At 44.8% G+C, this 115,343-nt stretch carries 86 protein-coding genes, 1 tRNA gene and 1 pseudogene (1 of these 88 running past the window's edge); 56 read left to right on the forward strand and 32 right to left on the reverse strand.

Annotation, left to right across the window (positions count from 1 at the left end):
* The first annotated feature begins 384 nt into the window (after positions 1–384).
* A complete protein-coding gene (locus H3001_RS00555) occupies positions 385–1,743 on the forward strand; it encodes a transposase (protein ID WP_181213761.1) in 1,359 nt (452 codons plus the stop codon).
* A gap of 265 nt (positions 1,744–2,008) precedes the next feature.
* On the opposite strand, the gene H3001_RS00560 is transcribed toward H3001_RS00555, so the two are convergent.
* Both H3001_RS00560 and H3001_RS00565 read right to left on the reverse strand, forming a co-directional pair.
* The gene (locus H3001_RS00560) at positions 2,009–2,668 is read right to left on the reverse strand and encodes a LolA family protein (protein ID WP_246368298.1); all 660 of its coding nucleotides are present in this window, start codon (positions 2,666–2,668) and stop codon (positions 2,009–2,011) included.
* A 236-nt stretch (positions 2,669–2,904) separates the two neighbouring features.
* Positions 2,905–5,445, reverse strand: a complete 2,541-nt coding sequence (locus H3001_RS00565; RefSeq protein WP_181213762.1) for an FtsK/SpoIIIE family DNA translocase — start codon at positions 5,443–5,445, stop codon at positions 2,905–2,907.
* 128 nt (positions 5,446–5,573) lie between these two features.
* Between H3001_RS00565 and H3001_RS00570 the strand changes: the two genes are divergently transcribed.
* The 12 genes from H3001_RS00570 to H3001_RS00625 all read left to right on the forward strand — a co-directional run bounded on the left by H3001_RS00570 (position 5,574) and on the right by H3001_RS00625 (position 21,222).
* Positions 5,574–6,221: a DUF5063 domain-containing protein gene (locus tag H3001_RS00570; protein ID WP_178243439.1), complete on the forward strand. Its 648-nt coding sequence runs from the start codon at positions 5,574–5,576 to the stop codon at positions 6,219–6,221.
* A 71-nt stretch (positions 6,222–6,292) separates the two neighbouring features.
* The gene (locus H3001_RS00575; RefSeq protein WP_178243438.1) at positions 6,293–6,931 is read left to right on the forward strand and encodes a 3'-5' exonuclease; all 639 of its coding nucleotides are present in this window, start codon (positions 6,293–6,295) and stop codon (positions 6,929–6,931) included.
* A gap of 58 nt (positions 6,932–6,989) precedes the next feature.
* Positions 6,990–8,177, forward strand: coding sequence for a class I SAM-dependent rRNA methyltransferase (locus tag H3001_RS00580; RefSeq protein WP_181213763.1), 1,188 nt, complete (start codon positions 6,990–6,992; stop codon positions 8,175–8,177).
* Between the two features lie 187 nt (positions 8,178–8,364).
* A complete protein-coding gene (locus tag H3001_RS00585; RefSeq protein ID WP_178243436.1) occupies positions 8,365–9,681 on the forward strand; it encodes a DEAD/DEAH box helicase in 1,317 nt (438 codons plus the stop codon).
* Positions 9,682–9,913: 232 nt separating this feature from the next.
* Complete coding sequence (serC, locus tag H3001_RS00590) at positions 9,914–10,981, forward strand: 3-phosphoserine/phosphohydroxythreonine transaminase (protein ID WP_178243435.1); 1,068 nt, start codon at positions 9,914–9,916, stop codon at positions 10,979–10,981.
* Positions 10,982–11,267: 286 nt separating this feature from the next.
* The gene (locus tag H3001_RS00595) at positions 11,268–12,188 is read left to right on the forward strand and encodes an NAD(P)-dependent oxidoreductase (RefSeq protein ID WP_181213764.1); all 921 of its coding nucleotides are present in this window, start codon (positions 11,268–11,270) and stop codon (positions 12,186–12,188) included.
* Between the two features lie 199 nt (positions 12,189–12,387).
* Positions 12,388–13,635 (forward strand): DUF1015 domain-containing protein, encoded by a 1,248-nt coding sequence (locus H3001_RS00600; protein ID WP_181213765.1) that lies wholly within the window; start codon positions 12,388–12,390, stop codon positions 13,633–13,635.
* 207 nt (positions 13,636–13,842) lie between these two features.
* The gene (locus H3001_RS00605) at positions 13,843–14,019 is read left to right on the forward strand and encodes a histone H1 (protein WP_181213766.1); all 177 of its coding nucleotides are present in this window, start codon (positions 13,843–13,845) and stop codon (positions 14,017–14,019) included.
* 138 nt (positions 14,020–14,157) lie between these two features.
* Entirely contained in the window at positions 14,158–18,648 is a 4,491-nt protein-coding gene (locus H3001_RS00610; protein WP_181213767.1) for a DUF5113 domain-containing protein, read from the forward strand.
* A gap of 16 nt (positions 18,649–18,664) precedes the next feature.
* The gene (locus H3001_RS00615; RefSeq protein WP_181213768.1) at positions 18,665–19,387 is read left to right on the forward strand and encodes a DUF5932 domain-containing protein; all 723 of its coding nucleotides are present in this window, start codon (positions 18,665–18,667) and stop codon (positions 19,385–19,387) included.
* A complete protein-coding gene (locus H3001_RS00620) occupies positions 19,377–20,102 on the forward strand; it encodes an AbgT family transporter (RefSeq protein ID WP_181213769.1) in 726 nt (241 codons plus the stop codon). Before H3001_RS00615 ends, H3001_RS00620 begins: the two co-directional genes overlap by 11 nt.
* Before the next feature lie 19 nt (positions 20,103–20,121).
* Positions 20,122–21,222 carry a TlpA disulfide reductase family protein gene (locus tag H3001_RS00625; protein WP_181213770.1) on the forward strand — a complete coding sequence of 367 codons (1,101 nt, stop codon included), beginning with the start codon at positions 20,122–20,124 and terminating at the stop codon, positions 21,220–21,222.
* A gap of 390 nt (positions 21,223–21,612) precedes the next feature.
* On the opposite strand, the gene H3001_RS00630 is transcribed toward H3001_RS00625, so the two are convergent.
* From H3001_RS00630 to dnaN, 6 genes are all read right to left on the reverse strand, one after another.
* Positions 21,613–23,313: a serine protease gene (locus H3001_RS00630; RefSeq protein ID WP_181213771.1), complete on the reverse strand. Its 1,701-nt coding sequence runs from the start codon at positions 23,311–23,313 to the stop codon at positions 21,613–21,615.
* 29 nt (positions 23,314–23,342) lie between these two features.
* Positions 23,343–24,095 carry a 23S rRNA (guanosine(2251)-2'-O)-methyltransferase RlmB gene (rlmB, locus tag H3001_RS00635; RefSeq protein WP_181213772.1) on the reverse strand — a complete coding sequence of 251 codons (753 nt, stop codon included), beginning with the start codon at positions 24,093–24,095 and terminating at the stop codon, positions 23,343–23,345.
* A gap of 27 nt (positions 24,096–24,122) precedes the next feature.
* Entirely contained in the window at positions 24,123–25,790 is a 1,668-nt protein-coding gene (recN, locus tag H3001_RS00640) for a DNA repair protein RecN (RefSeq protein ID WP_181213773.1), read from the reverse strand.
* Positions 25,791–25,817: 27 nt separating this feature from the next.
* Positions 25,818–27,008: a bifunctional phosphopantothenoylcysteine decarboxylase/phosphopantothenate--cysteine ligase CoaBC gene (gene coaBC / locus H3001_RS00645; protein ID WP_181213842.1), complete on the reverse strand. Its 1,191-nt coding sequence runs from the start codon at positions 27,006–27,008 to the stop codon at positions 25,818–25,820.
* A 5-nt stretch (positions 27,009–27,013) separates the two neighbouring features.
* Positions 27,014–27,790: a 3'-5' exonuclease gene (locus H3001_RS00650; RefSeq protein ID WP_181213774.1), complete on the reverse strand. Its 777-nt coding sequence runs from the start codon at positions 27,788–27,790 to the stop codon at positions 27,014–27,016.
* Positions 27,791–27,855: 65 nt separating this feature from the next.
* Positions 27,856–28,977 carry a DNA polymerase III subunit beta gene (dnaN, locus tag H3001_RS00655; RefSeq protein ID WP_181213775.1) on the reverse strand — a complete coding sequence of 374 codons (1,122 nt, stop codon included), beginning with the start codon at positions 28,975–28,977 and terminating at the stop codon, positions 27,856–27,858.
* A gap of 163 nt (positions 28,978–29,140) precedes the next feature.
* Here dnaN and H3001_RS00660 point away from each other — a divergent pair, with 163 nt between their 5' ends.
* Positions 29,141–29,515 carry a DUF3127 domain-containing protein gene (locus H3001_RS00660; RefSeq protein ID WP_181213776.1) on the forward strand — a complete coding sequence of 125 codons (375 nt, stop codon included), beginning with the start codon at positions 29,141–29,143 and terminating at the stop codon, positions 29,513–29,515.
* A 539-nt stretch (positions 29,516–30,054) separates the two neighbouring features.
* On the opposite strand, the gene rho is transcribed toward H3001_RS00660, so the two are convergent.
* Positions 30,055–32,130, reverse strand: a complete 2,076-nt coding sequence (rho, locus tag H3001_RS00665) for a transcription termination factor Rho (protein ID WP_181213777.1) — start codon at positions 32,128–32,130, stop codon at positions 30,055–30,057.
* Positions 32,131–32,453: 323 nt separating this feature from the next.
* Here rho and H3001_RS00670 point away from each other — a divergent pair, with 323 nt between their 5' ends.
* The 6 genes from H3001_RS00670 to abc-f all read left to right on the forward strand — a co-directional run bounded on the left by H3001_RS00670 (position 32,454) and on the right by abc-f (position 38,042).
* A complete protein-coding gene (locus H3001_RS00670; protein WP_181213778.1) occupies positions 32,454–32,831 on the forward strand; it encodes a RidA family protein in 378 nt (125 codons plus the stop codon).
* 178 nt (positions 32,832–33,009) lie between these two features.
* Positions 33,010–34,146, forward strand: a complete 1,137-nt coding sequence (locus tag H3001_RS00675; protein WP_394367780.1) for a hypothetical protein — start codon at positions 33,010–33,012, stop codon at positions 34,144–34,146.
* Positions 34,147–34,153: 7 nt separating this feature from the next.
* A complete protein-coding gene (locus H3001_RS00680; protein WP_181213780.1) occupies positions 34,154–34,873 on the forward strand; it encodes an MBL fold metallo-hydrolase in 720 nt (239 codons plus the stop codon).
* A 29-nt stretch (positions 34,874–34,902) separates the two neighbouring features.
* Positions 34,903–35,280 carry a VOC family protein gene (locus H3001_RS00685; protein ID WP_181213781.1) on the forward strand — a complete coding sequence of 126 codons (378 nt, stop codon included), beginning with the start codon at positions 34,903–34,905 and terminating at the stop codon, positions 35,278–35,280.
* 39 nt (positions 35,281–35,319) lie between these two features.
* Complete coding sequence (locus H3001_RS00690) at positions 35,320–36,138, forward strand: DUF3805 domain-containing protein (protein ID WP_181213843.1); 819 nt, start codon at positions 35,320–35,322, stop codon at positions 36,136–36,138.
* A 38-nt stretch (positions 36,139–36,176) separates the two neighbouring features.
* Complete coding sequence (gene abc-f, locus H3001_RS00695) at positions 36,177–38,042, forward strand: ribosomal protection-like ABC-F family protein (protein WP_181213782.1); 1,866 nt, start codon at positions 36,177–36,179, stop codon at positions 38,040–38,042.
* A gap of 120 nt (positions 38,043–38,162) precedes the next feature.
* Here abc-f and H3001_RS00700 read toward each other — a convergent pair whose 3' ends face one another.
* Together H3001_RS00700 and serB are read right to left on the reverse strand one after the other, a co-directional pair.
* Positions 38,163–39,377: a DEAD/DEAH box helicase gene (locus H3001_RS00700; RefSeq protein WP_181213783.1), complete on the reverse strand. Its 1,215-nt coding sequence runs from the start codon at positions 39,375–39,377 to the stop codon at positions 38,163–38,165.
* Positions 39,378–39,413: 36 nt separating this feature from the next.
* Positions 39,414–40,643 (reverse strand): phosphoserine phosphatase SerB, encoded by a 1,230-nt coding sequence (serB, locus tag H3001_RS00705; protein WP_394367779.1) that lies wholly within the window; start codon positions 40,641–40,643, stop codon positions 39,414–39,416.
* Between the two features lie 106 nt (positions 40,644–40,749).
* On the opposite strand from serB, the gene H3001_RS00710 reads away from it, so the two are divergent.
* The gene (locus tag H3001_RS00710; RefSeq protein WP_181213784.1) at positions 40,750–40,935 is read left to right on the forward strand and encodes a hypothetical protein; all 186 of its coding nucleotides are present in this window, start codon (positions 40,750–40,752) and stop codon (positions 40,933–40,935) included.
* Positions 40,936–40,956: 21 nt separating this feature from the next.
* Positions 40,957–41,457, forward strand: coding sequence for a thioredoxin family protein (locus tag H3001_RS00715; protein WP_181213785.1), 501 nt, complete (start codon positions 40,957–40,959; stop codon positions 41,455–41,457).
* 503 nt (positions 41,458–41,960) lie between these two features.
* On the opposite strand, the gene htpG is transcribed toward H3001_RS00715, so the two are convergent.
* The gene (gene htpG, locus H3001_RS00720; RefSeq protein WP_181213786.1) at positions 41,961–44,006 is read right to left on the reverse strand and encodes a molecular chaperone HtpG; all 2,046 of its coding nucleotides are present in this window, start codon (positions 44,004–44,006) and stop codon (positions 41,961–41,963) included.
* 130 nt (positions 44,007–44,136) lie between these two features.
* The gene (locus tag H3001_RS00725; protein ID WP_181213787.1) at positions 44,137–46,671 is read right to left on the reverse strand and encodes an ATP-dependent Clp protease ATP-binding subunit; all 2,535 of its coding nucleotides are present in this window, start codon (positions 46,669–46,671) and stop codon (positions 44,137–44,139) included.
* A gap of 260 nt (positions 46,672–46,931) precedes the next feature.
* Here H3001_RS00725 and gyrA point away from each other — a divergent pair, with 260 nt between their 5' ends.
* Both gyrA and H3001_RS00735 read left to right on the forward strand, forming a co-directional pair.
* A complete protein-coding gene (gyrA, locus tag H3001_RS00730; RefSeq protein ID WP_181213788.1) occupies positions 46,932–49,505 on the forward strand; it encodes a DNA gyrase subunit A in 2,574 nt (857 codons plus the stop codon).
* A gap of 33 nt (positions 49,506–49,538) precedes the next feature.
* Positions 49,539–50,756, forward strand: a complete 1,218-nt coding sequence (locus H3001_RS00735) for a tetratricopeptide repeat protein (RefSeq protein ID WP_181213789.1) — start codon at positions 49,539–49,541, stop codon at positions 50,754–50,756.
* Between the two features lie 545 nt (positions 50,757–51,301).
* On the opposite strand, the gene H3001_RS00740 is transcribed toward H3001_RS00735, so the two are convergent.
* The 5 genes from H3001_RS00740 to rlmD form a co-directional block, all read right to left on the reverse strand.
* Positions 51,302–52,192 (reverse strand): EamA family transporter, encoded by an 891-nt coding sequence (locus H3001_RS00740; RefSeq protein ID WP_181213790.1) that lies wholly within the window; start codon positions 52,190–52,192, stop codon positions 51,302–51,304.
* Positions 52,193–52,514: 322 nt separating this feature from the next.
* Positions 52,515–52,589: transfer RNA gene (locus tag H3001_RS00745), tRNA-Pro, on the reverse strand.
* A 200-nt stretch (positions 52,590–52,789) separates the two neighbouring features.
* Entirely contained in the window at positions 52,790–53,413 is a 624-nt protein-coding gene (locus tag H3001_RS00750; protein ID WP_181213791.1) for an HAD family hydrolase, read from the reverse strand.
* Positions 53,414–53,542: 129 nt separating this feature from the next.
* Positions 53,543–54,475: an RluA family pseudouridine synthase gene (locus H3001_RS00755; RefSeq protein ID WP_181213792.1), complete on the reverse strand. Its 933-nt coding sequence runs from the start codon at positions 54,473–54,475 to the stop codon at positions 53,543–53,545.
* A 46-nt stretch (positions 54,476–54,521) separates the two neighbouring features.
* Complete coding sequence (rlmD, locus tag H3001_RS00760) at positions 54,522–55,940, reverse strand: 23S rRNA (uracil(1939)-C(5))-methyltransferase RlmD (RefSeq protein ID WP_181213845.1); 1,419 nt, start codon at positions 55,938–55,940, stop codon at positions 54,522–54,524.
* 259 nt (positions 55,941–56,199) lie between these two features.
* Between rlmD and ppdK the strand changes: the two genes are divergently transcribed.
* Together ppdK and H3001_RS00770 are read left to right on the forward strand one after the other, a co-directional pair.
* Positions 56,200–58,920: a pyruvate, phosphate dikinase gene (gene ppdK, locus H3001_RS00765; protein WP_181213793.1), complete on the forward strand. Its 2,721-nt coding sequence runs from the start codon at positions 56,200–56,202 to the stop codon at positions 58,918–58,920.
* A 213-nt stretch (positions 58,921–59,133) separates the two neighbouring features.
* Positions 59,134–60,630: a phage integrase SAM-like domain-containing protein gene (locus H3001_RS00770; RefSeq protein ID WP_074784166.1), complete on the forward strand. Its 1,497-nt coding sequence runs from the start codon at positions 59,134–59,136 to the stop codon at positions 60,628–60,630.
* A gap of 73 nt (positions 60,631–60,703) precedes the next feature.
* Here the strand turns inward: H3001_RS00770 and H3001_RS00775 are convergent, their stop codons facing one another.
* The gene (locus tag H3001_RS00775) at positions 60,704–60,916 is read right to left on the reverse strand and encodes a hypothetical protein (RefSeq protein ID WP_008157819.1); all 213 of its coding nucleotides are present in this window, start codon (positions 60,914–60,916) and stop codon (positions 60,704–60,706) included.
* Positions 60,917–61,795: 879 nt separating this feature from the next.
* On the opposite strand from H3001_RS00775, the gene H3001_RS00780 reads away from it, so the two are divergent.
* On the forward strand, positions 61,796–62,182 hold the full coding sequence (locus H3001_RS00780) for a plasmid mobilization protein (RefSeq protein ID WP_057253385.1): 387 nt from the start codon (positions 61,796–61,798) through the stop codon (positions 62,180–62,182).
* A 117-nt stretch (positions 62,183–62,299) separates the two neighbouring features.
* Positions 62,300–63,865 (forward strand): relaxase/mobilization nuclease domain-containing protein, encoded by a 1,566-nt coding sequence (locus H3001_RS00785; RefSeq protein WP_074784172.1) that lies wholly within the window; start codon positions 62,300–62,302, stop codon positions 63,863–63,865.
* A 537-nt stretch (positions 63,866–64,402) separates the two neighbouring features.
* Here the strand turns inward: H3001_RS00785 and H3001_RS00790 are convergent.
* From H3001_RS00790 to H3001_RS00800, 3 genes are all read right to left on the reverse strand, one after another.
* Positions 64,403–65,761, reverse strand: coding sequence for a transposase (locus H3001_RS00790; RefSeq protein ID WP_181213794.1), 1,359 nt, complete (start codon positions 65,759–65,761; stop codon positions 64,403–64,405).
* Positions 65,762–65,965: 204 nt separating this feature from the next.
* Complete coding sequence (locus H3001_RS00795; protein WP_181213795.1) at positions 65,966–67,741, reverse strand: UvrD-helicase domain-containing protein; 1,776 nt, start codon at positions 67,739–67,741, stop codon at positions 65,966–65,968.
* Between the two features lie 2 nt (positions 67,742–67,743).
* Complete coding sequence (locus H3001_RS00800; RefSeq protein WP_074784178.1) at positions 67,744–69,819, reverse strand: ATP-dependent nuclease; 2,076 nt, start codon at positions 69,817–69,819, stop codon at positions 67,744–67,746.
* A 228-nt stretch (positions 69,820–70,047) separates the two neighbouring features.
* Between H3001_RS00800 and H3001_RS00805 the strand changes: the two genes are divergently transcribed.
* The 19 genes and pseudogenes from H3001_RS00805 to H3001_RS00895 all read left to right on the forward strand — a co-directional run bounded on the left by H3001_RS00805 (position 70,048) and on the right by H3001_RS00895 (position 87,720).
* Positions 70,048–70,887, forward strand: a complete 840-nt coding sequence (locus H3001_RS00805; protein WP_181213796.1) for a ParA family protein — start codon at positions 70,048–70,050, stop codon at positions 70,885–70,887.
* A 28-nt stretch (positions 70,888–70,915) separates the two neighbouring features.
* On the forward strand, positions 70,916–71,314 hold the full coding sequence (locus H3001_RS00810) for a hypothetical protein (protein WP_181213797.1): 399 nt from the start codon (positions 70,916–70,918) through the stop codon (positions 71,312–71,314).
* A 3-nt stretch (positions 71,315–71,317) separates the two neighbouring features.
* Positions 71,318–71,935, forward strand: coding sequence for a MarR family transcriptional regulator (locus H3001_RS00815; RefSeq protein WP_181213798.1), 618 nt, complete (start codon positions 71,318–71,320; stop codon positions 71,933–71,935).
* Complete coding sequence (locus H3001_RS00820) at positions 71,917–72,351, forward strand: hypothetical protein (RefSeq protein WP_181213799.1); 435 nt, start codon at positions 71,917–71,919, stop codon at positions 72,349–72,351. The genes H3001_RS00815 and H3001_RS00820 overlap by 19 nt, the downstream gene beginning before the upstream one ends.
* Before the next feature lie 66 nt (positions 72,352–72,417).
* Positions 72,418–72,774, forward strand: coding sequence for a DUF4134 domain-containing protein (locus H3001_RS00825; protein ID WP_181213800.1), 357 nt, complete (start codon positions 72,418–72,420; stop codon positions 72,772–72,774).
* 12 nt (positions 72,775–72,786) lie between these two features.
* Positions 72,787–73,077: a hypothetical protein gene (locus H3001_RS00830; RefSeq protein WP_005649295.1), complete on the forward strand. Its 291-nt coding sequence runs from the start codon at positions 72,787–72,789 to the stop codon at positions 73,075–73,077.
* Positions 73,078–73,092: 15 nt separating this feature from the next.
* Complete coding sequence (locus H3001_RS00835; RefSeq protein WP_181213801.1) at positions 73,093–75,393, forward strand: TraG/VirB4 family ATPase; 2,301 nt, start codon at positions 73,093–73,095, stop codon at positions 75,391–75,393.
* Positions 75,394–76,015: 622 nt separating this feature from the next.
* Positions 76,016–77,671 carry a group II intron reverse transcriptase/maturase gene (gene ltrA, locus H3001_RS00840; RefSeq protein WP_181213802.1) on the forward strand — a complete coding sequence of 552 codons (1,656 nt, stop codon included), beginning with the start codon at positions 76,016–76,018 and terminating at the stop codon, positions 77,669–77,671.
* Between the two features lie 116 nt (positions 77,672–77,787).
* A pseudogene (locus H3001_RS00845) lies at positions 77,788–78,327 on the forward strand (TraG/VirB4 family ATPase); the annotation flags it as partial.
* Positions 78,321–79,067, forward strand: a complete 747-nt coding sequence (locus H3001_RS00850) for a hypothetical protein (RefSeq protein ID WP_181213803.1) — start codon at positions 78,321–78,323, stop codon at positions 79,065–79,067. The pseudogene H3001_RS00845 and the gene H3001_RS00850, both read left to right, overlap by 7 nt.
* 65 nt (positions 79,068–79,132) lie before the next feature.
* Positions 79,133–79,786, forward strand: coding sequence for a hypothetical protein (locus H3001_RS00855; RefSeq protein WP_018711100.1), 654 nt, complete (start codon positions 79,133–79,135; stop codon positions 79,784–79,786).
* Positions 79,776–80,462 carry a DUF5045 domain-containing protein gene (locus tag H3001_RS00860; protein WP_181213804.1) on the forward strand — a complete coding sequence of 229 codons (687 nt, stop codon included), beginning with the start codon at positions 79,776–79,778 and terminating at the stop codon, positions 80,460–80,462. The genes H3001_RS00855 and H3001_RS00860 overlap by 11 nt, the downstream gene beginning before the upstream one ends.
* Before the next feature lie 60 nt (positions 80,463–80,522).
* Positions 80,523–81,650 carry a hypothetical protein gene (locus H3001_RS00865; protein ID WP_181213805.1) on the forward strand — a complete coding sequence of 376 codons (1,128 nt, stop codon included), beginning with the start codon at positions 80,523–80,525 and terminating at the stop codon, positions 81,648–81,650.
* 19 nt (positions 81,651–81,669) lie between these two features.
* Positions 81,670–82,266: a conjugative transposon protein TraK gene (traK, locus tag H3001_RS00870; RefSeq protein ID WP_117680768.1), complete on the forward strand. Its 597-nt coding sequence runs from the start codon at positions 81,670–81,672 to the stop codon at positions 82,264–82,266.
* A 12-nt stretch (positions 82,267–82,278) separates the two neighbouring features.
* Complete coding sequence (locus H3001_RS00875) at positions 82,279–82,767, forward strand: hypothetical protein (RefSeq protein ID WP_181213806.1); 489 nt, start codon at positions 82,279–82,281, stop codon at positions 82,765–82,767.
* A complete protein-coding gene (traM, locus tag H3001_RS00880) occupies positions 82,764–83,975 on the forward strand; it encodes a conjugative transposon protein TraM (RefSeq protein WP_181213807.1) in 1,212 nt (403 codons plus the stop codon). Before H3001_RS00875 ends, traM begins: the two co-directional genes overlap by 4 nt.
* 50 nt (positions 83,976–84,025) lie before the next feature.
* On the forward strand, positions 84,026–84,913 hold the full coding sequence (gene traN / locus H3001_RS00885) for a conjugative transposon protein TraN (protein ID WP_181213808.1): 888 nt from the start codon (positions 84,026–84,028) through the stop codon (positions 84,911–84,913).
* Between the two features lie 3 nt (positions 84,914–84,916).
* Complete coding sequence (locus tag H3001_RS00890) at positions 84,917–85,390, forward strand: hypothetical protein (protein WP_181213809.1); 474 nt, start codon at positions 84,917–84,919, stop codon at positions 85,388–85,390.
* 20 nt (positions 85,391–85,410) lie between these two features.
* A complete protein-coding gene (locus tag H3001_RS00895; protein ID WP_181213810.1) occupies positions 85,411–87,720 on the forward strand; it encodes a type IV secretory system conjugative DNA transfer family protein in 2,310 nt (769 codons plus the stop codon).
* Positions 87,721–87,822: 102 nt separating this feature from the next.
* On the opposite strand, the gene H3001_RS00900 is transcribed toward H3001_RS00895, so the two are convergent.
* Positions 87,823–89,043, reverse strand: a complete 1,221-nt coding sequence (locus H3001_RS00900; protein ID WP_005848572.1) for an IS256 family transposase — start codon at positions 89,041–89,043, stop codon at positions 87,823–87,825.
* Between the two features lie 126 nt (positions 89,044–89,169).
* Here H3001_RS00900 and H3001_RS00905 point away from each other — a divergent pair, with 126 nt between their 5' ends.
* On the forward strand, positions 89,170–89,802 hold the full coding sequence (locus H3001_RS00905; protein WP_181213811.1) for a TraX family protein: 633 nt from the start codon (positions 89,170–89,172) through the stop codon (positions 89,800–89,802).
* 109 nt (positions 89,803–89,911) lie between these two features.
* On the opposite strand, the gene H3001_RS00910 is transcribed toward H3001_RS00905, so the two are convergent.
* The 3 genes from H3001_RS00910 to H3001_RS00920 all read right to left on the reverse strand — a co-directional run bounded on the left by H3001_RS00910 (position 89,912) and on the right by H3001_RS00920 (position 93,095).
* Positions 89,912–91,168 (reverse strand): hypothetical protein, encoded by a 1,257-nt coding sequence (locus H3001_RS00910; protein WP_181213812.1) that lies wholly within the window; start codon positions 91,166–91,168, stop codon positions 89,912–89,914.
* A 1-nt stretch (position 91,169) separates the two neighbouring features.
* A complete protein-coding gene (locus tag H3001_RS00915) occupies positions 91,170–92,183 on the reverse strand; it encodes a hypothetical protein (RefSeq protein WP_117695340.1) in 1,014 nt (337 codons plus the stop codon).
* A gap of 276 nt (positions 92,184–92,459) precedes the next feature.
* A complete protein-coding gene (locus H3001_RS00920; RefSeq protein WP_181213846.1) occupies positions 92,460–93,095 on the reverse strand; it encodes a glucosaminidase domain-containing protein in 636 nt (211 codons plus the stop codon).
* 83 nt (positions 93,096–93,178) lie between these two features.
* Between H3001_RS00920 and H3001_RS00925 the strand changes: the two genes are divergently transcribed.
* Genes H3001_RS00925 through H3001_RS00960 form a run of 8 tightly spaced genes read left to right on the forward strand, consistent with a single transcriptional unit; the run spans position 93,179 to position 99,954 of the window.
* Positions 93,179–93,964: a DUF4099 domain-containing protein gene (locus H3001_RS00925; RefSeq protein WP_181213813.1), complete on the forward strand. Its 786-nt coding sequence runs from the start codon at positions 93,179–93,181 to the stop codon at positions 93,962–93,964.
* Between the two features lie 11 nt (positions 93,965–93,975).
* A complete protein-coding gene (locus H3001_RS00930; protein WP_181213814.1) occupies positions 93,976–95,295 on the forward strand; it encodes a MutS N-terminal domain-containing protein in 1,320 nt (439 codons plus the stop codon).
* A 29-nt stretch (positions 95,296–95,324) separates the two neighbouring features.
* Positions 95,325–95,555: a hypothetical protein gene (locus H3001_RS00935; protein ID WP_117652930.1), complete on the forward strand. Its 231-nt coding sequence runs from the start codon at positions 95,325–95,327 to the stop codon at positions 95,553–95,555.
* Entirely contained in the window at positions 95,539–96,876 is a 1,338-nt protein-coding gene (locus H3001_RS00940; protein ID WP_181213815.1) for an ArdC family protein, read from the forward strand. The genes H3001_RS00935 and H3001_RS00940 overlap by 17 nt, the downstream gene beginning before the upstream one ends.
* A 30-nt stretch (positions 96,877–96,906) precedes the next feature.
* A complete protein-coding gene (locus tag H3001_RS00945; RefSeq protein WP_181213816.1) occupies positions 96,907–98,094 on the forward strand; it encodes a toprim domain-containing protein in 1,188 nt (395 codons plus the stop codon).
* Between the two features lie 5 nt (positions 98,095–98,099).
* Positions 98,100–98,840, forward strand: coding sequence for a hypothetical protein (locus tag H3001_RS00950; RefSeq protein WP_181213817.1), 741 nt, complete (start codon positions 98,100–98,102; stop codon positions 98,838–98,840).
* A gap of 26 nt (positions 98,841–98,866) precedes the next feature.
* Complete coding sequence (locus H3001_RS00955; RefSeq protein ID WP_181213818.1) at positions 98,867–99,412, forward strand: topoisomerase C-terminal repeat-containing protein; 546 nt, start codon at positions 98,867–98,869, stop codon at positions 99,410–99,412.
* Positions 99,409–99,954 carry a hypothetical protein gene (locus tag H3001_RS00960; RefSeq protein WP_181213819.1) on the forward strand — a complete coding sequence of 182 codons (546 nt, stop codon included), beginning with the start codon at positions 99,409–99,411 and terminating at the stop codon, positions 99,952–99,954. Before H3001_RS00955 ends, H3001_RS00960 begins: the two co-directional genes overlap by 4 nt.
* A gap of 64 nt (positions 99,955–100,018) precedes the next feature.
* On the opposite strand, the gene H3001_RS00965 is transcribed toward H3001_RS00960, so the two are convergent.
* The 6 genes from H3001_RS00965 to brxC all read right to left on the reverse strand — a co-directional run.
* Entirely contained in the window at positions 100,019–102,919 is a 2,901-nt protein-coding gene (locus H3001_RS00965; protein WP_181213820.1) for a KAP family P-loop NTPase fold protein, read from the reverse strand.
* A 13-nt stretch (positions 102,920–102,932) separates the two neighbouring features.
* Positions 102,933–104,969 carry a protease Lon-related BREX system protein BrxL gene (gene brxL, locus H3001_RS00970; RefSeq protein WP_181213821.1) on the reverse strand — a complete coding sequence of 679 codons (2,037 nt, stop codon included), beginning with the start codon at positions 104,967–104,969 and terminating at the stop codon, positions 102,933–102,935.
* An 11-nt stretch (positions 104,970–104,980) separates the two neighbouring features.
* Positions 104,981–107,176, reverse strand: coding sequence for a PglZ domain-containing protein (locus H3001_RS00975; protein WP_181213822.1), 2,196 nt, complete (start codon positions 107,174–107,176; stop codon positions 104,981–104,983).
* 191 nt (positions 107,177–107,367) lie between these two features.
* The gene (locus H3001_RS00980) at positions 107,368–109,005 is read right to left on the reverse strand and encodes an ATP-binding protein (protein WP_181213823.1); all 1,638 of its coding nucleotides are present in this window, start codon (positions 109,003–109,005) and stop codon (positions 107,368–107,370) included.
* Between the two features lie 23 nt (positions 109,006–109,028).
* Positions 109,029–112,703 carry a BREX-1 system adenine-specific DNA-methyltransferase PglX gene (gene pglX, locus H3001_RS00985; protein WP_181213824.1) on the reverse strand — a complete coding sequence of 1,225 codons (3,675 nt, stop codon included), beginning with the start codon at positions 112,701–112,703 and terminating at the stop codon, positions 109,029–109,031.
* Positions 112,704–112,731: 28 nt separating this feature from the next.
* On the reverse strand, positions 112,732–115,343 hold the 3' portion of the coding sequence (gene brxC, locus H3001_RS00990) for a BREX system P-loop protein BrxC (protein ID WP_181213825.1). It continues 1,027 nt past the right edge of the window; the window shows 2,612 of its 3,639 coding nt (coding positions 1,028–3,639); its start codon lies off the right edge, out of view; it ends in the stop codon at positions 112,732–112,734.

Consider the following 115,343-nt stretch of genomic DNA (forward strand, 5'->3'; position numbering starts at 1 on the left):
GATGTAAAAGTGTGGGGGCTGAACATTCGAAACAATCTAAATGACTAAGCTTACGTCGGTCTTATTCCACACTTTGATGTTGAAACTTTATACAAAAGTACAACGTTTAATTAATATACAATGCTTACAATGAATAAGTGTAAGTTATTTATTCTATTGCTTTTATAGAAAGAAAAACAGAGAATAACAGTTCCTATCTGTCGTATTGGAAATTTAGACAAACAAAAAAATCCGCTGAAATCGGGACATTCAGTAAATAGTATAAAATTAGCCAACTAATTCATACACAAAGTATTGCGAATTAGCTGGCTTTTTTGTATCTTTAGGTATTCCCCCGCAAATAAGGTTTGGCAGCCAAAACGGGGGAAATTCCCCAACAAAGATATGGCTAAGATACAAAATATTTCGGAAATTCACCCTACTTTGGGCTTTACAGAATTTGATGTTCTGGAAAAATATCGCAAGAGTTTTAACGAGAGTGAACTGGGCAGGCTTCACTCAGTGTTCCCGTTTGAGAGTATGGCGAAAGGCATCGGCCTGTCTGAACAGCGTCTTGGACGCAGGAACATTTTCACCCCTTCTGCAAAGATTGCCATTATGGTCCTAAAGGCATACACCGGATTCTCTGACAGGCAACTGGTGGAACATCTAAACGGAAACATACACTACCAGATGTTCTGCGGAATCATGATAGATCCTTCTTTTCCCATAACCAACTACAAGATAGTCAGTGCTATCCGTAATGAGATGGCATCACGTCTTGATATTGACTCCCTACAGGAAGTCCTGGCTTCACACTGGAAACCTTATCTTGACAACCTTCATGTCTGCATGACCGATGCCACATGCTATGAGAGCCACATGCGTTTTCCTACGGACATGAAACTCCTATGGGAAAGCCTCGAATGGCTCTACAGATGTATCTGCAGGCATTGTGGGGAGCTTGGCATAAGACGTCCCCGCAACAAATACAGTAATGTAGCGGAGTCCTATCTGTCCTACTGCAAGAAAAGAAAAAGGAAGGCTTCAAGGACAAGAATGCTCAAGCGTCGTATGATCAGACTTCTTGAAAAACTCCTCATACAGAGGGATGAGATTCATAGCGAGTACGGAACCTTGCTCCGGTATACCCAGGATTACCATAAGCGTCTTTCCATCATCAGAAAGGTTCTTGTACAGGAAAAGGAAATGTTTGAAGAACGTAAAGTCTGTGACCGCATCGTCAGCATTGACCGTCATTATGTACGTCCAATAGTAAGAGGAAAGGAAACAAAATCTGTTGAATTCGGTGCAAAGGTTAACAACATACAGATAGACGGTATATCATTCATCGAACATCTCTCGTTCAAGGCATTCAATGAAGGTATACGCCTGAAAGACTGTATCCGTATGCAGCAGAAGCTCATGAATGTGAGGGTTAAATGTGTGGCTGCAGACTCCATATACGCCAATAATGCCAACAGAAAGTTTTGTACGAAATATGGAATATCCACTTCATTTGTGCGCAAGGGAAGGGCGGCAAAGGATGAGTCCTTGAGGAAGGTACTCAGAAGTGAACTCTCAAAAGAAAGGGCCACCCGGCTTGAAGGAAGCTTCGGTACTCAAAAGCAGCATTATTCTCTCTCAAGGATAAAGGCACGGAACAGGAAGACGGAAATCCTGTGGATTTTCTTTGGAATACATACGGCAAATGCCATACTGATGATAGACAAGATCAGGAACCGATCGGATAAAGCGGCATGACATGAATTTACAGACAGGATAAGAAGAGGTCATCAGACTTCTTCCAAAACGTCATGTCCAAAAAATTGGATTAATATGAAAAAACGCAGAAAAAGGGCAATAATAATGGCATATAAAGTGATTATACTCTATCGACTTTATATGCCATCTTACGTTTTAGGGACATTTACTGAATATCCCGAAATCAGCGGATTTTTTTATAGCTACTTCCAATGAACTACTGCTTGGTAAGTTTCCATTGATGCTATCATTGCAGGTAAAGATTTTATCTCATGTCGATGACTTCCGCATGCGGATATTTGCTGGAAGGGAACCGGAACTGGGCATCCTGCAGGTTCTGGTGCGTGCGGTAAGTCTTCACGGAGAAATACTGTTCCTCACCATTGTCCAGTTTGATACGGATGGAAACAGGCTCATATGTGGAAGAGACCACCAGCGTCATTGCCGTCACGTCACCCTTGTGGAGGGGAGTCAGCTGCAGTTTCTTTCCGCTCTTTCCATTCTCCTTAACCTCTCCGACATACTGACTGTGGAACTGGGTCTGGATCTGGTTGAGCAGGGCAAACGGATTGATGCTTTGCAGTTCCTCCGGGGTAGGGGTGGATACGGTTACCTCCTCGTTGCTGGCTACGTAGCTCCACTGGGTCTTTCCGTCGAACCAGCTTTCTACACCTCCGCAGTTCAGGTAAAAACGGTCGCCTTTCAACCAAAGTTCCCCTTGCTGACTGCCGCCGAAAGTCATCTTCACACTTCCGGCCTGACGGTAAGCCTGCGAAGTTCGTGAGAGAATGTCCTGTGCCTGCGTATTGGCTCCCGCTGCCGGTACTGCCGGCAAAAGAGCCTCGGGAGCAGTTGCTGCCATGGGCTGGGCCGCACAAAAGAACAATCCCAGACCGGCAAGAATCATCGTATGGTTTCGTTTCATAAAATTCAGTTTTGGATATTGATATGTTTTATTTTCTCTCGAATAATATATTGTCACGCATAAAGAAGTTTCAGGTAAAACATCGCCAGGTTTTTGGAAAAGGCCGCCACGTTTTGAAAAAAGATGGCGGCCTTTGGGTGTACGCTTCTTTATGCGTTTCAAAATCTTTCTTTATGTATTTCCAATTCTTGGATAATGTTTGGCGACTCCTCTCGTAAGAGGCTTTCCTTGCAAGCTTATCCCTTGGCTCCGCTCAGTCGCATCTGCAGGTCGTTTTCGTCCATGCAAAGCACTTCGCGCGCCTTACTGCCGTTGGCCGGTCCTACGATACCCAGGCGTTCCAGCTGGTCCATGATACGGCCTGCACGGTTGTAACCGATAGAGAACTTGCGCTGGATGAGTGAAGTCGAACCTTGCTGGTGATAGATCAGCAAGCGGGCAGCTTCCTCCAGCATCGGGTCCAGGCGGTTCATGTCCACATCGGCGGCACCGCTGCTTTCGGCATTCTCGTCTACGTATTCAGGCAGCATGAAGGCAGTCGGGTAACCCTGCTGGTGACTGATGTAGTCGGCGATTCTTTCCACTTCCGGAGTATCGACGAAGGCACACTGTACACGGACCGGATCGTTGCCCTGCAAGTAGAGCATGTCTCCCTTTCCGATCAGCTGCTGGGCACCCGGACGGTCGAGGATGGTACGTGAGTCCATCATGGAAGCCACACGGAAAGCCACTCGTGCCGGGAAGTTGGCCTTGATGGTACCCGTAATGATATTGGTTGTCGGACGCTGGGTAGCGATGATGGCGTGGATACCTACGGCACGTGCCAGCTGTGCGATACGGCAGATCGGGAGCTCCACTTCCTTGCCGGCTGTCATGATCAGGTCACCGAACTCATCGATGATGATGACGATGTAAGGCATGAAACGGTGTCCGTTCTCCGGATTAAGCTGACGGGAGATGAACTTGGCATTGTACTCCTTGATGTTTCGGCATCCGGCTTTCCGCAGCAGGTCGTAACGGGTGTCCATCTCAATACAGAGGGAGTTAAGCGTCTGCACGACCTTTGTCACGTCGGTGATGATGGCATCCTCTCCGTCGGGCAGTTTCGCAAGGAAATGTTTCTCAATCGGAGCATAGATGGCAAATTCCACTTTCTTCGGGTCGATGATGACGAACTTCAGTTCACTGGGGTGCTTCTTGTACAGCAGTGAGGTCACAATCGCATTCAGACCGACTGACTTACCCTGTCCGGTAGCACCGGCTACCAGCATATGGGGAGCCTTGGCCAGATCGACCATGAAGACTTCGTTGGTAATGGTCTTTCCCAATGCCACCGGCAGTTCGAAGTTGGTTTCCTGGAACTTCTTGCTGGCAAGAATGGAACTCATGGGTACGATGCGCGGATTGGCGTTCGGTACTTCAATACCGATGGTTCCCTTACCCGGGATAGGGGCGATGATACGGATACCCAGAGCCGAAAGGCTCAGTGCGATGTCGTCTTCCAGGTTACGGATCTTGGAGATGCGGACTCCTTCGGCCGGAGTAATCTCATACAACGTGATGGTAGGTCCCACGCTGGCCTTGATGGAACTGATTTCAATTCCGAAGCTCCGCAACACCTGAATGATGCGGTTCTTGTTGGCATTCTGCTCCTCCATGTCGATGGTCGGCTCGTGCGTATCCTGATAAGAGTTGAGCAAGTCCAGTGTCGGGAAACGGTAATGTTCCAGGTCCAGACGCGGGTTGTACGGCTGGGTGATATCGCCCCGGTACTCCATGTCGTCTTCGCTGGCAGTTTTGCTGATTTCAAAAGCCGGTTCTGCTTCCACAGTCTCCGCTTCCTTTATTCCCTGTGCCTCTTTAGGCTGCACTTCTTTTTCTACCGGAAAATCGGGAGTATGCAACGGCTTTTTCTCAATGGGCAGTTCCACTTCCACCGGCTTTTCCTCTTCTTCCTCTTCCTGCTGAAGTTCCTCTTCTTCTTCCATCATGTCTTCTTCCGCACGGCGATGAGGAGTCATAACCTTCGGTTCCGGATGCTGCAAACGCATTGCAGCCTCTTCTTCCTTCTCTTCATCCGATGCTGCCTGCGGTTCCGGACCCTCATCAGCCGGACCTGCAGGACCGTCATCCTGCTTTCCTTTCTTGAACGGCAGGTCGATATGGAAAATCCGGCGGATAAAGTCAATCGTCTTCCGGGAGAAGAAGAGTGCAATCAGAATGATGGTAGCCAGAAGGAAGAGCACCAGTCCGGGCGTACCGATCTGCGAACAGATCCATTCGCTCACATTGTATCCGTGCCGTCCGCCCGGGTAGAGGAAGGAATTTTCGAGCAAGCCTCCGAAAGCAAATCCCAGGGCGATGGAAAGCCAGATCATCAGGACCGAACATCCGGCAAACCATTTCCATAAGACGAAATCGTAAGCCTTGATGAGTTTCATTCCTGCTACAATCAGGAATACAATGATGAAGTAAGCCGAAATACCGAAACAGTCGTTGATCAGGAATTCCGCCAACTGGGCGCCCCGGGCTCCGGCATAGTTCTGAATACGGTTCCCGGTTTCGAGCAGTTCTCCGGGATTCGGATGAGACAGGATGCTCTGGTCGTTGCCCCCGGTAAAGAAGAACGAACTGAAAGCCAGCAGCATATACACGCCGAAGATTACGAACAGCAGTCCGAATACAAAACGCGCTGTCTCACTTTTTATGGCAGTTACCACTTTCTGGGCAGTTTCATTTTTCATCCCGCCCAGTTTATTGTCTGTTTTTTTCTTCATGTCTTTTCGTTTATTCCCTTATGATTTATTAGATGTGAACCTACCTGTTAAGTTTATGTACGCAAAAATACAAATATTTTTTTTACCCCATATTTTTTTCATATCTTTGCATAATAAATTCTGGAAAGATGGAAAAGAACCACACAATCATATTTGATAAGAATACCGTTGAATTTGTTACTGTAGCAGCCGAGTGCTGTGGCTTTTTGGAAAGAGCGAACGAACAGCCGCGCCGCAAGTTTGTGGATACGGCCCTGAAGCTTCTTCCGCTGTTGTACCTGAAGGCATTGCTGTTGCCGAAGGGAGAGCGTCTGGACGACTTTGATCCGGAGAAGTTTGTCACCGAGGGGGATTACGAGCGGGTTCGCTCCATGATTGCTGCGGTAATGGGAGAGAAGGACGATTATCTGGATGTGTTCCTGGATGACATGGCTTTCTGTGAGACTCCCATCAAACAGAATATTTCGGAGAACCTGGCCGATATCTACCAGCCGCTGAAGGATTTTATCTGCGTGTATCAGCTGGGACTCGACCAGACGATGAATGATGCGCTGGTTATCTGTGCCGAGCAGTTTGCCGAATTCTGGGGACAGAGACTGGTGAACGTGATGCGGGCATTGCATGAAGTGAAGTTCTCGCACTCGGGTGAGAACGAGGAAGAAGAGGACTACGGAGAAGAACCGTTTGCCGGAATGGACAATGACTGTACGGAGGAAGACCTGTACGAAGGACTGGAGGCCGGTGAGGACGACGGCAGCGGTGACCGCTGGGAGTAATAGTAATATCTGGGTATAATTATTGGAAACAAGTTAGGAATTTAAGAAAAGAAAGTACTACATTGAGATAAATGGTTGTATTGTACAATAAAATATCAAAACAGGCTGTGGCCGAAATGGAAAAGGTGCATTTCCCGGGACGGATTTTCGTAATCTATACCGAGAGTGAGGCACGCAAGGCGGTAGATTATCTGAACACCCATGCCATTGTGGGAGTGGATACGGAAACCCGCCCTTCGTTTAAGAAAGGAATGACCCATAAGGTCGCCCTCCTGCAGGTGTCGACACGGGATACTTGTTTTTTGTTTCGTCTGAATCATTTGGGATTGCCTGATTTTCTGGAAGATTTTCTGTTGAATGATGTCCTGAAGGTGGGGCTTTCGCTGAAGGATGATTTTGCCATGCTTCGCCGGCGCAACCAGAAGGATCCGCGCAACGGCAACTGGGTGGAACTGCAGGACTATGTGCCGCGGTACGGAATCGAGGAGAAGAGTCTGCAGAAGATTTTCGCACTGCTGTTCTCGAAGAAGATTTCAAAGAGCCAGCGGTTGTCGAACTGGGAGGCAGAAACGCTGACGGAAGCACAGCAGTTGTATGCGGCTACGGATGCCTGGGCATGCGTGGAAATCTATACGTACCTGGAAGATCTCCGGAGTCGCGGCGGCTTCCACGTGCAGAAGGTAGAGGAAGCCGCAGAGAAGGCGGTCTGACGGAATCCCTCCTATATCAATAAAGATCATTTTGTAATCATCAAAATAACCGAATATAGTGTCATACAAGAAAGTATATTTGAAACCCGGTAAGGAGGAATCGCTGAAGCGTTTCCATCCGTGGGTGTTCTCGGGAGCCATCGCCAAGGTGGAAGGCGAGCCTGAAGAAGGAGAAGTGGTAGATGTATATACATCGAAAAAGGAATTTGTGGCTTGCGGACATTTCCAGATTGGAAGTATCGCCGTGCGTGTGCTTACTTTCCGTCAGGAGGTAATCGACCGTGATTTCTGGAAGCGCCGTCTGGAGGTGGCCAAGGACCTGCGCCGTGCATTGGGGGTACTGGGAAATCCGAACAACAATACCTATCGTCTGGTGCATGGGGAGGGAGACAACCTGCCGGGACTGATCATTGATGTATACGACCATACGGCGGTCATGCAGGCGCACTCGGCCGGTATGCACGTGTACCGGATGGAGATTGCCGATGCCTTGTCGGAGGTGATGGGTGATGTAATCCAGCACATTTATTATAAGTCGGAAACGACATTGCCGTTCAAGGCCGACCTGCTGGCTACGGAAAACGGCTTTATGAAGGGAGGAAGTCCTGAGAACATTGCCATGGAGAACGGACTGAAGTTCCATGTGGACTGGCTGAAGGGACAGAAGACCGGTTTCTTTGTGGACCAGCGGGAAAACCGCAGTCTGCTTGAACGATATGCGAAGGGACGCAACGTGTTGAACATGTTCTGCTATACGGGGGGATTCTCATTCTATGCCATGCGTGGAGGAGCCAACCTGGTACATTCGGTAGACAGCTCGGCCAAGGCGATTGACCTGACCAATGAAAATGTGGAACTGAATTTCCCGGGCGACCCGCGTCATCAGGCGTTTGCAGAGGATGCTTTCAAGTTCCTGGACCGCATGGGCGACCAGTACGACCTGATCATCCTGGACCCGCCAGCCTTTGCCAAGCACCGGGATGCATTGCGTAATGCCCTGCGCGGATATACCAAACTGAATGCCAAGGCTTTCGAAAAGATTCGTCCGGGAGGTATCCTGTTCACCTTCTCCTGCTCTCAGGTAGTAAGCAAGGAGAATTTCCGGAATGCGGTATTTACGGCAGCTGCACAGAGCGGAAGAAGCGTACGCATCCTGCATCAGCTGACGCAGCCGGGTGACCATCCTGTAAATATCTATCATCCGGAAGGAGAGTACCTGAAGGGACTGGTGCTGTATGTAGAATAATTTTGCCGGCTGACGGCAAGGTTGTTGCCGCCGGATACAAGGATAAAGGCAGAGTGGGGTGTTTCCCGGAAAAAGGGAAGGTCTCCACTTTGTCTGTTTTCGGACCTTATCTTTACTCCTTATTTTCTATGATCTACGGGATTCCCGGTGAGATTGATTCCGTCTAATTAAAAAAACAGTTGTCTATATGAACGTACAAGAGATATTGAATAACCTCAAAATAAATGAGTTGAACGAGATGCAGCGCCAGGCCCTCACGCTGTTCAAACAGGGAGGGGACATGATTCTGCTTTCGCCTACGGGATCGGGAAAGACCCTTGCCTACCTGTTGCCGCTGGTGAGTGCCCTCAATCCTGAAGTGAAGGGAGTGCAGGCGGTGGTACTGGCACCGTCGCGTGAGCTTGCCCTGCAGATAGAGCAGGTATTCAAGGCCATGGGAACCGGATTCGGGGTGATGAGTTGTTACGGAGGACGTCCGGCTATGGAGGAACATCGTACGATGAAAGCGCTCAATCCGACGGTAATCATCGGTACGCCGGGACGAATGAATGACCATCTGGGAAAGCAGAATATTGAAGGAGGAAAGGTCCGCCTGCTGGTAATCGACGAGTTCGACAAATGTCTGGAACTGGGATTCCAGGAGGAAATGGAGGAGGTGATTTCCAAACTCACGGGACTGAAAAGGCGGTTTTTGCTGTCGGCTACGGACGCAGAGGAGATTCCGCAGTTTACGGGCTTGAACCGGACGGTCAGACTGGATTTCCTGGACCGGAAGCAGGAGACGGAGGAACGCTTGCATCTGTATCAGGTGAATTCGCCGGCAAAGGACAAGCTGGAGACCCTCTATCGTCTGTTGTGCTGTCTGGGTAATGAATCGACCATCGTTTTCTGCAATCACCGGGAAAGTGCTGACCGTATCGGAAAGTATTTGCGGTCGATGAAAGTCTTCTGTGAGGTATTCCATGGAGGAATGGAACAGGACGATAGGGAAAGGGCGTTGTACAAATTCCGCAACGGAAGTTGCCACGTATTTATCTCAACCGACCTGGCTGCCCGCGGACTGGATATTCCAGACATTGACAACGTGGTACATTATCACCTGCCGCAGTCGCAAGAGGGATTCGTGCACCGCAACGGACGTACGGCACGGTGGGAAGCAGAGGGTAAGGCCTTTGTGATTCTGCATGAGGAAGAAACCCTGCCGGAATACGTGAAGTTGCCGGTGGAAGTGTACGAACTGCCCGAAAAAGTGCCGGCTCCCGGAATGCCTGAGTTTGTGACATTGTACATCGGAAAAGGGAAGAAAGACAAGATCAACAAGATTGATATCGTAGGATTCCTTTCCAAAAAAGGAGGGCTCGGCAAGGAGGAAGTGGGACGCATCGATGTAAAAGATCATTACGCTTTTGCGGCTATCTCCCGGAAAAAGGCTAAACAAACGTTAAAACTGATACAAAATGAAAAGATTAAGGGGGTAAAGACTTTGATAGAACCTGCAAAATGATATCTTTGTGATACTAAACTATACGGAAGCAAGCAGGGAACTATAAGAATATTTTATAGGAAAGGTATTTATGTGTCAATTTGAAACTAAATACCTTTTTTTTATGCATAAAAGTAAGAAAAGTACGCGATATAATAGAAAATTCTTACCTAAACTTTTGGAAGTCTAAAAATAATCACTAAATTCGCAATTGTAAGAATGAACAAGATGTTTAACCAAAACAAACTTCCAAATGAAAAAACATAATTTTAATGCGGGACCTTCTATTCTGCCTCGCGAAGTGATCGAAAAAACGGCTCAGGCTATTCTTGATTATAACGGTTCGGGACTTTCGTTGATGGAAATCAGTCACCGCGCTAAAGACTTTCAACCGGTTGTGGACGAAGCTGTGGCCTTGTTTAAGGAACTTCTGAATATCCCGGAAGGATATTCTGTGCTTTTCCTCGGCGGCGGTGCGAGCATGGAGTTCTGTATGGTTCCTTACAATTTTCTGGAAAAGAAAGCGGCTTATCTAAATACAGGTACTTGGGCCAAGAAAGCAATCAAGGAGGCCAAGGCATTCGGTGAAGTGGTAGAGGTGGCTTCTTCAGAGGCTCAGGGTTATACTTATATTCCGAAGGATTATGAGGTTCCTGCCGATGTGGATTATTTCCATATCACCACGAACAATACGATTTACGGTACGGAATTGCACGAAGACCTGAACGTGGGTGTTCCGATGGTGGCTGATATGTCTTCGGATATTTTCTCCCGCCCGGTTGATGTATCGAAATACATCTGTATCTATGGTGGCGCACAGAAGAATCTGGCTCCTGCAGGTGTAACGTTCGTGGTAGTGCGTAATGATGCATTGGGTAAGGTTTCCCGTCATATCCCGACCATGCTGAACTATCAGACACACGTGGACAAGGGTTCTATGTTCAATACTCCTCCGGTAGTGCCTATCTATGCGGCTTTGCAGACATTGCGCTGGATCAAGGCGGAAGGTGGAGTAGAGGAAATGCAGCGCCGTGCAAAAGAACGTGCCGACTTGCTGTATGCCGAAATCGACCGCAACAAACTGTTCCGCGGTACAGTGGTGAAGGAAGACCGTTCGTACATGAACATCTGCTTCGTAATGAGCGATGAGTACAAGGATCTGGAAGCTGACTTCCTGAAATTTGCCACAGAAAAGGGAATGGTGGGAATCAAGGGACACCGTTCTGTAGGCGGATTCCGTGCTTCCTGCTATAACGCAATGCCGCTGGAAAGTGTACAGGCTTTGGTAGCATGTATGCAGGAGTTTGAAAAAATGCATTGATAAATCGAACTGATTAGTTAAAAAGGGGGATCGGAGAGTGGCTGGACCGCTTGGAAGATCCACCTTTTATACCTTTTATCTTTACTTTATCTGCCGATATGGCATTCCCCACAAATTTTAATCTAATTCTTTAACTTCTAGGGTCTGTACCTCAGTAAATGGTCTTTAAAATTTTTTATCGGATGAGACGGTCAATACGGACGCAGTCACGAAAAATGGCTTTGAGGTACTGTCATTGCGCCTTATCCGGACTTCAGGTAGCTGGCTCTATTAAAATCTGATTGTCATGAAAGTATTGGTAGCAACAGAAAAGCCGTTTGCAAAAGTGGCTGTCGACGGTATCCGCAAAGAAGTGGAAGCCGCTGGTTATGAACTGGTATTGCTGGAGAAATATACAGAAAAACAGCAGTTGCTGGATGCGGTAAAGGGAATCGATGCAATGATTGTGCGCAGTGACATCATCGATAAAGAGGTGTTGCAGGCAGCTGATCAGCTGAAGATTGTAGTCCGGGCAGGTGCCGGATATGACAATATCGACCTGGAGGCCGCGACTGCGAAAGGGGTATGTGTAATGAATACTCCGGGACAGAATTCGAATGCGGTGGCTGAACTGGTGTTTGGTCTGATGATCATGGCGGTACGCAACTTCTATGATGGAAAATCGGGTACCGAATTAAAGGGAAAGAAACTGGGTATACATGCCTTTGGTAATGTGGGCAGAAACGTGGCACGCATTGCGAAGGGAGTGGGTATGGATATCTATGCGTACGATGCGTATTGCACGAAGGAGGCCATCGAGGCTGAGGGAGTGAAGGCGGTTGATTCGGCCGAGGAACTGTATAAGGAATGTAATATCGTATCCCTCCATATTCCGGCTACGGCTGAGACACGGAATTCAATCAATTACGACCTGGTGAACCTGATGCCTAAGGGTGGTTTGCTGATTAATACGGCCCGTAAGGAGGTAATCAACGAAGCTGATCTGATCCGTCTGATGACTGACCGTCCGGATTTCAAATACGTAACGGATATTATGCCGGCTCATCATGAGGAATTTGCCGATCATTTCCCGGGAAGGTATTTCTCTACTCCAAAGAAGATGGGTGCGCAGACTGCAGAAGCCAATATCAATGCGGGTATTGCGGCAGCTTGTCAGATTGTCGGTTTCCTGAGAGACGGCAACGAACGTTTCCGGGTAAACAAATGATTTACTGAAACAATAGCGGCAGGGGGCATCTTCTCGTTGGACAGAAGGACTTAACTGTAATCTTCTCCGTGGAATGTGTGTATAAAACTCCGTAGGGGGGAGGCCTGTACCCGTAGAAGGATGCTCCTTGTTTTTCTCTCTCAGGAGGGAATGATGCGTGTATTTAATCTTAAAGCTAAACTTCAATCATTAATGTAATATGGCTGTTATTAAACCATTTAGAGGTATTCGTCCACCTAAAGAATTTGTTGAACAGGTGGCTTCCCGTCCTTATGATGTACTGAATTCTGAAGAAGCCCGCACAGAGGCTGAGGGCAATGAGAAATCGTTGTATCACATCATTCGCCCGGAAATCGATTTTCCCGTTGGTACGGATGAGCATGATGAAAGGGTATATAAAAAGGCTGCTGAGAATTTCCAGATGTTTCAGGATAAGGGGTGGCTGGTGCAGGATGAGAAACCGTGTTACTATGTATATGCCCAGACCATGAACGGAAAGACTCAGTACGGACTGGTGGTAGGGGCGTATGTGCCTGATTACATGAATGGGGTGATTAAGAAGCACGAACTTACCCGCCGGGATAAGGAAGAGGACCGTATGAAGCATGTGCGTGTGAACAATGCGAACATCGAACCGGTATTCTTTGCGTATCCGGATGATAAGGAACTGGATATGCTGGTGGCTAAATATACGTCACGTCAGCCGGAATATGATTTTATTGCTCCTGGAGACGGGTTCGGCCATACTTTCTGGGTGATTGACGAGGAGAAGGATATTGAGGCCATTACGGAGAAGTTTAAGGCCATGCCGGCTCTTTATATTGCGGATGGACATCACCGGAGTGCAGCGGCGGCTTTGGTGGGTGCAGAGAAGGCGCAGCAGAATCCGGATCATAAGGGAGACGAGGAATACAATTACTTTATGGCAGTCTGCTTCCCGGCCAGTCAGTTGACTATTATCGACTACAACCGGGTGGTGAAGGATTTGAACGGACTGACGGTGGAAGCGTTTATCGACAAACTGAAGGAAAACTTTGAGGTGGTCAATAAGGGTACGGCGATCTACAAGCCGGTAGCATTGCACAACTTCGGTCTTTATGTGGGCGGAAACTGGTACAGTCTGACTGCCAAGCCGGGTACGTACGATGACCAGGATCCGATAGGGGTGCTCGACGTAACCATTTCATCGAATCTGATCCTGGATCAGATTTTGGGCATCAAGGACCTCCGTTCGGACAAGCGGATTGATTTCGTAGGTGGCATACGCGGATTGGGAGAACTGCAGAAGCGGGTGGACAGCGGTGAGATGAAAATGGCACTGGCACTGTATCCGGTTTCGATGAAGCAGCTGATGGATATTGCCGATACGGGAAACATCATGCCTCCTAAAACGACCTGGTTCGAACCGAAGCTCCGCTCAGGACTGATTATCCATAAGTTGACATAAGAATGAGAAATACAAGGGTGGGAAACAAGGATGCAGGAGGAGATCGGGTATTCCTTTTTCCCGCCTGACTTACAGATTTATCAGTAACTTCTCTCATATATTGAACTAGATATATTAAATTATTTAAAAAAAAGCCGAAGTTGGGTGTGATATTGGGTGAATTATATTTACTTTGAGATTGTATAAGAACTAATTAAATAAAAAATTATGAATGAATTAATCGCAAAAATCAAAGAGTTGAGCGAAGCAATGGTAGCTGATGCTGAATTGCAAGCAGAAAAAGGAAACAAAGCAGCTGGAACTCGTGCTCGCAAGGCTTCTTTAGAGTTGGAAAAAGTACTGAAAGAATTCAGAAAAGTTTCTTTGGAAGAATCAAAGAAATAAGATGGCTATTTCGGTTGGCTGAAGAAGAGGTTATATCATTGATGGAAAATGATGTAATCTCTTTTGTTTTTATACCGGTATCTGTCAGAACTTTGTATCTTTGTGTACCGGAGAATTTATATAACCTGCAAAGAGAGTATGATGAAAAGAATAATATATGCATTCGTCCTGTTATCGGGAATCGGGCTTTGTTCCTTGCCCTTTCTTCCTTCACAGACCGATAAAGTACTGTATCAGGAAGTAGATTCTTTGAATCGTCTTTCTTATGACCTGCGGTACAAGGATATGGCGGCTTCGGCAAGGGCTGCTACAAAGGCTTATTCGGAAGCGGAGAAATTTCCGGGACTGCGGATGCGGGCATTGAATCAAATGGGATTTTGTGCTTTCATGCGTATGGATTTTGAGCATGCCATCCGACTGTTTCAGAGGGTGCTGGAAGACAGCAACGATGAAATCGATAGCATGATAGCCTGTGTCGGCATGATGAAGGTGTGTCAGCGCACTTCGATGAACAAGGAGTTTTACGATTACCGCAACCGGGCTCTTCGTCACATGAGCCGAATCCGGGAGGACGAGGACCTGATTACGGACGAGGAGGAGAAAAAAAGGCTCAACTATGCCTTTTCGGAGTTTTATATTGTTTCCGGGGTTTATTTCTATTATCTGCAGCAACATAAGGAGTCGATGGAATCCATCAATTCCATTACGGAATCCATGCTCAAGAATGACGAGGCACAACGCCTGTATTACGAATACATGAGAGGTTCGGGAGGCATGTACGAAGCCGAGTCTTATGACCAGACAGTGATGGGTGAACTGGACTATCTGGTCAGTTGTCTGCTGGCCAGCCGGAAGGGAGGATATGTGTATTTTGAAGCCAATGCCTTGCAGGGGATTGCCGAATTGCTTGTATTCCGGAAAAACCGGGAGATCATACAGTCGGGCAGACCGTCCCTGCTGCACCTGATTAACGATAAAGGCATGGCACTCGACAGTCTGTCGCTGCATTATGCCAAGGAGGCCCTTCGCCTGTTCAAGCAATATGGGGACTGGTATCAGATTTCGGGTACGTACCGTACCATTGCGACCTGTTACAATACGTTGGGAGAGCCGGGAAAGGCACTGGACAATCTGGATACGGCCTTGCAGTATGTCAACCTGCATCACGAAAAATACTACCACTGTACGGATTCTACCGACCGTCTTCAGCCTTATGTGCCGTATTCGGATGTCTCTGTCGAACTGCAGTGGGTGGAGAACAAGGGTATCAAGACCGTGCCCGAATGGATCCTCCGGTTGCGTGAACAGTTGAGCCGGACGTATTCTGCCATGGACTGCAAACTGGAATCGGACTATAACCGGAACATTTACCTGGATTTGCTGGATTATACGCGACAGGATAAGGCGTTGGAAAGCCGTTACGAGAGTTTGGGAAAGGAAATGAGGCAATTGAATTTCCTGTTGCTTCTGGCGGCTGGGGGAGCGGTCACTTTATTGCTCTTGTTTGTCGTATTGAACAAATACTGGAAGCGCCGGAACCAGCGCTACATGGAACAGTTGAAGAGTGTATTCGAACTGTGCAGAAAGACCATTTCTTCGATCCCGGCACAGACAGAAGACCCGTTGGAAATGTCTGAATCAATTAAAGACTTTATCTCTGCCGATATGCAGCAGCTTTTCAATTTCAAGCAGATAGAGATTCAGCTGGTATCTGATAAGGGGATGGAAGATGAAGTCGATGAAGAAAGCTGTCGGAGTGAGGAGGAAGAAGGATTTATAGGGCCTGAAGAGGAAACGGTTTGGAACGATACATCGGATGAAGTCCTGTCAGAATCTGTCGAAGACAACGGCGAATGGGATTCCAGGGAATTGCGTCTTCCGGGAAGTCAGAAAGTCGTAGGAAAGATCCGGTTTATTTCTTCCGGTCCGCTTTCCCGCGAGAAACAGGAAATGCTGGAACTGATTCTGCCGTATGTGGCATGGGCCTTGCAAAACGGCGTCAATCTCATTTGCCTTGACGATGAAATCAAACAGGTGGAAAAGAATTATTACGTTCACGAGCAGCATCTGATTGAGAACAAGCGGAAGAATACGGTCAAGAAAGCCTGTCTGTCGATTGTGACCGGCATGCTGCCATACATCGACCGTATCGTCAACGAAACCCGCAAGTTGAATACGGAACTGCTCACCCGAACCGAGGAGGTAAAGCGCAACCGGATTACCTACATCGATGAACTGATTACCCAGATCAATGAATATAACGAGATATTGGCATTGTGGATCAAAGTCCGTCAGGGTGCCTTGAGTCTTCACATTGAGAGTTTCCCGTTGCAACCTTTGTTTGCGGTGGTTGAAAAGAGCCGGAGAGCCTACGAGACGAAGCATCAGACGTTGCTCATTACTCCGACCGATGCTGTGGTAAAGGCCGACAGGGCACTGACATTGTTTATGATTAATACGCTGGCGGAAAACGCCCGTAAGTACACGCCGGAAGGAGGGAAAATCCATATCTATGCCGAAGAGACCGAAGACTATATCGAGATATCGGTTGCCGATACTGGTATCGGACTGTCTGCCAAGGACATTTCCCACATTCTGGATGAAAAAGTATATGATTCGTCTGCCATCGGTATGGAAGATGCAGCAGATACATCGGTCTTGAAGAAGCAGAAAGGACACGGATTCGGGTTGATGAACTGCAAGGGTATCATTGAGAAATACCGGAAAACCAATCCCGTATTCGGAGTCTGCCGCTTCTTTATTGAAAGTGCTCTGGGAAAAGGAAGCCGTTTCTGTTTCCGTCTCCCCAAAGGCATGAAAAGAATCGGAGTGCTGTTGTGGGGATGGATATTGCTGGCAGGAACGGGATGTACGTTTACCCAGCCCGAAAGTGCAGTTCCCTCTGCCTTGCCTGCCGACACGCTGCTGAACACGGCCAACCAATATGCCAATAAGGTTTATCAATGCAATGTGGACGGAGAATATGCCCAGGCCCTGGTCTTTGCCGACAGTGTATTCAAATACATGAACACGCATTACCTGGCTACCTCCGGACGGAAGGCTCCGTTGCTGAAAATATACAACGAAGATTTCTCTGCGGCAGAGCAGCAATGGCTGGAAGATGAGTTTGATACCGATTACTACATTCTGCTGGATGTGCGCAACGAGGCAGCAGTAGCCGGACTGGCGTTGAAGAATTTTGCCATTTATTACTACAATAACATGGTGTACACTTCGTTGTACAAGCAAATCAGCAAGGACCGGTCGCTGGAACAGTATTGCAGTCAGATGCAGCAATCTGCCAGCAACAAACTGATTGCCATTACCCTGCTGGTGCTGCTGGTAGTGATTTGCCTGGGAGGATACTACATCCTGTTTATCCGCCGGCGCCTGCAGTACCGTTATCAGATGGAGCAGGTCTTCATTGCCAACAAAGCCATATCTTCGTTCATACAGACATTCGACAAGGCCGATGAAACCTTCTTCCAGTCGCTGTTGTACAAACTGGGAGATGAAATCAAGGAACTTATCTCTTTTACGGACATGGCAATGGTCATCAATGACGAGGATACCTCAAGCCTGCAATATCATTATCTGTCGCAGCCTTCTCCGAGGATTACCCAGCAGTTGGAATGGGCGTTCGCTCACCCCGACGTACCTTGTTATGCCGACGGCAACTGGCTGCTTTTCCCTCTGTTGCTGGAGTTGGGAAATGAGCGTTTCTGCATGGGGGCGCTGGCAGTGAAGACGACCTACCTGCCGGTACGTGAAGCCGACAAGCTCTTGCTGGAACTGGTGGTGAGCTGTCTTTCGGCCATGCTCTATCAGGTAGTGGTCCGGGTGAAGAGAAAATCCAACGATATCGAACTGGCTCAGGACGATGCTTCGCGGATTATTTACGAGGAAAACATGCTCCACGTACAGAACATGGTATTGGACAATTGCCTGTCTACCATCAAGCACGAGACCATCTATTATCCGAACCGAATCAAACAGATCATCGAGAAACTGTCTGCTGAAACGGCCGAAGGAAAGGATGAAGAAAGCAAGAGTCTGGAAGAAGTGGAAGAACTGATCGGTTATTACAAGGAAATCTTTACCTTGCTCAGTTCCTGTGCCGCACGCCAGCTCGATGAGGTAACCTTCCGGCGCACGGAGATTCCGGTAACCCTTCTTTGCGATCATGTCCACAAATATTTGCGGAAATCAACTGCCAGACTGAGTGAGCGCATCGAGATTGCGATTGATGCGCCGTCCGACCTGAAGGTGAGCGGAGACAAGGTACTTCTCTTCCTTCTGCTGGAAAGTCTGGTAAATGACGCCGTCCGTTACCGGGTATCCGGGCAACTGCATCTTCGTGTGCGTCCCGACGGACAGTTTGTACGGTTCGACTTTACGGATAACCGCCGGACCTTCTCTCAGGAGGAATTGAATGAGCTCTTCTATCCCCGGAAGGAGAAAATCTATCTGGAAAACGGAAAAGAGTTAGTCGGTACGGAATATCTGATATGCAAGCAAATCATTCGTGAACACGATGAATACGCCGGATGCCGGGGCTGCCGCATCAACGCTCAAAGTGCCGGAGATGGCGGATTCACCGTCTGGTTTACCATCCCATTGAAAAAATAAACAGAAACAAATAACTATGGAAAAATTTAAAGTCATTATTGTAGAAGATGTCAAGCTGGAGCTGAAAGGCACCGAAGAAATATTCAGAAACGAAATTCCCAATGCAGAGGTCATCGGTACGGCCATGACAGAAGCCGATTTCTGGGAACTGCTGGCCAAGCAGATGCCCGATATGGTCTTGCTGGACTTAGGACTGGGTGGTTCCACTACCATCGGTGTGGAAATCTGTGCCCGCCTGCACCGGGAGCATCCTTCCTTGAAGGTACTGATCTTTACCGGTGAGGTACTGAATGAGAAACTGTGGGTAGATGCCCTGCAGGCAGGAGCGGACGGTATTATCCTGAAGACAGGAGAACTGCTGACGGCAACCGATGTGGAAGCGGTGATGGCAGGAAAGAAACTGGTGTTCAATTATCCGATCCTGGAAAAGATTGTGGAACGCTTCAAACAGTCGGTATGTGCCGAGCAAAAGCGGCAGGAAGCCATCATCCACTATGACATCGACGAATACGACGAGCGTCTGCTGCGTCATCTTGCACTGGGATATACCAAGGAAATGATTACCAACCTGCGGGCGATGCCGTTCGGTATCAAATCCATCGAGAAGCGGCAGAATGACCTGATCAGCCGTCTGTTCCGCCCAGAAGAACGTACGGGAGTCAATGCCTGCCGGCTGGTTACCCGTGCCCTGGAACTGAGAATTTTGGACATAGACAATCTGGAACCCGATGAAGAATAGACATTACATACATCCGGCTACCCTGTTCTTTGTATTGTCCGTTGTCGTCGTATTGCTTTCCTGGATAGGCAACATCTACGGATGGGAAGGTGTGCGCAACCTGCTCAGTGCCGAAGGCCTGCGCTGGAAGTTGCGTACCGTGGGAGATACCTTCCTGAACGTACCTTTCCTGGGCGACATGATGATTCTCTTTCTCGGAGGCGGCCTGGCCGTACACTCCGGATGGAGTGCCGCAAGTCTTAAGTTGCTGAAGAAAAGAAGCCAACTGTCGCGGCGGGAACTGAAAGCCTGGCTCATGGGGACGGTCTGCGGAATCATCATCCTGCTGTTATGGGGAATACTTGCCTGGGGGCCATGGGGAGGATTGCGAAGCATCAGCGGAGGGATATCAGATTCTCCGCTGCAGGAGGGGAGTGCCTGCATACTTTCTGCTATCCTGGGTATCACCGGACTGGTCTATGGCTATGCAGTCGATTTCTATCATTCCGACAAGGACATTGTCCGCGGAATGGCCTTCGGCTTCATCCGTTTTCCCGAATTTTTCGTCACTCTTTTTTTCGTGGTACAGTTTTTCGGGGACCTGGAATATACCCGTCTGACGCAATGTCTGGGCATACAGACCGGAATCATGAAAATCATCTATGTTTTGTCCATTCTTCTTTCGTTAAGCTTTGCGTTAGGCAAAAAAAAGTCTATCTTTGCGCACATTAATTAATCAACTAAATAAAAAAGGTATGAATAAAATGATGTTGCTGGCTGCTGCCGGCGTGTTTGCTTTGGCTTCTTGCCAGGAAAAAAGCGGATATACCATCAAAGGTACATCTGAAGGAATTAAAGATGGTGAGGTTGTTTACCTGCAGGATATGGTAGACGGTGAATTGGTGAAATTGGACTCTGCGGTAGTAACTCAGGGAGCTTTTGAATTCAAGGGTACTCCTGATTCAGTTACTGTAAGCCGTTATGTAACTTATATGAAAGACAACCTCCGCCTGTTGTCAATGGTGTTCCTGGAAAACGGAAACATTCAGGTACATCTGGAACGCGGAAACAACAAGGTATCCGGAACATTGTGCAACGATGCTTACCAGCAGTTCATGGATAAATACATTGCCATGAACAAGGAAATGAATCAGATTTACCGCACTATGCGTACTGACTCTACACTGACTGACGATCAGTTGAAGGAAATGGAAGCACAGCTGACACAGAAAGACAGCCTGAACAACGTAATGGTTTGCGAAACTGTAGAAGCTAACATCGGCAACCTGATGGGTGTACAGTTGCTGGCTACTTACGCCGATGCTTTCGAACTGGACAAGGTAAAGGAATTGCTGGGTAAGGTACCTGCATCTTATACAAACAATCCGGAAATCCTGCAGTTGAAAGAACGTGTAGAAATCCTGAGCAAGACTGCAGTAGGTCAGAAATACACTGACTTCTCAATGAATACTCCGGAAGGTGAAACAGTTAAACTGTCAGACTTCGTATCAAAGAACAAGTATACTTTGATTGATTTCTGGGCTAGCTGGTGCGGACCTTGCCGTAAGGAAATGCCGAACGTAGTGGCTGCTTACAAGGCTTACCAGGCAAAAGGTTTCGGTATCGTAGGTGTTTCTTTGGATAACGATGCAGAAGCTTGGAAACGTGCCATCAAAGACCTGAACATCACTTGGGCTCAGATGTCTGACCTGAAAGGATGGGCTTGCGAAGGTGCTAAGTTGTACGGTGTACGTGCCATCCCTGCAACAGTATTGGTTGACCAGGAAGGTACTATCATTGCGCGCGACTTGCGTGGTGATGACATCGCTGCTAAATTGGCTGAACTGCTGAAATAAGTTGCTGAAAACAATATAGTCACTGCATTATAAAATCTCCCTATTCTGCCGTAAAGGTAGGATGGGGAGATTTTTCTTTATCTATCTTCGAGGGTATTCCGGGAATCCTGCAGGAAACAAGATGTTTGTCGGTCTCACATCTGCTGCCAAACGCTGATTGAACATTACATCAAGGGGGACAACGCAATGAGCGCAATGCTTGCAGCGTTTCGCATCACATCGCTTTGAAGACACTCAGGTATAAATTGAAACGTAAATAGAAGGATGCAGTCCTTTATACACACAACCGGCCGGAGAATTCTTTCGTATCTGAAAGGCTTCTCCGGCCGGCTATATTCAGTGCGGTCGACCACTCCGGTACCAGTACTGTTCCGTTACGGTTTTCCCGTCTTATTTTCCATACTTCTCAATCAGCTCACCTGCTACCGTATCACCCATTTCACTGGCTTTCTGCAAATGCGCCAATCCTTCTTTCTTCTTTCCATGCTGCAGTTCCGCATATCCCAGCATACGGTAAGTCGAAGCCTCGTCCGGGTTCAGCGTCAATGCCTTCTCCAGTGCCTGGATGGCTTCTTCCAAGCGGTTCAGACGCAGATGAATACCTCCTTTTTCTGCCCAATAACCGGCATTAGAAGGATCCATTTCAATGGCCTGGTTGATGTCATTGATGGCCTGCTGATACATTCTGCACTGCATTTCCGCCTGTTCACGGATCAGATAGAATTCGGCAGATACCCGTCCCATCATCGCATCATGGAACAGATTATAATCGATGACAGCCTCCCGATACATCTTACTATCCAGCTTCAGTCGCGCTCTCTCATAGATGTAAGGAGCCGCCTCCTGTCCGTAAGGCTGATTATAAGTGCTTACGGCACTGTCCAGCAAGGCAATCACTTCTTTCTTGTCACTGCCTTCTGTCAGTTCCTTGGCCTTTGCCGCTGCATAATAGCTCGCTGCAGAAGCCAGGTTGCTCTTGTTCACCTGCTCGTAAGCTCCATAAGCCTCCGGATATTTCTGCATGGCAAAATAGATATCTCCCTGCAGCTGGTAATAAATCGGTTCCTGAGCCGCCTCCAGTGCCTGGTTTACTTCCGAGAGTGCCCGTTCATAGTCCCATCCTTTCTGACGCTTGTCCGCTTCAGTATTCACCACGTACGAGTGAATCAGTTTGGCAATCTGGTAATGTGCCTCGTCCTTCTTGGCACTGACCTCTTCCGCCTTCTTGATGTCCTCTTCCGCCAGCGCTACATCCGCTTCCACACCCGTATTGATGTAATACGTTGCACGACGGATATATCCTTCCATGTTCTGCGGATACTGACCAATGAAATCATTCAGCAAATTCAGGTAATCTTCCGCCTTCAACTGCGAAGAAGCCATATACAGATACACCAACGCCTGCGACTCATCTTCCGGCAGTCCCTTCTTGATTCCGATGGTATTCAGCGTATAATCGTTGAATGACAAAGCCGATATGCTCAGCGCAGCCGCATAGTCTACACCGATGGCATAACTCTCTTTTCCGTCCTTGTCCGTGCTTTTCTGCATCAGTCCCAGCACCTCACCTCCGGCATTCATCACCGGACAGCTCACCGATTTGTCCGTAGCCTGCAGGTTCAGTGTATAATACAACGACTGGTTGCCGATGCTGTCCACCTTTGCCACCGTACCGCTCAGACCTGCTTCCGCCTTCTGGGTAGCGTAGGGGAGCAGGTAGACCGTTTCGCCCTTGCTCACACCCGTCGGAGCCATGGTCAGCGCCACAATCTTCTTGTCAGCCACTGTCTTGAACTTGATTACATCGTACATGTCATTCGCTCCCATGATGTAGCGCACAGGCAATTCCTTGCCGTCGGCCGTAATGACTACCGCATGATCCGCACCCTTAAAGAGCGAATAATCCGAAACAGCCGTTCCGTTCTCATCGATATAAAAGCCGTTTCCGGTATTCAGGATCTTATTGTCGGCCGTATAGGTGATTACAGAGAATACCGCCTTGCGAGCCTTGTTGGCCCATTTGGGAAGTCCCTGAGCCATCCCCGTATGAAAAAGCATTCCGCAAGCCAGTATACAGATTATTTTCTTCATGATTCCATTAATTTAAATACATCCTACCTTTATTTTTCTTCGGAGAAGCCGCGCTGCTTCACTGCCTCATAAATCAAGATTCCCGCAGCCACCGATACGTTCAGTGACTCAATGTTTCCGAACAGCGGAATCTTGATCCACTCGTCGCAGAGTGCCAGGTGCTCATAAGGCACTCCCGTATCTTCCGCACCCATGATGATGCAGGTAGGATCGGTATAACAAGCCTTGGTATAGTCGTAGTCTCCCTTTTCCGTAGCCGCTACAATCTTGAATCCGCAATCCTTCAGGTACTTGATGGTCTGCGTCAGGTTGCTCTCACGGCATACCGGCAGCGTGTGCAGGGCACCGGCCGAAGTCTTGATGGCATCCGCATTCACGCTCACGCTGTTCTTCGAAGGAATTACAATGGCATCGACTCCGGCACACTCACACGTACGGGCGATGGCACCGAAATTGCGCACGTCGGTCACCCCGTCGAGCATGATGAGCAACGGATTCTTTCCCTGTTCGAAAAGATAGGGAACGATGTCTTCCGTCCGCTGATAGGCAATGGGAGAGATGAAAGCCACGACTCCCTGATGATTCTTCTTCGTAATGCGGTTCAGGCGTTCCACCGGTACGCGCTGCACCGGAATAAACGTATCCTTCAGTACGGCAAAAAGCTCTTTCGACAAATCGCTCTGAATATCCTTCTTCACCAGTACCTTGTCGATTTCCTTTCCGGCCTGTACCGCTTCAATCACGGCTCTGACGCCAAATATCATTTCATTTTTCTCAAACATATCACTTTCTTAATTTGTCATTTATACTTATTTCTCTAGCCCCAGCAGCACCCTTGCATTGTTGAGTGCCGCCTCAGTCAGTGTCGTACCGCTCAGCATGTTGGCAATCTCCTTCACCCGTTCTTCCTTGTCCAGCAGACGGATGTGGCTGAGGGTACCGGTTTCCGTATCTTCCTTATATACCTTGTAGTGGGCAATTCCCCTGGCTGCAATCTGCGGCAGGTGCGTAATGCTGATGACCTGCCGGTTCTGCCGTCCCATGTCCTCCATTATCAGAGCCATCTTCTCAGCGATGGAACCGGAGACTCCGGTATCGATTTCATCGAAGATGATGGTCGGCAACTTCACCGCTCCGGCAATCATGGCCTTGAGCGAAAGCATCACACGCGCAATCTCACCGCCCGAAGCGATGGATGCCACATTCTGCAGCGTACCGTTCTTGTTGGCCGAGAACAGGAAGGTCACACTGTCCATTCCCTTGCTGTCGGGCTCTTTGCGGGCCGACATGTCGACGGCAAAACGTACGTTGGGCATTCCCAGCGGCACGAGCAGTGCCTGCATCTGTGCCTCGATGTAACGTGCGGCCTCCGATCTGACAGCAGTAAGGGCTGCAGCCTCCTTCAACACCTGTGCGTAGAGTTCCTCCTTCTGACGGTTCAGTGCCGCAATGCGGTCGTCGAACGAAGTAATCGCTTCCAGTTGCTCACGGTACTTGTCAGTCAGTGCAATCAGCTCCTCCAGACTTTCCACCCGGTGCTTCTGCTGCAGGTTGTATATCAGGTTCAGCCGTTCGTTCACAAAATCCAGCCGTCCCGGATTGAACTCCACTTCTTCTTCCGCCACCGAGAAATCGTGTCCGATATCCTTCAGTTCGATGTAGCAGCTGTGAAGCCGCTCGCGCCATTCGTCAGCCTGCGGATACACCCGCGAAATACCCTGAAGCGACTGGATGCATTCCTTCACCATCGAAAGCGCTCCGTTTTCCTCCCCGTCAATCAGTTGTCCCGCACGGTACAGTCCCGCCTTGATTTCTTCGGCATGACTGAGCATCTCCGCTTCCTGTTCCAGGGCAGTCAGTTCACCCTCCTTCAGATCCGCATCCTCCAGCTGTTCCAACTGAAAGCGGATGTAGTCCTCGTCCTGACGGCTCTTCTCTGCCTGCGCAATGAAATCCTCCAGTTCCCTGCACACCCCCTTGTAGCGTCCGTAAAGCTCCTGGTAACGGTTCAACAGAGCTTCGTCCTGCGCCAGGATGTCCAGGATATTCAACTGAAATCCTTCCTTGTTCAGCAACAGGTTCTGGTGCTGGCTGTGAATGTCAATCAGCTTTTCCCCCAGCAGTTTCATCTGCGCCAGTGAGGCAGGCGTATCATTGATGAATGCCCGGCTCTTGCCGCTGGCCGATACCTCCCGGCGCAGGATGCATTCCTCCGGATCAAACTCGATGTCATTATCGGCAAAGAAACCCTCCATCCCATAGTTGGCAATGTGAAACCTTGCCTCCACGATGCATTTCGAAGCCCCGTTCTTGATGGCCTTTACGTCCGCCCGCTGCCCCAGCAGCAGTCCGATGGCTCCCAGGATGATGGATTTTCCGGCACCTGTTTCTCCGGTAATGACAGAGAAGCCCGAAGTAAAACTGATATCGAGTTCGTCAATCAGCGCATAGTTACGTATGTAGATAGACTGCAACATATCTCTCCGATCTTGTCAAATTTCTTGTCAAAATAAGGAAACCAATTTATCGATAATGTCAGCGGCCACCTCCTGCTTGTTCTTCAGCGGGTAGGGGGTAGCTCCCTGCGGCTCGACAATCGTAATCTTGTTCGTATCGCAACGGAATCCGGCTCCCTTGTCGTTCAGTGAATTCAGTACGATGAAATCCAGGTTCTTGCGTGCCATCTTGTCCTGTGCATGCTTCAGTTCGTCATTGGTCTCAAGCGCAAAGCCCACCAGTTTCTGACCGTCACGCTTCATTCTTCCCAGTTCCGCTGCAATGTCGTGCGTCGGTTTCAGCCGCAGTACCAGATCTTCTTTCTCACGCTTGATCTTCGTGCCGGCCACCACCTCCGGAGTGAAATCGGCCACGGCCGCACAGAGAATGGCCGCATCTGCCTGCGGAAAAGCTTCCACCGAAGCCCGGTACATCTCTTCCGCACTTTCCACATCCACCCAGCGGATATTCGGATGCACGGCCTGCAGGTTCACCGGTCCGCTGACAAGAGTCACTTCCGCTCCGCGTTCGGCGCAGACCTCGGCCAGGGCATATCCCATCTTTCCCGAAGAATAATTGCCGATGAAACGCACCGGATCGATTTTCTCATACGTCGGGCCCGCCGTAATCAGTACGCGCTTTCCCTTCAGGTCTTCCTGGCGGCTGAAGAAGGCTTCCAGTACCTCGATGATTTTCTCCGGTTCCTCCATGCGTCCCTTTCCCACCAGGTGACTCGCAAGTTCCCCAGCAGCCGGTTCGATGATGTGATTGCCGTACGAACGCAGGATGTCCAGATTATGCTGGGTAGAAGGATGCGCAAACATGTCCAGGTCCATGGCAGGAGCCACAAACACCGGCGCCTTCATCGACAGGTAGGTCGTCACCAGCATGTTGTCGGCCACTCCGTGTGCCATCTTTCCGATGGTAGAAGCCGTTGTCGGCGCAATGACCATCGCATCGGCCCACAGTCCCAGGTCGACATGGCTGTGCCACGTTCCGTCGCGCTGCGAGAAAAACTCACTGATGACCGGCTTGCTGGTCAGCGCCGAAAGCGTAATCGGCGTAATGAACTCCTTTCCGGCCGGCGTAATCACAATCTGCACTTCCGCCCCCTTTTTGATCAATCCGCGGGTCAGCACCGCCGCTTTATAGGCTGCAATGCTTCCCGTAATTCCCAAAACGATTTTCTTTCCCTTCATCATACTCATTTCACCAGTCCGCTTCCGCGCAACCTGATTTTTGTCAATATGTTCTTTGTATTCAGTGTAAAGTCTCCGTTCAGAATCCAGCCGTAGTAGCCCGGATCACGCTGCAGTACCTCGCTGACCGGCATTCCCTTGTATTTTCCGAAATTGAAGACTTCCACTCCCTTTTCGTCGTATACGATGCGTCCCGCGAAGTCTACGTTCTTGCTGTACGTAGAATATTCCGACAGGAAGTCAATGTTGTTTTCCAGTACATCCGGATAATGGTCCAGCTGTGCCTTCAGCACCTCGTACGTAGCCCGGGTGTCGGCTTCGGCAGTATGCGCATCCTCCAGGTTCTTGTTGCAGTAGAACTTATAGGCTGCCGAGAGGGTACGCTGTTCCAGTTTGTGGTAAATCACCTGCACGTCGACAAACTTTCTCTTTGTCAGGTCGATGTCGATGCCCGCTCTCAGGAATTCCTCCACCAGCACCGGCACGTCGAAACGGTTGGAGTTAAAGCCGGCGATGTCCGCTCCCTCGATATCCCGTGCGATGTCCTTGGCCACCTCCTTGAACGTCGGACAGTCGGCCACATCCTCGTCGTGGATGCCATGAATGGCTGTAGAAGCCTCAGGAATATGCATTTCCGGATTGATGCGCAGCGTCTTGCTCTCCTCGTTGCCGTTAGGATACACCTTCAGGTAACAGATTTCCACGATCCGGTCAGTATTTATATTGGTTCCGGTAGTCTCCAGATCGAAAAACACTATCGGATTCTTTAAATTCAGTTTCATACAGTTTGAAGTTGGTTACAAATTAAAAATCAGCCACGTCCTTCCGGGCGTGGCCCTGCAGCGAATCAGTCATTCAGCATCATCGGCATCAACAGCATCAGCAGGTCTTCGTTCTCTTCCTGTTCTTCAGGAACGATGACTCCCGCACGCGACGGATCGGCCAGTTCAATGACAATGTTCTGCGAAGAGATATTGTTCAGGATGTCGATCAGGAAAGAAGACTTGAAGCCGATGCTCATGTCGTTTCCGTCGTACTGGCAACTGATGGTTTCAACTGCCGAAGTAGAGAAGTCGATGTCCTGTGCCGAGATTTTCATGGCATTTTCCGACAGACTCAGTTTGATCAGACTGCTTGCCTGAGAAGAGAATACCGATACACGGCGCAGCGCACTGATAAAGAGGGCGCGGTCGATGGTTGCCTTGTGCGGGTTGTTCTGCGGAATCACCGAGTTGTAGTTCGGATAACGTCCTTCAATCAGGCGGCACACCATCCGGTAATTCTCCAGCGTGAAGACCGCATTACGGTCGTCGAAACCGATCTGCACGTCTCCCTGTTCCTTCGGAAGCAGGTTCTTGAGCAGGTTGGCCGGTTTTTTCGGCAGGATGAAAGCCGCCTTCTCGCTGCCCTGTGTGGCAAAGCTTCTGCAGCGCACCAGCTTGTGGCCGTCGGAAGCCACGAGGGTCAGGTCTTCTGTCGTAATGTCAAAATAAATACCGTTCATCACCGGACGCAGCTCGTCATCGGCCGTAGCAAAAATGCTGCGGTTGATACCCGACATCAGGATAGCCGAAGGAATGGTTACCTGCACCGCATTCTGTCCCAGTTCCTGTGCCTGCGGATACTCCATGGCATTCTGTCCCATCAGGCTGTACTGTCCGTTCAGGTATTCCACCTTGATTTCCAGGTTGTCGGCAATGTGGAAATTCAGCGGCTGTTCCGGGATTTCTTTCAATGCTTCCAGCAATGTCTTCGATGAAACCGCCAGCCGGCCTTCTCCCTCATACTCATTTACCTCGATCGAAGTCGACAAAGTTGTCTCGTTGTCCGAAGCGGTCATATGCAACGTTCCATCCACCAGTTCCAACAGGAAACAATCCAGGATAGGAAGCGAATTCTTTGAATTGATTACGCGGCTGATAGCCTGCAAATGGCTGAACAAAGCTGTGCTTGAAATTGTAAATCTCATGGTTTTTATCTGTTAATAGTTTATTTTTTGCTTTTATTTCGAATGACTTATTTAACTGCCAAAGTTACGAAAAGATTGCATAAGCATCGTAAAAAAGAAGATAAAAAATTAGTTTACTTCTCTAGAAAAATGTAATTTCGTGACCGAATTAAAAAAGTTTGATATGGAATTAGCTGGAAAAGTGATAGCAGTGCTTGAGCCACGGGGCGGCGTGTCCAAGAGTGGCAATCAGTGGAAAGTGCAAGAGTATGTAATTGAGACTCACGATCAGTATCCGCGCCGGATGTGTTTTGACGTGTTTGGAGAAGATAAGATTCAGCAGTTTAACATCCAGGTAGGTGAGGAGCTGAACGTATCGTTCGACATCGATGCCCGTGAATGGCAGGGACGCTGGTTCAACAGTATCCGTGCGTGGAAGGTAGAACGCGTGAATGCGGCTGCCGATGCGGTGCCTCCGATGGGTGCCCCCTTCCCGCCGCTGAATGCAGCTCCGGTAGACTTTGCTGCTTCCGACGAGAAGGACGACCTGCCGTTCTAAGCCGGACACTGTGTGAGATAAAAAAGGCGACGTCTGTGTGGAATCTGAATTCCGGAGACAGACGCCGCTTTTTTTTATGCCCGGCTCTCTGTTTCATTCCGGTTTTTCGGGTCCGACTGTCCGCTGAGACACGGAGTTTCTTCCGTTCGAGCAGAGACTGCCGTCTGAGATTCCGATCTCTTTATCCGTTTATCCAGGCAACAAGGTGTTTTTGGCTGCGCATAATGAAGGGTGCGGCAAAACCTCGCCATGTTTTCTGAAAAGATGGCGGTCTTTTTGAAAAGCCTCGCCGTCTTTTACTCATTCCTTCTTTATGCGTTTCACTGCATTCCCTTATATTTTTCCCCGCCTTACATTGTCTTTTCTCATCAGCTATGCTTCCCCGGTGCCACGGACTTCCATGCCGGATTATCCCATCGGTCACTTTGGCTACTGCCGCAAAGGAAAAGGGGCGTGAAGCCGGAGTAAGATACTCCACTTCACGCCCCTTTGCGTCTGTACGGTGAACCCGGCCGCCGGGGCCGGATTCAGGTATGTTTTTATGAATTCATGCTCATCAGGAACTCTTCGTTGTCCTTGGTCTTTTCCAGACGGTCCTTCACAAAGTCCATGGCTTCGATCGGGTTCATGTCGGCCAGGTACTTGCGCAGGATCCACATACGGTCCAGTGTCGTCTTGTCGAGCAACAGGTCGTCGCGACGGGTACTTGAAGCCGTGATGTTGACTGCCGGGAAGATACGCTTGTTGCTCAGGTTGCGGTCGAGCTGCAACTCCATGTTACCCGTACCCTTGAATTCCTCGAAGATCACCTCATCCATCTTCGAACCGGTATCAATCAGTGCAGTAGCGATGATGGTGAGCGATCCGCCTCCTTCAATGTTACGTGCCGCACCGAAGAAGCGTTTCGGCTTGTGAAGCGCGTTGGCATCCACACCTCCCGAAAGCACCTTGCCCGATGCCGGAGATACGGTGTTGTAGGCACGTGCCAGACGGGTGATGGAGTCGAGGAAGATGACTACATCGTGTCCGCATTCCACCATACGCTTGGCTTTTTCGAGTACGATGCCCGCAATCTTGACATGGCGTTCAGCCGGTTCGTCGAAGGTAGAAGCAATCACTTCGGCCTTGACGCTGCGTGCCATGTCGGTCACTTCTTCCGGACGCTCGTCGATGAGCAGCATGATCATGTACACTTCCGGATGATTTTCGGCAATGGCGTTGGCGATATCCTTCATCAGGATGGTCTTACCGGTCTTGGGTTGTGCCACGATCAGTGCACGCTGTCCCTTACCGATCGGTGAGAACAGGTCGACTACGCGGGCAGACAGGTTGTCGTTATATCCTTTGCAAAGCTTGAATTTTTCATCGGGGAACAACGGAGTCAGATGGTCGAACGAGATACGGTCGCGTACCAGTTCCGGATTCAGTCCGTTGATCTTGGATACTTTTACCAGCGGGAAGTATTTTTCACCTTCCTTCGGCGGACGGATGATACCTTCTACCACGTCTCCGGTTTTCAGTCCGAACAGTTTGATCTGCGACTGAGATACGTAGATATCATCGGGTGAAGACAGGTAGTTGTAATCGGAAGAACGGAGGAAGCCATAACCGTCGGGCATGATTTCGAGTACGCCTACGCCCTGAAGAATGTCATCGAATTCGTAAGGCTTCTCTACCGGTTTGGCCGGTGCTTCTTCTACCGGAGCAGGAGCAGGGAGTGCGGCCGGTACTACAGCCGGTATGTTGGCCTGTGCCTGAGCGGCAGTTGCCTGGCCCGCATTGTTGCCGGCATTGTTGGCGTTATTATTATTGTTGTTGTTATTGTTGTTCTTGTTGAACTTCTGCTGACGGTTCTGGAAACGGTTGTTCTGTTTGGCATTGTCCTTTTTCGCAGCGGGGGCCGCAGGAGCCGGAGTTTCCATTTTGGTTGCTTCAAATTTACCCAGCAGTTCAGAAGGAAGTTCGAATTTTTCAGAAGGCAAATCTTCGATAGGGATGAAGTCGTCACCGCTGCTCAGGTCGAGGGGAGGAAGTTCCATATCATCTTCTACAGGAACCGGAATCGGTGCGACGGGCTTGTTTTCTGTATTCTTGCGAGCGGTTTTCTTAGCTTTCGGAGCCTCGTTCTTTTCAGCTTCGCTGTCGGTATTTTCTCCGCTCTTGCCGGCAGTCTTCCGTCCTCTTTTAGCTTTTGGCTTTTCTTCGGCAACGACCGGTGCGCTTTCAGTGGCAGGCTTTTCGCTTTCTGCAACCGCTGCTGCAGCCGGTTCGGCTGTCTGAGAAGCATCATCCTTGAAAAGAGGGGCAGGCGAAGGCAATGGCGGCGTCTTGGCCTCCAGTTTCTGTGCCTTGTCTTTGGTAGCCGTATAAACTTTGTCTCCTTCTTTCTTTACGCTGATACGCGAGCGCTTGCGTGGCTGCTGGCCATCCTGCTTTTCTTCTTTTGATTTGGCGGTTGCCACTTTCTTGGTAGCACCTACAATAGCCTGTTCGTCCAAAATGCGGTAAACCAGTTCTTCCTTTTTCAGGGAGCTGACTTTTTTTAACCCCAACTCTTTGGCGATTTCCTGCAATTCAGACAAGTCCTTGTCGTTTAATTGAATAATGTTATACATATAAAAGTGTGTAATGATATTGCAACTTGTCAGATGGCCTCTGCACATAACTCACAGTACATGCAGGTTTGAGTGAAAACATCCGGTCTGACAATTACAGCTTAAAATAATTAATCGTGATTAGTTAAATTTCAATAGGATAAACAATGGATGGAGTCATGGATGATGTTCCAGACCCATTGTTACAGAGACAAAAGTAGATATTTTCCGTCATATATTCTAATAAAAATCGCTTTTTTTTCATTCTGATAATGATTTATTGGCAGAAATGCCTTAATTTAGCATTGAAAATTAAACTTTACATTTTTAAAAGACGGAATTTTATGAAAAAAGTTATTTTTACAGAAAAGGCACCGGCCGCTATCGGTCCGTACAGTCAGGCTATTGAAGCAAACGGTATGGTATTTCTTTCCGGTCAGCTTCCGGTAGATCCGGCAACCGGCGAATTTGCTCCGGGTGGAGTAGCCGAACAGACTACTCAGTCGTTTGAAAACATCAAGAGCATTTTGGCGGAAGCAGGACTGACAACAGCCAACATTGTGAAAACCACTGTCTTTCTGGCCGATATGTCACTGTTCGCTGAAATGAATGCGGTGTATGCCACTTATTTCGAAGGCGATTTCCCGGCACGTTCGGCAGTAGCCGTAAAAGCGTTGCCGAAGGGTGCACTCGTAGAGATTGAATGTATCGCTGTACGTTAATGCGGTGCACAGCCCGTCCCTTCCGAGGGCAGGCTGTGCGTTTCTCATTACAGTGAATTAATGAATCCGGAGGCAGGGAAAGGTGCTGTTCCGGAGGAAACAAACTAGAGGGCTGAAGATGAAATTTTCGCAGATTAATTGGAACTGGAAACTGAAAGGGAGCCTGCTGGCAGGGTGCATGGTCATCGCTTCAGCTATTTATATGTATCGTTACGAGGGCTTCAGTTCCGGCTTTGAGTTTACCGACGAGCTGGGCGGAAATCTGTTTCCGGTGGCACTGATTTCAACGGCTACCACGGATGCCAATCTGCTGGTTCCTGCCGAAGGGACCGATTACATCGGCAATCCGAAGTCGTGTATCGGAATCAGGGTAAAGAATACCTATAAGAACAGCAAACTGAGGGTTGAGGTGGCTGAATCGCCTTTTTTCGCCCGTTCGGTATCGGAGTTCATCCTGCCGGAAAGCGGAAAGGAGTATGTGATTTATCCGGATATTATCTGGGATTACAATGCGTTGCGCGAGAACGAACAGCCCTGTCCGGTGACGGTGTCCATTCAGGCGTCACTGAACAAGAAGGAGCTGGGAAACAGCATGCATACGTACTCGATGCGGAGCGTGAACGAGTGTCTGCTGGGATACATCGACAGCAAGATGAAATTCCACGATACAGGTGATTTCTTTGCGGCTTATGTGAACGAGGACAATCCTCAGATCGACCTGATTCTGCGTGAGGCACTGAATGCACGGATTGTGAACCGCTTCTGGGGGTATCAGAGCAAGGATCCGAAGGTGGTGGACAAGCAGGTGTATGCACTGTGGTATGTGCTGCAGAAAAGGGGCTTTAAATACAGTTCCATCAGCAACAGCAGTCTTTCTTCGAACGTGGTCTTTGCCCAGAGGGTACGGACTTTCGATGATGCGCTGGCCTCGGCACAGATCAACTGTGTGGACGGAAGTGTATTGTTTGCGTCTTTGCTGAAAGCCATTAACATCAATCCGATTCTGGTCCGCATTCCCGGACATATGTTTGTGGGGTATTATACCGACCGGATGCACAAGAAGATTCATTTTCTGGAAACGTCGATGATCGGGGATGTCAATCTGAACGACTTTTTCCCGGAGGAGAAGCTTGATTCGACCATGGAAGGAAAGTCGCAGGAAAGTATCTCGCTTCTGTTGTTCGAGAAATCGAAGGAGTATGCGACGCGTATTTACAACGAGAATGAAAAGCTGATTCATTCGGGCAAGGTGAACTATACGTTCCTGGAGATTGACAAGGTAATCCGGACGTCCATTCAGCCTATCGGAAAATAAGTGGAGTATGGAACTGATTTATTTATATCACAGCGGATTTGCCCTGCTGGGCGAAGGATATACACTGGTGGTCGATTATTTTGAGGATTCGGAATCGGCGACCAATGGGATATGGCACCGCGAACTGCTGCACCGGCCGGGACGGCTGTATGTACTGTCGAGCCATTCGCACGCCGACCATTTCAATCCGGAGATATTGAAGTGGAAAGCGGAAAAGCCGGATGTGGTGTTTGTCTTTTCCAGGGACATCTGTCAGTTGAAGGGACTGGCGGGCATAGAGGCTGTGTACCTGGATAAGGGGGAGGTGTACGAGGATGACCTGCTGCGTGTACGGGCCTTCGGCTCTACGGATATCGGGATTTCTTTTCTGATGGAGATGGAAGGCAAGAAGGTGTTCCATGCGGGCGACTTGAACAACTGGCACTGGATGGATGAAAGTGAGGAAAGTGAATGGAGGGGCTATGAGCGTCATTTCCTGCAGGAGCTGGCAACACTTTCGGCAGCGGTCGAGCGACTGGATGTGGTTATGTTTCCTGTCGATCCGCGACTGGGACGTGAATACATGCGGGGACCGCGGCAGTTTATCGGACAGATACCGACCGGAAAGTTTGTGCCGATGCATTTCGACGAAGCGTATGACCTGGCCAATGCGTTTGAGAAAGATTGCCGTGCGCACGGCACGGTGTTCCTGGGCATTACCCGACGGGGACAACGGATGATTATATAGAACCAACCTAACAAAACAGAATAACTAATATGCAAGTAAAAGGAAGATTTGACCATTTCAATATCAACGTGACCGATCTGAACAAGAGTATCGAATTTTATGAAAAGGCACTGGGGCTGCACGAAACACACCGTAAGGAGGCTGCCGACGGTTCTTTTATTCTGGTATATCTGTCGGACGGATGTACGGGCTTTTCATTGGAGCTGACCTGGCTCAGAGATCATGTGGGTCCTTATGAACTGGGAGAGAATGAAAGTCATCTTTGTCTGCGCGTGGAAGGCGACTACGATGAGGTACGCAAGTTCCACAAGGAGATGGGATGTGTATGTTTCGAGAATGAAAAGATGGGACTGTACTTTATCAATGATCCGGATGACTACTGGATTGAGATTTTGCCGGTAAAGTAATTTTTCCCTAGTGTGACACCATAAAATTTTATTGACATGATGAAATATATTTCTCCGGGCTCCTGGTTTGCTTTGGAATATCCGAAGGGATGGGGAGAGTTTGAAGACGAAGAAAACAGTTTTCTGTTTTATAATCCGAACAAATGGAGCGGCAATTTCCGTATCTCGGCGTATCTGGGCGAGGACCGTCATTATGCGGCTGCGTGTATCGATGAGGAACTGGAAGGTAACGGAGGGGCGCGCCGGGTAAAGGTCGGCAACTGGGATTGTGCGTATCTTACTGAGAGTTTTCAGGAGAACAATACGTGGTATACTTCTCATATCTGGATTACCGGAAAGGGCAGTGTGTCAGTGGAATGCTCCTTTACCGTTCCGAAAGGTGAAAGTCCGAAGGAAGGGGAGATGATTGTCCGCTCGCTGCAGGTCCGCACTCCGGACGAGAAGCCTTGGAAAGAGGTGATTCCGGTCCGCATTCTGGAAATCAATGTCATCAACGAATCTTACGACTGGGCGGTAACTACCCTGAAAAAGCAGTTGACGAAAGACTTTACAGCTTCGGGAAAAGATATTGACAACCTGCAGAAGGTGGTCGACAGCGGCAAGTTCAACAAGAACCAGCGGTCGGCATGGGAGAGCTTCGGTATTGCTTTCGGTACCATTCTGGTAAATGAAATGGACGGAATGGAATGGGTGACTGTCATCGACGGTGCCAAGGAATTTCCGGCATTGCGCTTTGCGGATTCTTCACTGATGGTGTATCCGATGTCGCTGATCTGGAACAAGGTCCGCAACGGGGAGAAGGTGAACCTGAAAGAGGAGTTTGAGAGCATCAAGGCGGAAGTCGAAAAGATTTTATAATCCCCGGAAGGAATAAACATAACTGACAATCAATAGACATGAATCCATATTTACAAGTAGAAAATCTGACTAAGTCGTTCGGCGATTTGGTACTGTTCGAGCAGATTTCGTTCGGAATCGCGGAGGGACAGCGCATCGGATTGATTGCCAAAAACGGTTCGGGAAAAACGACCTTGCTGAATATCTTGTCGGGCAAGGAGGGATACGACGAAGGGAAAATTACCTTCCGGAAGGACTTGCGGGTGGGATACCTGGAGCAGAGTCCGTACTATCCGGAGGACCTGACGGTCATGGAGGCCTGCTTCTATCATGGCAACAGTACCGTGCAGCTGATCAAGGAGTATGAGCGCTGTATGGAGACTCCCGGTAATCCGGGGCTGGAGGATTTGCTGGCACGGATGGAGCATGAAAAGGCATGGGACTATGAGCGTAAGGCGAAACAGATTCTCTCGCAGCTGAAGATCAGGGATTTCGACCAGCCTATCCGACAGTTGTCGGGAGGACAGCTGAAGCGTGTGGCACTGGCAAACGTGCTGATTACTGAGCCGGACCTGCTGATTCTGGATGAGCCGACGAACCACCTCGACCTGGACATGACGGAATGGCTGGAGGAATACCTCAATCAGGGAAGCCTGAGTCTGCTGATGGTGACGCACGACCGGTATTTCCTGGACCGGGTATGTTCGGAGATCATCGAAATCGACAACAAGCAGATTTATTCGTATAAGGGAAATTACAGTTATTATCTGGAAAAACGGCAGGAGCGGATTGATGCGACGAATGCGGAGATTGCGCGTGCCAACAACCTGTATCGTACGGAACTGGAATGGATGCGGCGGATGCCTCAGGCCAGAGGACATAAGGCGCGCTACCGGGAAGAGGCGTTTTACGACTTGGAGAAGGTGGCGAAGCAGCGGATGTACGACCATCAGGTGCAACTGGATGTGAAGGCGGCATATATCGGTTCCAAGATTTTCGAAGCGGACCATCTGTACAAGAGTTTTGGCGACCTGAAGATTCTGGAGGATTTCTCTTACATCTTCTCGCGCTACGAAAAGATGGGTATCGTAGGAAACAACGGAACGGGTAAATCGACGTTCATCAAGATTCTGATGGGACTGGAGAAACCGGATAAGGGTACCCTGGATATCGGTGAGACGGTCCGGTTCGGATATTACTCGCAGGAGGGACTGCAGTTTGACGAGCAGATGAAGGTCATCGACGTGATTACGGACATTGCGGAGGTTATCGAACTCGGAAACGGCAAGCGTCTGACGGCTTCACAGTTCCTGCAGCACTTCCTGTTCACTCCGGAAACCCAGCACAGCTACGTGTATAAGTTGAGCGGAGGTGAACGGAGACGGTTGTACCTGTGTACGGTACTGATGCGGAATCCGAACTTCCTGGTACTCGACGAGCCTACGAACGACCTGGATATCGTGACGTTGCAGGTGCTGGAAGAGTATCTGCAGAACTTCAAGGGATGTGTCATCGTGGTGAGCCACGACCGCTATTTCATGGATAAGGTAGTGGACCATCTGCTGGTGTTCAAAGGACAGGGTGACATCCGTGACTTCCCGGGCAATTACTCGAACTACCGTGAATGGAAGTTGGCTAAGGCTGAGCACGACAAGGAAGCGGCTAAGCCGAAAGAAGAAAAGACGCAGAAGGTGCGCATGAACGACAAGCGGAAGCTGACTTATAAGGAAAAACAGGAGTTTGAGCAGTTGGAAAAGGACATTGCAGGACTGGAGGCTGAGAAGAAAGGTATCGAAGAAGCCTTGTGCAGCGGAACACTCAGCGTAGAGGAACTGACAGAGAAATCCAAGCGTTTGCCTGAGTTGGAAAATGAGTTGGACGAAAAGACCATGCGCTGGCTCGAGTTAAGCGAAATCGAAGGGTAAAGTGAGGCAAGGGGCGAACGGGCTTACAGGCTCGTGAGCCGTACCTGACAGACTTCCTGATAAAAAATAAATCCATGCGGTATGTGGGGAATCCCGGTACCGCATGGATTTATCTTTTTATCAGGCTTTTTTCTTTCTCCTGAATTTCTGGAATTTTCCTTTGGATGACTTCTTTTCGGTGCGGGGGGCATAAGCCGGAGCTTCTCCTAACTCTGCCGGAACCGGAATCTTGTAGATGTCTTTTTCCAGGAAAGATTCAATCTGCTTGAACTTGGTCTGTTCCGTCTCGCTGACGAAAGTGATGGCACAACCGTCGTGGTTGGCACGTGCCGTACGACCGATACGGTGTACATAGTCCTCGCAGTCGTGAGGAACGTCGTAGTTGATGACCAGACGGATATCATCGATATCAATTCCTCTCGCCACGATGTCGGTGGCTACCAGCATGTTGATTCTTCCATTACGGAATTCGTGCATGATAGCATTACGCTGGTTCTGCTCCAGGTCGGAATGCATTTCTCCAACATTCAGTTTCAGTCGTCTCAGCGCTTTGGTGACTTCCTTGACCTTCTGCTTGGAAGAAGCGAAAATGATGACACGTTCCGGTTGCTGCACCTTGAACAAATCTTCGATGATTCTCAGTTTCTGAGCCTCGTAGCACACGTAAGCCGCCTGGATGATTTTCTCTGCCGGCTTGGATACCGCGAGTTTCACTTCTGCCGGATCATGCAGGATCTTTTTTGCCAGCTGCTGTATCTTGGCAGGCATGGTGGCAGAGAACATGATGGTCTGCCGGTTCTCAGGCAGATACTTCACAATCTGCATGATGTCGTCTGCAAATCCCATATCGAGCATACGGTCGGCTTCGTCTAATATAAAAAAGGAGACTTTGGAAAGATCAACGTAGCCCAGACTCAGGTGACTGATGAGCCGGCCGGGAGTCGCTATCACCACATCTGCTCCCAATGTCAGCCCCTTCTTCTCCTGTTCGAAGCGTACCCCGTCATTACCTCCATAAATGGCTACGCTCGAAACCGGCATGAAATACGAGAATCCCTCCATCTGCTGGTCAATCTGCTGTGCCAGTTCCCGGGTAGGGGACATGATCACACAGTTGATGGAATCGGCGGGATAACCTCCTTTGCTGAGCTGATTGATTACCGGAAGAAGATAAGCAGCGGTCTTGCCGGTACCTGTCTGTGCCACTCCAATCAAATCTTTCCCCTCCAACAACACAGGTATGGTATGCTCCTGCACAGGAGTACACTCCTGAAAATTCATTGCATCGAGCGCACGCAATACACTGTCTTCCAAATTCAGTTCCGAAAACTTCATATCTTATATCTACACTTAGTACTTGATTATTCTATATTATCTATTTGCCCGTTCATCCAGGTACGAGTCTTTAAATCCCAGGAAATAAAGTACGCCGTCCAGACCGATGGTATTGATGGCCTGACGGGCAGTTTCCTTTACTTTCGGTTTGGCATGAAAGGCAATACCCAGACCGGCCGCAGAGAGCATCGGGAGATCGTTGGCCCCGTCACCGACGGCAATGGTCTGTGCAATATCCACATTCTCAACCTGAGCCAGCAACTGCAGCAGTTCGGCTTTCCGTTTACCGTCGACAATGTCTCCCAGGTAGCGTCCGGTCAACTTGCCGTCTACGATTTCCAGCCGGTTGGCATATACATAGTCAATGCCGAACTTCTCTTTGAGGTAATTGCCAAAATAAGTGAATCCGCCCGAAAGAATTGCAATCTTGTAGCCGTATTTCTTCAGTACGTACATCAGTCGCTCCACACCTTCGGTAATGGGCAGGTTTTCGGCAATGTCTTTCATGACCGACTCATCCAGCCCTTTCAGCAAAGCCACGCGCTCTCTGAAACTCTCGCTGAAATCAATCTCACCCCGCATGGCACGCTCCGTAATCCTTTTTACTTCAGCCCCCACGCCGGCACGTTCTGCCAGTTCGTCAATTACCTCCGTCTCAATCAATGTGGAATCCATATCAAAACAGATCAGCCGTCGCATCCGTCGGTACATGGTATCCTGCTGGAACGAGAAATCCATTCCCAGAGCGGTACTGAGCGCCATCAGGTCGCCCTGCAGTTTCTCCTTGTCTTTGGGAGTACCTCGTACGGAAAACTCAATGCAGGCCCTTACGTTTGTCTTGTTGCCTTCCAGCGGAACACGTCCGGTCAGACGGCGGATGGCATCGATATTCAGCTCCTGTTCAGCCAGCACCTTGGTAGCTGCAGCAATCTGCTGGGCCGTAAGTTTTCTTCCCAGCAAGGTCAGAATATAGCGGTTCTTGCCCTGCATGCTTACCCATTCATTGTATTCGTCTTTTGTAATCGGATAAAAACGGATATTGATACCCAACTCCGAAGCCTTGAACAGCAGTTCTTTCATGACATTGCCGGAATCCGATTCCTGACACTGGAAGAGGATACCCAGGGAAAGCGTACTGTGAATGTCTGCCTGTCCGATATCCAGAATATCCACTTCATAACGTGACAATATTTCGGTAATCGAAGCAGTCAGTCCGGGCCGGTCCAGACCACTGATCCGTATTAATATAAGTTCTGTTTCCATCATTGTTCTATCTCACACATATTTCTTACAAAGATAGCGCTTTTAAATTAACAGGGGCATTCAGGACTGCCCAAATTTTGTTTCAAGGGGCAGAAGATTTCAGAAACCGATGGCTAAAAAAGCCTTCAAAGGCAATAAATATGTTGAAAAACATAAAAAATTAGCCAAAGAGGGTACATCTAAGAAAAAAAGCAGTATATTTGCATCCGATTTCTCACTGATAACAAATACTGCTTGCAGTATAAAGGTAATGTTCCGGGTAGAAATCACTGCACACAAGGACAGTCCCGGATAGTATTAACTAAAATCAAATTACATGATTAAAAATGTAAAATGGTTTTTTGTTGTATTAGTATTCAGTTCCTTTATTTCTCTTTCATTCAGTGAAGAGAAAGTAACTCTTACAGAAAAGCAACCGGCGGTTGGTGACGTGATACCTTCCCTGCAGTTCTGTAATTCAACGCAGTCGCTCAATCTGCAGAAATCCGGCAACGGATACACTTTATTGAGCTTTTGGGCCAGCTATGATGCCGTTTCCAGAGAGAACAATGCATCCTTAGCCTATTTTGCGGAAAAGACTGACCGCATCAATCTGGTATCAGTCTCTTTTGACCGTTATACTTCGGTATTTCGGGCTGCGGTCAAAAAGGATCATTTGCCCAAAGACAAATGTTATGTCGAAACCGGAGAGGAGCAATCGGAGATTTACCGTCAGTTCGGACTCTCCAACGGTTTTGGAAACTATTTATTGGACGACAAAGGAGTAATCATTGCTCAGAACGTCACAATAAATGATTTGGCTTCTTTTCTGAAATAATCGTTGTACTACGATACGGAAAAGAACTCATCGAAAGAAGAAAATTGAATACAACAAAAAGCAAAAAAGAATTATTTTCGAATAATTCTTTTTTTTGTATCCGTACCTGAACTCCCATTCTTTTGGCCACGATGTACTGTGCTGTACCAAGAACGGTGTCGTTAGGGAGACATTGTTCGTACAGTATTCACGTCCGCACCAGAACGGGGTAAACCTTTCCTGTCTGCTTCTTCAACCAATCCATCAGGTAACGGAAATCCGGGTTCCTCGCTGGCAGTCTGATACACGCCCGGACTGTCTGACAATCACTGATTATCAATCAATTTCTGAAAGAAAAGAAAAATAAAAACCGCCATTGATGGGTCTCAGGCATTTCCAAACGGTGTTATCACGCGTTTGAATCCGTCTGATTCCATCAATGGCGGTTCAATCATATCGGGTTCTCCGGCTAGGCTATGTCAGATTACCGGCCGGAGAAAAAGCATCCGAAAAACGTATACTTATCAGATCATTTCAACGCTTCGTTTTACGAAGTTGGTCAGCGCTTCACCTTTCAGCATGTTATTCTGCAGCAAGGCAAGGTCAATCAGCTGATGTACCTTGTTATTGCCTGCAGCATATGTGCTGACAATTTCTTTCTTCAGGTTGTTCTGCGCTTCAATCTTCTTGTTCAGATCCTGGAGCTTGTCTTTGTCTGCAGTCGGAATTTCTTCCTCCTTCTTGCCAGCGTTAGCCTTGTCCAGTTCTGCTTTTTCAAGATTCAGCATTGCAAGTTCTGACTCAACCGGAACCAGTTTCTCTGCACAAGCCGATTCTGCATCTGCCAGAATTTCTTTTACCAGACGGTGGTCGCTGTTCAATACCAGACTGAACATGTCAGGCATTTCTCCATAGAAGCTCATTCCCGGCTGGATGCTTGCCATCTCTTTCATACGGCGCATGTATTCGGCCTGTGTGATGACAATTGGGGCCAAAGCTTCGCCCATCGGCTGGATTTCCACATGGAATTCTGTCTTTTCCAACTTAGGCAACTGTCCGCTGAAGATAGTAGAAAGCATTTCTGACTTGTCGTGTGACAATTCTTCGCCTTTCTCTGTATCTTTCACAATCAGACGGTCGATGACGTCGCTGTCCACACGGGTGAAGCGGCTCTTTTCCAGTTTGCGTTCCAAGAGGTTAATCATCGGAACATCCAACTGGCCGTCCATCAGCAATACATTGTATCCCTTGTTCTTGGCAGCGTCGATGTAAGTATACTGTTCGTCCAGATTATTGGCATACAGATAAATCAGATTACCTTCCTTATCAGTCTGGTTGTCCTTGATAAGGATCTGATATTCTTCCAGCGTATAATACTTCTTGTCAGTATCTTTCAGCAATACAAACTTGTTGGCCTTGTCATAGAAATCTTCCTGAGTCAGCATTCCGTAGTTGATGAAAATCTTCAGGTCATCCCATTTGTTTTCAAATTCCTGACGGTCGTTCTTGAAGATAGACTGCAGACGGTCGGCCACCTTCTTCGTAATGTATGTAGAAATCTTCTTGACATTAGAGTCGCTCTGCAGGTAAGAACGTGAAACGTTCAAAGGAATGTCCGGAGAATCGATTACTCCGTGCAACAATGTCAGGAAGTCAGGTACGATACCTTCTACTGAATCGGTTACATAAACCTGGTTGCAATACAACTGGATCTTGTTCTTCTGCAGATCGATGTTGCTCTTGATTTTCGGGAAGTAGAGCACACCGGTCAGGTTGAACGGATAGTCCACATTCAGATGAATCCAGAACAAAGGTTCGTCAGACATCGGATACAGTTCACGATAGAAGTTCTTGTAATCCTCATCCTTCAGTTCGCTCGGTTTTTTAGTCCAGATAGGGCAGGTATTGTTGATCAGGTTATCTTCTTCCGTCTCAACCTGCTTTCCGTCCTTCCATTCCTTTTTCTTTCCGAAAGCAACCGGAACAGCCAGGAAACGGCAGTATTTGTTCAGCAGGCCCTGAATACGAGATTCTTCCAGGAACTCCTTGCAGTCATCATCGATGTGAAGGATGATGTCTGTACCACGGTCGGCCTTTTCAGCTTCCTCCAAAGTAAACTCAGGACTACCGTCGCAGGTCCATCTTACTGCCGATGCATCTTCTTTATATGATTTGGTCAGGATTTCCACCTTCTTGGCAACCATGAAAGCCGAATAGAATCCCAGACCGAAGTGTCCGATGATGGCATTTGCATCGTCCTTGTATTTTTCCAGGAAGTCATTGGCACCAGAGAAAGCAATCTGGTTGATGTATTTATCAATTTCCTCGGCAGTCAGACCGATACCACGGTCGGAAATCACAATTGTATCCTTGTCTACCTTGACACGTACGGTCAAATCACCCAGTTCACCCTTGAAATCACCTTTAGAAGCGTATGTCTTCAGTTTCTGAGTCGCATCCACTGCGTTTGACACCAATTCACGCAAGAAAATTTCATGGTCACTGTACAAGAATTTTTTAATGATGGGGAAGATGTTTTCTGTCGTTACCCCAATATTGCCTTTCTGCATATCTTTTATATTTTTAATTGTTTGACATAGTTTGACTGGAATCTGAAAATTCCACGTGCAAATTCATACAAAAAAAATGCCAGACGAAACCGTCTGACATTTTGTCTGCTTTATACAGGTTTATCGGGATTTATTCTTCCGCTGAAACTATTTTCATGGACAATCCGTCTCCTGCCTCGTTTTTGCTGACATGAATGATTCTTCCTTCAGGCAGATCTTCACTCAGCAGCAAGTCGGACAGGCCGTCTTCGATGTGCGACTGTATGGCACGTTTCAATGGCCGGGCTCCAAACTGCGGATCGTATCCCTGGGCAACCAGGAACTGCTTGGCGTCATCAGAAAGAATCATCTGATAACCAAGCTCGTTGATCCGTTTATACAACTTGCTCAGTTCGATGTCTACAATCTTTCCGATAGCCTGTTCATCCAGTGTATCGAAGGTAATGATTTCGTCCAGACGATTCAGGAATTCCGGAGAGAACGACTGATTCAGAGCCTTGGTAATGATTGACCGTGAGCGTTCCTTTTCCATACCGCTGTCGTGCGACAGGAAACCGATGCCTCTGTCGAAATCCTTCAGGCGGCGCGAACCTACGTTCGAAGTCATGATAATCACCGTATTCTTGAAATCGATGACACGTCCATAACTGTCCGTCAACCGTCCTTCATCCATCACCTGGAGCAGCAGGTTGTACACCTCGTTGTGCGCTTTTTCAATTTCATCAAGCAGGATGATGGAGTAGGGCTTACGGCGCACCTTCTCCGTCAGTTGTCCTCCTTCTTCGTAACCGACGTATCCCGGGGGAGCTCCCACCAGACGAGAGACATTGAACTTATCCATGTATTCACTCATGTCAATCCGGATAAGGGCATCGGCCGATCCGAACATTTCCTTTGCCAACTCCTTCGCCAGCAGCGTCTTTCCCACACCCGTAGGTCCGAGGAACAGGAAGGTACCGATCGGACGGTTAGGATCCTTCAATCCGATACGACTTCTGCGTATGGCCTTTACCAGTGTCTCCACCGCCTTGTCCTGTGCGATTACACAGTCCTGCAAGCGTTCCTTCATGTGTCTCAGACGGGCACTTTCGGCCTGAGCCATACGCTGTACCGGAATGCCGGACATCATAGAGACCACTTCGGCTATCTGCATTTCATCTACTGTCTCTTTCTTGTCCTTCATGCTTTCTTCCCAGCGCTGCTTCATCACCTCCAGGTCGTCAATCATCGACTTTTCCTTATCGCGGAAACTGGCTGCCAGTTCGAAATCCTGCAGACGCACGGCCTCCATCTTGCTGGAGCGTACCTCTTCAATCTCCCGTTCCTGCTGCTCGATTTCCTGCGGCACCTTTATATTAATAAGGTGTACCCTCGATCCGGCTTCATCCAGGATATCGATTGCCTTGTCCGGGAAATTACGGTCGGTCACATAGCGGTCTGCCAATTTGACACATGCCTCTATGGCTTCCGGCGTATAAGAGACATTATGATGCTCCTCGTACTTGTCCTTGATGTTGTTCAATATCTGCAAAGTCTCCTCGGCCGAAGTCGGTTCCACAATGATTTTCTGGAAACGACGCTCCAGCGCCCCGTCTTTTTCGATGTTCTTCCGGTACTCATCCAGGGTAGTGGCCCCGATACACTGCATTTCTCCCCGTGCCAAAGCCGGCTTGAGCATATTGGCAGCATCCATGGAGCCCGCAGCCGAACCAGCACCGACAATGTTGTGTATTTCATCGATGAACAGGATGATGTCCGGATTCTTTCTCAGTTCGTTGATAATCGAACGGATACGCTCCTCAAACTGACCGCGGTACTTGGTTCCGGCCACTACAGCCGTCATATCCAGGGCCATCAGACGCTTGTTGAACAGTACCCGTGACACCTTTTTCTCCACAATCCGGAGTGCCAGTCCCTCTACGATGGCCGATTTTCCCACACCCGGCTCACCGATCAGAATCGGGTTGTTCTTCTTTCTGCGGCTCAATATCTGTGCCAGTCTTTCGATTTCCTTCTCACGGCCTACCACCGGGTCCAGCTTGCCCTCAGCAGCTGCTCTTGTCATATCGATACCGAACGACTCCAGTACCGGAGTGTCGTTCTGCGAACTCGTTTTCTGTTCATTCACCCGTTGGGAAGCCCCTGCATTGCTATTTCCGGACGAAGTCGGACGACGGGGAAAATCATCGTCATCTTCCTCATCGTCAAAATCCAGTCCTCCCTTCGGATTGGACTTCGGAACCAGCTGGTCCATGATTTTGGCATAGGTCACCTGACAAGCTTCCAGTACGTTGGAAGCCAGGCTCTGCTTTTCCCTCATGATGGCCAGCAACAGATGTTCCGTATCTGCCACCGGAGCTTTCAGCATACGGGCCTCGAGGATGCTGATCTTGATGATTTTTGAAGCCTCATTATTGAAGCTCAGTTCATTCAAGTCCACGGCATCTCCCTGTCCGCCAGTTGAAAGTTCACTTTCTATATCTCGCTTAATCTTTTGTATATCAACGTGTAAATCCTTCAGCACCTGCACTGCCTTTCCTTCTCCCTCACGAAGAATTCCCAGCAGCAGATGTTCCGGTCCGATATAGTTGTTTCCCAACCGTCCGGCCTCTTCTCTGCTGAATTGTATTACATCGGATACCCTTTGTGAAAATTGATTTCCCATAACGTTAAAATTAATGTTTCGTATACACATAATTATAAATGCGTACCTTATTTAAGTTTACAGCAAATTTCATGCCATAGCAATCGTTTTTCATCAGGTTTCCTACATTTTTATGATACGAGGTACATAGTTTCCATATTTAACCTCTCAAAAAGCCAATTTAAAACTTATCGGAATTGTTTTGTCAATTCAATAAAAAGTAGTACTTTAGCATAGTTTTTAGCAAACTAGCGAGATATAACAATAAATAATTTGTTTAAATGCAAGAACAAGACAGAATTATAAAAATCAACATCGAGGAAGAAATGCAGAAGTCCTATATCGACTACTCAATGTCGGTAATCGTGGCACGTGCGCTTCCAGATGTCAGAGACGGTTTCAAGCCGGTACATCGCCGTATATTATACGGAATGATGGAACTGGGAAATACCTCGGATAAACCTTATAAAAAAGCAGCCAGAATTGTCGGTGAAGTATTGGGTAAATATCACCCGCACGGTGACTCTTCCGTATACGGCGCGCTGGTCCGCATGGCACAGGATTGGGCAATGCGTTACCCTCTGGTCGACGGACAGGGAAACTTCGGTTCTGTAGACGGAGACAGCCCGGCTGCGATGCGTTATACAGAAGCACGCCTGAAGAAACTGGGAGAGGAGATGATGCAGGATCTTTACAAGGAGACTGTAGACTTCACCAACAACTTCGACGATACCCTGAAAGAACCTACTGTAATGCCTACCCGTATTCCGAACCTGCTGGTCAACGGAGCATCCGGTATTGCGGTGGGTATGGCTACCAATATGCCTACCCACAATCTTTCGGAAGTAATCGATGCGTGCGTGGCGTTCATCGACAACAACGAGATTGATGTCGAAGGACTGATGCAGTATATCAAGGCTCCTGATTTCCCGACCGGAGGTTATATCTACGGAATCAGCGGCGTGCGTGATGCGTACGAGACAGGACGTGGACGTGTGGTAATGCGTGCGAAGACAGAAATCGAAACGCATCCTACACACGACAAGATTGTGGTTCACGAAATCCCTTACGGTGTCAACAAGAGAGAGTTGATTGAGAACATCGCCGCGCTGGTCAATGAAAAGAAAATTGAAGGAATCTCATATGTCAACGACGAGAGTGACCGCGAAGGTATGCGTATCGTAATCGATGTAAAACGCGATGCCAATGCCAGCGTGGTACTGAACAAGTTGTTTAAGATGACAGCCTTGCAGACGTCGTTCGGTGTAAACAACATTGCACTGGTTCACGGACGTCCGAAGTTGCTGAATCTGAAAGAACTGATCAAGCTGTTCGTCGACCACCGTCATGAAGTGGTAATCCGCCGTACCCAGTTCGATTTGCGTAAGGCTAAAGAACGTGCGCACATCCTGGAAGGACTGATCATTGCTTCCGACAACATCGATGAGGTAATCCGCATCATCCGTGCGGCCAAGACTCCGAACGAAGCAATTGCCAACCTGACTGAGCGTTTCCAACTTTCAGAAGTTCAGGCAAGAGCCATCGTTGAAATGCGTCTCCGCCAGCTGACAGGACTGATGCAGGATCAGTTGCACGCCGAATACGAGGAACTGATGAAGCAGATTGCTTACTTCGAAGAAATCCTGACCAACGACGAACTCTGTAAGAAGGTAATCAAGGACGAACTGATTGAAGTAAAAGAAAAATACGGTGATCCGCGCCGTTCTGAAATCGTGTATGCATCGGAAGAATTCAATCCGGAAGACTTCTATGCTGACGATGAAATGGTCATCACCATCTCTCACCTGGGATACATCAAGCGTACTCCGTTGTCGGAATTCCGCGCACAGAACAGGGGAGGTGTCGGTTCGAAGGGAAGCGAAACCCGTGACGAAGACTTTATCGAACATATCTACCCGGCCACCATGCACAATACCATGATGTTCTTTACACAGAAAGGTAAGTGCTACTGGCTGAAAGTGTACGAGATACCGGAAGGCAACAAGACTTCAAAGGGCAGAGCCATCCAGAACTTGCTGAACATTGACTCTGACGATGTGGTTACGGCTTATCTGCGTGTCAAGAACCTGAACGATACGGCATTCATCAACAGCCATTATGTATTGTTCTGTACCAAGAACGGTGTCATCAAGAAGACATTGCTCGAACAGTATTCACGTCCGCGCCAAAACGGTGTGAACGCCATTACTATCCGTGAGGACGACCGCGTGATTGAGGTGAGAATGACCAACGGAAACAACGAAATCGTGATTGCCAACCGTAACGGCCGTGCCATCCGCTTCCACGAAAGTGCTGTCCGCGAAATGGGACGTACCGCAACCGGTGTAAGGGGTATTACGCTCGACGAAGACGGCAACGATGAAGTAATCGGTATGATTTGCATCAAGAATCCATTGGAAGAGACCATCATGGTGGTTTCAGAAAACGGATACGGAAAACGTTCGGACATCGAAGACTACCGCAAGACCAACCGTGGAGGTAAGGGTGTGAAGACATTGAGCATCACTGAGAAGACGGGTAATCTGGTGGCTATCAAGTCAGTAACGGATGCCAACGACCTGATGATCATCAACAAGTCGGGTATTACGATTCGTCTGAAAGTGGCAGATGTCCGGATTATGGGACGTGCTACTCAGGGAGTCCGGCTGATTGACCTGGAAAAACGGAATGACCAGATCGGTTCTGTCTGCAAGGTAACTTCTGAAGCAGAGGAAGAAGAAGCACTGGCAGAAGGTGAAACAGTTGCAGAAAACAACGAAGCACCGGCAGTAGGAGAGGTCAATACCGATTCACAGGCCCCGGCATCTGACAATGATGAAGAGACCAAAAACTAGATTGAATATTTGTATTACTAAATTTAAACCATTATGAAAAAAGTATTATTATCTACAGCTTTGATACTGAGCGCATGTGCAATCTCTGCACAGGAAAGCGTAGTAAAGGAAGCTAAATCAGCAAAGAGTGATCCTGTGAAAGCCGCTCAGATCATCGAACCGGCTTTGGTTGATCCTTCTACAGCCAACGATCCTGAAACATGGAAACTGGCCGGAGATTTTCAGAAGTCAATCTATGACGAAGAAAATATGAAACTTTATTTGCCGGGCGGACAGGCTGATACAGCTAAATTGTATAACAGCTTGGTAAAAATGTTCGAATACTACCTCAAATGTGATGAAGTAGAACAGGCTAAGGTACAGAGCGGCGAACTGAAGAAGGCAAAACTGAGAAAGAAACTGGGTAAGACATTGGCTAGCGTTCGTCCGAACCTGACTAACGGTGGATCTGATGCTTACAACGCTGGTAACTATGCGAAGGCTCTGCAGTTCTTCGGAATGTACGTAGATGCAGCTAATCATCCTGTATTCACTGACGAAGAAAGCGTAAAGAACGACACACTGACTCCGCTGATTGCATGTTATGCATCATTGGCTGCCAACTCATTGAATGACAAGGCTGCAGTTATCAAATATGCAACTTTGGGTAAACAGCACAAAGAAGAAGGTTACAGAGCATTGATGTGCCTGGCTGAAGCTTACGGTAAGGGTGAAAACACAGACTCTGTACAGTGGCTGGCTGCTATCAAGGAAGGTACTGAAAGATTCCCGTCACAGGAATACTTCATCGGTAACCTGATGGACTACTATATCCAGAAAGGCAAGATCGATGAAGGTCTGGCTGAAATCGACGCTGTTTTGGCTAAGAATGAAACTCCGTACTTCCTGTATGTAAAAGGTGTACTGCAGTACGAAAAGAAAGCTTACGACGATGCTATCGCTACATTCAATGCAATCATTGCAAAGAACAGTGATTTCGTAGCTGAAGCATATTCTAAGATCGGTGACTGCTATTTCTTCCCGGCTCAGGTAATCGTTGAAGAAAACGGTACTTTGCCAATGGACGATCCTAAGTACACTGCAAACGAAGCTAAGATTAAGGAATTGTACGAAAAGGCAAGACCTAACTACGAAAAGGCTAAAGAACTGAAACCGGACAACAGACAGTTGTGGGGTCAGTACTTGCTGAATATCTACTGGAAACTGAACAAGGCTGAATACGATGCTTTGGAAAAAGAATTGACTCGATAAGATATTCGGAGATATTCCAAGTAGAATATAAATCATAGATAAGGAAGAATCCTGGGACGGAAATTTTCATCGTCTCAGGATTCTTTTTTTATATCTGCTCATTTCGAGATTCCCTGACAAATGCAGACAGACAGTAAAGATTCCGGAAAATTTGATGCGAATGGCATTGAATGCAGAATTACGCAACGGTGCGAGAATTTAAAATTCACGGCCGAATACACATTTTGTTTCAAAAATTAAAATCTCACGCATTCTGATTTTGGGAGAAAAATAGGGAAATCTTAGCGTCCGCGGGAAAGTCAATGAAAAAACACCCAGGAAAGCTGTGCGTTGAAGAAGGAGGGAGAATTCCCAAAATCTAATTAAACATAATACGGATTATATTATAAAAGGAGGGATTCTTTCAGGGAATACGATATCATAAGATTGGGATATCCTAAATAAGACTAAGGCATAATTACTAAGATATCCATCCAGACAATCAGGCATAAAAAAACGGCAGGTATCACCGGATTCCGTATGATACCTGCCGTTGAGTAATAAAATCATCTTTTTGTTTTCAGAATCATAAAGACAATGGCAACTACCGAAAGCAGAATGCCTACAATAATATTCGTCGTAAGTGGTTCTCCAAACACAATGGTTCCAATCAGGATGGCCGTTACCGGTTCGAAAACCCCCAGTACAGAAGCCTTCGTAGCTCCGATGTTACGGGTAGCAACTGCCAGTGTAGCCGTGGAAACTACCGTTGGAAGAACCGCCAGTCCGACCAGGTTCAGCCATGCCCAATCGCCTGTCAATCCGTCAGTTATATTGATTCCTGAAAAATTTATCTTCGTCAGAAAGACAATGGCTCCCACCATCAGCGCATAAAACGTCAGCAGACTGTTGGATATGTTGCTGATGGTTTTGCTACGGTTGATGATGACAATGAACAACGCATAAACCAAGGCCGAAGCCAGGGAAAGAATCACCCCGATCGGATCGACAGTCTGCGAAGAATCACTTTGAGTCATGATGACCACTCCCACGAAAGTCAGGAAAATAGAAAGCCATACCGGCCAGGAAGGAACGACCCTGAGAAAAACCATGATGATGGCCACCAGAACCGGATATAGAAAAACGAGTGTGGTAGCCAGCCCGGAAGCAATATAGTGGTAAGCCTCGAACAGGAATGCACTGCTTGCCGTATAGAGCAAGCCCAGAACCAGCAATACCCCCGCCTGCTTCCACGAAATTCTGAAACTTTGTCTGCTCAATAATAAGAAGAGTCCCAAGAACAAGACAGCAATGGAATAGCGGAAAAACAATATGGATTCAATCGCTGCACCATCCTGCATTAAAGGAACCCCAAACAAGGGATTCAATCCATAGGTTATACCGGTAATGATTCCTGCCGGATAGCCAATAATCGCATTTCTACTGATATTTTTCATATTTATATGTATAAGATTTTTTTACTGTATTGCCTGTCAGGCATCCGTCTGATTTTTAAGCCATGCAAAGTCACGTTATTCTTCTCCCTGGTATGTGCCTCATTATCCGAAGCTTATGCGTCATTCCGATGCCGTATAACCTCCTATCGGCAGCATTCTCAGTCGACCTTCCTACCATCCCGGAAGGCCGCTCCCCTACTGTCTTCGCTTATGGATTCCCACACACACTAAAAACCCGACTGATTCTTGTCATTCTTTCAAAAGACAGTCCAAATAAAAAGATGGGCAACCCAATATAATCTGGATTGTCCATCTTTTACTGTCGGGGTACCAGGATTCGAACCTGGGACCCCCTGCTCCCAAAGCAGGTGCGCTAACCGGACTGCGCTACACCCCGAATCATTTGCTCTTCTTTTCAAAAGCGGTGCAAAGATACGCAATTCATCGGAAATATACAAACAGATACTGAAATAAATTATAATATTTCACGTTCCGTCTGCAAATTCCTCATTATGTTTCAGAGAAAAGATGGCGAGCTTTTTGGGAAAAGACCGCCATCTTTTTCAAAAAGGCTGCGAGCTTTTCCCGATTCCATCATTATGCGTTCAACAACGCATTTAATTCTTTTCTCCAGTCTTCCCCGTTCCGAGGATTCAACGTAAGCATACCCAGTTTCTTTCCCATTTCCGCATTCGCCTTGCCGTCGTCAATGAAGAGAGTTTCCTGCGGCAAAATACCCGAATCGGCAAGCAGGTACTCGAAAATACGGGCATCCGGTTTGGTATAGCCAATCTGGTAAGAAAGATAAAGCTTATCGAAATAGTCGGTCAGTCCCTTGCCGTCGGACGAAAGCGAAGGACTGCAAGCCCAGCGCATCACATACGGGTTCGTATTACTCAGCAGAAGCAGGCGGAACCCTCTCTCTTTCAATGCTGTCAGCTCTCTCAGCCACTCCGGATTTACCCCTACGAAAAATCCCATCCAAGCCGACTGAATCTCCTCTTCGGTCAGACTGCGGTGGCACAACTCTTCCAGTTTTTTGTGGAACTCCCCTTCAGTCAGTCTCCCCTCTTCCAGGTCCTGAAAAATTCCCTGCTGGTGACACTGGTCGAGACGCTCATTGGCATCTGCCAGTCCAATCCGTTCGAAGGCTTTCACTGCCTGTTCACGGCTAAGCGGAGCAATGACTCCTCCAAAATCAAAGACAATATTTTTTATCATCGTTATTGCGTTTTATACTGAAAACCTGTTGCTTGCAAAAAACAAGGAAGCATTTCCGATACGAAACCAACGGCTTCCTACTGAGATGCTTCCTTGTCTCTGATTCACGTTATTACGTTTCCGAAAATCTTATTTTCTCAACATCAATGTCTTGAAAGACGCAGGATACGGTGTCTCAAACTCCATCCATTCTCCAGTTACCGGATGATAGAAACAGAGCTTGAATGCGTGCAGCGCCAGTCGTCCCAGCGGATTGATCTCGCATCCGTAGCGTTCATCTCCCACCAGCGGATGTCCGAGCGACTGCATGTGCACACGGATCTGGTTCTTCCGGCCCGTTTCAAGCTGCAGTTCAATCAGCGAGAAACCGTTGGCACGCTTGATGGTCGCATAATGCGTAATCGACAACTTTCCTCCGTCGTCTACCGGAGAAGAACTTACATACAGCTTCCGGTCGGTCAGCCAGGACTGTACCCTGCCCTGATCCTTCTCCATCTCTCCCATCACAACAGCCACATAACGGCGGTCGTGCACGATGTCATGCCAGTTGTCGCGCAACGTATGCTGCGTCTTCTCATCCTTGGCATACATCATGATACCGGAAGTCTCACGGTCCAGGCGGTGCACCACATAAATCCGGTTGTTACGGTGCTGTCTCTTGACATATTCGTTCAGGATATGCTGCGCCGTACGCTCCTTCTGATGCTCCGTAGCCACAGACAGCAATCCTTCCTTCTTTTCCACCACAATGAGATAGGCATCCTCATACAGAATCTTCAGCATCGGATGACGGAACTCATGCTTGTTCTTCTCTTTACTGACCTGTACCTTCATTCCCGGTTTCAACGGAAAGTTGTACTGCGTCTGGATATTATGGTCCACCAGTACCACCCGGTTGACCAGCAGTGCCTTCGCACGCGTACGGCTGATTCCGGCCATTTTCTTCATCAGAAAAGCCATCAGCTCATCCGGCTCATTCACCTGGTACTCCGTATACTTCACCGCAGCACGGGCAACCGGACGTCCTGCTCCTCTTGAATTTCTTGAATTTTGTCTCACCATGTCGATTGAGATGTATAATGTATAATTCTTCTAATTCTTCCGTTTCTTATCTTTTCTCCAGCAATACCACATTCTCTACGTGATGAGTGTGCGGGAACATGTCGACCGGCTGTACGGCTGTCACCTTGTACTTCGCATCCAGCAGCTGCAGGTCGCGCGCCTGTGTAGCCGGGTTACAGCTTACGTACACGATGCGTTTCGGCTCGGCAAACAGAATCACGTCGATCACATCATTGTGCATACCGGCACGAGGAGGGTCTGTAATGATTACATCCGGACGTCCGTGTTCGTTGATGAAATCCTGAGTCAGGATATCCTTCATGTCACCGGCGTAGAACAGGGTATTTTCGATACCGTTGATGGCCGAGTTGACTTTAGCATCTTCAATGGCCTCGGGCACATATTCAATACCGATTACCTTCTTGGCACGGCGTGAAACAAAGTTGGCAATGGTACCCGTTCCGGTATACAGGTCGTATACCAGCTCATTTCCGGTAAGTCCGGCAAATTCACGAGCCACCTTATATAAATTATAAGCCTGTTCCGAATTGGTCTGGTAGAACGACTTCGGTCCCACCTTAAAGCGCAGTCCCTCCATTTCCTCAAAAATGTGGTCATTGCCCTTGAAGACCTCTACCTCGAGGTCACCGATCGTATCGTTGCACTTGTTATTGATGACATACAGCAGCGAAGTAATCTGCGGGAACTGATCGGCCACGTACTGCAACAGTTCCTTCATCTTGGCCAGCTGGGCATCTTCCGTAATCTTGCACTGCAGCAGCACCATCAGTTCACCTGTCGAAGAAGTACGTACCATCATATTGCGCAGCATACCCTCCTGCGAACGGAGATCGAAAAACTCATAATGATGAGCATATGCATAGTCTCTGATGGCATTACGTATCTGGTTAGAGATATCATCCTGCAGCCAGCATTTCTCGATAGCCAGCACCTTGTCGAAAGCTCCCGGGATATGGAAGCCCACGGCATTCATCTGGTCGTACTTCACATCCTGCTTCACCTCCTCTTCAGTCAGCCAGCGCTTGTTGGAAAAAGTAAACTCCAGTTTGTTACGGTAAAACCGGGTCTTTTCCGAGCCCAGAATCGGCATGAATTCCGGCAGCTCCACCTTTCCGATACGGGTCAGGTTATCATATACCTGTTTCTGCTTGTAACGGATCTGGTCTTCATAAGAGAGACACTGCCACTTGCATCCGCCGCATACCCCATAATGCTGACAGAATGGTTCGGTACGCATGGGCGACTTTTCATGAATTTTTACCGCTACAGCTTCCGCATAATGATTTTTCTTGCGTTTGATCTGTAAATCCACCACATCACCCGGTACTACATAAGGTACAAAAATTACCAGGTCGTTGACTTTAGCCAAGGCTTTGCCTTCGGCCGCTACGTCAGTTATTGTTACTTTTTCCAATAATGGAAGTTCTTTTTTCTTTCTTGCCACGTCCGTTTTGTATAAATCGAATTTGGGTACAAATTTATAAAATATTCTCGACATTCTGCCATTATTTTCAAATAACTTGATTTTGCAATGTCGATGTTGCAAAATATGTTGTAGAATACCTTTTTTTGATTTGTTTATTTGCAAAATATATATAGTTTTGCCACCGTTAAAGTTGAAACAAAGACTTAACCTTAACAATTTGCAGTGCGTTTTACAGTGCAAATACTGAATTGAAAAACATAATTAACCTTATAAGACAATGGAAAAGAAAAGAGTTTATACCTTCGGAAACGGTAAAGCAGAAGGTAAGGCAGATATGAGAAACCTGCTTGGAGGAAAAGGTGCCAACTTGGCGGAAATGAACTTAATCGGTGTACCGGTACCTCCAGGATTCACAATAACCACAGATGTTTGTAACGAATATTTCGAAGAAGGAAAAGACAAGGTTGTCGCTTTGTTGAAAGATGACGTAGAAAAGGCCATCAAGGGAGTAGAAGCATTGATGAACTCTAAGTTCGGTGATGTGGAAAATCCGCTGCTGGTTTCTGTACGTTCAGGTGCCAGAGCTTCCATGCCGGGCATGATGGATACCATCCTGAACCTGGGTCTGAACGATGAAGTGGTAGCCGGACTGGCCCGCAAGACTGGCAACGAACGTTTTGCATGGGACTCTTACCGCCGTTTCGTACAGATGTACGGTGACGTGGTACTGGGCATGAAACCGACCAACAAGGAAGATATCGATCCGTTTGAAGCCATCATCGAAGACGTAAAGAAAAACAAAGGTGTCAAGCTCGACAACGAACTGGAAGTTGACGACCTGAAAGAACTGGTAGTACGCTTCAAGGCTGCCGTTAAAGCCCAGACTGGAAAAGAATTCCCGACTTGCGCTTACGAACAGTTGTGGGGTGCCATCTGCGCCGTATTTGATTCATGGATGAACGAACGTGCCATCCTTTACCGTAAGATGGAAGGCATCCCTGCTGAATGGGGTACTGCAGTCAACGTACAGGCCATGGTATTCGGTAACATGGGAAATACTTCAGCTACAGGTGTTTGCTTCTCTCGTGATGCGGCAACAGGTGAAAATCTCTTCAACGGTGAGTACCTGATCAACGCACAGGGTGAAGACGTAGTAGCAGGTATCCGTACTCCGCAGCAGATTACTAAAGAAGGTTCTTTGCGCTGGGCTGCCCTGCAGGGTATTTCAGAAGAAGAACGTGCCGGAAAATATCCTTCTATGGAAGAAGCAATGCCGGAAATCTACAAGGAACTGGATGCACTTCAGACAAAACTGGAAAATCACTATCACGATATGCAGGATATGGAATTTACCGTACAGGAAGGTAAGTTGTGGTTCCTGCAGACCCGAAACGGAAAACGTACGGGAGCTGCCATGGTCCGTATCGCAATGGAAATGTTGCAGGAAGGACTGATTGACGAAAAGACTGCCATCAAGCGCTGCGAACCGAACAAACTGGATGAACTGCTGCACCCTGTATTCGACAAGGATGCATTGCGTAAGGCAAAAGTGCTGACCCGCGGTTTGCCGGCTTCTCCGGGTGCTGCTTGCGGACAGATTGTATTCTTCGCTGAAGATGCTGCACAGTGGAGAGCCAACGGACATCGCGTAGTGCTGGTACGTCTGGAAACTTCCCCGGAAGACCTGGCAGGTATGACTGCTGCCGAAGGTATCCTGACAGCCCGTGGCGGTATGACTTCACACGCTGCCGTAGTGGCAAGAGGTATGGGTAAATGCTGTGTATCAGGAGCCGGTGCCATCTGCGTGGACTACAAGAACCGTCAGATTGAAATCGATGGCGTAGTATTGAAGGAAGGTGATTATATCTCACTGAACGGTAGTACAGGTGAAGTTTATCAGGGCGAAGTGCCTACCCGTGCAGCTGAACTGTCTGGTGATTTTGCCAAACTGATGGATCTCTGCAACAAATATACACGTCTGAAAGTACGTACGAATGCGGATACTCCACACGATGCGGAAGTGGCCCGCAAGTTCGGTGCTACAGGTATCGGTCTGTGCCGTACAGAACACATGTTCTTCGACAACCAGAAGATTATTGCTATGCGTGAGATGATTCTGGCACCGGATGTAGAAGGCAGAAAGCGTGCGCTCGACAAGCTTCTCCCCTATCAGAAAGCCGACTTCAAGGGTATCTTCAAGGCTATGGACGGATGTCCGGTCAATGTACGTCTGCTCGATCCTCCTTTGCATGAATTTGTTCCGCACGATCTGAAGGGTCAGGAAGAAATGGCAGAGGCTATGGGAGTAACGGTAGACTATATCCGTCAGCGTGTAGAAAGCCTGTGCGAACATAACCCGATGCTGGGACACCGTGGTTGCCGTCTGGGTAATACTTATCCGGAAATTACTGAAATGCAGACACGTGCAATCCTGGGAGCTGCCGTTGAACTGAAGAAAGAAGGATATGATCCGCATCCTGAAATCATGGTTCCGCTGATCGGTATCCTGTATGAATTCGAGGCTCAGGAAAAGGTTATCCGCAACACTGCCAAGGCTTTGTTTGAGGAAGAAGGTGAAAGCGTTGACTTTAAGGTGGGTACAATGATTGAAATTCCGCGTGCCGCACTGACTGCCAACCGCATTGCTTCACATGCTGAATATTTCTCATTCGGTACTAATGACCTTACTCAGATGACATTCGGTTATTCTCGTGATGATATCGCTTCGTTCTTGCCGGTATATCTGGAAAAGAAGATCCTGAAGGTCGATCCGTTCCAGGTATTGGATCAGAACGGTGTAGGTCAGTTAGTTGAAATGGCTGTTGAGAAGGGCCGCTCGGTACGTCCGGATCTGAAATGCGGTATCTGTGGTGAACACGGTGGTGAACCTTCATCTGTAAAATTCTGCCACAGAGTGGGTCTGGACTATGTATCTTGCTCTCCGTTCCGCGTGCCTATCGCACGTCTGGCTGCGGCGCAGGCTGCAATAGAGGAATAATCTCTTAAAAATATTATTTTTATATCAGGCTGTAATTCACCGTTTTACGGTAGTTACAGCCTGATTTGCGCTTAGACGGTTCGTACATTTGACCGCAAAAAATGAGCCAAATAAACGTATTTGTTTTACTCTATGTTTACCCCAAAAATGGCCATGTTTACCCCGTTTACCCCAAAGTTTTCCCCATTGTTTTATCATTAAAATATAGTAGGTATGACAACATTCAAAGCAACGGTAAAAAAGCCAAGATCAGATGGATTCTATACAGTTTACATTAGAGTCACACATCAGCGCAAAACAAGTTACATCAAGACTAACAAGATTATTGATCCGGCTCATATAACCAGTAGTGGTGAGTTAACAGACCCGGTAGTGAATGAATATTGTGCCATAATCATACGCCAATATACAGACAAACTGAATCGTGTTGACGCTACATTTTGGGAACTTAAGGATGTCATAGAATTCCTTCACAAAAATGATGAAGAGACATGCTTCAGTGATTATGCGAGAAAGTTTATTTCGAAGATGGAATCTGAAGGGCATGAACGTAATGCTAAAAACTATAAACTTGCAGTCAATCATTTAGAACGGTATATAGGTACTACCAAAATCATGTTTAGCATTCTTACGACTTCTGTTTTAACACAATGGATTGACACATTGTATAAGACCAGCAGAGCAAAAGAAATGTATCCCACTTGCATCAGACAGATTTTTAAGAAAGCAATCATAGAATTGAATGACGAAGAACGTGGTATTTTGCGTATAAAATACAATCCATGGCTAAAAATTATAATCCCAAAATCAGACAATACACTGAAAAGAGCAATCAGTGCAGAAGCTTGTCGTGAATTCTTTAATCGTCCTCTGCCACAAAGTAAAATGGTATCTCCCCTTCCTGAACTCGGCAGAGATATAGCCCTGCTTTCATTGTGTATGGGTGGTATTAACACGATAGACCTTTACGAACTGAAAAAGAAAGATTATAAAAATGGTATTATAGGATATAAGAGAGCGAAAACAAGACATAGTCGTAGGGATGAAGCATACATGGAGATTCGTATTGAACCGTTTATACAGGATACATTTAATAAATATCTATCTACGGACCAGACAGATGAATATCTGTTTAATTTTCATAGTCGTTATAGTAATTCCGATAGTTTCAATGCCAATATAAATATGGGAATCAGGCGAATATGCCAAGATATGGGAATGTCCAAGGAGGAATATTATTGCTTTTATACGTTTCGTCATACCTGGGCAACCATTGCTCAAAACGATTGTGGAGCAAATATGTATGAGGTAGCATTTGGTATGAACCATAGCCATGGATTTAATATAACAAGAGGCTATGTAAAAATAGACTTTACTCCAGCATGGGAACTTAATGCAAAAATCATAGACTTCATATTTTTCAGTAATAAAAACAGTAAACAGAGTTTGGTTCGTAACTTTGAATCACCTGCAGAGAAAATGTTTCGTATTACAAAAAAGATGATGATATATGGAAGAGCATATTTCAAAGGCGAAGTTATTGCCGAAGTTACAGACATAGGTTTTGATACCGTTGATGATGTCATTTCAGCACTTGCCAATCAACTTCCTAATGACATCCCCATAGGATGTAATGTACAGTTCCGATTGACAAACTGTGATTCTCAAAAAGAAGCAGTATATGTCAGAAGCAAAGGCAAGGGATTCTAAATTTGAACATATAGGGGAAATCAGCCCATTTGTTTCAGAACCGTACCATTTCTCATATTGGTGCGGTTCCTTTCTATTTGTCCGGTTGATTCCAGGGCATGACATCACAGCCTATAAGTATGGCAAAGACAAGTACGATAAGCTTCCATATAAGGATGAAAGCCTTTTTTACCAACCAGACTGCCAGACGTATGGCAATCTTCAAAAGCCAGAATACCAGCTTCAGGAGCAACATACCGATAATAAGTACCGGCAACAGATATATAATCAACAGCAATTCAAACATAATGTGTAGTATTTAATGAACATAAGAGCTTATTAATTATATAAATATACTAAAAATCAATGAGATACAGAAATTTACGCAACACTATTTTCTTGTTATTCGAGTAGATTTTCTACTGATTATCAGTGTTATATCACTATGGTGATAAGGTGTCTCCAGACTCTGAATACAGGGTTATTTCATCTGAATATTTTTGCAATATAGTTCAGATAAAATAAGGTTTCCCGATAGCCATTTCATCAGCTGAATCAGCTACAAGATTTCATTTTCCCTTTTATTGGAATTCCAGGTACTGAGACAATCAGGTTACTTTTACCATACTATCATGGTATCGGAACTACATATTATATTGGATATAGTTTTTATGAGAACAATAGCCATCTATCCCATATAACTACATCTTCAGTGTTTTTGAAACTTTGGTTTATCCAACCATAAATAACGAAGCATTGATTACTGATTACTGCGATTTGTATGGTTCTATGATTGAATAATGCTTGTAGCATCTATTTCAGAACACACTGATATTGGCTTGATAGGTTCTAGGATTCTATACAACAATATTCTGCTATGTGGATATTCCAGGACAACCTGATGCTACAGCACATGGTAAGCCGGAATATGCCTCCAAAGAATTGTGTTGCAGATTTCGGTTTGCAACGGCTTTCTCCGGTAAATTTGGGTGTAATAATCATTCCCGGAAGGCATCGTTCTGCTGTGCAGAGTTTTCCAAGCAAGCAAGTTGTACTTTTGTGGCCACAAAACTCCGTTTCGTACTCACAAAAGTAACTTGCCGAATGCTGGCGCATCGGAGCGGCTGGCCGCTGTTTCGCATGGCGAAAGAAGGTCCGGGAAACCTAACCACCAATGTATCCAAGTATGAAGAATCAGAGAACCAAGTACATCAAGGTCAGAATGACACCGGAGGAAGTACAACAGTTTAAGGAGAAATCTGCCTCCTATTCATCCGTGAGTCATTATATACGCTCTGCACTGGCAGAGTATTCAAATATCGGAACCAAAAGGCAGCTCGAACTGATGAATGATTTGGGTTTGTTTTACCGAAAATATCAGAATGAACTTTCCTGGGCAGGAGGAAACCTTAATCAGTCAGTTAAACGTGCCAATGAACTTGCGGTAGCCGGGCTACTCGCTCCCAGCTATATTCAGGAAGTTCTGTTACCTGTTATCCTTGAAACTCAGGAAACATTGAACCGAATAAAGAAAGACCTTGATTCTCTGACACAGAAAGCTGTCAGAATCTGAATTGCAGATTACACGGTATTCAATCATTTCAGATATTATTATTGTGTAACCATAGATTAATGAGCTTGAAGTATTTCGGATACTCAGTCACATAAACCATGATTATTAGAATTCAATATGATAGCAACCATATTACCGGGAAGCTCTAACTTCCATGCTGTAGGATATAATGAACATAAAGTCTCGAAAGGTGTTGCACGGCTTATCGAGATTCAGAATTTCGGTTCACTCGGAACATTTCACAAACCTACCCCGAGTGAGCTAGTCGGTTATCTCCAGAAGTACAGTTCACAGAACAGCAGAATCAGGAAACCGCAGTTTCATGTGGCCATATCATGTAAGGGTCACGACATGTCGGAAGAAGAATTGTTGGATTTTGCACACCAGTATCTCAAGGAAATGGGATACGGAGAATCCGGTCAGCCGTTGCTTGTTTACTCCCATTATGACACGGAGAATACCCATCTTCATATCATCACTTCGAGAGTGGCACCTGATGGAAGAAAGATTCAGCACAGCCATGAGCGCAGACGTTCTCAGGAAGTCATTGACCGCATTCTTGGGAATGACAGGAAGAAAAAAACGGAAGATGACATTAATTTGTCCAAGCAGTACACATTCTCTTCATTTGCCCAGTTCAAGGCAATAATGGTTTCCATGGGATATGAGGTCTATCAGAAAGAAGGGAATGTATTCGTCAAGCATGGTGGAAAGGTTCAGAAGGAAATTCCTTTTACTGAAATAGAAAGTCTTTTCAAGAGCGGTTATCGGGAAAGGACACGTTGCCGTCAGCTTAGAAGCATATTAAAGAAATACCGTGATGTAAGTTCCAACAAGGAGGAACTGCAGAAGGAACTGAAAACGAAGTTCGGTATTGACATTGTGTTCTTCGGCAAGAAGGATGCTCCATACGGATATATGCTCGTTGATCATGCAAACAAGACCGTCATTCATGGTGCAAGAGTACTGGCTGTAGAGGAGTTTCTGGACTTTACTACTCCTGAAGAACGGTTCAATCGGATTGAGGACTATATTGACCGGTTACTAACACTCAATCCGAAGATTACCCAGGGTGAAATATACAGTAAAATCAGGAAGCAGCGTGCCTATATCAAGAAAGGTATCATCTATTTTGATGACCAAAGCCGTCCGTTGAAACCTTTTATGGCAGAAGCAATTGACCGTAATAACCGTATAGCTATGGTAGAAATGTTCAGTCCGGCTACTGAGGCTGAACGGGATTTGCTTTGTAAGATATTTAAGGTTTCCCGGACAGATTTAGTAGATATATCTCCGGAAAGAACACAATATCATACTGATGCTGTAAACCGTTTGCGTGAGATATTCAATGATGAAACAGTAACCTCTATCAGAAGGCAACTGCATGAAGAAGGTTTTACTATCTGTCATGATGAGGATGCAACTTATGCCATCAACTTCAAGCAGCATATCATTATAAACCTTACTGAAGAGAACTTTAATCTTCAACGGTTAAAGGAACAGCGGATGAAGCAAATTGAACGATATAAACCCCAACAACCAACAAAACCTACTTCACGCTTCTCTGGCAAAGCCAAGCTGCGTGATGCAGGTGGTGGCAGTCATAGTGAGAAACGTGAGTGGGAAGTTGGTCAGAAAGGTAACTATGATAATGTTGATGATGAACGTTCAATAAAAAGATAATCAAAAACACTAAAAATATTAATCATCAATACATTTTCCCATTTCAATATATATAATTACCTTTGTCTTCCTTGCCATCCATTGTATAAGCCAAACAAGATACAATGTAAAAATGACAAGGTTAAATATATGAATAAAAGTATAAAAAGACATCTCAACTTTTTGAACTGTTAGGGTTGGGCTCTGTCTCAAAAAATGATAACAGTCCAGTGCTCATGTGGCAAGCCTGTACATGTTCGTTCTTACTAGAGGTTCCGATTTGGCAAACTGGAATACGTGAGAGAACATTGTAGAAGTTTACCTACTAAAAGGTAAATAGCGCATAGAGGGGTGACAGCCCTCTATTTTTTTTATTTAGGGATATTCAGTAAATGTCTCTAAAAAATAAGATGGCATATGAAGATGATAGGGCATGACCATTTCATATGCCATTCTTATTGTCATTTTTCCGCGCTTTCTCACATACTTCTATCCGACAGGACATGACGTTCCGGAAGAAGTCTGATGACCTCTTCTGATTCTGTGAGTAAAATCATATCATGCTGCTTTAGCTGTTTTGTTTCTGATTTTTTCTATTATCAGTATGGCATTTGCCGTATGTATTCCAAAGAAAATCCACAGTATTTCCGTCTTCCTGTTTCTGGCCTTTATCCTTGAGAGCGAGTAATGTTGCTTTTGAGTGCCGAAGCTTCCTTCAAGCCGTGTTGCCCTTTCTTTTGAGAGTTCGCTTCTAAGCACCTTCCTCAAAGGCTCATCTTTGGCCGCCCTTCCCTTGCGCACAAAGGATGTGGATATCCCATATTTTGTACAGAACTTTCTGTTGGCATTATTGGCATATATGGAATCGGCAGCCACACATCTTACCCTTACATTCATAAGCTTCTGCTGCATGCGGATACAGTCCTTCAAGCGTATACCCTCATTGAATGCCTTGAACGAGAGGTGTTCGATGAACGATATGCCGTCTATCTGTATATTATTGACCTTTGCACCGAACTCGACGGACTTGGTTTCCTTGCCTCTGACGATGGGACGTACATAATGACGGTCAATGCTGACGATGCGGTCACTGACTTTCCGCCCTTCAAACATTTCCTTTTCTTGTACAAGCACCTTTCTGATGATGGAAAGACGCTTATGATAATCCTGGGTATATCGGAGTAAAGCACCGTACTCGCTATGGATCCCATCCCTTTGACTGAGGAGCTTTTCAAGAAGCTTGATCATACGGCGCTTAAGCATTCTTGCCCTTGAAGCTCTCCTCTTTCTTTTCTTGCAGTAGGACAGATAGGATTCCGCCACATTCCTGTATTTGTTGCGCGGACGCCTTATGCCCAGCTCCCTGCAATGCCGGCATATATGCCTGTAGAGCCATTCGAGGCTTTCCCAAAGGAGTTTCATGTCCGTAGGAAAACGCATGTGGCTTTCATAGCATGTGGCATCGGACATGCAGACGTGAAGGTTATCAAGATAAGGTTTCCAGTGTGAAGCCAGGAGCTCCTGGAAAGAATCAATGTCAAGGCGGGATGCTATCTCATTACGGATGGCACTGACTATCTTGAAGTTGGTTATGGGAAGGGACGGGGGAATCATAATTCCACAGAAAATCTGGTAGTGTATGTTCCCGTTCAGATGTTCCACCAGTTGCCTGTCGGAGAATCCGGTGTATGCCTTCAGGACCATAAGGGCGATCTTTGCGGAAGGACTGAATCTGTTCCTGCGTCCCAGGCGCCGGTCCGACAGGCCGGCGCCTTTTGCCATACATTCAAACGGAAAGACAGAATGAAGCTTGCCAAGCTCACTCTCATTAAAACTCTTGCGGTATTTTTCCAGAATATCAAATTCTGTAAAACCCAAAGTAGGGTGAATTTCTGAAATATTCACTATCTTTGCCATATCTTATTAGTTTGGATATTTCCCCCGTTTTGGCCGTCAAATCTTATTTTCGGGGGAATACCTAAAGATACAAAAAAGCCAACTAATTCGCAATACTTTGTGTATGAATTAGTTGGCTGATTTTGTAATATTTAATGAATGTCCCTATTTAATTTTAAGATTTTAAGGTGAACCCCATTATATTATTTAGACTACCACAAATATTTACTTATATTTATATCCATATTTACTAAGTATGGGAGTTGGAGTTTTATTTCGACCTTGCTCAGATATTAAATATAAGTTTTTCCTTGCTCTAGAAGCAATAACATACAATATTCGTTTAGCACTCTCTTCCTTATTTGACTCACTAAAATGTGGAACATAGCCATCTAACAGTCCAAAAGCTATTACTGTATCAAATTCTGCTCCTTTTACCCCATGGTTTGTTGAGATAGTAATTCCTTTTTTTTGTTGAAAGACTTTTCTAAATGCATCAATGTGCGTTATAAACTCTGCACCTTTCTTTTTTAAACTATCAATACGTTTTTCAGAGCTATCAAAAAAAGCATCATAATGCATTTTTAAATATTTATTCTGATTAATGTCAATATTGACTCTTTCAAGAAATGCATCGAAAAATTTTTTTAGATACTCCAAACCATCTTGTTCGTTTATTGATATGCTATTACAAATATATAATATTTGTTTGGCAGATAAATCAATATTTGTTACTCCAATTGATAAAAGGTTTGTTACTATTTCACTTGCCCAACGTAATCTTCTGATATATAAACCCGGAGTAGAGTCTGTTAATATAATACGTGATAATTTATACCAAAAATTATCAATATCACGTGCAAATGGTGCCATGCCGGGCCCATCAAAACTATATTGAGGTAAGCGTGCCATTAAATTTCTAGTTAAACCTGATAAATGAATCCATTGGGGTGCAAGTATACATATTTCATTCGGAGAAATACGATATTCATCAATATTTGTTTTAATTATACGAACTATTTCATTTTCTAAATCTTCAACTGAAACAGTCTTATTATAACTAATAACGCTTTGGTAGTCCTTCGTTTTTCCAACAGCCTCTATTTTGTTTGCATAAGTTTTAAAATAATCAAAATATGATACAAGAAGAGATGATGATCTATAATTATAGCTTAATGATAATTCGTCATAATATAATCCCGTTACATTTTCCAATTGAGCTTTATCCATTGGAAAACCTCCTAAATTACCATATATAGATTGATTCGGATCACCAACAATAAAAGCTTTATTATCTTTTCCGGTTTTTAAAATTGCACCTAAAATCACATACTGCAATTCTTTTGTATCTTGATATTCATCAATTAAAATATAAGGAAAAATATTAGACAGAGTCTTACATATACTTTGATTTTCTTTCAAAAGACAATATGAATAATATAATATTAATTCATAATCTATTTCATGCTTTTCTTTTAAAATCTGATAGTAATCACAGATAATTGATTCTACAGTCTTTTTTATTGTAGATTTGGTGCAATTTATCTTCAAGCCTTCCGATGTGAAGCAATAACAAAGACAATCCCAATATGTAATTTTTTTCTTCGGTGTTGAATATGAGTCACATAAAGACACTAGATAATTCTCAGTATCATTAGTATTAATAATATCATATCCAAATTTTAGTTCTTCTATATACATATGGTACGGTTTAAGAATCCATTCAACACAGAATGAATGAATAGTTCCAATCCATAGTTGTTCAGTATCTACCCCCAATAATTCTATTCGTTCTTTTATTTCATCTGCAGCACGATTTGTATATGTGATAGCAATAATATACTGTTTATTGGATTCTAATTTAGAAAGTTCATAAGCTATCTTATACGTTATTGTTCTTGTTTTTCCACTCCCTGGACATGCTATTAATAAGATACTGTTTTCATTATATATAGCCTTTTCCTGCTCTGGATTCAAATCATTCTTTCCCCAAACAAACATATCTATAGTTGATTTAATATATATAATATTGGCTCATTTTTATTCAATACTTTTTTTAAAGTTTTCTTAATATCGTCAAAAGAAGTACGTCCTTCATTATACGATTTTAATTCGTTTTTAAGATTATCAATTTCTTCATCTTCATTATATGTATCTAATACATATTCTAGCATTTGAACAATTAATTCGTTTGAAAATTTAGATTTTGCAAATACAATAGCATCTAATATATATTTAGGAATACATATAGATGGAGTTATATACTTACTTAGAAGTATTGCATACCACCCTTTACCCTTATTTTCAGCCATCGTTAGAATCCGTTTTCCATATTTCTTTATGTCATCAGACTTTATATCTTCTTCGGATATTTTAATTGTAGCATTGTCAACATAAACATCTTTAATAGTTGACAAGATTGCATCAACATTTCCAGCCTTTATAAATTCTATCTCGAATGTATGTTCAGCAAAAAATGAGCCAATCCACTTGCTCCTTTTTTTTAGGCCTCTCAACTTTTCTTTTCTACTTAATCCTAATTTATGAGCCTTGGTAACTTTTCCAGTTATAGATCTATCTAAATCTGTAATAATGGCACATCTTTTCTTTATTCTTTGATTATGAAATAACAGTGCAAGATTCTCAAAACCAGTACTTCTAACATTAATTAAACTTATTCCTAATTCATCAAGACTAATTCCTAACGTTTTCTTTACCATAATTGGAATAAGTATTTCTTCAGCATCTCCCTCTACTAAGATAACACTTTTTGCAAATAGAATATTACACCTTATGGCATCTAAAAACCTTTGTATATGCATTCTTTCTTCATTTTTTAGACCTATAAATGGTTGATAAACTTCAGAATAATTTTTAAACCTATTTATAATATTCATATTTGAGATATTTGAAACCTCCGAAATATGAGTGGAATGCGTTGAATAAATAATTTGTGTATCTTCATATTCTATTTTATCAAATAAAGCCTTCTGTATATGTGTATGAATATGTGCTTCAGGCTCTTCTATTAGAAGAAAGTTTGCAATCCGATCTTTCTCTTTTCTATATTTATACTCTAGAAGTTTCAATGTTAGGTATATTAAATTAGCCCCACCTAAACTTAATTCATGAATACTACCTTCATAATCTTCTTCCGGTTCTCCGATAAACAATTTTAATGCATGAAATAATTTTTCGGTCTCATTAGGAAGATTGGATTTTATAGACAATGAAGAAGGAGAGTAAGTTGTACCAACAGCCTCTTTTATTGTTTCGGAAATATTATTAGTAATTTCCTTAATATCATTTAAGTTTTCTATCGTTTCATTTAAATCTTTTACTTTTTTTGATATTACCTCTGAATCATCATCATTTAACTCTTCACTTTTACTTTTTAGAAGTGTCAATAAAGGATTTTTTTTATTATCTTGGAAGTCTGATACAACATCTCGCAATGCCTTAATGAAAGTAAATGAAACTTCTTTCCTAACAGATAATTGATGAGGGATACAACCTCCAAACTTTGAATCATCTATCTCATAATTGAAAATTACGTTTTCAAAGTCTCCCATCAATTCATTTTGTACATTTTTATCATTAAAATCAACCGTACTCTTCCCTGTAAAAACCGTCTCATAATCATTAATAGTAATTTTATCTAAAATACTTTTTAAGCCATCATGATCTCCTTTTTTTAATTCTGAAAGTTGTTTTCTGATTTCAGACTTAGGCCTAAAAAATAAATTATAAGTTGCCTTTTTAACTTTATCATCTGCTATGACTCCACTTCCATAAACGAATAAAGCTTGGATAGCTTCTTCATTTGATATTTCACTGAACTCCAAACTTATTATAATCCATCTTCCTTTCCAATTTATCAAATTTCTATTGAAATCGTTTTCATTAAGTTTATATGCAGAAGATAATAAGTTATCATCCAATATAAGACGAATAGCCCTGAATAAATTGGTCTTACCAGATGCATTTTCTCCAATTATAGTATTTATTCCTTTATTGAAAAGGAAAAATGAATTCTCAAAATTGCGATAATTCACTAATGATACTTTTGAAATATACATATTTATACTCCCTTTTAAAAACTGAATATTACAAATTTAGTGCATTGTTTCATATAATACTAATAAATGATTTTTAATTGTAACATTTTTAGTCAAAAACACTTTGGTAGATAATAATAGTATACCAAATAACATAGGTTTAAATAACCTAATTAACAATTGTGTTGCGCATTTCTTATCTGAATACTTTGGTTAATACATTTGTCACAAAATCAATCAATACTTGAAATGATACAAACTCCGGTTATAGTGACATTCGCCAATCAGAAGGGAGGCGTTGGAAAGACTACACTCTGCGTCACCTTTGCCAACTATCTGGTGACAAAGGGAGTGAGAGTTGTGGTAATAGACTGCGACTTCCAGCACTCCATCATGAAATGCCGTAAGGCTGACATCAGAAAATACGGTGAACAGGAAATGCCATACGAGGTATGGGCATACGAAGCAAACGACAAGGTGATGATGACTTCCCTTATGGAGAAACTGCACAACGATCCTGAAATTGACGTTGTTCTGATGGACACACCGAGCAGTCTGAAAGCGGAAGGGCTGATACCCATGTTCGTCAACTCTGACATCATCATTGTTCCATTTCACTATGACCTGGTAACCGTTCCGTCCACAGCCAGCTTCCTTATGTTTGTTGACCGGCTGAAAAAAGCTGTCGGTGAAAGGATGAAGGCCAGACTCTTCATCATACCCAATCTGAATGACGGAAGAATCGGCAAGCGTTCCGAACTGCTTATCTGGGACAATGCAAGAGATACTTTCTCCAACTATGGATACGTCACTGCGAAGATTCCCAAACGTGCGGATATGGAACGGTTCAGTACAATGGCAGCTCTGGATATGCAGGCCGCTATCGTTACACCGGTCTTTGACAAGGTCTATCAGAGTATCTTCGATACACTTGAACCGATAAGGGAAAAAGAACTCAAAGGCATACAGCTGACGGAAAATCTGAATCCCAAGCCTAAGAAGAAAAAGAAGGCACAGCCGTCTGATGAAGCTTCACAAAACAATACCGGCCAGTCTGGTACAGGTAATCAGAACAAAGAACCAGAATAATCAGTAACACTTCAATAACCATAGCACTATGAGTAAGGATATACCGGAAATAGATGACCTGACAAAAGGCATCAATGATTCAGAACTTATATTGACGCAAGATACCGCAGGAACACAGGTTAAACAAAAGGAAAATAATAATGAAGCACAGGAAAAGGATACTGCTGTTTCCCTTTCGGATACAGGATGCTGGGATGACTTCATGGAATTCCTTCAATCGGACGATTCCAAAACGGACAAAACAGAAAGACTTGTCTGCAAACTCGACCGTGACCTTGCGGATTCACTTGATGACTGCAATATACATGGCAGATGCCGCTCTGACCTGGTGAATGCCATCGTAAGGGCATTCTTCAAGTTCTACCTGCCACGTCTGGCAGAATACAGAAGGGAAAAGAAATCATTGTTTAACAGTTATAATCTGTAGGATATGAAAAAGACAGACTGGACCGACAGGATGCTGGCCGCTCTTGTTGAACTGTATCCGGTAGAGACCACAGCCTATACCGCTGCCGTTCTCAATCTGAGCGAATCGACCGTCAAGCTGAAGGCCCGTGAACTTGGACTTGTAAAAATGGCCAAATCCAGATGGATGGAGCGTGCCGACTATATCAGAAACCATTTCCAGGAGTGTTCCTTCTCTGAGATAGGGAAAGCTCTCGGTATTACCCGGATGAGTGTCGGACGCATAGCCGCTGCAATCGGACTCAAACGCACAGGTGAAGAGAAACACCTCATTTCATCACGTATCCGTACTCAGATGGTAAAGAGGGAAAGACGGCGTATCGTCTTCGGACTGGAACCCATAACCGGTATCCGTGTCATTTCAAACAGGGCGAAGGTAAGGGTGCGCTCAAACATGAAATCAAACGGATACATCATCAGTGAGGAACACAACGTGATTTATTATACCGGCACTACGGAACGCAGGGAACGTCTGGAAAGCCGGGGTATCAGACTGGGGCTGCATATCCTTCCGTTTCCAGAAGACAGCTCCGCTATTTCATCCAACATCATATTACAACAGCCATGCAGTACGGACAGATAGTATTCCTTCTCTTCGTGGCAATGGTATTCTACTATGCGGCAATGATTTTCATGGACTTCCAGAGGGCAAAGGCCGCACAGAATGCCGAGCAGGACAGCCATAAAGAAGAGGACATAGACATATCGGAAGAGGCACGAAGCTTCAAGCCGATAAGGATAAACCGGGATGGACCTGAATCCAAAGAAGAGAATCAGGAAGAGAATAATATAGAGAATCCCGGAGCTGAGAATGAAAATACAGATTCTGACGGTACAGAGAAATCTGCATCCAAATCAGAATCTTCCAGACACGTTTACCGGGAGGCCATCATGACTGACGGCATTCTGGTTGAGAATATCATTCAGGAAATAAACCGGCTGGCAGAGACCGGTACCAGTGACCTCGGTGCCGTTATCTTCAGCTGTGAGAATGCCTGATATATATACCGTTCCTTTAGTGACATCTGTTTCTTTGGCGATGAAATCCTTTAACATTATTCAGAAATGCAGATAATAAAGAAAAATGCCCGGAATCTTATGGAGCGTTTCATCGGTTCAAGTTTTGCACAGAAGAGCGTGATGGCGGCCATAGCACTCGTTATTTCCACATCAAACGTAATGGCAGGAAGCAAGGGTGCAGCAGGTTTTACCAAGGCCACACAGGAAGTCAGTTCCTACCAGACTCCGGTATCGAACCTGATGAAGGCCATTGCTGCCGTTATCGTTCTGGTCGGTGCCTTCAATGTCTATTTCAAGATGCAGAACGGAGACCAGGACGTGAAGAAGACCATCATGCTTACCATCGGAGGCTGTATCGCATTCATCGCACTCTCGGAAGCTCTTCCGCTGTTCTTCCAGTAATCCTTACCCGACATGACAATGAATCAGGAAGGATACCCTGTGTTCAAGGGATTGCAGAAGCCGCTGGAGTTTATGGGCATACGCGGCCGTTTCCTTACTCTGGCAGCGGCAGCCATAGGCGTATCATTCGTAGGCTTCATCGGTTTCTCAATCGCTTTGGGAAAGGTTGCAGGGTTCATAGCCATGATGGTCATGGCACTGGTAGGACTGATAACCATCTACATCAAGCAGCGTGGAGGACTCCACAACAAGAAAAGGGCAAGAGGCATCTATATCTACAGAAGCCTGAGAAAAGAACAGTAAATCACTTTATACAGTATGGCACACAAAAGGAAAAGAATATTTGACGGACTCTATGCGCAGCTGGAGGAGACGGACGGCAATGTCGTGCTGTTCTCGGCCAGAGGTGAGCCGTCAGTTATCTTCGAGATAACCAATCCGGTCCAGCAGCTCTGTACGGATGCGCAGCAGTACATGCTGTTTCATGACGTGCTATCCAATATCCTTCAGACTATCGGTGAGGGATATGCACTGCAGAAGCAGGATATTCTGTGCAGACAGGCATATCACCATGACGTGCCGGACGATGCGGAGTTCCTGACAAGGAGTTATTTCAGATACTTCGAGGGAAGGGAGTTCACAGAGATAAGGACTTTTCTTATCCTCACCCAGGAGGCTCAGAGAAGCCAGTTCATCCAGTATGACCCGAAGAGATGGCTCGATTTCCATGCCAAGGTATCAAAGACGGATGATATTCTGACAGAGAAGCATATCCGGCACAGGAAGCTCGGCAAGGAGGAAGTCAGCGAGTACTGCCACCGTTTCATGGCATTCCAGTTCCGGCACGGACCGTTCTCGATGACCAACTTCAAGGCTTCGGACGAATATCTCAGGACAGGTGACCGGATTATCCGTTCCTATCCGCTGGTGGATATTGACGAGATTAATCTGCCTTCCATGATAAAGCCGTACACGCAGATGAACATCAACGGCTACGGTATCGCAACCGACCTGCTTTCTTTCCTTACCGGCGTCCCCTACTCGGACTGTGTGGTGTTCAATCAGGTCATTCAGATACCGGGACAGAGGAAGCTGCTGCGCAAGCTCCAGGCCAAGGCGAAGCGTCACGGTTCCATGCCGGACCCGAGCAACCGTATTGCAAAGGCCGACATTGAGGAAGTGCTGGACAGGTTGGCCGTTGACAGTACCATGCTTGTGTACTGCAACTTCAACATTCTGGTGAGCTGTCCGCCTGACAAGGTTACTCCGGTAACTTCCTTTCTGGAGACAAAACTGTACGAGTGCGGCATCATGCCGTCAAGGACAGCCTACAACCAGCTGGAGCTTTTCATGGACAGTTTTCCCGGTAACGGCTATGCCTTCAATCCGGACTATGACCTGTTCCTGACACTTTCGGATGCTGCCCTGTCCTTTTTCTTCAAGGAGCATCTGAAGGAGTCTGAGGATACACCGCTGACCACATACTACACCGACCGTCAGGGACTGCCTGTCTGTATCGACATTACCGGCAAGGAAGGCAAAAGGAAAATGACGGACAATGCCAATTTCTTCTGTATTGGTCCTTCAGGTTCCGGAAAGTCCTTCCACATGAACAGTGTGGTACGTCAGCTTCTGGAACAGAATACGGATGTGGTCATGGTGGATACGGGCGATTCCTACGAAGGCATATGCGGATATTACAAGGGTACATACATAGCCTACTCGAAGGAGAAGCCCATTTCCATGAATCCCTTCAAGGTCACGAAAGAGGAATATGAGCTTAATTTCGGTGAGAAGAAGAACTTCCTCAAATCGCTGATATTCCTGATATTCAAGGGTAACGCATTTCCAACAAAGATTGAGGACATGCTGATAAACCAGACCATCGTGGAGTATTACGAGGCCTATTTCAATCCGTTTGAAGGATTCAGCGACAGTGAGCGTGAGGCACTGAGACAGAAACTGCTGGTCGCCGCCAAGATGGAGGATGACTATGAACAGTACACGCACAGCATGGAGGACATCGACAGGCAGATAAATACGGAAGAGGTTCAGGAGAAGGCTGAAAGCCGTGCCCTGCTGCTGCCTTCCGAAGTACGCCGTCTGAAGCTGATCCGACAGTGCCGCTCACTGACTGCTCTGATAAATGATGAAGCGGCCACAGAATCGGAAAAGGAACGTGCACTTACTATCATAGAAAAATATAAGAGGGAACTTTATAACAATTCCATGCTGATTAAGATAGACAGGCAGATTGACCACATGGAGGAACAGAAGCGCAGGCTGAAGGTTCAGGAACTCTCGTTCAATTCCTATTATGAGTTTGCCCTGGAACGCATACCGCAGATTACACAGCTGGAGAAAATCAGTTTCAATATACATGACTTTGCAGCCATACTGAAACAGTTCTACCGTGGCGGCGAGCTGGAGATGACGCTGAACTCCGACCTGGACATTAACCTGTTTGACGAGCGTTTCATTGTATTCGAGATTGACAAGATAAAGGATGATCCGGTGCTTTTTCCGATTGTGGTGCTGATTATCATGGACGTGTTCCTGCAGAAGATGCGTATCAAGAAGGGACGGAAGGCTCTTATCATCGAAGAGGCATGGCTGTGACATGTAAGTCTTGTATATGATTGTTCAACTTTCATTCCACGAGTTGGAAATAGAACGATTGAACCTGTTGTTCCGTCAACAGTAGCCTATGGGAACGTGCGGTATTAAGCAATGAACCCGTGCGGTAACAGAACCAACAATGAAGCCCTTCCGAAAGGAGAAGTCTGAACCGTGAGGGGATGACAACTGCCGTTAGTATCGAACGACAGGGGAGCTAGGCTGAATGGTATGAATAACGTAATGTGAACCGTTGATAAACGTCGTAACTTCGAATGAGCTGCTAATGATACTGGGCTCTAACCCAAAAGGGATGCAGTCGGATAACCTTCTCCATGCTAAGGTTACACGGACATAACGACTGCCGGCGGATAGACGGATTCTAACCCATTCGTTTGTCATATACAAGAAACATGGTAAACCCGTACTTCTCCTGTTAACAGCAGGTAAGCAGACCGTAAGTGAAGCCGAATGGAGTGCGGGCAGAGGAATGCGGAGAAAGCGAATGCCGTTCTGTAACGGAACGGATAGAGGTTGAAACATCACCTCACACGAAAGTGGGCAGACTTCCGCATGGTGGATGTTTTACAAGAAACTTATAGAACTTATTAAAGGAGAAAAGCAAATGAACGAGATTAAAACATCGTGTGCATCTACTGACCGGAAATGGAGCACTTGGGAAAGCATAGACTGGAACAAGTGTGAGATAGCGGTTAATAAGCTACAAGCACGTATTGTAAAAGCTCAAAAGGCGGGCAAACACGGCAAGGTGAAATCCTTGCAATGGGTGCTAACGCATTCGTTTTACGCTAAAGCTTTAGCCGTAAAGCGTGTTACATCAAACAGTGGCAGTGACACCGCAGGCGTTGACAAGGTGAAATGGTCAACTCCCAATGCCAGATTCAAGGCTATCGGTGAACTGAAAAGAAGAGGCTACAAGCCCCAGCCGTTAAAAAGGGTCAATATCAAAAAGAGTAATGGGAAACTACGTCCTTTAGGTATCCCGACGATGAAAGACAGGGCTATGCAGGCATTATACCTGCTTGCGTTGGAACCTGTATCGGAAACAACTGTGGACAGTAATTCCTACGGTTTCCGTAAAGAGAGAAGTACTGGAGATGCAAGGGAACAATGTTTTTGTGTCCTTGCAAAGAAAACTTCTCCCGAATGGATTATGGAGGGTGACATCAAAGGTTGTTTCGACCACATCAGCCACGAATGGCTGCTGAACAATATCCCTATGGATAAAGTGATGCTGCGGAAATGGCTCAAATGCGGTTTTGTCTTCAACAAGGAGCTATTCCCCACGGAAGAGGGTACCCCACAGGGCGGTATCATTTCACCAACTCTTGCGAATATGACACTGGACGGGCTGCAAACTATGCTTGCAGAGAAGTATCACAAGAAATTTGTAAACAGGAAAACGACCTACTATCCCAAAGTACATCTTGTACGCTATGCGGATGATTTTATCATCACGGGTAGAAGCAAGGAAGCTTTGGAAGAAATCAAACCGTTAGTAGTAGACTTTCTCAAGGAAAGGGGATTAACCCTGTCGGAAGAGAAAACAAAGATTACACACATTGATGACGGATTTGATTTTCTTGGGTACAATATCCGAAAATACAAAGGAGTGCTTCTAATCAAACCGTCCAAAAAGAGCCTGAAGAAATTCATGCAGAAAATCCGGGGAATCATTGATTCCAATAAAGGAAGCAAACAGGAATCACTTATAAGGCTCTTGAATCCTGTGATAACAGGCTGGGTAAACTACTATAAGAATTGTGTGGCTTCTGACACATTCAGAAAAGCTGACTACCTGATATTTGAAAAGTTGTGGCAATGGGCTAAGAGACGACACCCCAAGAAAGGCAAATACTGGATTGCCGACCGATACTTTACACGGGTAAAAAACCGCAACTGGTGCTTCGTGGCAAACTTCAAGAAAGGCAAGACTGATGACAGGATTGCACTGAAAAGGCTGTATGACACAAAGATTACCCGATATGTCAAGATAAAAGGTGAAGCAAATCCCTTTGACCCCGAATGGACAGAGTATTTTGAAAAGCGTAAGACTTACAAGATGCTACAGTCGCTCAACGGTAGAAAATCATTGCTGTACATGTGGGAAAGACAGAACCATTTATGTCCCGTATGTGGTAAACCCATAGACAAGGAACATCCTTGGGGAACTTCCCAACAAATAGTCAATGGCAAGAAAGTAAATTTCCTGCTGCATGACAGCTGTAGAAGAAAAGTCATTCAAACTAATAAGATGTAACTATGAGCTGGTTTCTATTAAATAGAAATTTAACACTGCTTGAGCCGTATGATTGGAAACTTTCATGTACGGTTCTGAGGGGGGAAAGGGGCAGTAATGCCCCTGACCTACCCGGCAAGGCAATAGCATCACCTACCATGGCGGAATATATAAAGTATTTGTATAAGACCGTCCGGAAGTTCCACGGAATAGCCGGTGTGGTCACACAGGAGCTTAATGACGTGATTGATTCCCCTATCGTGAAGGAGGCCATCATCAACAACTCGGATGTGAAGATTCTGCTTGACCAGACCAAGTTCAAGGACAGGTATGAGGATATTGCAGCCATTCTGGGACTCACAGACATACAGCGTCAGCAGATTTTCACCATCAATGCGCTGAACAACCATGAGGGAAGAAGCTACTTCAAGGAGGTGTGGATTTGCCGGGGACAGCACTCGGATGTGTATGGTGTGGAGGAAGCACCTGAATGCTACTGGGCATATACTACAGAACGTACCGAAAAGGAGGCACTGAAGATTTATCTTGCCCGGTACGGTACGCTGCAGGAGGCCATCACCCGTATCGAGGAAGACCGCAAGGCGGATGGAGGGCTTCTGTATCTGGAGTTTGCAAGAAAAGTCAACCAACATCAAAAAGTTATGTCACTATGGTAAGAACAGTATTAAGAATCATATCGGTTATAATGCTTTCTGCATTTGTCTGCATTAATGCACATGCTGCCTGGAGAATCGTATTCGACCGCAACTGTCTGAAGATTGTCATGGCCAATACCGCTTCACAGAAGCTTATCGAGGAACAGCACAACCAGCGTGTGGATACCATTGCCGCCAAGAAACAGAAGGTGGAACTCTATACGGTAAGCATGGCTACCATGAAGGAACTATACAAGCTGAGCATGGAGAACATATCCGGTTTCGGGACTGAAAGCCTTTATTACAAGGAAATAGGCCTGTGCGCTTTGGATATTCTACGAAATGTTCCGGTACTTGTCAGCACGGTAAATAAGGCCAAATTTTCAAACAGGCTGCTCTGTCTGAACGAACTCGGCAACCTTGTAGCGGAAACCCAGCAGCTGGTCGGCAACTTTGTCAATATCGTGAACAATGCCAGGATTCCCAATCCGTTGCAGGGACAGGCAACAGCCGAGAAAAAGAATGACGGCTACAACCTGCTGGACAGGTATGAAAGGCTGACACTGGCCAACAGCATCTATACTGACCTGAACAGGATACGCTACAAGGTGGAAGGGATGGTTCTGATGGCACAGTATGCCACTGCAAACGACCTCTTCTTTGCCATAGACCCGGAAGGATGGGCAAATGTGGTGACCATGAAGAATCATGTGGGAAATCTTGTACAGGACTGGAACGGCCTGATTGCTTCAAATTATTAACCCTTAATATGTATGTGTCTGTCATGAGAATCAGGAATATAAGTATCATATCAGCCGGTATTATAATGCTGTTGCTGCCTGTAAAGGCTTCCGCTTTCATAATACCCAAAGACCTGCCGACCATCGAAGCACTCATTGCCCTGCACAAGGCCATAAAGAAGGACGAGGACAAGGCTCTGACAAGGGTGGCCACAAGCTATGGCGAGCAGTCGCTCATTGAGAAGGGTGCGGAAAAGTTCAATGATGTCAGGACCACTCTGGATACAAGGCTGAACAATGCCTATTCATACCTGGTGCTGGCCGGTGCCATTTCTTCAACGGCCAACTCACTGTATCAGCTGGTAACGGAATACAAGGACTTTACCGGTAATACTTTCAGTCATGTATCGAAGAAGCCTTTCGTTGCATGGTATTATGCCGATGCCAACGTGGCAATATCAAGGGAGATACAACACTGCTACAGACTGTATGCATCCGTAGCCGCTTCGGGGATAAACCTGATGAAGGCTTCCATGGATGAGAAACTGAATCTGGTAATGACACTGAAGGCTTCAATCGACAGGGCAAGGTATATAATAGACAATGCCAACCTGTATTGTTTCCTTGTCACGGACTGCGGATGGAAGCCGGACTATATTTGGGAGATACTGAACTCCAATGTGAAGAATGAGATAGCTGAGCGTGTAATCAACAAATGGAATCAGGGATATGCAGGTTAGAAGAATATTTACAATAATCATGTGTCTGGCAGTATCATGTATCATATTTACATCCAATGCCCAAAGCATAGTCAGTGACAGTGAAAAGCAGAAGCAGTGGAAGTCTATGGAAAACGGTCCGTGGGATTTTGCTCCTGACTGGTATTACTTTTTCCTGCATAAGAAATATTCCGGTGCGGAAATGTACTGGAAATGGGACTGGTTCAATTCCGGATTCCGTGTCCGTTTCAAGGAACCCAAGTCTGATGTGAAACGTATCATGCCGGTACGTGTGACTGCCGAAGAGACACAGAGGCAGAAAATCAAGAAAGTGGAGAGTGAGCGCAAATATATCGAGGAACTGTATAAGGAAGAACTGGCAAGGGAGGCTGACAGAAATGTTGACCTGATGTATGCCACTTACAAGGACGAGTTCAACCGTATGCAGGACTGTATCACGGACGGACTGCTCTACTGTATGCAGAAGAGTGACGGCAAACTCCGCTATCAGGTGGACGAGCTGAGCCGCCAGAATGAAATACTCTGTGCGGATATAGCCTATATACACAAAACCGGTGTCGGCTATGGACTGGAGAACGCCAAGCGGCAGAAGGCATACGAGGAAGCCAAATCCAGGATAGCAGAACTGGTCAACAGGACTGCACACCTTTGTGCCGTTGCCGCTACGCATTATTAGACATTCTCTATAATTGATAACAATTCAGGTAATAATATTAAACAAATAATATAGTCAATCATGAATCTACTGTTTATTCCGCTGACAATAGGACTTCCGGCCATTGACGAAAGTCTGGAAAAGCTGCTGACGGCCATGGAGACATTTCCCAATGTGGCCGTTCTCGGTGATGCCGTTTCAATGGCAAAGGCTCTCGGTCTGTGCCTGGCCCTATGTGTCGGTTCATACGAATGCTGGATGATGATGCTCGGAAGGCGTGGTATGGATATCATGAAGCTGTTGCGCATCATCGGCATTTCCCTGTGTATTTCATCCTCTTCATGGATATGCTCGGCTTTGCAGGTTCCGGGAAAGAGTCTGGAGTCCGCTACATGGGCTATGGCCAAGGCAAAGAACAAGGAAGTGGCGGCCTTCGAGCTGAAGGTGGCACAGAAACAGAGTGAATATCTCGACAGGCTGAGAACCGTGCAGGACTCCATAGCCACGGCAAAGCAGGTGGCCGAAATCGGTCAGGATGCTGCCTGGTGGGACAAGCTGATATATAATGTGGAGAATCTGGGCTCGACCATCAACAACTACGCCCAGAGGGCTGCCGTGGCAGCTGAGACGAAGGTCAGTGAATGGATAAACGATGTAATACGCTTTGTCGGCGAACTGGTTTTCCAGATGTCGTATTACGGGATGCTCGTGGCACAGAGGATTTTCATGGCCATCATGATGATATTCTGTCCGATCATGTTTGCCCTCTCGCTGGCACCGCCATGGAACTCGGCCTGGAGCCAGTGGATGTCCAAGTTCCTTTCCCTCTCGTTATGGGGATTCGTGACCTATATGTGTATCTATTATATAGACTTCATCCTTCTTTATAACCTGCAGCAGGATCTGGTGGCATACGACCATCTGCTTCATGGCTCGGTCAACTCATGGGAACAGATTGGCGCACTGGGACTGCAGGGAATAGGCTCCAACTGTATGTATGCCATGGGTATGCTCGTGGGTGCCTATATCATACGCTTCGTTCCTGAAGTGGCATCATGGCTGATTCCGGGAGGTGTAAGCTCGGGTACGGGTTCCGTTGCCGGTTCGGCTGCAATGGGTATCACCACTACTGCAGGTGCCATGGCCGGAGGTGCAGCAGGTTCCGCCATGAAAGGAACTAGTTCGGCTGTCAAGTCATTAGTCAAATAACTTCAAATCTTTTTACAATATGCTTATTGAATCCCTTGCACAGAAAACCAGACTGGCTATGATGACGGTATTTGCTGTAATCGGAGGCTGCACCGTCATCTGTGCCTTTACCATCTGGTGCTGCATTTCCCTGGTCAATGAGGAAAGGCAGCAGATTTATGTACTTGACGGAGACATTCCGTTTCTTGCCGAGCGTGCACGGCTGGAGGCCAACTTCACTATGGAGGCCAAGGCGCACATACAGCTGTTCCACCAGTATTTCTTCAATCTGCCGCCCGACAACGACTATATCAAATGGACGGTAGGGAAAGCAATGTATATGGCTGACGGAACCGCACTGAAACAGAAACAGGCCATGGACGAGAACGGTTTCTACTCTGACATCATTTCCTCTTCGGCTGTCTGCACCATCATGTGTGACTCCATTCAGTTTGACGAACATGAACGGAAATTCACCTATTACGGTACGCAACTTATCAAGCGCAGGACCAGGGACATCAGACGCTCGATGGTGACAACAGGTTACATCGAGTCCGTACCGAGGACAAGGAACAATCCGCACGGTCTGCTCATTACCGGCTGGAGGACTCTTGAAAATAAGGATTTGGACTATTGATATACTGATATTATGAAATCATTCAGAAAAAAGATACAGGAAAGCCGTCTGAAAACGCATCTGCTTGTCAGGTCGTGGTTGCAGCCAAGGCTGGGTGCCATCGGAACAAGATACCGTCTGGCCGCAAGGATAAGACTGGCCAACAGATGGGCGGCAAAGCATCCGAAAGCTACATTCGCAGGTGTGGCAGGGACACTGCTTCTGCTACTTGTCAGTACCGTTGCCATAGATTCCGGCAACGGAAAACAGAGTGAACCGGATGTCAGTTCGATTGCTGGTATGGAACCGGTGTTTCAGGGATTCCGTACCATCCAGGCAAACAAGGACATTCACCGCAGTGCATTGACGGACATGACGGTAAAGGGACAGTTACTGCATCATGAACTGGACTCCATGATTGCCATACCTGTAAAGAGCCGTGAGGATTCCTTGCGGATCATCCTCAAATACCGGCAGCTGGAAAATATAGTCAAATCCATTAAAAACAATGATAACCCATGATTAAGATTAATTTCAAACAGCCCAAGTATATCTTTCCGCTGGTCATATTCGTTCCGCTGTGCGCACTGGTATACTTTGTGATGCAGACCTTCTCCGGCAGTGAGGAGACTGCCGGAACGGTAGCTACAGACCGTATCAACATGGAACTTCCCCAGGCCAATGCCGAGGAGGCCGGAGACAAGATGTATGAGATGTCCAGACATTTCGGTGACGAAGATGCCTTCACAGCCGTAAGCGGTATCGGGGAGGAAGAACAGAAGAAGGAGGAACTGGAACACGGCTACAGCGAGGAGGAGCTGAACCGTCTGGATGCAGCTGAAGCTGAAAGACAGCGGCAGCAAAGGGAGCTTGAAGAACTGGAGCGTTCCCTTGCAGAATCAAGAAAGCATATCAATGCATATGCTTACGGAAACGGTCCTTCGGGAAACGGTGAAACGGGTTACGGAGGTATGGGCTATTCCTCACAGGACGAGTTTGCACGTGACCTTGAAGAGATTCAGCGGAGGAGTTATGAACGGCAGAAGGCCATTGAAAGCGGACTGGGTATCAAAGACCCGGAAGCAGAGGAAGCGGAAAGAAAGCACAGGGCTGATTCCATAGCCAGAGTACGTCAGGAGGAAAGGGAACGCAACCGTCCGAGTCTGGTAATCAAGTCTGATGACACCAATGCCGACAGGTTCAATACGGTTACTGCTCCGGATGAATTTGCCGAGAACAAGCTGATACGTGCCATGATTGACCAGACTACAAAGGCGCATGAAGGCACACGTCTGCGGTTCAAGCTTCTGGACGATGTGACGGTAAGCGGTACAAAGCTGAAAAAGGGAACTTACCTCTATGGAACGGTAACAGGTTTCGGACAGCAGCGTGTAAGGGCTTCCATAACCAGTATCCTTGTCGGTGACAGGTTCATCAAGGTCAAGCTGTCCGTTTTTGACAATGACGGTATGGAAGGCTTCTATGTTCCTGAATCGGCTTTCAGGGATTTCATGAAGGATGCTGGTTCGAATACGGTACAGCAGAATATCAGTTTTGAATCCAGTGCCGGTTACGGTACAGGTATTTCTACAGAGGCCATTGCACTCCAGTCGCTGCAGAACATGTATAACTCTGCAACTTCTGCCATATCTTCCAATATCAGAAAGAACAAGGCAAAAATCAAGTACAATACCATCGTTTATCTGATAAACTCGGAGGATGCAAGATAAGTGCAGTTTTTCAATAAAATATTAATGTCATCATCAAAATATAATAGAATATGAAAACCAGGATTATTCTGATAATATGTCTTATCACAGGCATAGCCGTACATCTGTCGGCAAACGAGAAGATATACATCAACCGGGAAGTGACCACGCACATTGTCATGCCTGAGAACATCAAAATGGTGGATATTTCCACTACTAAAATTATAGGCAACCAGTGTACAGACAACATCGTCCGCATCAAGCCTTATCTGGAGAATGATTCCATATCATCTGAAGGTTACAGCGAAAATGAACTGCTGGGTACACTAACCATTATTGGTGAGCGTCATATCGCCCAGTATGACATCCTCTATACCGAATCACCCAAATATGCTTCTACCATCTACAATGTATCTTACAATGAGACACAGTCCTATATCAATCCGGAGGTTTCCATGCCGATGGCTGAGATTGCACGATATGCCTGGGCTGTCTATGGAAGCAGAAGAAAGTTCAACCAGATTGTATCCAATAAAAACAGAATCAGGGCATACATCAACAATATATATTCCATCGGTGACTATTTCTTTCTGGACTATACACTGAAAAACAAGACCAGGATTGCATACGACATTGAGGAGATAAGGGTAAAACTTACTGACAAAAAGGAAACAAAGGCAACCAATTCACAGACCATAGAGCTTACTCCGGTATTCTCCATGAACAATACCCGTAAGTTCAGGAAGGACTACAGGAACGTGCTTGTACTTCCGAAGCTGACTTTCCCTGAAGAGAAGGTGCTCCGTCTGGAGATTTCCGAGAACCAGATTAGCGGACGTGTAGTGGTACTCACCATCGAGTATGAGGACATTCTCAATGCGGACGGCTTCGACTCGGATATTCTGGACGGTGCCGACTATTACCCCTACTATTATATTGATCATTCCATAAAAATATAGGCCATGAAGAAGATTCTGTTCATTATGTTTTGCTCGGTTGCATTCATCGGTGCATCGGCACAGACCGGAAAGGTTTCCGTCAATGCCGGATTTCTTTTTCCAAGTACGCTGAATGCCACTTTGGGTTATGAGTATCCGCTTTCATACGGAAATGCGGTAGAAGTATATGGTGAGGTCGGGAATCACTGGCAGAAACCGGTATGTCACAATTTCTGGAAAGGATATTTCTGGGATGGCAGTATAGTCTATAAGCACCGTCTGGCACGGTATAAGAACGGCATGATGCGCCTTCGTCTGGGGCCTCAGTTCGGTGCGGTACAGAAGAAGTTCTTCTTCGGACTGGAGGCCGGATTTGAATACAGCTATGTGTTCCGCAGCGGACTGGAGTTTTCAATAATCCAGAAGAACAATGTGAACTTCCTGCATGGGGATACCTTCCGCAACGGTCTGCTGTTGGGTATAAAGATTCCTTTCTGACAATATAAATTTTACGGCGTATGGCATTTGAGGAGACAAGGGAACAGCAGCAGATGTACAACTACTTCAGGAGCTGCATCTATATCTTTCTGATTATTGAAATCATCATGAATCTGCCTGTTACGGCAGACAACAGGGTTATGCAGTTCGTACTCGACCTGCTGGCACGGTTCAGGGTATTCAATTCCGTATCGGGATGCAAGGTGGCCGAACTGATATGCATATGTATTGTCTGTATCGGTACAAAAGCAGAAAAGTCCCTGAAGTTCAATGTAAGGACAATGGTTATCTATCCGGTACTGGCCGGCCTGACTCTTGTGGGGCTTTGTTTTGTATTTCATGGCATGAGTTTCGGATTCAGCTGGCTGGGATTTCCGGCCAACAGGCTTATGTATGCAGTCTGTTCGGTAGTCGGTACCATGCTGGTACATCAGGGACTGGACGGTATTGCCAAGTATTACAACTACAAGGTTGGTGAGGACCGTTTCAACTTTGAGAACGAATCGTTCCAGCAGTCTGAAACACTGGTCAGCAATGATTATTCGGTGAACATTCCGATGATATACTACTGGAAGAAAAAGATGCACAGGGGATGGATCAATATCATCAATCCGTTCCGTGGCACAATTGTACTGGGTACACCGGGTTCCGGTAAGTCTTTCGGTATCATTGACCCGTTCATCAGGCAGCATTCAGCAAAGGGATTTGCCATGATGGTATATGATTTCAAGTATCCGACACTGGCCAAGACGCTTTTCTATCAGTACTGCAAGAACCGCAAGGCAGGCAAACTGCCTCAGAACTGCGGATTCCGTACCATCAACTTTACTGATGTGGAATACTCCAACCGCATCAATCCGATTCAGCGGAAATATATCCCGGATCTGGCTGCAGCTTCCGAAACAGCGGCTACTCTTTTGGCCTCACTCAACAAGGGAGGTGGAGAGAAGAAGGGCGGTTCGGAAGCCTTCTTCACCAACTCTGCGGAAAACTTCCTGGCTGCCATCATCTATTTCTTTGTAAACTTCCATCCGGTCGGATTCAGGAACGGCAAGAAACTGAAGCGTTTCATATCACTGGAGGGAAAGAAACTGGAGATTGTCATACGCAACTGGGATGACTTCAATGCCATCGACAAGGACGGCAATGTGGTACTTGATTTCGTGGATGAGAACGGCAATGACGTATCGACTGACGAGGACCGTATGTTTGTGGACCTGAACGGATACAGTTATAAGGACAGGACCGGCAGGAAGATTCTGATTCAGAGGTGCTGGTATGAGGACGAACATGGCAATGAGGTGGAACCGGATACCGTAACCGGAGAGTTTTCGGATATGCCGCATGTGCTTTCATTTCTTGGGAGACCATACGACCAGGTATTCAATATCCTGATGCAGGATGACAGGATTGCTTCGCTGATGGCTCCTTTCAAGAGTGCATACGAGAATAAGGCGAATGACCAGCTGGAAGGTATGGTCGGTACGCTTCGTGTGAACGCCGCACGTCTTGTTTCTCCGGAAGCTTACTGGGTATTCACCGGGGATGATTTCGACCTGAAGATTTCTGACAAGGCTAATCCGAGCTATCTGGTAATAGCCAATGACCCGGAAAAGGAACAGGTTATCGGCTCGCTCAATGCCTTGGTTCTGAACCGTCTGATTACAAGGGTAAACTCAAAAGGTAATATTCCGGTGAGCATCATCGTGGATGAGCTTCCGACACTGTACTTTCACAAGATAGACCGTCTTATCGGTACGGCCCGTTCCAACAAGGTTGCCGTAACTTTAGGTTTCCAGGAGCTTCCACAGCTGGAAGCTGACTATGGCAAGGTCGGTATGCAGAAGATTATCACCACCTGCGGTAATATCTTCATGGGTGCGGCACGTAACAAGGAGACGCTGGAGTGGGCACAGAATGATGTGTTCGGAAAGGCAAAGCAGACTTCACGTTCCATTTCCATCAACGACCACAAGGTATCAACCACAATCTCTGAGAAGATGGACTTTCTGGTTCCTGCAGCCAAGATTGCGGATATGGCAACAGGCTGGCTGGCCGGACAGGCGGCACGTGACTTTACGGCTACCGATGACAGTATGCTTGACCATTTTGACATCGAACAGTCGGAAGAATTCAAGACCACAAAGTATTTCTGCAAGACGCACTTTGACATGAAGAAGATTAAGGACGAGGAAAAGCACTATGTTTCTCTTCCTAAAATATATGAGTTCAAGAATGACAAAGAGAAGGAAATCCTGCTGAACCGTAACTTCAAGCGTGTGAACCAGGAAGTGGAGGATATGGTAAAGGAACTTCTCGGTATCAGCTAAACATATAGCCTATGAATATGACCTTAAAACCGGCATTCGGACTTAGCGGTACTGTCCAAAATTTTGTGTAAATGGAAACAGGATTCAGTTGTAAGTTTGTTCTTATATCTGGATTCTGTTTTCAAATATAAGCATAAACTGGTTCATAATCAATCCCCAGTTTGAAATAGGCATTGTCCATTTCTTTTCAATCTCCATAAGTGAAAGATACACGGTCTTTTTTACGGCATCGTCCGACGGGAATGAAAGCTTTGATTTGGTGTACTTTCTGATTTTTCCGTTCAGATTCTCAATAAGATTTGTGGTATAGATTATTTTCCTGATTTCCAATGGGAACTGGAAGAAAACAGTCAGATCATCCCAGTTGTTTCTCCATGAAAGTATGGCGTATGGATACTTTCCTCCCCATTTCTTTTCCAGATTGTCAAGTTCTGCGGCAGCAACTTCCTTATTAGGTGCATTGTAGATATTCTTCATATCCGCCGTAAACTCTTTCTTATCCTTATAAACGACATATTTACAGGAGTTCCTGATCTGATGTACCACACAGATCTGAGTGGATGACTGGGGGAATACGGTACGGATGGTATCTGTAAATCCATTCAGATTGTCAGTACAGGTAATCAGTATATCCTGCACTCCACGAGCCTTCAAGTCGGTCAGGACACCCATCCAGAAAGAGGAACTTTCCGATTTGCCGACCCACATGCCAAGGACTTCCTTCAGGCCGTTCTGTTTCAGACCGACACAAAGATAGACGGTCTTGTTTATAATCTTGCCGTTATCCCGTACCTTGAAGACGATACCATCCATCCAGACTATCAGATAGACCGGATCCAGAGGACGGTTCTGCCATTCCTGCGCAGCCTGGCTTACCTTGTTTGTAATAATGGAAATAGCTGATGTAGAGAGCTCTATTTCATAAATCTCACGCATCTCCTCCTCTATATCGGAAACACTCATTCCTTTGGCATACAGGGAGATAACAAGCTTCTCTATAGAAAGTCCCCGGCTTTCATGCTTGGGGACTGCTATCGGTTCAAACTGCCCGTTGCGGTCACGCGGAATGGAGATGACAGACTCTCCATGTCCGGTCTGAATTTTCTTCGGATAACTGCCATTCCGGGAGTTGCCGGTGTTGTTCCCTGCCACGGAATTCTTCTCATACCCCAAATGGGCATCCATCTCACCTTCAAGCATCTTTTCCAATACCTGCGCATGCAACTGATTCAGAAACCTGCTCACATCCGCTTCTGTCTTGAACTGGCTAAGGAACTCCTTGCTTAATACCTCATCAGGCACTACTTGATTCTTTTCTTTCATAATCTTTTTCATTTGGTAAATGTATAAAATAAAAAATACGGAACTCGATTTTGAATCCCGTATTTTCCATTTACACAAAATATTTTATAGTGCCGACTTAGCGGCAGTGCCCTGAAAGTCATTGCCATGATTTCCATGGTAGTTGACCATGTTGCTCTTTATCTGATGGAACACGGTACCCTATTATACGAAACGATGCGCTGTATAGGGCGCATCGCTTTTCCTGTGTTTGCCTTGCTGATAGCGGAAGGGTTTATTTATACCAGGAACAGGTACAGGTATTTCTTTACCCTGCTGGGCTTTGCCGTAATCAGTGAAATACCCTGGTATCTGCTGAATGGTGCTGACGGGACACATAATGTGATGTTTACTCTGGCTTTGGGTCTGGCCACACTCATGGTTCTTGAAAATCTTCTGCAACGTAGTCTGGTACTGGGATTTCTTTGGACACTTGGCATGGCCGGACTCGCTTCATGGCTTGGAGTGGATTATGAGTGGAGAGGGATTATTGTAATCGTTATCTTTTATCTTTTTCACTCACAGACTAATAATAACAACATACATATTATTTATAATATCTCTGTGTTCATAATATGTTTTATTTTAATGGCTCATTATGGAATAATTGGCACAATACTAGCTTGCACAATTACTGCTCTATATAACCAATCCAGAGGGTTTATAAATAAAAATAAATTTAAATACATGTTCTATGGCTTTTATCCTATACATATAATTATAATATTTTTATGTCAATAAGATTTCCATATTACAAGTTCTTTAACTTTTAAATAAATCACACTAACTATATACATTTATACTATTCTTTAAACTATATATGAGTTCACTAAAAAATAGTTATTTATTTTTATTGAGAAGTTTTTAAAAGAAGTTCAAATGTTTCATCAATAAGATGGCGATTCTCAATTGCTTTTATAGAATATTTCCCTTCATCAAAATATATTACAGTTTGGGTAACAGCCTCCCGTACAAACTGATACCATATAGCTATGTTTATTGCGAATGGATTCCCCTGATATGCAGCTACCTTGCCTATATTACCTGCAACAGCAACAGAATAAGCTATAAAAAATATTTTTTTCTTTTTTTGTTCATTCTTCACACGGATATAATCTCTTTCAAATAGTGGTAATGTAGGATTACTTTCTTTATGCATTGTAAGAAAACAATAAATATTAACAACTATATTTATTACAAGCCTACATGTAGACATTGTAGCTAAATGTCGCAAATCATAACCTTGTTCATACATATAAGTGACCAATTCACCAATTGTTCTTTCTTTTTCACCAAAACTACCAACTTGAAACATTCTTAGAACAGATGTTCCAGGAATTGGAATCCCCTGTTTTGTGAATACATCTGAAATAATATGACCTAGCCATAAGAAAGGTGCATAAAATATCTTTTTTAGATCTGGCTCAATAACCTTATCAATATGAAGTACTCCATTCTTATCTATGTATGAAAATGTTCCTGAAACAATATCCTTAATACCCCATATAAGTCCTAAAATGCTTGGATCATGTCCTAGACTATATACTCTATGGTTTTTGGGATACATACCAGGAATATTTTCTTTAACTGACGCATCATAATTAACGTGAAACCATTTCTCTAATGTCTTTATCCACTTAGCCTCCTTACCGTCATTTGTTGTACCTATTTTCTTAAGTATAGTTGTTAAAGGACTACCCTCACAATGAACTTTCTCTCCATTAAGTTTTATATCCATAGTTTTAGGAACCTTAACAAGTACAAAATCAACAAGTACAGCCAAACCACCGGCAAGACAAGCGACTAATAAATCCACGTTATTAACATCAAGTGCTTTATTTGCCTCAGTCTTACTATTAACAGAAAATAATATAGAATCTATTTCTGTATTAATCTGCTGAATGTCATCTATAGTTGATTCAGAAGATATGTTCGATTCATCAATCCCAGCTTTATCAAAAAGTGATTTAATTCTATTATTTAATTCTTCCAATTTTCTGTCATCTTCTTTTATATCTGAAGCGAGAACTGATGTTTGTTTTTTTACTGCAAAAATATCTTCTTGAAGACCAGAAATTCTATTTGATAAACTATGAAAATCCTCCATACTATGCTGCGCCTTTAACTAATTTTTCTAGAATCTTAATGCTTTCTTCTAGATTTTTTATTTTCTTTTTGTTCTTCTCATTAGCTGTTTTTAGTTTAATAACTTCCGATTTCAATTGACTTACCTGTTGATTAATATTCAAAAGTATTTGTTGAAAATACGATGTATCCTTTTGTATTGCTAAAACTATTTCTTTAAGCACTACTTGTAATTTTGCTGCTTCAGATAAAACTGCATTTGAACCAAGTGATGCAATTGAAGCACCTACAGCAGTACCTGCAGTTGCACCTAGTAAAGAGCCGCCACCAACTAATACGGCAATACCTCCTGCCATACCAAATCCACCAGCAGCTACGGCACCGCCACCAAGTGCTGCAAGGCCGGCGGAAATTGCAGCTGCACCAGACAAGCCATTTGCAGCAAAAAAAGCAATTATCTCATATTGAAATGTAACTATTGCAATTAAAAGTACAATAATTCCTATTCCAGCCCCCATTGCAACTTTTGTCCAATAACCTGAAAGTTTTTTTACAGCTGATTTATGAGAATTTTCAAATACTTTAATATATTTCTTATCAATACAAAGAATATCAGCAATTTCATTGAGAGTTTCTTGCCTTACCTTTTTATCAATAGCCAATCCTTTAAAAGGTTTATAGGCTTCCTTATTATCACTTAAAGGATAGTATGGTGAATATAAAACACATTCTAAAAACACCATATACTTCCATACTTTATTCTGTGCATTTATATCTAATCTATTTATTTTAGTTTTCAAATCTAAATTACTTAATTTAATCTGTGACGGATTACCTCCAAATGATTTCAGATAGTCATCAATAGATTTATCCCATGTATTCAACCAAAGTTGCTTCTGGCCTCTCTTATTTGAACCTAAAATTGGCTTTTTTTTACCCTCTTCATGTACATCATTGAATGTTAATTTTCTTTGTAGAGCAAAAAGGATCTCGCTTTGTTCTGCAGTCAATCCAAAAACTGAAAATTTATTTTGCATGTATTATAAATAAAATTATTGTTTATACGAATTAAACTAGTTGTCAAAAATTAAATTCTACTAGTCCATATAATGTTACAATATAATTGATACTCAAAGTTACAAAAGATTACTGTTTAATCAAGTATACTAAAAGATATTTAAATATGTATGATTGCAAATTAATTCTTTCAAATTAAATCTTCACATATATTAACGTTACATTCTGTTTATTTACTAATATTAGTATTAAGAATTAAGGTTTTCATTCAATATGTAACATTAATAGTATAAGATTTATAATGTCTTTAATATTCTTATTACAGCTATTATATAATTTGGATCCTCCGCATACCCAATCTCATCAAGCCAAAGCAGATAGTTTCCTACTTTATACTTATATTGCACTTTAGTATAATAAGCCCTTACACTTTCTGTCCAATGATTGAATTCATAGTATTTTCCTGTACGTGGATTGGTAAGCCCGAAAAGATTATGCTTGTTCCGGCATACTGATGAACGGAACCATCCGGTCTCCAGTATAGCCTGGGCCAATACTATTTTGGGATATAGAATTCTGTTTCTTATAATTTCTTTATAAAGGTTAGGGATAGTAAGTTCAGGAAGTTGATTTTCTGCTTTTATAATGTCATCTACATTCTTTTGCTGTTCTCTTTTCAGGGATGCTTTTCTGTCACTATTCCGGCTGTTATCATCCAATTCCTTTTGATTGTCCAGCCTGACAATCAGGGTATCCTTTACCATCATCTTATTCTTTTTCCCTTCTGTAACATCCTTTCCAGCATTGTTATAAGCCTCTTTTTGTCTTTCTGTTGGCAGAAGTTCCGATTCTCTGGTTATCGTATAGAACTGTGCCGATACGCTTACCGGCAGTAGCATTAACATCAGTGAAATCAGAATAGTGTTGCGCATTTCTTTTTCAGGGGATTGCCGTGAATACATTTGTGGCATTCAGGCGGTTAGAACCGCAAATATAACAGCTTAATTACAGTAATATGGAAATGCACAACAGAAATCAGTCCGATTTGTTGCCATACGAAAAACTGGCAATACTGGGTATCGACCGTGAAAAGGCGGACAGTTTACCTATGGAAGTGAAGGAGAAGCTGATGGCAGGTGAAGTGACTCCCATCATGCAGGTATCCATCAACGCAAGGAACGGCAGCATCATCACCATGCCGATGAAGCTTCAGATGACTACAGACAAAAACGGTGCTCCGGCTCTTATTGCCTATCCGGTACGTGCCGAACTGGACCGGGAACGCAACAAGGTTCTCAATCTCACTCAGCAGGAGGCTGAACGCCTGGCCAGAGGTGAGGTAATACAGAAGGCAGTCAACGTAAACGGTGAAAAGACTCAGCAGTATCTCCAGCTTGATCCGGAAACAAAATCCGTCATTCACAAGCGTGTCACAGACATAAAGCTGGAGCAACGTCTGAAGGACATGGAGAAGGTGAACGACATTGAACTGGGTATGCAGCAGAAGCAGCAGGTACGAGAGGGAAAACCTGTTGAGCTGAATGTGGGCGGCGAGAAGGTTTCAGTCGGCATTGACCTGAAGGAGCAGCAGGGATTCAAGCTTATCAAGGGAGACATGAAGGAATGGGAAAGACAGCATAAGCTCCGCTATGACGAGATTCATCCTGAATACCTCGGCCTTGTCATGACTGACAAGAACCGATGGGAATATCAGAAAGTGGTGGACAGACAGTCCGTGGAGCGTGCCATTTCACTCTCTCCATCCCGAAAGGAAACAAAAGCAAACAGCCTTAAACTCTAATACTGATTCCTATGGCCAAAAAGACAGATTCAGATAATGATAACGGTATCATCCGGCAGTTCAACGAAGTGAAGAAGAAGCATCCGGATGCCATGCTGCTGTTCAGACGGAACAGTTTCTATGAACTCTATAAGCAGGATGCCGTCAAGGCTGCCGCAGTGCTTGCCATCGAGATTACAGACAGGATGCTGCCTGACTACAAGAGACCTGTAAAGGTTGCATCATTCCCTCAATCAGCACTTGACGTTTATCTGCCCAGACTGATACGTTCCGGAATAAGGGTTGCAATCTGTGATGCACTGGACAGTCCTTTGAAGAAGAAGGCCGGACAGGACAAGGCTGAGAATAATGACAGAACCATTCAAAACAATACAGATATGGGAAAGAAGAAAAAGGAACAGGGTGTGCAGGAAGCTCCTGACAGAACAGTGGAAAACACTGTTGATGTAAAACCTGCAAGGGAAAAGAAGTCGAAGGCCAAAGCTGAAACCAAAGCTGAGACCGGGACGGATAATGAGGTAAAGACCGAAAAGAAGGGCGAACAGAAAACGGAGACAGCCCAGGAACGAAAGCCCCGTGAGCCGCAGATGGTGACTGCCAACGGTGAAAAGGTGACTCATGGTCATGCCTACCAGAGTACCACTAATCCTGCCGACTGGTATTTTACCGCAAAGATTGACGGACAGCAGCTCAAGCCGCAGAAGATGGATGCAGCAGACCTTGCGGCCTATCAGAACAAGGAAATGACGGTACCACAGCTGATGGAACGCTACTATCCGACAAAGCTGATGCCGAAGGTATCTGAGGAAGCCTTCCGTATGCCAATGGAGATTGCAGGACCGGACGGCTCTATAACCGTAAACAAGTTCAATGTCTATAAAGAGAAGGACGAGCAGCGTCCTGACTTTGGGAAATACAAGTTCTATATTCAGGTTGGGGATACCAACATGTCTGCCGTGGCTTCACGCCAGGACCTGAATGCCTACTTCGACAGGGTGGCCACTCCAAACCAGCTTATTGAGAAGAACTTCGGGGAACGTCTGCATCTGAAATCAGCATACGAGAAGTATCAGCTTCCTGAAGGTGTTGACCCCAAGGGTGTGCGTGTGGCCAAGGACAGGAACGACAACAAATGGAAGGTGTCGGTTGACCTCGGAGAGAAGGGACAGACTTCCCGGCATGAAATTTCCTTTGATGACGGTTATTCGCTTTTCAAGACCAAGACGGCCACAAGGGAACAGATTGCGGCCAAGTACCTGAATACGGAGATAACAGGTATGCTTGCAGCCAACACCGCAAAGGTAGAGAAAACGGCTTCTATGAAAATGTAACATAATCAGAAAACTAAAATACAAGTTATATGTCAGCTAAAATGAATCATGAGGAGCTTGTGGAGCTTCTGCAGGAGGGCAAGATAGGTTTCCTCCGCTTTGTTATGGACAGTGGGAATGCAGATGATTATCTGGAGTGGTGCCGTTCACACGGTACTGACCCTTCGGATGAATCGGCTGAGTTCTATGTGGAACAGACGGACATCGAGCAGATGGACCGTCAGGTAATGGATGACGACAGCTATGGCATCTGGAACTGACTCTCAGGGAAACAGCGGACAGGCGGCCATAGACCGCTTCGCTGCAATGATGATTGAGCGTATGCAGCAGATGAAGGATACCGGATGGAAACAGGGATGGAAACAGGGATGGATTGGCGGTGCATCGGGTTATGCCGGACTTCCGCAGAATGTGGGTGGCCGCAACTATTCCGGTTCCAATTCCTTCTTTCTTCAGATGCATACTGCAGCCATGAACTACCAGCTTCCAGTATATCTGACCTTCAAGCAGGCTCATAACCTGAAGGCTCATGTTCTGAAAGGTGAAAAGGCCTTTCCGGTGGTGTACTGGGATATGATGATAAAGGACAGTCACGGCAAGAGGATAAGCACGGAGGAATACCGTGCAATGAGCAAGGAAGAGAAGAAGGATATGGATGTCATTCCTTTCATCAAGTCATTCCCGGTGTACAATGTGGCACAGACCAATCTGGCAGAAGTGCAGCCTGAGAGGATGCAGAAGCTCATGGACAGATTCAAGGTTCCGGAACTTAGGGATACGGAAGGTATGTACACCCATGCCGCACTCGACCGTATGGTGGAGACGCAGCAGTGGCTTTGTCCGATACGTGCCGACAAGCGTGAGAACGGTGCCTATTATTCTCCCTCGAAGGATATTGTGGTGCTGCCCATGAAGGCGCAGTTCAATATCGGCAGTTCTCCTGAAGAAACCTACCGTGGCGGAATGGAGTATTATTCTACCATGCTGCATGAAATGACTCACTCCACCATGACACCGGAGCGTCTGAACAGGGACATGGGCGGCAGGTTCGGTGACCCGAAATACGCCAAGGAGGAGCTGGTGGCTGAACTTACGGCTGCCATGATCAGCCATTCCATGGGCTTTGATTCCAGGATAACGGACAACTCGGCTGCCTATCTGGACTCGTGGATTGGTGTACTGAAACAGGAACCGAAGTTTATCGTATCGGTCATGGCTGACGTGAACAAGGCTTCCGACCTGATTCTTGACCATGTGGACAAACAGCGTCTGCCTCTCGGCCAGCAGCCTTATCTGGCAAAGAATGACCCGTTCACTCCTGTCAGTGCGGACGAGGAGATGCCTTTCAAAAATGCGGCCATTGTCAAGACCCGTTCCGGAGACTATGCCATCCGTGCGTCATACGATGGCGTGGAGCTGGGGCTGAAGAAGGTTTCCAGGGAAACGGCCAGGACATTCTTCCAGCTTACGGACTGGAAGGACAAGGAGGCTTTCCTGAACATGACGGCACGGAAGACATACGAACCGGAGATTACGATGATGGGCAGGAACCGGAATGCCGGTACAGGACTTGGTATATGAAATTCTGTATAACATCTTAAATCGGAAAGCATGAGTGACTACAAGGTTAATTTCAGGGAAATGAAATCCCGTGTAGGGATTGATGACATTGCATACGCCCTGGGATACCGTCTGGACAGGAAGGCCGGTGTCGGACGTTATATCGAGCTGGTGCTCGGTGAAGGTGGCAACAGAAGGGATACGCTGATTGTCAGCCATCCGAACGACAAGGCGGCACAGACCTTTTTCCGGCGTGACGGTTCCAAGGGCGATGTGGTGACACTCATCCGTGAGAATCTTTCATCCTTTACGGTATCAGGAAAGGATGAGTGGCAGAAGATAGCCAAGGTCATGGCACGTTTTGCCAACATGCCTGAACCGGAATACAGGGAGGACAGGGAGTATGTTAAATCGGCAGGAAAATCATCAGGCGTGTTTGACGCTTCCAGATATGAGGTGAAGCCGGTTGATACCGAAAAAATACCGGGACTGTTCTTCCGGCGCGGACTGTCCAAAGCGACAGTTACGGTTCTTTCACCCTTTATTTCCCTTATAAGGGACAGGAACAACGGAAAGTTTGAAGGCTACAATATCGGATTCCCATATACTGACGGAAAGGGAAATGAAGTCAGGGGGTATGAAATCAGAGGGCATGGCGGTTACAAGTCGAAGGCTGCCGGTACGGATTCGTCATCCTCGGCATGGGTAGCTGTTCCTTCGGGTATCAGTCCGGACAATGTAAGAAGCGTGTTCTTCTGTGAATCTGCATTTGATGCCATGGCCTTCTACCAGATGAACCGGATACAGATTGGGGACAGTGCGGCTCTGGTTTCACTGGGCGGCACATTCTCTGACAGGCAGATAACCGGAGTCATGGAACGCTTTCCCAATGCACGTGCCTTCGACTGTTTTGACAATGACCTGGCCGGGAGGATATACGGACTGCGCATGATGGCTCTGCAGGAAGATATTCAGATGAAGATAAGCAGGACTGACGGCGGCATCCGGATTGAAGCGAAGGGAAAGGTATTAGAGCCTAACATGGAGCGTCCCCTACTGGCCCAGGTTTCCAGGCAGCTGAACATCCGGTACCGCATGGGACAGTGGCTTCCTCCGAAGGCTTTCAAGGACTGGAACGACTGTCTGCTGAACAGGCCGATGGAGCCGGTGATTTCACCACACAAAGAAGAACGTGAACAGAATCTGAGCGAACAAAGGAATAAAGGACGTAAAATCTGAATGATATGGAAAGAATCAAGTTAAGAATAACGGTAGTGACTGCTTTGGCGTTTTTTCTGCTGAAAGGTGCGGACACTTTTGCACAACAGACAGACCCGACTCTGACGGGTGCTGTCTTTGCACAGACATCCACACTGAAGAATATCTACAACAAACGTCAGAAGGCACACGAGAAAATCATTGCTGCCGAGACTGCCGTAACGGTTGCACTCGACAGGGTACACAGTGTGGAGGACAAGATGCTGGAATATCTTTCCAATGCACAGGGTGCCATGCAGAACCTCTATCAGATAAAGCGTGCAGGTGAACTGGTGGCCACCGAGATACCACGGAACTGTGACCTGCTGCTCAAATCGGTAGGAAGCAACCTGAAGGGAACGGCCATTGCTGCAATCGTCTCGGACGAGCTGGCCGATGCCGCAACCCAGATGGCTGCGCTTTATCCGTTCATGAAGCAGCTGGTGACTTCCGGAAGCTATGACACAGGCGGTTCTGACGGAGGCAAGGAGAAGCACAAGGTAAACCTGCTCAGTTCTTCCGAACGGTACTACATAGCAAACGAAGTACTGACCAGACTGGAGGCTGTCAATACCGACCTCTTTATCCTGGCATGGCAGGTACGCACACTCTCATGGAACGACCTCTGGTTCTCTCTTGACCCGGAAGGATGGGCAAGCGTGATGTCCGGAAAGAACATCATAGGAGGAATCGTTGCGGACTGGAACCGTGGATTCTCCTACAATTAATTCAAACAATGTAACTTATCAGGAATATGGATTCAGAAAAGAAGATTATAGGACGCTGTCCGTTCTGCGGCGGCAACGTGGTGAAGACCTGCAAGGGGTATCGCTGCGAAAACAATACAGGTGAGCATCCTTCTTGTGTGCTCAACATCAATGCCATCATCGGCAACCGGAAAATGAATGACGGGGAGATTGCCGAGTTTCTGGAGAAACGCCGAATCCTTCTGGACGGATTCTCCACCAAGGAAGGCAAGACTTTCCCGACAGTGCTGGAACTTGCTGATGACGGTGCAGTCAATATGCAGTCTGTTATCGGCAGGTGTCCGCACTGCGGCGGCGAGGTACGTGTGGGAACAAGGGCTTTCAACTGTTCCAACTACAACAATCAGGAAGCACCGTGTTCATTCGCTATCTGGAGGAATATAGGAGGCCATCAGCTGACACTGGAAGAGGCGAAGGAGCTTTGTGAAAAGAACATTACTTCATCCGAACTGGAGATGTACCGGGAGGACGGTTCCATTTACCGCAAGCGTCTCGGTCTTGCTCCGGACAAACTTCAAATCGTAAAGATATGAAACAGGGAAAGAAACTACTGATACTGCCTGCAGTGGCAGTTCTGCTCGGAATGGGAACCGGCTGTTCCGGCAACAGCGGGAATAAGGCACAGGATATGGCCAAAAAGGCACTGATGGCTTCGGTGGATAATCCGGAATCCGTAAAGATTGTCGGTATCAGCAAACCGGATTCTGTATTTGGCCGTGAGTATGTTACTATGAAGGAGAAGATGGCTCTTTCTGTGGCCATGATGAAAATCAGCCGCAGGTTTATGGAGGATACGGATTTTGATAATCCGAATTCAGAATGTCACGGGATGTCCGGACAGATGAAACGTCAGATGGATGCCATGACGGCACTCCGCTCTCTGATGGTTACGGAGGAACTGAAGCCTGCTGGTGATGAAGCCAGTCAGGAACGCAAGCCGTTCAGCGGCTGGAAGGTAAAGATAGAGTATGAAGCTACTGATTCTGACGGACAATCATACCGCTCTGAATACTGGTTCATTATGGATAAGGAAGCGCAATGTGTAATCAGGTCATTTGAAATCCCACTGTTATGAAGCTGAAAAGAATTTTATTACCGATATTGGCATGGAGTGAGCATCAACTCACTCCATGCTTTTATTAACTCATTCCGTCTCTCTTATTCATCATTTCATATATATCACCTCTTAGCGTAATATATAGTTCACTCTTATCAAATAGTCTTTTTAATTTATCATTTACTTTTCCACCTCTATTAAGATATTTTTTTATGTATTGCAGTTGATAAAGAAGCTTTATTTCGTTTATAAAACAATTATCAATTTTTTCTTGTACATTTCCTTGTCCATCAAATTCAATAGGTCTATAATCATTATTCTTATATAATTCCCAAAAGTTCTTTACCCTTATCGTATATTGGTTATCATTCTTACATTTTTTCAGAAACTCCTCAAATTTTCCATAACTTCCAAAAATTGTGATACAGAATGGCTCTGGCGATACTGTATTGAACTCTGGATTAGATGTTTCTCCTTTACGAATAAACATACTAAAATATCCTTGCGGATTATTTTGAATTTCATGTTTCATTAGATCCAGTGCTTCTTGCCTTAAATAGACACGATGTGTTTTAGGATCCGTTTTACTTTGACAATTATAAAATAATGTAAATCCATCTTCCGAAAATTTATTTTGTTCATTTTCAAAATGTTTTAATTGTATGTCTGATAAAACAGATAAATCTATCAACAAGTCGTCTATTATGGCTTTATCACCATTCTCAATAGCTTCTTTAAATGATGATAATGCAGAACTTATAATAGCTGGATGTGTCGTATTAGACAAGAAATCATAAACTATATCATGTTCTTCTTGCCCAATAGGGTGTGGTAATCTCACAGCAAGATTTTTCTTGACCAATATAGCCATCAAAAAATTCAATATATCAAAATATTTAATCGTCTTTGAGTTAAAATCCACTACATTATATAAGTGCAACAATGCTTTAAAATGCCTATTATCTATACTTCTAAGTTGTTGCAGATGAGGTATTATAGCATTATAAATTTCATCCTTCAATCCTCTTACAGTAGATTTCGCCAGTTTCTCTAATAAATTATAAATGTCAGTATAGCCAAAAGTTCTATCCTCTCCATTGTTTTTATAAATCTGAGCCAGAAGTATCCCTATTTCATTTTCAAATTCTAATCCATATTTTCTTATATATAACTGATTCGCAGATTTAGTCATCTCTTCATCAGTCTTTTCAGCCAAGGAGATAAATTCATCAACTGTAAGAATCTTTTCATCAAGTCTATACATAAAATATTTATAATAGTTTCTAAGACTATATATAGCATTTGCCTTATCTCTATCGCTTCTAAATAAATACTCTAATATATCTGACACAATTTCAACATGTGCATTATCTAAATACTCCTGAAGAGTTTTTTTATAATCTTTATCTAATGAGAACACATAGTCCGACAATTGTAATAATAACAAAGGCCTATTGCACAGAACAGTATAAATATCCAAATATCTATATCTTAACAACTCTAGGAAGAATAAATCCTGAAAACAAACTTCTTTTTCTGCACTCTGATCTTTATATGCTTTAGCTAATAAATAAAAAGAATTATGGAAACGGATAACGTCTCTGATAGTATGTAATACTTGAGTTACTAAATTATTGTCAATTATACTATTGATAGGATTATCAGGACGATAATAAACCATATTGGTAATCTTAGTATCCTCTTTTTTCAATCCCCATATTGCGTGTACGGTTTCTTGAATACGAGTCAGCAATTCATTACAAAGAACTCTCTCCTCACTTCTTGGTAATGACATTTCCACATTAAAAAACTTCTCTAAATAACGGTCAGGAGTATTAATTCCATTGTTCTTCAATATTTCACATACATAATTCTTGTCATAGGCTACTATAAACTGAATATATGGGAAGTTAGCCGTATTCCTTATCAAACGTAAAACCTCCTTTATTTCTGCTGCATTTAATCTGTCTATATCATCTATGAAAACAACAGTCTTATGTTTTGTTCTTTCGAGTATTTCTTTTATAAGCTCGTATGGATTTTTATCTTCATTGAAAATACCATGTAATGATTTTCCTATAATCTTTAAAGGTTTTCCAGATTCTTCATCCAATAGCAATTCAACGTATTGATCTATGGTAGATGAGATGTTTGGAATATAGTTTCTTAGTTCATCACGTAGCATTGCAAAGAATCCCTTTACAATGGAATCTGATGTATCACTTTTCCACGGCTCAAATATAATGACACTTTTGACCGAGTTGTTTCTTCTATACTGTTCTTTTAGGATATTAATAAAAGTTGTTTTTCCGCTTCCCCAAATACCAGTTATAGAGAATGTAAAACTTCCTTCTTTATAAAAACATGACCCCAAGGTTTTGTATGCAGATTCGCATACAGCCTTCCTTTTATATGAATCCGCTACATTATTTGTCTTTTCAATCTCAAGTTCTGGCTTGGCATTTTCAGCAGCCTTTTTATGCTTTAATTGATAACAGATATAACATTCCCATAATATAGGAACTATAATAATAAAATTACTCCAAGCTAAATACCTACTATAATCACAAATCAATACATAGTCCCATTTTCTGGAGAAAAGACAAATACAATATAGCAAAGTTCCAATTACAACAACTTTACATCTATTCATATTTATCACTTCCGTTTCCTTGAGATTATGATAATAATATGCAGATATTATTACTGAATAAATGGCAATAATCCACCATGTGTTGTCTTTGATTTGAGATGCAATCGGATCAACCCATATCTTATTTATCCATGCTGTCCAAAAAGAATCAAAAATAAAGAAAGACAATAATATGGTTATACAACTCAACCATTTTAATGGTGATTTTCCGATATTATCCAATAGGTTCTTAAAAGTTATTGTTAAGTATATTCGAATAGCATTCCATAGTTTTTTTAATATTATTCGTAAGTACCTATAATTGGTTAATCTTTTTATCACTCTTTTCATCTGAACTATACATTTACAACATCATCTTCTGAATAATCATTTGTGTATTGGCATAAAAAGGTACATCAGTCTTGCCCAAAACCGTAGTCGGCAAAGTAGAAAGTTCTGCAAGATTATCCATAGGCACAAGTACCGTCTTTGCTCCGTTTTCCGACAGTATAGAAACCTTGTCACTGAAATTAATAGCACGCTCTATAGCTCCACCGATAGATATATTGCCGATAATACCCAAAGCTGGCTTCAGGTTCTTACTGAATACAGATGAAATGATAGCAGCAAAGACCGCTCCACCAATTCCACTCTGTACTGTAGAACCTAATAAGGCTGTTACTTGAACCGTTACATCCATGTTGGCAAACGAACGTTGTTGAGAAAACAACATCTTCTCATTCGCCCTCATATAGTTATATGTATTCTTAATATCCTCCTTTACGGAAGCTGAATTCGTTCCGCTGATGTTCAACTTTCCATTACCTGGCATTGTGATTACCTCTATCTTTACCAAGGCAACCTTATCCCCATCCGAAGTAGCAGAATAACATGTTCCTGGAGGTAAAGGAGAGTCACCGATCAATCCACTACCTCTTTCTTCCGGCACTGGAACAAAAGTCTCTTCCTGTGTTTCCTTATCTATATAAGAGAAATTGGTATCCCAAAACTCCATTCCACCAATGCGTTTCAACTGCTCTTTTACCCTTCTACGCATTTCAATTGCCCATTCCAAATAAACTCGTACATCTTCTTTAGTGTACTTTCCATCCGGATGCAACAGTTTTATTAGTCCTGAAACAGTCTTACGAACCGGTTTCGTATCACGCTGACGCATTTGTGAGCCTAGCGTAAAATACTCATCTATGGCGTTCGTATAATTGTCCTTTCTTAATGCATGAAGCATTTCACTGAAGAAATCCGTACTGAAACCAAAATGATTAGTAAAATTGGCAGGTGCAAATTTCATGATTTCCCATCCTGGCAAGAAAAATCCTATACGGTCAAGAAATGCCGTATCATCCGATATCTTATCAGAAAAAGGACTGAATAAATGACTGGTCTGTAATACTGTTTCTACAGGCTGATTGATATTACCGTTCAGGATAATAGAAGCATTGGCTGATTTCTCACCTGATTTTCCGGCCCTTGAGAAAGAACCCGATTCCATATAGTCCTTCATCAATGGCACTACTTCACGGTCTTTAAACAACTCATCAGTCGATTCATCGAAACATACGGCATCCCATTTACCCATTGCTCCGATCTGACCATTGGAATTATTCACAAAAAGAGAGGCTGCCGTACCTTGTCCTCCCGAAACCAGCATGGAGTATGGCGACAACTCCTTGAACACGTATGATTTACCGGAACTTCTCGGGCCAAGTTCAGCCATATTAAAATTAGCCTCTACCATAGGAATGAAACGTGAAAGTAGGAGCATCTTCATTCGCTGTGTCATACCTTCCGACTCCGGTTCATAACCACCGCTACGCAACAGCACGTTCAACCACTCTTCATTGGTAAAATTCTTTCTGTTGTAGCTTATTCTGGACATATCAAAGTTCGACAACTGGATAGGGCGAACTTTAGATACTACAAACGGATACAGCTTACTGCCAATAGCCATAGTAGAATCATATGTTATATCCACGATAGCCCATATTCCACCCATCATCATCTTTTCATGTTCCGTCACAATCCTGTCATCAATATTTGCATCTCGAATATTCAGATTTGAAAGTTCTGCCCAATATTTATCCTTAGAAGCATCCAAACGGACAGAAATCTTATCTATCACTTTGTAAGTACCTTCTTCCCTTATTTTTGCCTGTATCAGATTAGCTTCATCCGGATTGACATAATGTTTACGGAGAACATTTTTCACATTCTCAACTCCTTCCTTAATTTTCTGTTCGTCATCCGTACTGCATGAATTGGCAAGTAAATATTCCAACACAAAAACCGGTACATTCGCACCACCTTTTACAGAACGAACCACGTCTTTCCGAACTACATAGCCCTGAAACTGGTCCAATAATTTTTTATCTAATTCCAACATAATACCATCTTTTAAAATAAGTCATCCAGGTCTCGTGACACTGATTTTTTCACTTCACAGAAATCCACTTGCTGCTGTGTCTGAATATCCACAACCACTACTTTCACATTTCCAGTTGCTACCAATGCAAATTCAGCTTCCTGCACAGATGAAGGAGTCATTCTATATACCGAAGACGTACTCAGCAAAGCTCCATTTCCATAAATCTGAATCACCACTTTTCTTTCTGCCTTAAACAAAGTATTCTCTACACTTTCAGCCTTCAGTTTAACCGTAAAATAAGTTCCTGTAACATTCTGCAAAGCTGATTTGTTTACGATGGATACTCCTAAAGACTCCTGATTTTCATTTGCAAACTCATAAGCCGGAATAATACATTCCTGAGGAGTAAATCCACCATGTGCGTAACCGTAAGCACCTTTTGAAACGAACGGTTTGTCCGACTTAGCATAATACTGATATTGACTCTCCTTATACTTCTGGCTTCGAATGATTATATTTTCATTATCCAAAGTATCATTTGCCAGACAGAACCTTTCCTCCGATTTGATTATATCTCCATCCGGAACCGGAATTTTATCCGCTTCATCCAATATACCGGTTATCACAAATCCATGATCGGCTGTAAGATACACTTTACCATAACCCATACTAAAGAGTTCATTTATTTTTTCCGAGACAAAGGCCTCGTATGCATTTATATCTTTCAATCCAGCCAGTTGTTTCTTTTCGCCAACCTGGTCTATATCACCGAACATCAATACTAACTTATTTGCCGTTACTCCACTGTTGAGTTTTTCCAGTTGGATAACCTCAACATCAGGGATTAAGGTCTTCAGGTTATTATATCTTGTTTGGGCTACATCTTCTACTTCCGCACAACCGAAAAGCGAACTCATGCCATTCTCCGTTACAGATGGCAATTCAGCAAAAGCCACATCCTTCTTTCCCTTAACCTTAATCTTATCAGCTATGGATTCTGCTATTTCTAGTCTCAACCCGTCACAAACTATTACCGCTATCCGTCCGTTTCCGGAAAGTTTATCAGCTATAAAGTTTCTTTGAGTTGGTTTATATCCATCTATAAGCCCAAACCAACGGTCAAGCAATTCTTTATTATATTGTTCGTATCTGTATTGATAAGGACGCAATAGTTTTTCTTCCTGAAGCCATGCCACATACAGATGTCTTATGGCTGAATCCAAAGGAGCAAAGTGCGATTGATAATAGTTCGCCAGTTGAGAAACGGTATTGATTTCATAAAGCTTCTCATTCTTGAAGTCAAGCAATACCTTTACATCCTTCAGCCACTCAGCCTTATATGCTTCTGCTTTCTTACTTTTAGTTCGATTGTAGACATATTTCTGGAACCCGATAATATATTCATTGTTCTCCAGTGCGGCACTTAGTTGCTTGAAATACAGTCTGTCCAATTCCATAAGACAATGGTCCGGATGAGTATCCAATACAGATACACCTTGAGGCATCTTGTATTTCTCGATATAATTCAGTAAAGGCTCCCTCATTGAATTACTGTCCACACACTTATAATAGATTTTCAGAAGTCTGTCTGACATGTTATTATGAATCAGTCCATCAAATATCGTATCAGCCACCGACTGTGCCAACACTTCTACATGCTGCTTTGTCTGTGGCTTTGAGATAAGGCTATAAACTTCCGACTCAAAGATCTTCCAGACATCTCCATCCATATTCTTTTTAATTTCTTTAGGATGATGCAGCAAGTCTATTACCAGTCCGTCAGTATCCAGTGGTTTGATTATTCCCTTACTTACCCCATGCCACCAATTCAAGTCCTTTCCCTTGCTCAATTTGGCAGCCATCAGAAGTTCCTGCTTTCCTAATTCTGTATTTTCCTTTATACCTTCAAACAGATGTTTTCTGATATAAGCCTCCATATCGTCCAGTACAATACAGCCATTAGTCTCTGCATACTCCAACAGAAAGCATAAGGAATCCGGTGTATTCTGCTTATAGAATACCACCTTCTTGTCTATACAGTCTTTTTCAGCCTTGTATCTTGCCTCTATTTCGTCTATTTCCTCATTGCCAGTATTGATCACCACTACATCCAAAGGCAAATAATCCAACAGGAATCTGCCTTCTCCTAAAGCATCAGTCACCACCACACGGTCATGTACAGCCAATACTTTATTTATATCGTTTTGAAACCATCTATCAATCATGATTTTCTATGTTTAAAGCTTTATCTCTTTCATTTCTCTCTTTCAAAATCGATTTTCTCTCTTTTTTATTACCGATTTTAGAAATGATTAAATATCTAATTATCAGAATATTAGCAATTCTCATTTCCATTTCTCATTTCCAAATCGGATTTTATCAGTTCTTCTATTCCTGATTTTGGAAATGAGAATCATCATTTCTTCAGTTTGTATTTTATCCATCTGTTTTCACCTTCCGACTCTATTATTCCATCAGAAAGCATAGCTTTAATCTGTTCCAGAACTTTCTTATAAGGAATCTCGATTCCGATTCTTTGCTGAATGTCCTTCAATCCGGAGCATTCGTATATCTTCAAGTCTTCAATAATAAGTTCACGAAGTCTGTAAGGTTCGATTCTCTTTAACGAAGTAGTACCCTTATAATCACTCTGTTTTAAAACAGATGCATTCACTCTATATTCTTTTCCTCTATTTCTACCAGAAGTTTCAACGATACCGTCATCCACCAACTTATCAAGCCATGGAGAAAGAGCATCACGATTTTTCAGATTCAGCAATTTAATCAGATCTGCCGCCGAAAGACTTTCATGCTGTGCTATCAACCCTAAACAGATAATCTGCTTCTGTCGGAGTTCCGTCATCTGCAAAGCATAGCGAATTACTTTGATGGCTTCCTGACTGATGATTCGTCTTCCTACTATAGCCTTCACATAATCATCTCCTTCCTCCACTTTCGGAATCTGTTTTCCATTGGACAGCAGCACTTCATACATTTTGTCATATCCGGAACCTTCACGCTCCATCATTTGCAGGGCATAGCACAGATTGGCAAAATGTTCGTTCCTCTTTACCGTTTTATGAAGGATATTCTGTGGAGTTACTCCCAATGGCAATGCTCCCGGATTGACCACTTCAATCCTGTCCGGATGGATATTGATAAATATATCTCCTCTTACCGTATAAGGACGGTGCACTAATGCATTGCAGGTCAGTTCTCTGACTACCGCTTCGTCATACGCAGGAATTTCCTTGCGGAACAATCCGTCACTGATTTCATTGCTTTCCCTCCAAACAGGCACATTGTTCCAAATCGCTTCAATGATTTCCTGAGGATTCTTGGTAAAGTCATCAATAAGATATTTCCAGACCTTATCACCATACTGGTCAAACTGAATACACTGTACCACAGGCGCATTCATCAGTCTGCCTCGTTGCGATTGGGTTCCGATAAAAAGTACTCCCAGGTTGGTCATTTTGTCCGACTCTTCCACTGTCAGGAAATAATAATCCAACAGTTCCTTATCTTCTTTCTGCTTGACAAAATCCGACACACGGTTTGAATTCCGTAAATTTTGAAGTAGCATATTTAATTTCTCCTTGTCAGCATCTTTCCAGCTCCATTTGCTTTCCTCGTCTTCCCAACGATAATAACCTTTTTCAGCCGAAAGACGGGTTATGTCGTCTCCTGTAAGCGGTACACTGTTGTCGCTTACACGAGTGAAATATTTTCCAGAGGTAGTAGAAGCAGAAGAAGTCCCACGTGCTATATGCAGACGGATATACTGCCCGCCGTTTTCATGTGTCAGGATTTCGGCATGGGCAGATACATTCAGTGTCTTGCCACTGATTTTGTTTTCCAAATTAATGGCTATGTCTTCTGAAACCTTCTGGTCTGCCGGTGGTGCATCTGCATCATCTTCTATGCCATAGTCTATCACTCCACCTTGAGCATTACTGAAAGCCACGCAATCTTTGGCCACTTCGTTCCAGTCTGCACTCTTACCGGTAATCTCACGAAGAGACTTTTTATCGTATAGTGAATTTTCCTTCATACCTTTTCTTTTTAGTAATCCTATTACCAATCAGCATTCAAGTATTTTTTGAGCTGTCCGGCATTCAGTACCTCATAGCTCAACAAGCCTGCCTTCTGCAAAGGAGCAATGTTCTTGCCTACACCGTCATCCAATTTCGGATCATAACCGCTTGCCAACAGTTTATCTATCTTTTCCGCAAACGCTTTCAGCTCTTTCAACTGCTCTTTCAGTTCTGCTGCTTCAAGCTGGCCATTGGCGGTACTGATATCTACACCCGAAAGACGGTCGTTCAAGGCAGTTTCCCTATTGGCTATATAGACACTCTTGATACGGAACACGGTATCACGGCTCCATTTATAGATACTGATATACAGTTCTATGGCATGGTGCGTACCACTTGTCAGATGCCATATAAACGGAGTCTTTGGCAGATACATAAAGAGATTCAGATGATCGCTCAGTTGTTTGAAGAACTTATCCTGCAAGTATTTATCCAATGGAGTTCCGAGCAACTGAATAATCTGTGAAATCTGCGCCGAATTATATCCGCGCTCCACCAATTCCTGCTCTATACGACCAGCCAACTGTTCTTCGCCCATACGTTCCGTTAAAGGGATTACCCCATCATCATCTTTCGCCAAAACACTACGGATTACGTCTGTTACCAGTTCAAAAGCCAATACCTGTGTACGTTGTGGCGGCAATATGCCAGCATTTCTAAACTGATACCATACTTCTATCGGGTTCATCTTATGCTTGATGCAGAATTCTTCCCATCCGTTGTTATTCTGATAGAGTGATTCAAAGTCATCAATATGCGGTTGATCTTCGTTTATCTCCAATGAGTCGATATGCTCTAAAACTTCTTGAGAAGCAGGGAATTCGGTATTGGTTGATAGCCATTCTTTGTAGGCTGCTTTAGCTTGTGAAGAAACACTGTAATCACCAACTGGAAGACCTTCTTTATCAATGACCATTTGACGATCATGGACTGACAATTCATAAACATCAAATATTTTACCATTAATTATAGCTTCATTTAACAAGCTAATAGATAGATAACCATTACTTGATACATAGAACGAAAATAATTCAGAATTAATATCTTTAGTATAACCAATAGGAGAAGATTTAAAATTTTTATCTATGATAAAGCATGAATCAATGTAATGTTTTATTGATATGTTTTGTTCTGATAAGGCAGATACTAATTCTTCTATTCCTTTTGATGGAATAATAAAAGGTACTCTCTGTAAATCACCGACCTGTGTATTAACTGTTGGGTTTAAACATTCTGCTATATAAAAACAAATTTTTGAATTTAAAAAAGCTAACAAATAATATCGATTAGAATATATATCTGTCAGGAAAATACATGAACCACCAACATCAAATAAACAGTCTTTAGGGAAAATTCTAAAAGATGTTCCTTTAGAACCACTACCTGAATATGTTATACCCTCCCTAAAATAATAGTTTCTATTTTGTAATCGTCCTTTTACCTTTATGTACTCAACATTTTTCTCTTCCCAATTGATATATATCCATAAATTTCCAGCCCATTTAGCATACTCTCCTCCTTTAGAATATGGATAATATGACTGATTAGAACCTGTTATTTCCCACCAATAACGAAGGAACCTATTATTATTACTTGTCGCAATACCTTGTTTAACATCTACTACATCGTCTAAAAGTTTATCACCAAATTTCTCTCTAAACTCATCCGAAATCCAATAAATAAATGGATAAGACTTTATATCTTTCAGTTTTGATTGAGGTAGTTGATAAACATGCTTATTTTGCGATTTTGTCACAATATCATTTAATGCCTCCAGACAATATTGCTTTTTATATTTTTCTTGAGGTGTCCTTGTATATTGATCTAGTGAAATAAATAATGAATCATTATTCTTTGTGTCACCATCCTTCTCCAACACATAGAAAGCTGGATCAACCATCACTGTGCCAAATAAATTACTCAGACCATATTCAACAAATAAATTAATATGAGTATGATTAAGTATATATTTTCGAACATCTTCAAATGTCTTAATATACATAAAAGTCATAGGATGAATCATCCCCACTTTGCCATCATCCCCTGTCAGTTCACAGCATCTTTTGATAAAACAAGCATAAAGATTGGAATTAAACTTCAAGGGCTTGGAATAATTTGCGCCCACAAACTCTTTCAATTCAGTTCCAAAATCTGCACTATCCGTATAGGGAGGGTTTGCTACAGCCACATCAAACTTCGTACTTAAAATATCCAAAAAAGTAATGGCATCGTTCGCCTTTGCCAATGAATATTCATTGCTGCCTTCTCCTGTCCACTGATGAACCTGATTGCGCAAAGTAGTAATCATCTGATGCTTGAAATCAAACATATCCGCTTTCCACTGATTGGCAAACATATCTGAAGAATCTACCGGTAGTAAGGCATCCAACTGCTCTTCTACTCGAATCAAAGAGCCGAATTTATAAGCAGAACGCAAATCTTCCCAAATAGAACGGATTGTCTTTTGTTGTGTTTCATTCCAGTCTGAGCCTGAAATAAATGCTTCCTTCACTTTAGAATACTCCGGAAGTTCAAAGTGGGTACTTACCACATGTGTATAGGCAGGCATAGCTCCTCTGCGTCCTTTCAGTTGCATAGCCTTAATAAACAAAGCAATCTGAGTAAGCTGTACGGCACGTTCATCCAAGTCCACACCATACAGGTTATTTTCCACAATCAGCTTCGGTATATCCCTGCGTGAATAATCGGCATCATACTGATCTATCTGGTTCAAATATAAATCATAGAACAGTGAAAACGCATAAATCAGAAAGTTTCCGCTACCGCAAGCCGGGTCTATCAATTTGATTTCTTCTAATTTTTTAGGATGACGCATTTGTGAAGTAGGCGCATTGGCAATCAGATATTTCACCTTACCATCTTCATCATAGATAAAATTACTCTCCGGATACATTTCCAAATACATCTTTCCCAATGTATTGTCCACCAAGAATTTTACTACCCATTGAGGAGTATATACCTGGCTCTGTAAAGAGACCTTGTCATATTCTGTCTTATCACCGGAATCTTTTAATTCAAGTTTCTCTACAGTATTGAAGTTCTCGTACAACCAGCCCAATATATCATCGCCTTTCCAAATATCCGCACCGCAATCCGCATCCTGTTCTATCTCATTGAAAGCCGTAATAATTTCAAACAATTCATCGGCTGTAGGCAGCATGGCGTATGCATAATCGGGACTATACAAAGGGATCTTGTAATTTTGGGAAAGCTCCTGAAATTTATCTTTCAGGAAATGCTTCAAGCCCATTCGTTCTGCATTCCGTTCATCCGTATGTTCTTCCAGCCATTGTTTATGCGCATACGAAAGGTTTCCATGCTCCACACGGTGACGGATTACTTCCGGGAAAAGCTCCCTGTCTTCCATCACCTTAAGAGCTGCCAGACGATTAAAAAGCGTGAAGGTACATTCATTGATGGTTTCCTTTCTCGCTTCTGCATAATCATTACCTAACGCCTGCTTATGCGTTGCTATAATAGCTTCCAGTCTGTTTCTTTTTTCTCTACTACCGGTTGAAGTATTTTCCGGAAGTTCTTTTTCCTCCGATGCTTCCAATCCCAAACGGGAAAAACAGTTGTCAATGGCCTGTTGTATCAGGCTGCGTATATGGAGTACATGATCTATAAGTTTCATACCTGTTTTTATTGTCTATCTTACATTCTTAATTATCAAAATTCAAAATATCATCCTCACCAAACATGTTCAACATCGCCAACTGTTGTTTCAGCCAAGACCTGTATTCAGAAACAGAAGCGGTACCCTTCGGCAACTTCGCTTTCATATTGCGCTGTATAGGTTTGGGTTGTGCCGGCTTATCTTCCGGAATCGGAGCATCAGGTAACTTAGGAATATCAGGTTTCTTTGGTGTAGGATCTTGGGTTATAATCTCTGTATCCCACAAACTGACTTCCTGCTTGACCATACTCAAATTCGTAATTTTGTATTCAATGTCACGTAACAACATTCCTGTATTGCTACACTTCACGCTCCATTTATCCAAGTTTACTTTGACTGTAACATAACGTTTCCATGATTTTTCCAATTCTTCAATCTTACGATAAAGTTTGGTATTCCATTCCTTTGGATATTGGTCTATCTGAGTCTTCAGTTCATCTGTTTTAGCAAATAAAGCCAGAACGTCTTCACTCAATAGTTCGGCTTTATGCTTCATTACCTCGTAATAAATATCCTTAATGTCCTGAGTCAGTTTTTTCATTAATGGAGCATTAGCCACCAAGTCCTTTTCACGTGCTTCTTCAAACTGTTCTTTTTTGCCACGAATCAGGTTCATATCATTTCCTGTCTTGTCGAATTCCTCCGTCACATTTTGAATAAAAGCACGTTCTTCTTCAATAGCCTTAAACTCAGAATCTATGAACTTCAAATCTTTCTGTACCTGTTCTACCGCTTTGATATAATCATCCGCTTCCTGAAGGAATGTACGTGCGGTAGCTATATAATTGGCATCCGTTACAGCTGCTGTATATTGACTGAATACATTACGTGCCTGAACAGAACGTTTGAACAGAAGTTCCATTTCATCATCGCCCATGATTTTGTCCTTTACCTTATCCATCATACGTTTGGAAAGTGTACGGATGCAATCGACCAGCTCAAAATCATTCAAATTGTAAGAAGGAGCATTTTCTCCTGTAATCTTCTTATACTGGCAATCCTCTTTCAGAATATCTACAATCTCCTGCCTGTCATTATAAGACAAGGATTTCATGACAGCCTTGAACGATGCTTTGGCAAAGTTACGGGTATTGTCGAAAATTTTAGCTGCAAGCGCATCCGATACAGAATGGAAGTCTTCGCCATTGAACTTAGCTATCAACTTATTACCACGAAACAATGCCGCCACAGAAGTAATGATAGTACCAAACTTATAACCTGTAGGAGGTGCAGAAAGTTCCTCTTCCAGTTTATCCCCTGTACAGTACGACTTGCATTTCTCTAAAATCTCTGTTGCCACACTTAAATTCTCACCGATAAACTTTCCGGCAGAATCGAAGAAACGAAATTCCTCCGAACCGCCAAACATGGTAGTCAGCTGAGTACTGTTTGCCGTAAGCACTTTAACTGCCAATGAATCGGATAAAGACGCTCCCAGTCTCTTATAGAAAATATTTCCAAACATCTTGCGCTGGAGAGATTCTATTTCTTTCTGGTAGTTGGCATCAGTCAACTGATAAGTGTTAAACAGATAGACTGCTGTTCCTTCCGTATATGATTTATTAATCAATTCAGTAAGGAATTTCATCTTTTCTTCCTTAGTAGAAACAATATTGTTTACTACCTTCTTCTCATCGGCTGTATGATAGGTCTTGGTTTCGATATAATCTATCTTCAAAAGTTCCTGTGCACGATTAAAGATTTCTGTTCCGTAAACAGATGAAGGGATGATACTTATTATACCCTTCTGGCTCTGTGTATCCTGTTTTACAGAAGCCACAAGCTGTGCATGATCTTCATGAAAGACATCATAGAAGCTGACTTTCATATATTTTTCTCCTGCATTTACAAAATTCTCTCCAAGAGAGCTTTCCACACAGAAAGGTATAGCCTGTCCATCCGATGTAAGTGTCTGCGAAATTTTGATAATTTTCTGCTGCTTCAATATCTTGGTTATCTCGGCACGAACACGATAAACTTCAGCGGAGAATGAATTCATATCATCGATAATCTGCTGTTCTATCTGGCTGGTGATACGATACTGATTACCGGATGTAATCAAGACATTACGCTCTACCAATATTTCAAGTGCCTTCTTTACTTCAGCAAGCACACTGTAATAGTCTTCCGGTCTGCGGACATACGACTTGGTGATATTTTCTATTGTAGTATAAGCATTGGCTTTCTCCAGGAAATGAATGGTTTGCAACAAAGCCCTTCCTTCTACATACTTCATACCTTCTTTACCGATATGGTTATCTGCCTGTTCATAGCGCATACGCAATGCTTCCGGAATATTTTCCTCTGCCTGACGGCATAGCTGCGTAGCATTGACATGCGTAAATACGTCCGCTTCAGTCATAGCTTCTTTTTTCAATACATCGAACACAGAAACCAACATACCGCGGGTACCGATTTGAGAAGTTACCGTATCTCTTGAGCCGAACAGGAAATACTGCAACAGTTTGAACTGATGCTCGTAGAACGGATAATAATCTGCGTATGTATGCTCATCTTTAGTGGCATTCAAGGAAACACCGGCAATATGCGTTATATCCTGAATCATACCGTTGTTTTTATTATAATAAGCTTCCAACT

It is taken from the genome of Phocaeicola faecicola, assembly GCF_013618865.1.
GTDB classification, from domain to species: Bacteria; Bacteroidota; Bacteroidia; order Bacteroidales; family Bacteroidaceae; genus Phocaeicola; species Phocaeicola faecicola.

Coding starts and splice junctions, on each gene's coding strand:
- H3001_RS00555 (WP_181213761.1), top strand. CDS start 385: ATGGCTAAGATACAAAATATTTCGGAAATTCACCCTACTTTGGGCTTT.
- H3001_RS00560 (WP_246368298.1), bottom strand. CDS start 2,668: ATGAAACGAAACCATACGATGATTCTTGCCGGTCTGGGATTGTTCTTT.
- H3001_RS00565 (WP_181213762.1), bottom strand. CDS start 5,445: ATGAAGAAAAAAACAGACAATAAACTGGGCGGGATGAAAAATGAAACT.
- H3001_RS00570 (WP_178243439.1), top strand. CDS start 5,574: ATGGAAAAGAACCACACAATCATATTTGATAAGAATACCGTTGAATTT.
- H3001_RS00575 (WP_178243438.1), top strand. CDS start 6,293: ATGGTTGTATTGTACAATAAAATATCAAAACAGGCTGTGGCCGAAATG.
- H3001_RS00585 (WP_178243436.1), top strand. CDS start 8,365: ATGAACGTACAAGAGATATTGAATAACCTCAAAATAAATGAGTTGAAC.
- serC (WP_178243435.1), top strand. CDS start 9,914: ATGAAAAAACATAATTTTAATGCGGGACCTTCTATTCTGCCTCGCGAA.
- H3001_RS00595 (WP_181213764.1), top strand. CDS start 11,268: ATGAAAGTATTGGTAGCAACAGAAAAGCCGTTTGCAAAAGTGGCTGTC.
- H3001_RS00600 (WP_181213765.1), top strand. CDS start 12,388: ATGGCTGTTATTAAACCATTTAGAGGTATTCGTCCACCTAAAGAATTT.
- H3001_RS00605 (WP_181213766.1), top strand. CDS start 13,843: ATGAATGAATTAATCGCAAAAATCAAAGAGTTGAGCGAAGCAATGGTA.
- H3001_RS00610 (WP_181213767.1), top strand. CDS start 14,158: ATGATGAAAAGAATAATATATGCATTCGTCCTGTTATCGGGAATCGGG.
- H3001_RS00615 (WP_181213768.1), top strand. CDS start 18,665: ATGGAAAAATTTAAAGTCATTATTGTAGAAGATGTCAAGCTGGAGCTG.
- H3001_RS00620 (WP_181213769.1), top strand. CDS start 19,377: ATGAAGAATAGACATTACATACATCCGGCTACCCTGTTCTTTGTATTG.
- H3001_RS00625 (WP_181213770.1), top strand. CDS start 20,122: ATGAATAAAATGATGTTGCTGGCTGCTGCCGGCGTGTTTGCTTTGGCT.
- H3001_RS00630 (WP_181213771.1), bottom strand. CDS start 23,313: ATGAAGAAAATAATCTGTATACTGGCTTGCGGAATGCTTTTTCATACG.
- rlmB (WP_181213772.1), bottom strand. CDS start 24,095: ATGTTTGAGAAAAATGAAATGATATTTGGCGTCAGAGCCGTGATTGAA.
- recN (WP_181213773.1), bottom strand. CDS start 25,790: ATGTTGCAGTCTATCTACATACGTAACTATGCGCTGATTGACGAACTC.
- coaBC (WP_181213842.1), bottom strand. CDS start 27,008: ATGAAGGGAAAGAAAATCGTTTTGGGAATTACGGGAAGCATTGCAGCC.
- H3001_RS00650 (WP_181213774.1), bottom strand. CDS start 27,790: ATGAAACTGAATTTAAAGAATCCGATAGTGTTTTTCGATCTGGAGACT.
- dnaN (WP_181213775.1), bottom strand. CDS start 28,977: ATGAGATTTACAATTTCAAGCACAGCTTTGTTCAGCCATTTGCAGGCT.
- H3001_RS00660 (WP_181213776.1), top strand. CDS start 29,141: ATGGAATTAGCTGGAAAAGTGATAGCAGTGCTTGAGCCACGGGGCGGC.
- rho (WP_181213777.1), bottom strand. CDS start 32,130: ATGTATAACATTATTCAATTAAACGACAAGGACTTGTCTGAATTGCAG.
- H3001_RS00670 (WP_181213778.1), top strand. CDS start 32,454: ATGAAAAAAGTTATTTTTACAGAAAAGGCACCGGCCGCTATCGGTCCG.
- H3001_RS00675 (WP_394367780.1), top strand. CDS start 33,010: ATGGTCATCGCTTCAGCTATTTATATGTATCGTTACGAGGGCTTCAGT.
- H3001_RS00680 (WP_181213780.1), top strand. CDS start 34,154: ATGGAACTGATTTATTTATATCACAGCGGATTTGCCCTGCTGGGCGAA.
- H3001_RS00685 (WP_181213781.1), top strand. CDS start 34,903: ATGCAAGTAAAAGGAAGATTTGACCATTTCAATATCAACGTGACCGAT.
- H3001_RS00690 (WP_181213843.1), top strand. CDS start 35,320: ATGAAATATATTTCTCCGGGCTCCTGGTTTGCTTTGGAATATCCGAAG.
- abc-f (WP_181213782.1), top strand. CDS start 36,177: ATGAATCCATATTTACAAGTAGAAAATCTGACTAAGTCGTTCGGCGAT.
- H3001_RS00700 (WP_181213783.1), bottom strand. CDS start 39,377: ATGAAGTTTTCGGAACTGAATTTGGAAGACAGTGTATTGCGTGCGCTC.
- serB (WP_394367779.1), bottom strand. CDS start 40,643: ATGATGGAAACAGAACTTATATTAATACGGATCAGTGGTCTGGACCGG.
- H3001_RS00710 (WP_181213784.1), top strand. CDS start 40,750: ATGGCTAAAAAAGCCTTCAAAGGCAATAAATATGTTGAAAAACATAAA.
- H3001_RS00715 (WP_181213785.1), top strand. CDS start 40,957: ATGATTAAAAATGTAAAATGGTTTTTTGTTGTATTAGTATTCAGTTCC.
- htpG (WP_181213786.1), bottom strand. CDS start 44,006: ATGCAGAAAGGCAATATTGGGGTAACGACAGAAAACATCTTCCCCATC.
- H3001_RS00725 (WP_181213787.1), bottom strand. CDS start 46,671: ATGGGAAATCAATTTTCACAAAGGGTATCCGATGTAATACAATTCAGC.
- gyrA (WP_181213788.1), top strand. CDS start 46,932: ATGCAAGAACAAGACAGAATTATAAAAATCAACATCGAGGAAGAAATG.
- H3001_RS00735 (WP_181213789.1), top strand. CDS start 49,539: ATGAAAAAAGTATTATTATCTACAGCTTTGATACTGAGCGCATGTGCA.
- H3001_RS00740 (WP_181213790.1), bottom strand. CDS start 52,192: ATGAAAAATATCAGTAGAAATGCGATTATTGGCTATCCGGCAGGAATC.
- H3001_RS00750 (WP_181213791.1), bottom strand. CDS start 53,413: ATGATAAAAAATATTGTCTTTGATTTTGGAGGAGTCATTGCTCCGCTT.
- H3001_RS00755 (WP_181213792.1), bottom strand. CDS start 54,475: ATGGTGAGACAAAATTCAAGAAATTCAAGAGGAGCAGGACGTCCGGTT.
- ppdK (WP_181213793.1), top strand. CDS start 56,200: ATGGAAAAGAAAAGAGTTTATACCTTCGGAAACGGTAAAGCAGAAGGT.
- H3001_RS00770 (WP_074784166.1), top strand. CDS start 59,134: ATGACAACATTCAAAGCAACGGTAAAAAAGCCAAGATCAGATGGATTC.
- H3001_RS00775 (WP_008157819.1), bottom strand. CDS start 60,916: ATGTTTGAATTGCTGTTGATTATATATCTGTTGCCGGTACTTATTATC.
- H3001_RS00780 (WP_057253385.1), top strand. CDS start 61,796: ATGAAGAATCAGAGAACCAAGTACATCAAGGTCAGAATGACACCGGAG.
- H3001_RS00785 (WP_074784172.1), top strand. CDS start 62,300: ATGATAGCAACCATATTACCGGGAAGCTCTAACTTCCATGCTGTAGGA.
- H3001_RS00790 (WP_181213794.1), bottom strand. CDS start 65,761: ATGGCAAAGATAGTGAATATTTCAGAAATTCACCCTACTTTGGGTTTT.
- H3001_RS00795 (WP_181213795.1), bottom strand. CDS start 67,741: ATGTTTGTTTGGGGAAAGAATGATTTGAATCCAGAGCAGGAAAAGGCT.
- H3001_RS00800 (WP_074784178.1), bottom strand. CDS start 69,819: ATGTATATTTCAAAAGTATCATTAGTGAATTATCGCAATTTTGAGAAT.
- H3001_RS00805 (WP_181213796.1), top strand. CDS start 70,048: ATGATACAAACTCCGGTTATAGTGACATTCGCCAATCAGAAGGGAGGC.
- H3001_RS00810 (WP_181213797.1), top strand. CDS start 70,916: ATGAGTAAGGATATACCGGAAATAGATGACCTGACAAAAGGCATCAAT.
- H3001_RS00815 (WP_181213798.1), top strand. CDS start 71,318: ATGAAAAAGACAGACTGGACCGACAGGATGCTGGCCGCTCTTGTTGAA.
- H3001_RS00820 (WP_181213799.1), top strand. CDS start 71,917: ATGCAGTACGGACAGATAGTATTCCTTCTCTTCGTGGCAATGGTATTC.
- H3001_RS00825 (WP_181213800.1), top strand. CDS start 72,418: ATGCAGATAATAAAGAAAAATGCCCGGAATCTTATGGAGCGTTTCATC.
- H3001_RS00830 (WP_005649295.1), top strand. CDS start 72,787: ATGACAATGAATCAGGAAGGATACCCTGTGTTCAAGGGATTGCAGAAG.
- H3001_RS00835 (WP_181213801.1), top strand. CDS start 73,093: ATGGCACACAAAAGGAAAAGAATATTTGACGGACTCTATGCGCAGCTG.
- ltrA (WP_181213802.1), top strand. CDS start 76,016: ATGAACGAGATTAAAACATCGTGTGCATCTACTGACCGGAAATGGAGC.
- H3001_RS00850 (WP_181213803.1), top strand. CDS start 78,321: ATGGTAAGAACAGTATTAAGAATCATATCGGTTATAATGCTTTCTGCA.
- H3001_RS00855 (WP_018711100.1), top strand. CDS start 79,133: ATGCTGTTGCTGCCTGTAAAGGCTTCCGCTTTCATAATACCCAAAGAC.
- H3001_RS00860 (WP_181213804.1), top strand. CDS start 79,776: ATGCAGGTTAGAAGAATATTTACAATAATCATGTGTCTGGCAGTATCA.
- H3001_RS00865 (WP_181213805.1), top strand. CDS start 80,523: ATGAATCTACTGTTTATTCCGCTGACAATAGGACTTCCGGCCATTGAC.
- traK (WP_117680768.1), top strand. CDS start 81,670: ATGCTTATTGAATCCCTTGCACAGAAAACCAGACTGGCTATGATGACG.
- H3001_RS00875 (WP_181213806.1), top strand. CDS start 82,279: ATGAAATCATTCAGAAAAAAGATACAGGAAAGCCGTCTGAAAACGCAT.
- traM (WP_181213807.1), top strand. CDS start 82,764: ATGATTAAGATTAATTTCAAACAGCCCAAGTATATCTTTCCGCTGGTC.
- traN (WP_181213808.1), top strand. CDS start 84,026: ATGAAAACCAGGATTATTCTGATAATATGTCTTATCACAGGCATAGCC.
- H3001_RS00890 (WP_181213809.1), top strand. CDS start 84,917: ATGAAGAAGATTCTGTTCATTATGTTTTGCTCGGTTGCATTCATCGGT.
- H3001_RS00895 (WP_181213810.1), top strand. CDS start 85,411: ATGGCATTTGAGGAGACAAGGGAACAGCAGCAGATGTACAACTACTTC.
- H3001_RS00900 (WP_005848572.1), bottom strand. CDS start 89,043: ATGAAAGAAAAGAATCAAGTAGTGCCTGATGAGGTATTAAGCAAGGAG.
- H3001_RS00905 (WP_181213811.1), top strand. CDS start 89,170: ATGATTTCCATGGTAGTTGACCATGTTGCTCTTTATCTGATGGAACAC.
- H3001_RS00910 (WP_181213812.1), bottom strand. CDS start 91,168: ATGGAGGATTTTCATAGTTTATCAAATAGAATTTCTGGTCTTCAAGAA.
- H3001_RS00915 (WP_117695340.1), bottom strand. CDS start 92,183: ATGCAAAATAAATTTTCAGTTTTTGGATTGACTGCAGAACAAAGCGAG.
- H3001_RS00920 (WP_181213846.1), bottom strand. CDS start 93,095: ATGCGCAACACTATTCTGATTTCACTGATGTTAATGCTACTGCCGGTA.
- H3001_RS00925 (WP_181213813.1), top strand. CDS start 93,179: ATGGAAATGCACAACAGAAATCAGTCCGATTTGTTGCCATACGAAAAA.
- H3001_RS00930 (WP_181213814.1), top strand. CDS start 93,976: ATGGCCAAAAAGACAGATTCAGATAATGATAACGGTATCATCCGGCAG.
- H3001_RS00935 (WP_117652930.1), top strand. CDS start 95,325: ATGTCAGCTAAAATGAATCATGAGGAGCTTGTGGAGCTTCTGCAGGAG.
- H3001_RS00940 (WP_181213815.1), top strand. CDS start 95,539: ATGGCATCTGGAACTGACTCTCAGGGAAACAGCGGACAGGCGGCCATA.
- H3001_RS00945 (WP_181213816.1), top strand. CDS start 96,907: ATGAGTGACTACAAGGTTAATTTCAGGGAAATGAAATCCCGTGTAGGG.
- H3001_RS00950 (WP_181213817.1), top strand. CDS start 98,100: ATGGAAAGAATCAAGTTAAGAATAACGGTAGTGACTGCTTTGGCGTTT.
- H3001_RS00955 (WP_181213818.1), top strand. CDS start 98,867: ATGGATTCAGAAAAGAAGATTATAGGACGCTGTCCGTTCTGCGGCGGC.
- H3001_RS00960 (WP_181213819.1), top strand. CDS start 99,409: ATGAAACAGGGAAAGAAACTACTGATACTGCCTGCAGTGGCAGTTCTG.
- H3001_RS00965 (WP_181213820.1), bottom strand. CDS start 102,919: ATGAAAAGAGTGATAAAAAGATTAACCAATTATAGGTACTTACGAATA.
- brxL (WP_181213821.1), bottom strand. CDS start 104,969: ATGTTGGAATTAGATAAAAAATTATTGGACCAGTTTCAGGGCTATGTA.
- H3001_RS00975 (WP_181213822.1), bottom strand. CDS start 107,176: ATGATTGATAGATGGTTTCAAAACGATATAAATAAAGTATTGGCTGTA.
- H3001_RS00980 (WP_181213823.1), bottom strand. CDS start 109,005: ATGAAGGAAAATTCACTATACGATAAAAAGTCTCTTCGTGAGATTACC.
- pglX (WP_181213824.1), bottom strand. CDS start 112,703: ATGAAACTTATAGATCATGTACTCCATATACGCAGCCTGATACAACAG.